This window comes from Halococcus dombrowskii (assembly GCF_022870485.1).
Lineage (GTDB): Archaea > Halobacteriota > Halobacteria > Halobacteriales > Halococcaceae > Halococcus > Halococcus morrhuae.
Genome location: NZ_CP095005.1, coordinates 2,005,506 through 2,118,734 on the forward strand (window position 1 = coordinate 2,005,506; position 113,229 = coordinate 2,118,734).

Below are 113,229 nucleotides of genomic sequence, written 5' to 3' on the forward strand. Positions count from 1 at the left end.
CTCGACGGGGCCGAACGCGTCGCCACCGACTCCGGCGGCGTGCAGAAGGAGGCGTTCTTCCTCGATACGCCCTGTGTGACTCTCCGCGAGGAGACCGAGTGGGTCGAGACTGTCGACGCCGGCTGGAACACGTTGGTAGGGGCCGACGAGGAAGCGATCGAGCACGAACTCCAGCGGGAGATCACGCTGCCCGAAAAGCCCGAGCTCTACGGCGACGGCGACGCCGCCGAACGGATGGTCGCGCTGCTCGAAGAGACCGATGGCTGAGTTCGCTCTCTGTCTCACCCACGACGTCGATCGCCCGTACAAGAGCTATCAGTCGATCGCCGACGCGCTGGTCGAACGCGATCCGTCGCGGCTCGCGGACCTCTCGCCCCAGGTCAACCCCTACTGGCAGTTCGACTCGCTGATGGAGCTGGAGGACGAGCTCGGCGTGCGCTCGGCGTTCTATTTCCTCTCCGAGCGCGGGCTCCGGAACCGCTCCCTCCGGAAGTGGCTGCGCCCGCGCTACTGGATCGAACATCTCGGGCGCTACGACGTGTCGGCCCCGCGGATGGCGAGGGTCATCGAGGAGCTCGATGCGGGCGGCTGGGAAGTCGGCTTGCATGGCTCTTACGACTCCGACGACGATCCCGAGCGCCTCGCGACGGAGAAGAAGATCGTCGAGCAGGTGCTTGGCCACCCGGTGAAAGGGGGGCGTCAGCATTTCCTCAACCGTGTGCCCGCGACGTGGGACCACCACCGTACGATCGGGCTCTCCTACGACAGTTCGCTCGGATCGAGCACCGACTACGGTTTCGTGCACGGCTACGATCCCATCCACCCGTTCGGTGACGAGTTCACCGTGTTTCCGCTGACGCTGATGGAGGTCGCGCTGTTCGAACAGCACGACGACCTCGAATCGGCGTGGGACGCCTGCGAACGACTACTCACGGAGGCCGCCGCGAACGACGCGGTGATGACCGTGCTCTGGCATCCACGCTATCTGAGCGACGACTTCCCGGGATACCGGACGCTCTACCGGCGGCTCATCGAGCGCGCGCTGGAGCTGGATGCGTGGATCGGCCCGCCGGCGGAGTGCTACGGCCGACTCGTCGAGGAGGGAGACGATATCGCCGAACTCGATGCAGCCGCGAACGCTGCCGACTGACGAAAAATCGAACTGCCGTCTCAGTCGTTTTTGGTCGTGATGTCGGCCGAGAGACCCTGTGCCATCTGGATCCCCTCGGCGTTGTTGAGCGTCCAGGCGGTGCGTTCGGTGACCGCTTCGATGATTTCGCGCGCGCTCGGGTAGCCGTTGCCCGATTTCTTCACGCCGCCGAACGGGAGCTGGATCTCCGCGCCGATACACGGGAGGTTGCCGTAGGCCAGCCCGATCTCGGCGTTGTCGCGGAAGTAGTTGATTTCGTGGTAGTTCTCCGAGATGATCGCCCCGGCGAGCCCGTATTCGGTGTCGTTGTGGATTGCGACTGCCTTCTCGATGTCGCCCGAGTAGGGCATCAGCGCGACGTGCGGGCCGAACACTTCCTCGTGGGTGACGCGGAGGTCGGCATCGGGATCGGCCTCGTAGACGAACGGTCCGATCCAGACGCCGTCCTCGTGGCCCTCGGGGATCTCACTCTCGTCGAGTTCCGTGCGATCGACGAGCACGTCGACGTCCTCGTCGTAGGCGAGCTCGTTGTAGCCGGTGACTTTCTCCTTGTGTTCGTCCTCGATCAGCGGCCCCATGAACGTGTTTTCGTCCAGGGGGTCGCCGACGGCGACGTCCTCGGCGATGTCGACGAACTGCTCCTTGAACTCGTCGTAGATCTCCTCGTGGACGATGATTCGCTCGGAGGAGACACAGCGCTGGCCCGTCGTCTTGAACGAGCTCATCACCGCCGAGTGGACGGCGGTCTCCATGTCGGCCTCGTCGGTGATCACGATGCCGTTCTTCCCACCCATCTCGCAGGCCGCAAGCTTGCCGGCCTCGCCACCGACCTTGCCGGAGATCTCGTGGCCGACCTCGGCCGAGCCGGTGAACAGCACGGTCTGAACGCGGTCGTCGTCGACGATCGCCTCGCCGGCGTCGCCGTAGCCCTGCACCATGTTGAACACGCCGTCGGGAATTCCGGTCTCCGCGAACATCTCGGCGATGACCTGGCCACACCAGGGCGTCTGTTCGGCGGGTTTCCAGACCACGGTGTTCCCCTCGACCAGCGAGACAGCCATGTGCCAGAAGGGAATGGCGACCGGGAAGTTCCACGGCGTGATACAGCCGATCACACCGCGGGGTTGGCGGCGCATGTAGGCGTCCTTGCCGGCGATCTCCGAGGGGACGACGTCGCCGTGGGGGTGGCGGGCGTCGGCGGCGGCCCACTCGACCATGTCCCACGCCTCGTTGACGTCGGCCTTCCCTTCGGAGATCTCCTTGCCACACTCCTTGGAGACGATCCCGCCGAGTTCCTCGTGGCGCTCCTTGAGCTCGTGGTAGATATCCCAGAGATACTCCGCACGATCGGTGTAGGAGAGTCCGGACCATTCCTCGAAGGCGTCGTCGGCGGCCGCGAGCGCACGGTCGACGTCCGCGTCCGTGCCGCGCTGGAACTCGCCGAGGCTCTCGCCCGTCGCGGGATTGGTGCTCTCGAAGGTCTCTGCGCCGTCACCGTCGATCCATTCGCCGTCGACATAGTGTTGGGACGGCTCGCTGAGCTGTTGACTCATCTCGGCAAGAATTGCGACCGCCGGGTACAAAAACGTCGCGCTGTCCGAGTGTGTCATCCGTCGTCGGATGGGATCGAGCAGTACGGGGTCTTTCCTCGAACCACGTTCGGAGAAAAGTGTCTCGATCAGACATATTTCAGTGATGTTCGAGACTGATTCCGCGGTATAGACGTTCACACTGTCACACACTATACTATCGAACAGTGTATGGAAACCCTTATCATGAAAGTTGAGTAGTGTATCGTGCACATATGGTTGCACTCATCGGATTGGTCGTCGGCGTACTCGTCCTGTTCAGTATCGGCTATATCGGCTATTCACGCTATCTCGCCCAGTTCGTCGGGCTCGACGAGGACGCCGAGACGCCGGCACACAAATACGAGGACGGACAGGAGTACGTTCCGGCGAAGAAACCCGTCCTCCTGGGCCATCACTTTTCGAGCATCGCGGGCGGTGCGCCGATCGTCGGCCCGATCACGGCCGGCCTCCTCTGGGGCTGGCTGCCGGCCGTCCTCTGGATCGCCATTGGCAACCCGCTGATGGGCGCAGTACACGACTTCGTATCGCTCTCGGGCAGTCTCCGCCACGAGGGCCGATCGATCGGCTCGATCATCGGCGAGTACGTCGGCGAGGAGAGCAAGGACCTCCTGCTCTGGTTCGCCTTCCTCACGATCATCCTCGTCGTCGCGGTGTTCGCCTACGTCGTCGGACTGGTGTTCCAGGAGTTTCCGAGCGCCGCGACCGCGAGCATGCTCTACATCGCACTCGCACTCGTCTTCGGCGTCTATCTCTACCAGTTCGATCTCCCCTTCATCCCCGGCACCGTGCTGTTCGTGGCCCTGACGTTCGCCAGCGTCTTCGTCGGGCTCCGCTTTCCGATCCAGCTCAGCCAGACCCAGTGGATCCCGATCGTCCTGGTCTACTCGTTCATCGCGAGCGTCCTGCCCGTCTGGACGCTACTGCAACCGCGTGACTATCTCTCATCGTTCCTGCTGTACGCCGGCGTCGGCGGCGCGCTGGTCGCGATCATCGTCGGCACGGTGCTCGGCAGCGCGAACGAAGCGCTCGTGACGAACATTCCCGCGTTCACGGGCTTCGGCGGCAACAGCACGCTCGGGGCGTCCAGCCCGCTGTTCCCGATGTTGTTCGTCACGATCGCCTGTGGAACCATCAGCGGTTTTCACGCGCTCGTCTCGTCGGGGACGACCGCGAAACAGCTCAACCGCGAGACCGACGCCCGCCTGATCGGCTACGGCGGAATGCTCGGCGAGGGGCTGCTCGCCACCGTCGCGCTGTCGGCGGTCGCGGTCGTGGGCGTCACCGCGGCCGACGCCACCGGCGGCGTCGGACTCGCGCTCCCGAAGTTCGCGGGTGGCGGCGGCGTGATCCTGAGCAGCCTCGGGATCCCGGCGAGCTTCGGCGCACCGTTCATGGCGCTCGTGATGGTGAGTTTTCTGCTCACCTCGACCGATACCGCGCTCCGACTCGGCCGCTATCTCTTCGAGGAGATCGTCGGCACGCCGGAGACCAAGACCCAGAAAGTGGCCTCGAATCGCTACGCCAACAGCGTCGTCCAGTGTCTGGTCGCCTACGTCCTGATCGCTTCGGGCACGTGGACGCCGCTCTGGCAGCTCTTCGGTAGCGCGAACCAGTTGCTCGCCGCGCTCGCGCTGCTCACCGCGACGGTCTGGTTGGCGAACTGGGACGACGGCAAACAGCTCGTCTCGACCGGGGTGCCGATGGTGCTGATGTCTGTCGTGACGGTCTGTGCGCTCGTCTATCTCGAATTCTATCAGAACCTCTATCAGGGGCTGATCCTCGGCAACGCGGAGACGGCAGCGTGGTCGCTCGCTCTGCAAATCGTCATCGGGACGATCCTTCTGGTACTCGCGCTCGCGCTGTTCCGGCAGGGCCTCGGCAACATCCGGGACGTCCGCGGGCAGGACGTCACCGCCGCCGACGGCGGCACTGACCAGTAATCGACTCGTCTTCGTTATCGATCGGCTCGGTCGAAGATCGTGTCCGCGAGCCGGCCGAAGAGACCACGATCGCGTTCGACGGGCGGTGTCCACGTCCGAAACGCCGCGGCGACGTCGGCCTTTTCGCTCGCGACGAGTTCCTCGGAGGGTGGAGCAGCGACGACGAGGTTTACCTCGTAGTGGCCGTAGTAGCCGTATTTGAGCAGCGTTCGGTCGCGGAACCCCTCGACGCGGTCGGCCACCGCTTCCGGGATCGTCGGGGCGACGAAGACGAACGTGAGGTCGGTGCTGTAGTGGCGTTCGTCAGCCTCGATCCAGTCGTCCGCGAGAGTATGTCCGAGATCGATCGCCGTGTCGAGGGTTTCGGTGTCGATCGCGTCGACCCGGCGGACGAAGAGGTGTTCGTCCGAGTCGTGTCGGGCATAGGAGACCGTCGGATGGAGGAAATACTTCTCGCGTTCGAGCGTGAGCCAGCCGTACAGCGTCCACGTCGTGTCCTCGATCGACCGATCGCGTTCGAGGTCGTAGGAGTTTTCGAGCCGTTCTGCGACCGTATCGAGGTAGTCTCCCTGGACGGGTCGGGACGGTTCGGTGTCGGCATCAGCCATCGGATGCGTGTAGCCGTGTTCCGGGGTTGCGCGTTTCGCTTCTCTTCGGGCTCCGCGACGAGCCGGTGGGTCGATGGATCCGGCTATCGAAGCCCGGGAATCCGCTTCAGCACGCGCATCGCGGCCGTCATCCCCGCGGTGTAGAGCTCCTCGGGAACGCCGGATGGGGCGGCGATCGGTGCGATACGCTGTTCGGCCACCGTCTGTGCATCGGTGTATTTGCGAATCCCCTCGCGGCCGTGTCGTCGGCCGAGCCCCGACTCCTTCATCCCGCCCATCGGCGCGTCGGTCGAGGCCCACGTCGCCACGTAGCCCTCGTTGATGTTGACGGTGCCACACTCGATCCGGCGAGCGACGGCGTGGCCCAGGTCGGAATCCTCGGTCCAGACGCTCGCGTTCAGCCCGCGATCGGAGTCGTTCGCCAGCTCGATGGCCTCCCCCACGTCGTCGAACTCGTGGATGGCGACGACGGGGCCGAAGGTCTCCTCGCTCGCTACGGTCATCTCGTCGGTGACGTCGGTCAGCACCGTCGGTTCGTAGAAATACGGGCCGACGTCGGGCCGCGCCTCGCCACCCGTGAGCACCGTCGCCCCCTTCTCACGGGCGTCTTCGACGTGCGATTCGACCTTCTCCAGCTGGTCGGCCGAAGCCAGCGAACCGACGTCGGCGTCGTAGTCGAGGCTCGTTCCGAGTTCGAGCTCGTCGACCGCGTCGACGAACCGCCGCTCGAACGCCTCGCGGACGCCCGACTGGACGTAGAACCGTTCGAGCGAGATGCAGAGCTGGCCGGCGTTGGTGAACGCGCCACGGATGGCACCCTCGACGGTTTTCCCGAGGTCGGCGTCGTCGAACACGAGGAGCGGGTTCTTCCCGCCGAGCTCCATCGAGCAGTCGGTGAGGTTCGCACCGGCCTGTTCGGCCACCGTCCTCCCCGTCTCGGTGCTACCGGTGAACATCAGATAGTCCGACTGTTCGATGAGCGGCGTGCCGATCTCCGAGCCACGGCCGGTGACGATCTGGAAAACGTCGTCGGGGAGGCCGGCCTCGCGGAGCAACGAGACGGCACGCAGTGCGGTGAACGGTGTCTCCTTCGCGGGTTTGAGCACGACCGAATTGCCGGCGAGCAGCGCCGGGATCGCGTCCGAGACCGCGAGCGTGAGGGGGTAGTTCCACGGCGAGATGATCCCGACGACGCCCTTCGGATGGTGGTGTTCGACGGTCTTCGTCAGCAACGGGATCGCGCCCGCACGCCGACGTGACTGGATGTGTTCGTCGCCATGGTAGGCGTAGTAGCGGCTCGTGATGGCGATATCGAGCAGCTCCTCGTAGGCTGCGCGCCGGCTCTTGCCGCTCTCGCGCTGGACGAGATCGAGCAGTTCTTCCTGTTCATCGAGCACGAGATCGTGATACCGATCGATGATAGCTGCGCGCTCGTCGAACGAGCGGTCGGCCCAGGACGCCTGTGCGTCGGCGGCGCGTTCGGTGGCCGCACGCACGTCCGCCGCGGTGTGGGCAGGCACCGTGCCGAGTTCGTCGCCGGTGTCGGGCGCTTCGACGGCGATCGACTCGCGATTCCCTGGATCACTCGGAAGCTGGCCGAGCAGGTCGGCGAACTCGCCCGGCGGTCGCCGTGTCGTGGTCTCTGCCATACCCCTTTCAGGGGCGGCGCTCGGGTATAGCTGTTCCCGGTCATGACCGGGACGGGACTACGCCGCACGCTTTTCGATCTCGGCACGGAGAACGGCGGCGTCGAAATCGTGATCGGGGCGCACGCCGACGAAATCGACGAACTCGCGGGCGGCGAGCAGCTCCTCGATACTGTACTGCTCGCTGGCGACATCGACCGCCGCCCGCCCGCCGAGAGTCGGTTCGAGCACCGCGAGCGCACACGCGAGATCGTACGACCGCGCGTCGACGGTGGCGTCCTCGCGCACGCTCGTCGCATCGATAAAGTATAGTTCGCCGTCGGCGACGAGGACGTTTTCGGCCTGGAGGTCGCCGTGGCCGAACCCCGCCGCGTGCATCCGCGCGAGCGACGCGACGAGGTCCGGCGCGATCGCCGCCGTCTCCGCCGGCGAGAGCTCCGCGAGCGTCCGGAACGCGGGCAGATATTCGAGGACGACCACGCCGAGATCGCCGTGCCCGAACGCCTCGATCGGCTCGGGCGCGTTGACGCCGATCTCGCGGATGCGGCGGGTGGCGGCGAGTTCGTGTTCGGCCATCTCCAGGGGGCTGTCGAGGCGCTCGAAGAAACCCTCGGTGCCGCTCGAAAACATCCCGAGGTTTCGCCCGGCGGTGAACAGCGCGTGGACCAGCGCGTTCTGTGGGCTGATGATCTTGACGAACCAGCGATCGTCGACGACGCAGGGCGTCGAGAGCCAGTTGTTGCCGTCGAGGAAGTTCACGCGGACGGTCGACTGCCCGTACCGGGCTGCGACCTCTCGACAGACGGCTTCGAGGCGCGGCCATTCGACGTGACCGCGGACGAATCGGCGGACTGCCACGGCCGAATTCGGACACGGGCGCGTAAAACCCCCGCGTCCGGCGACCGATCGACAATGATCGTTGCCGAGGGTTTTATCCTCCAGCCATCGTAGTGGCGGTATGAATTTCGATCTGCCCGACGAGCACCGGATGATGCGCGATACGGTCCGGGAGTTCTGCGAGGAGGAGATCAGCCCGCTCGCCCAGGAGATCGAGGACGAACACCGCTTCCCCGCCGAGGTGTTCGACGAGCTGGGAGCACTCGACGTGATGGGCGTCCCGATCAGCGAGGAGTACGGGGGACTCGGCGGCGATCAGCTCATGTACTCGCTCGTCACCGAGGAGCTCGGGCGCGTCTCGGGATCGATCGGACTCTCCTACGCCGCCCACGTCTCGCTGGCGTCGAAACCGCTCGAACTGTTCGGCACACACGAACAGAAGGAGAAGTGGCTTCGCCCGCTGGCCGAGGGCGAACGGATGGGTGGCTGGGCGCTCACCGAACCCAGCAGCGGTAGCGACGCCAGCGACATGGACACCCGCGCGGAGAGAGACGGTGACGAGTACGTCCTCAACGGCACCAAGCAGTTCATCACGAACGCGAGCGAGGCCGGTTCCGTGCTCGTCAAAGCCGTCACCGATCCCGAGGCGGGCTACGGCGGGATCTCGACGTTCATCGTCGATCCTGACGACGACGGGTTCGAAGTCACGACGATCTGGGACAAGATGGGGCTCAACGCCTCGCCGACGTGCGAGATCCAGCTCGACGACGTCCGACTCCCCGAGGACCGCCTCCTGGGGGCGGAGGGTGAGGGCTGGGAGCAGACGAAGAAAACGCTCGACGGCGGGCGCATCTCGATCGCGGCGCTCTCGGTCGGGCTGGCACAGGGTGCCTACGAGGCCGCGAAATCGTACGCCACCGAGCGCGAGCAGTTCGATCAACCGATCTCCGAGTTCGATGCCGTGCGGAACACGATCGTCGACATGGACCGGAAGATCGAGCGCGCACGCCTCCTCACGCGAAAGGCCGCAACGACCTACGACGCCGGCGGTGACGTCGGCCGTCTGAGCGCGCTGGCGAAACTCGACGCGAGCGAGATCAGCCGTGAAGTCGCCGAGGACGCCGTCCAGGTGCTCGGTGGCTACGGCTACACGACCGACTTCGCGCCACAGCGGTTCTATCGCGACGCCAAACTGATGGAGATCGGCGAGGGAACATCGGAGATCCAACATCTCGTCATCGGGCGCGAACTCGGGCTCTGACTCACTCGTACTCGTCGGCCAGCAGGCCGTAGCGATGGACGTCGACGAACTCGCCGTCGACGAACGCCTCCTCTCTGAAGACACCCTCCTCGGCGAAGCCGACCTTTTCGAGCACGCGCCGCGAGCCCGCGTTGAAGGCGAAGGCGTGGGCGACGATCTTGTTGCGGCGGCGCTGGTCGAAGCCGTATTCGACGAGCAAGTCGGTCGCTTCGGTCGCATAGCCCTCACCCCACGCGTCGGGCGTCAGCCAGTAGCCGACCTCCGCACAGCCCCACGTCTCCATGACGTCCGAAAGGCCGATCGTCCCGATCGGGTTGCCGTCGACACAGACGAGCAGCGAGACACCGTCCTCGTTGGCGTTCTCGATCCACTCCTCCTCGTCGCTCTCGCTCGCCGGCCCGATCGATCCGATCGGGCGACGCACCCGTGGGTCGTTCATGTTGCGCTGGAGGAACGCGACGTCCTCCTCCGCGGGCGTTCTGAGCGCGATCGCCTCACCGTCGAGGAACACCGGTCCGGGCATACCCGACACATTTCGCCCGACAGTATCAGTGTTCCGTGCTCCCCCGACCCTGACAAACGAGCGGGTAGCGCCGATTCCCGACGACTTTTGTCCCGGCCACGAGTGGCTTCGGCATGAACGCACTCGTCATCGGCGGCACGCGGTTCATCGGCCGCCACACCGTCACCGAACTGCTCGACAGCGGGTACGCGGTCACGGTGTTCAATCGCGGCAACCACGACGATCCATTCGAGGAGCGCGTCGAACACGTCGAAGGCGACCGCACCGAGAGGGCTGCTCTCGAACGCGCCGCCGAGCGCGATCCCGACGTCATCATCGACTGCGTGGCCTACCATCCCGACGAGGTCCGGACGGCGATCGAACTGTTCGACGACAGCCGCTACGTCGTGATATCCAGCGGCGCGGCCTACGGGAGCGAGGAGATCCCCAAACGCGAGGGCGAGACCGCACTCCACGACTGTACCGCCGAGCAGGCGACCGACGACTCACAGGAGACCTACGGCCCGCGAAAGGCCGAAATTGACCGCGTCGTGAGCGACGCCGCTGCCGACGGTGCGGAGGCGATGAGCGTACGCCCGCCGGTGGTCTACGGTCCGCACGACTACACCGAACGGTTCGACTACTGGCTCGATCGGGTCGATAACCACGACCGCATGCTGGTGCCCGGCGACGGCGACTGCCTGCGCCACCTCGTCTTCGTCGAGGACGTGGCCCGCGCGCTGCGGGTCGTCGCCGAGGAGGGCACCCCCGGTGCGGCGTACAACGTCGGCGACCGCCGGTTGCCGATCCTCTCGGAGTGGATCGAGCTCGCGGCCGACGCGCTCGACACCGAGGTGGATATCGTGACCGCGAACGAGCGCGAACTCGCTGCCGCCGATCTGGCGCTCGACGACTTCCCGCTGTATCGCTCGTACCCGCACGTGCTCGACACCCACCGGCTCTCGGCGCTCGGCTGGGAGGCGACACCGATCGAGGAAGCGCTCGCACGTACGGTCGACGAGCACCGCGCGAGCGACCGCACCGGCCGCGAGAACGGCCCCGACCGCGGGGCCGAAGAGCGCGTGCTCTCGGTTCTCGACACGCTCTGAGACTGGAGGGAAAGCGGTTTGCCGACCCGGCGGCGAGAGGGGGCATGTTCGACAAGACCACGTGGATCCGCCTGCCGCGCAACGTCGTGGTCGGCCACGGCGTGCTCCCGCAGACGACCGAGGCCATCGCCGAACTCCACTTGGCCGGCGATCCCCTCGTCGTGACCAGTCCGACGGCCCGCGAAGTCGCCGGCGAGCGCGTCGTCGACGATTTCGTCGCGAACGGGATGGAGCCGGCGACGGTCGTCGTCGAGCAGGCGAGTTTCGAGGCCGTCGAGCGCGTCATCGAGACCGCCCGCGCCGAGGAGGCGGGCTTTCTCGTCGGCGTCGGCGGCGGCAAACCGATCGACATCGCGAAGATGGCGAGCGATTCGCTCGACATGGGGTTCGTCTCGGTGCCGACGGCCGCGAGCCACGACGGCATCGTCTCCGGGCGCGGGTCGGTCCCCGAGGGCGACTCGCGCCACAGCGTGGCTGCCGAGCCGCCCCTCGCCGTCGTCGCCGACACCGAGATCATCGCCGACGCGCCCTGGGAGCTCACCACCGCCGGCTGTGCCGACATCATCTCGAACTACACGGCCGTGCGCGACTGGCAGCTCGCCCACCGTCTCCAGAACGTCGAATACTCCGAGTATGCTGGCGCACTGAGCCAGATGACCGCCGAGATGCTCGTCGACAACGCCGGCTCGATCAAGCAAGGGTTAGAGGAATCGGCCTGGGTCGTCGTCAAGGCGCTCGTTTCCTCCGGGGTGGCGATGTCGATCGCCGGCTCCTCGCGGCCGGCCAGCGGGGCCGAACATCTCTTCAGCCACCAGCTCGACCGCATCGCCCCCGGCACGGCGCTGCACGGTCATCAGGTGGGTGTGGGCTCGATCCTGACGGAGTACCTCCACAGCGGCGAGGCGGGCAGATGGACGAACATCCGCGACGCGCTCGCCGGCCTCGGCGCGCCGACGACCGCCGCCGAGCTCGGCATCAACGACGCGGCGATCATCGAGGCACTCACGAGCGCCCACGAGATCCGCGATCGGTACACGATCCTCGGCAACGGGATGAACGAGAGCGCCGCCCGCGAGGTCGCCACGGCGACGGGCGTTATCGGCCGAGCGTAGCGACGTCCCTGCGGGATCGCTAATCGTCGGCCGCCGGCTGCTTCGTGGCGTAGATGCGGTCGATCTGGTCGGCGAAGCGGTCTCGGATATTGCGGCGCTTTTTCTTCAGCGATGGCGTGAGCAGGTCGTTTTCGGGCGTCCACGCGGTCGGGACGAGCTCGAAGCGCTTGATCTGCTCGTGGGGTTCGAGCTCCTCGTTGACGTTCTCGACGTGTGCATCGACCCATTCGCGGGCGTTCTCGTCGCGACAGAGCGCCGCGCGCTCGCTCGGCAGTTCGATGTTCTTCCGGGCGGCCCACGCGCGCAGTCCCTCGAAGTTCGGGACCACCAAGGCGCTCACGAACTTCTCGTCGTCGCCGAGCACCATCGCCTGCTCGACCCGCTCGGAGGTGGCGAAGGAGTCCTCGATCGGCCCGGGCGCGACGTTCTTGCCCGTGGTGAGCACCAGGAGCTGTTTCAGCCGTTCGTGATAGACGAAATAGCCGTCCCCATCGCGCTCGACGATGTCGCCGGTCCGCAGCCAGCCGTCGTCCTCGAAGGCGGCGTCGGTCTCTTCGGGGTTCTCCCAGTACCCATCAGTAACGTTCGGCCCGCGGACGAGCAGTTCGCCGACCGTGCCGTCGCGGTCGTACTGGTCCGCCGGCAGGACCGACGCGTCGAGTTTCGTCTCGACGCCGGTGAGCGCCGGGCCGAGCGTTCCGGGTTTCGGTGCCTCGGGTGGGTTGACCGAGACGACGGGCGCAGCCTCGGTGAGCCCGTAGCCCTCGTAGATGGGGAGCCCCATCCCGTCGAACAGTCTGGCGAGCTCCGGCGAGAGACTGCCGCCGCCGCTGATGAAGAACTCGATGTTGCCACCCATCGCCTCCTTCACGGTGCTGTAGACGAGGCGATCGGCGAGCGCGCGCTCGACGCGAAGCGTCCGGCCCGGGTCGTCCTGGCGACTGGTGCGCTTTGCCGCCGCGACCGCGCGATCGAAGACCCGGCGTTTGATCGCCGAGTCGGCGTCCTCGCGCATCGAGTCGAAGATGCGTTCGTAGATGCGCGGGACGCTGGTTGCCGTCGTCGGCTGGACGGTTTGAATGTCCTCGGCCACCGTGTCGGCGCTCTCGGCGTAGGCGACGGTCGCACCGCTCGCGAACAGGAAGAAGTGGCCAGCGAGGCGCTCGAAGACATGTGCGAGCGGGAGAAAGGAGAGCGCGACCGTCTCGCGGCCCACTGAAGGCAGGTCCGAAGCCTTGTCGGGGCGGTCGCCGAAGCGCTTTCTGAGCTGGTTGATGTTCGCACGGAAGTTTCGATGGGTCATCCTGACGCCCTTGGGCTTGCCCGTTGTGCCGGAGGTGTAGATGAGGCTCGCCAGATCGTCGGAGGTGCGCTCGCTCAGCCAGCGCTCGTAAGCCGCGCGGTCGAAGGCCTGCTCGCCGCGCTCGTAGATATCGGCGAGCGTGAAGACGTCGTCACGATCGGTCGAAACGTCGTCCAGCACGACGACGAATTCGAGATCGAGTGCGTCCTCGACATCGAGCACGCGCTCCAATCGGTCGCGATCGTCGACGATCACTCCCGTGGCTCCGGGATCGTCGAGGAGATACTCGACCTGTCGCGGCGAGGACTCCTTGTATATCGTCGTGACGACAGCGCCAGCGGCCAGCAGGGCGAAATCGGCCTGTGCCCACTCCATGCGCGACGCGGAGAAGATCCCGATTCTGTCGTCGCTCTCGACGCCGAGATCGCGGAAACCAGCTGCGAGCGAGCGGACGATCGACTGAAGCTCCTCGTAGCTGAGCGTTACGTACTCGCCGGCGTCGGCGCGTCTGATGACGGTACCGGCGAGCGAGCGCTCGTGGACGCCGCCTTTGTATCGCTGGGCCGGTCGGTCGGCGTTGCGGGTCGCGCTCCGCTCGAACAGTCGCGGGATGGTGTCGGTGCCGATGACTTCGTCGGTGTGGTCGCGCTCGGCCGCGCGCCAATCCCCGTCGGTCATGGTCGTCGATGTCACGCAGCGACCATAGCTGTTGGCCCGGACACAGGCGGTGGGATTTGACGACGATGGTGGCAGCCCCACGGCCGCGTGGCGGTGGCGGTGCGGCCGCCGGATGGCTGCGGTGCGGTCGCGGCGGTAGCGGTGCCTGGCGGATGAAGGGCGAGGGGCGCGAACGACCGGAGGGAGTGAGTAGCGAACGGAGTGAGCGCGCCCCGAGGGCTTCGGCGGAAGCGGTGCTGCGCGGAGCGGTAGCTGTGGCGAGAGTCAGTAACCGTACCGCGAGCGACCAGCGGGAGCGAGCGGGCCGAGGAGTGACCGAAGCGAGGCGCGAAGCGTGGTTCGAGACGGCGAAGCCGTCTCGTCATCTCGGAAGACCTGCGGTCTTCCGATGACTCTTCGAAGTGCCTTCGGCACTTCGAGATCACGAGAGACGCTTTGCGCCTCTCGAACGACCTCGAATGTCGAGCGGCGAAGCCGCGAGACGAGGGAGCGACGAGGCTTTTGGTCCAGATTTTGCCAGTGAGTGAGCGAAGCGAACGAGCGCAGCAAAAGGTGGGGTGCGGGGAATCAATAGGTAGTTAAACCGCCCTTCCATACGCCGGACATGGTCGAGGCATTCGGGCTGTCGATAGGCGTTCTGCTGGTGCTGATGACGGTGGTGTTGCATCTCTCCTCGGGCACCGAGCGCCCCATCCCTGACGACGTCTCGCAGTCGGTTCTCGAACGGCGTGCCGAGAGCGTTCCGGAGACGAACTTCCCCGAGCCGATGAACCGATCGATCGGTGGCGGTGGGGCCCCGGCCGGAGCGATCGGTGGCGAGGGCGGTGCCGAAGGTGAACTCGCCGAGGGCGAAGAGAGCGAGGAATCCGAAAGTCCGGCCGCCATCCCGGACGACGAGGCCGAGGTGTACGAGATCGAGTACGAGAAGGAAGGCGAGACGCTCGACGTGCCCGAAAACCAGACGCTGCTCGAAGCCGGCGAGGAGCAGGGCTGGGATCTTCCCTACGCCTGCCGTGAAGGCCAGTGTCTCTCCTGTGGCGGGCACGTCGCCGACGGCCCCTCCGAGGACTATCTCACCCACGATGGCCAGGAGATGCTCAGCGAGGACGAAGTCGGCGACGGCTACACGCTGACCTGTGTCGCCTACCCGACGGCCGATATGACGCTCGAAACGAACGAGACGCCCTGAGCTATCACAACGCCTAAACCACCGACCTCCCTCTCCTGTTCTGTGGGCGCGTAGCTCAGTGGATAGAGTTCTTGGTTCCGGACCAAGACGTCGCGGGTTCAAATCCCGTCGCGCCCGTGCACGAGGACCGAAGCGACGAGCGAACCGACACGCGGAGCGATGCGTTTTTCCATCTTGACTGAATAGTTAGTTACCATGAGTGCGGACACCGCCCGCAACGAGACACAGATCGAGATCATGGAGGCGACGTATCGAGCCCTCTGTGAGCACGGCTACGCCGACCTCACGATCCAGGCGATCGCCGACGAGTTCGACAAGAGCAAATCGCTGCTCTACTACCACTACGACACGAAAGACGAGATCCTCATCGCGTTTCTCTCGTATCTGCTCGACCAGTTCTCCATCGAGGACGCGATCGATAGAGACGAGAGCCCGGACGAACAGCTGTGGACACTCGTCGACGAATTCCTTCCGGAGTCGCCGCCGGACGAACATCGGGAGTTTCAGCTCGCGCTGTTCGAGCTTCGCTCGCGGGCGCTCTCGAAGGCGGCCTACCGCGAGCAGTTCACCCGCGTCGACCGGCTCATCCACGATGCGTTCGTCGACGTGCTCGCCGCCGGTGTCGACGACGGGAGCTTCCGCGAGATCGGTGTCGAGGAGACGGCCACGCTGCTGGTGTCGACGGTCACCGGCGCGATGCTGCGCCGCGTGACGACCGACGACGACGTCACCGCCGCCCGCGAGGCTGTCGTCGATCTCGTCGAGTCACGGCTCATCGCCGATGGGGACGACTGACCGATCGAGGGCGGGCGACACAATCACGTCTTCATCGCTCGGGCGCAGGCCCTGCTCGTTACTACAGTCGAGTTACTCGTCGTGAGCCAGTGCTGGTTCATCTGGATGGATAGCCGCTGCGTCGTCAGTAGCAGCCGAACTGCTCGATAGAGACAGTATCGTCCGTGAGTTACGCGGGCGCGGTCGCAGGTTCGGGCTGGGGTTCGTCGGGCCGGTCGGTGGCGCGGACGAGCAGCCCCGTCAGGACGGCCACGCTCGCGACGAAAAACAGCGAACCGATCGACGAGGAGGGATCGCCGAACAGCAGATAGATCGGCGCGCCGGCCGACGGCCCGAGCGTGACGACGGCGATCTGTGAGAGCGCTGGCCCACAGCAACAGCACGCCTGCGGGGCGGCGATGCCGGCGATCCCTGCACTCGTCTGGGAGGTCCCGCTCCCGGACTGGAAGGCAAAGAGCGCCGCGTTCAGCCCGATGAGCGTGCCGAACAGGGTGACGAGGAGCACCGTCCCGACCGAGATCACCCCGCCGATCGGCACGGTGGGATACCAGAACTCGACGGCCGGCCACATCACCAGCGGGTCGGCCACCGGCAGCACGGAGACGATCTGCTCCGAGAGCGACACGCCGGTGCCGTCGTCGGGAATCAGATAGAGCATGCCCGACGAGAACGCGAAGAAGAGCACCGAGAGCGCGCCGACGGCGACCCCGAACCGACGGGCTGTCCGGTCGGCGAGGAGCCGGCGAATCAGGCCGCCGGCGTCCCGATAGAGGACGTAGCCGAGCCCGATGACGAGGCCGAGAACGATGAGATAGCCCAGCGAGTTCGTCTCGGTATAGAGCCCGAGCGCGGAGAGTCCTGGATAGGCGACCCACATCCCGAGGAGCACGCCGAGGCCGGCGAATCGGGGTCGTCGGGACCAACGGAACTGACCGACGAGAACGCTCGCGAGCATGATGCCCGCACCCACGAACAGCATCAGTGGGGCGTGGATCGCCCGCGGAACGATCGGCTGGGCGGTCAGCCACTCGTAGGGCGAGAGCTGGACGATCCAGATCGCGCCGAATATCCCCACCACGAGACCGACGATGGTTCCCTGGAGGCGGTAACGGGCCGCTGCCGGCCGCAGACGATGCAGATACTGGCTGGTGACGACGATCCCGAGACCGACGACGAGCGGGACGAGCCCGAACCACTGTTCGAGTCTGAACCCGTTGACCGTGACGGTTCCGCCGTGGGCGGAGGCGACCGGCATGGAGCCGAGCCCGGCAACGAGGAGGACGGCTGTGAGCATGGCGCGCCCGAGACGTCGGCTTCCGAAACGGCCGTCCGACCGATCCGTGGCGGTGCGGTCCGTGCTGGAAGTCATTGTTCTGGGGTTGTATCGTCTGCCATATACGGCCACCGGTTCGACGGACGGGCCAGCGAACGCGACGCAGACACGTGATCAACGAGGTCGACGTGATCGGGATAAGCGGCGTGATCGTGGAGCGTCGACAGCGGAAAGTGCGATGGCATCAGATGGGTTTTTCTATCACGGTTGTGTAGCGGGTCGTCATGCCGCCGAAAATCACGCGCATCGAAACGACGGAATTTAGCTACATGCTCTCCGACGTCGGCTCGGACCCGGGGTTCAACCTCGTCTACGAGCCCGGAGAGACCACCGAACGTCGGCTGTTCAGCATTCGTGTCCACACCGACGGCGATCTCACCGGCGAGTTCGTCGGCGGCAACTCGCCGGCGTTCGCCCAGTTCCACGAGGTCGCCGACTACCTGATCGGCAAGAATCCACTCCGGCGCGAGCGTCACTGGTCGGAGATGAAGCGCGCCCTCCGCAAATACGATCGCATGGGGATCGGACCGGTGGACATCGCGCTCTGGGACCTCGCGGGCAAACACTACGGCGCGTCCATCGCCGAACTGCTTGGTCAGTATCGCGAGCGCCTGCCCGCCTACGCATCGACCTATCATGCCGACGATAACGGCGGACTCAACTCGCCCGAGGCCTACGCTGACTTCGCCGAGCAGTGCCAGGAGATGGGCTACGGCGGGTTCAAAATTCACGGGTGGGGCGGTAGCGACGCTCGCCGCGACATCGATCGTGAGATCGAGACCGTCCGCGCGGTCGGCCAGCGCGTGCCCGGGATGGATCTGATGATCGACCCCGCCTGCGAGTACGAGACCTTCGGCGATGCGCTGAAGGTCGGCCGCGCGTGCGACGAACAGGAGTTCCTCTGGTACGAGGACCCCTTCCGCGACGGCGGCATCTCCCAGCACGCCCACCGAAAGCTCCGCCAGCAGCTCGATACGCCGATCCTCCAGACCGAACACGTCCGCGGGCTCGAATCGCACACCGATTTCGTCGACCGCGAGGCGACCGACTTCGTCCGTGCCGACCCCGAATACGACGCGGGCATCACCGGCGCGATGAAGATCGCCCACATGGCCGAGGGCCACGGTCTCGACGTCGAGATCCACTCACCGGGTCCGGCCCAGCGCCACTGCATGGCCGGGATGCGCAACGCGAACTACTACGAGATGGCGCTGGTCCACCCCGACTGTCAGAACACCGCCCCACCGATCTACGAGGAGTACGAGGACCAGCTCGATTCGATCGATAGCGAGGGGACCGTGCCCGTGCCTGACGGGCCGGGCCTCGGAATCGAGTACGACTGGGAGTTCATCGACGAGCACAAAACCGGCGGGCGAACCTACGAGTAGGGCGAATCGCAGACATTCCTGTTCGAAATCGGGCAACAGTTGATTCGTCCGCAGCGAATCCCGATGCAAACGAGAACCGCACCGTCCACATACCTCCCCAGCCGATTCGCTCCGCTCGCTCCCTACGGTCGCATCGCTTCGCTCATCCCTCGCACGCTGGTCCGCGCTCGGTGCTCACTTCGTTCGCACACGAGCGCGAGCGCGCGCCGACCGCAGCGAGTCACAGATAGCACGGGGTAACAGATGAGGGTTGCCCGACAGTATATTACCATCGAGGGCGAAGCCTGCGCGGTATGGTACACTCGACGTGGGGCGACTGGTTCGTACAGGACGAGATCGAGGCCGCCGACCCGGACGGGCTCGCGGTCTGGTATCTCGGTTGCAATGGCTACGTCCTCCGTACCGCCGAAACGACGATCTACCTCGACCCGTATCTCGGCGACGGATCGCCGCCGCGCACGATCCGGATGATCCCCGTGCCGATGGACCCCGCCGACGCCACGCTCTGTGACGCCGTTCTTGTCACCCACGAACACATCGACCACATGCATCCGCCCTCCCACCGCGCGCTCGTCGAGGACTGCGGCGGCGACCTCTACGCGCCCGCGGCCTCCCAGGACGCCCCGAACTACGATGGTGATGTCGAGGCTCCTCCAGCCGAGACCGTCGCGCCCGGTGACGACTTCACCGTTGGCGACCTTTCGATCCACGTCCGCGGCGCGAACGACCCCGATGCCGAGGAGCCAGTGACCTACGTCGTCGAACACGAGTCGGGCACCTTCTTCGCAGCGGGTGACTCCCGTCCGGCCGACGAGTTCGCCGACATCGCCGACGAGTTCGACATCGATCTCGGCGTACTCGCGTACGGCACCGTCGGAAATATCTTCCACACGGAGGACAGTCCGCCGGAAACCTACCCGACTGACTGGTACAACGACGGTGAGCAGGTCGTCGAGGCGGCGAACCAGCTCGACCTCGATCGACTGATGCCCGTCCACTGGGATATGTGGAAGGGCGTCGGCTCCGATCCGAAGATCATCCACGAACATGCGGCCTCCTACGAGTACCCGCGGGTCGTCGAGATCGTCTCCATCGGCGACCGCGTGGACGTTGGCGAACCGGGCGTCGTACAGCTGCAGGATCGCCGCGAGTAGCGCCGGCAGCGGATTTAAGGGGTCGACGTGCGAGCAGGGGCTATGGGAACGGCGAACTTCGATTACAGCGACGAGACCGTGATCGTCACCGGCGGCAGCGCGGGCATCGGGCGCGCCATCGCGCTCGGGTTCGGGCGTGCGGGCGCGACGGTGATCGTCGCCGACGTGCGCGAGGAGCCGAAGATGGACGGGGAGAGCGTGCCGACCCATCAACTGATTTCGGAATCGGGCAGCACCGGCGAGTACGTCGAGACGGACGTCTCGGACCCGGACGAACTCGAATCGGTCGTCGAGGCCGCCCGCGAGTTCGGCGGTGTGGACGTGATGGTGAACAACGCCGGCGTCCAGCACTCGGAGGCCTTTCTCGATGTCGACGAGGAGGACTTCGATCGGCTTCATGAGACGAACCCCAAGGGCGTGTTCTTCGGGACGCAGGCTGCCGCACGGGACATGATCGATCGCGACGAACCGGGGAGCATCGTCAACACCGCCTCGATCTCCTCGTGGGTCGCCCAGCACGGCCAGGTCCAGTACGACTCGACCAAGGGGGCGATCAAGATGATCACCAAGGGCACGGCGCTCGAACTCGCCGAGCACGACATCCGGGTGAATGCGATCGCGCCCGGACAGATCGCCACCGAGTTCACCGAGGGCTGGTCCGACGAGGCTCAGGAAGCTGCCGGCGAGGAGGGTGGGTTCATCAAACCCGTTCCGCTCGGGCGGGCCGGCCATCCCGACGACAACGCCGGTGCGGCCATGTTCCTCGCCAGCGAGAACGCTTCCTACGTCACCGGCCAGCTCCTGTTCGTCGACGGTGGCTGGACGGCGATCTGACGCCATCGATTGCACTCAGTCCGGTGTTCCACGTATTGGGGATGGCCGTCGCTCGGTTTCGAACTGCGCATAAAAATCGATGGTTCGTTGTTCGTCCGCGTCCGCTGAGCTGCGTTACTGTCGGGTAACGTTGGTCGCTCGCGGTCCTTTGTCAGCCTGTTCGATGTCGAATTCGACTTCGGTGTCCTCTTCGAGGTCCGGGCCGCCGATGTCCTCCATGTGGAAGAAAACGTCCTCCTCGGAGTCCTCAGTGTCGATAAAGCCGTAACCGCCCGTGTCGTTGAAGAAGTCAACCGTACCAGTTGCCATTGCAAGCAAACCCAACGCCCATCCGGGGATAAGGGTTGCGCGAGGGGCGGTATCACGGACCCGGAGCGTGCGTACCGTGGATCTTCCCTCCGTCGACCGTCATGAACCGTGTATTGGATCACGTGATGAGTCCGAACCGAAAACGATCGAACAGCCGAGTGGCGACGGGAAACCCAGATGACGGTCCTCATGAGGACGCCGAACGTTCATACCGCACGAAACCGTAGCTGAGCCATGGCGACAGTGACCTGCGAGGAATGCGGAAACGAGACCGAATACGACGAGATGGACAGCTCGGATCGAGTCCCGTGTACGCACTGCAACAACGTCATCGACGTCTGATTCTCGCCAGCCAGTTTCTCCGCTGTAGGACCACCGTTCGACTTCGTACGCTCCGCACCAGCCGATAGTTTCGGGAACGCCGGTTGCCCGACGAGCGACTTCCGTCGTGAACGTCCACGGGTTCGATGGCCGCCTCGCGTCGTTCTTTGCCGACGGTCGACAGGAGGATTTATTATTCCGTAAACTGTCTTCGGATTCGTGGTTTACGAGACTGGAAACCGAACGATAGACGGCGCGGTCGAGCGCGTGCTCGCGGGCGAGCGCCTCGATCGGACGGACGGGCTCGCACTGCTCGCCCAACCGGTCGAGGAGCTCGCGGCTGCCGCCGATTTCGTCCGCGCACGGTTCGGCGACGGCACGGTCGACGCCTGTTCGATCGTGAACGCGAAAGCCGGCGACTGCGCGGAGGACTGCGGCTTCTGCGCGCAGTCAGCCCATTTCGACACCGGCATCGACACCCACGGCTTTCTCGATCCCGAGGAAATTCTCGCGGCCGCGAAACGCGCCGAACGCGACGGCGCACAGCGCTTCGGCATCGTGGTCGCCGAGAAGGGCGTCTCGAAGGAGCGCCGACCGGAGGAGTGGCGCGACGTCATCGAAGCCGTCCGGCTGGTCCGCGACGAGACCGCCGTCGAGGTCGACGCCTCGCTCGGCCTCCTCACCGAGGAAGAGGCCGAGATCCTCGTCGACGAGGGGCTCAACCACTACAACCACAACATCGAGACCTCGCGGCGCTACTTCGACGAGATCGTCTCCACGCACGACTTCGAGGATCGCCTCCACACCCTCCGGGTCGCCAAGGATGCTGGCATGGATCTCTGTGCCGGCGTCATCCTCGGGATGGGCGAGACGCCGACCGACCGAGTCGAGGCGGCGATCGAACTCCAGGAGATCGGGATCGCCTCGTTCCCGGTGAACGTCCTCAACCCCGTCGCGGGGACGCCACTCGGCGACGCCGATCACGCCGCCATCTCGACGACCGAGCTCGTCGAGACGATCGCGGTCTACCGGCTGCTCCATCCCGAGGCGCGGGTCAGGCTGACCGGCGGCCGGGAGGTGAACCTCCGACCGGACGAACAGCATCTCCCGTTCGAGGCGGGTGCCGATGGCGTCCTCACGGGCGATTACCTCACGACCGAGGGCCAGTCGCCCGGTGCTGACATCGAGGCGATGGAGCGCGCCGGCCTGGAGCCGAACATGGCGACCAACGAGTTCGATCCGGAAGCGGTGAAGGCGCGCGACAGGGACGACTCGGCGGTCGGGACGCCGGCCGAATCGGCCAGGATCGACGCGAGTGACGACTGAGAAAACGACGATCATCACAGACATGCACGACATCAGATTCGCGGTTCTCGGCACGGGCGGCATCGGGCGACGAGCACTCGACGTATCGCGGGAGAAACCCGGTTTGCTCCCCGTCGCGGCCTGCGACCGAAACGGCATCGCCATCGATCACGATGGTCTCGACGTCGACGAACTCCTCGCGGCGACCGAGGGCAACGTCGCTTCTGACGGCGGTGTGGCGGTCAAGCAACACGGCGCGGGGGCTGGCGTCGTCGCCTCGGCACAGGCGCGCTCGACCGAGACACCGATCGAGGACATCATCGCCGAGAGCGACGCGATCGACGCGGTCCTGATCGCGCTCCCGAACCTCGAACACGACTTCATCCCGCGGGTCGCGGAACGGTTCACAGGCGCGGGCTACGAGGGTGTCCTCGTCGACGTGCTCAAGCGCTCGCGGGTGATCGGGATGCTCGACGGGCGAGCCGATAGTTTCGAGGAGTCGGGGATCACGTTCGTCTGCGGTGCGGGCGCGACGCCCGGCTTCCTCACCGGCGCGGCAGCACTCGCCGCCCAGTCGTTCGTCGAGATCGAATCGGTGGAGATCCATTGGGGTGTCGGACTCAAATCCGGCTACGAGGACAATCGGGGGACCGTCCGGGAGGACATCGCCCATCTGCCGGGCTACGACATCGAGACCGCGCGGGAGCTGACCGACGAGGTGATCGAGGAGATCGTCGACGAGCACGACGGCGTGATCGAGTTCGAGGAGATGGAACACGCCGACGACGTCCTCTTGGAGCGGGCAGGCATCTGCGACGCCGACGACGTGTCCGTCGGCGGGATACTCGACGTCCGCAGCGACGAGAAGCCGACGACCACGACCGTCAGCGTCACGGGACGTACGTTCGACGGCGAGCACGCGACCAACACGTTCGAATTGGGCGACGAGACCAGCATGGCCGCGAACGTCAACGGTCCGGCGCTCGGCTACCTGAAGGCCGGCGTCCGGCGGAATCGTGCGGGCGAGTACGGCGTGTTCGGCCCGGCCGACCTCATGCCCGAATTCTGATGGGCAGCGACGACACGACCGGTGAATGCGGTCATCGTCATCCCGAGGCCGGGTTCGATCTCGACGATCGACTCGCTGCCCGCGAGGAGCGCGGGCTGCGGCGGGATCTCGCTCCGACGGAGCGCGTCGCGGCACGAAGCCGGGTGGCCGCCGATCCGCGGGGCGAGCCACCGACGTTCGACGATCCCGAGCGACTGCTCTTCGCCACGAACGACTACCTCGGACTTGCCAGCGACGAACGCGTACAGCGAGCAGCAACGGAAGCGGCGAAGACAGTCGGCACCGGCGCGGGCGCGAGCCGCCTCGTCACCGGCGACACACCCGTCCATCGTGCGCTCGAACGCGATCTCGCCGCCGCGAAGGGGACCGATCGGGCGCTCGTCTTCTCGTCGGGCTACGCCGCGAACGTCGGGACGATCACGGCGCTCGCGCCGGACGTGATCCTCTCGGACGAGTCGAACCACGCGAGCATCGTCGACGGCTGTCGGCTCGTGAGCGCGGAGACGGTCGTCTACGACCACTGTGACGCCGACGCGCTCGCCGTGGCGCTGGCGGACCGCTCACGCGCAACGGACGACGAAACCCGGCTCGTCGTGACGGATTCGGTGTTCAGCATGGACGGCGACATCGCCCCGCTCGCGGCGATCTGCGATATCGCCGAACGCCACGGCGCGTGGGTGATGGTCGACGAAGCCCACGCGACCGGGCTCTACGACGGGGCGGGCGGCATCGTCCAGCGCAAGGGTCTCGGGGAGCGCGTGCAGGTCCAGCTCGGCACGCTCTCGAAGGCGCTCGGGAGCCAGGGCGGCTACGTCGCCGGGAGCGACGCGTTGATCGAACACCTCCTGAACGCCGCGCGGTCGTTCGTGTTCTCGACCGGGCTCGCACCGCCCGCCGCCGGAGCGGCGCGCGAAGCGCTCGCCATCGCGAGTGAGAGCGAGCGCCGCCACCGGCTGTGGAGTGCCGTCGATCGGCTCCGCGAGGGGCTCGAAGCGATGGGCTACACGGTGCTCGGCGAAACCCAGATCCTGCCTGTGCTCGTCGGGGAGCGGGCGGGAGCGATGGCGCTGGCCGATCGCCTCGTGGATCACGGCGTCATTGCGCCAGCCATCCGCCCGCCGACGGTCCCGACGGGGACGAGTCGAATCCGGGTCGCCCCGATGGCGACCCACACCGACGCCGAGCTCGAACGCTGTCTGCGTGCGTTCCGTGAGGCGGGTCGTGCCGTCGGGGTGCTCGATGAGTGAGCGAAGCGGGGGTGAGAGGACGGGGTTCGCGGTCGTCGGGACCGACACGGGTGTCGGGAAGACGGTCGTCACCGCCGGGCTGGTCGGCTGGCTCCGGGACGAGGGGGTCGATGCCCGCGCGATCAAACCGGTACAGACCGGGTTTCCGACGGATGACGACGCGACGTTCGTCAGGGAAGTCTGTGGCACCGATGACGCGTCGACCTGCGGGAAGCGGTTGCAGCCGGCTCTCGCACCCCGGATCGCCGCCGCGGAAGCCGGCGTGGAGCTCTCGTACGGGGCGATCCGCCGGGAATGCGAACGGGCACTCGCCGCAAGCGAGGTCGGCGTTCTCGAAGGGATCGGCGGTGTACGGGTGCCTCTTACCGAGGCGCACGACGTTCTCGATCTCGTCGCCGATCTCGGTCTCGACGCAGTCGTCGTCGCATGCGCCGACCTCGGAACGCTGAACCACACCGCGCTCACCGTCGAGGCGCTCGCGCAACGCGGCGTCACGACCCACGCGGTCGTCCTGAACCAATACACCGGCGAGAGCACCGCCGAGCGGACGAATCCAGCGGCGATCGAGCGCATGACGGGCGTGCCGGCCCATACGCTGTCACCGCTTGACCTCGAAACACCGACGAACGCCGTCCGTGGAGTTCGGGATCAGCTTCCAGCGGCCGTGTTGCCGGTCGAGACGTGAGACGAGTCGTCCGGGTCGTTTCGGTGCTCTCGGTCGGTTGCCGGCGACGACCCCATAGTAGATGTGGGTTGGTACCACCAAGCACTTATTAGCATATCGATGGTACTGCTCGCCATGAGTAGCGACGAATCGAGCGATCCGGGAGCCGCACACGGCCACGAACACCACGACGTCGAGGGACCGGGCTATCCGACGCCCGCGGCGATGCGCACCGAATCGGCGCGCGAGGAGACCGCGTTCGTCATGGCACCGCGGGTCGGCATGGACACCGACGAACCGGATTTCGTCGCCGTCATCGACGTCGATCCGACCTCCGAGCGGTACAGCGAGATCATCGATACGGTCGAGATGCCCAACGAGGGCGACGAACTCCACCACTTCGGCTGGAACACCTGCTCGTCGTCGTGTCACATGGACGGCCTCCAGCGCGACCACCTGATCGTTCCCGGCCAGCGCTCCTCGCGCATCCACGTCCTCGATGCGTCCGACCCACGGGAGCCGGAGATCGAGCACGTCATCGAACCAGAGGCGGTGTTCGAGCACGACCTCTCGGCACCACACACCGTCCACTGCGTTCCCGAGGGAAAGATCGTCATCAGCATGCTCGGCAACGCCGACGGCGAGCTGCCCGGCGGATTCCTCCAGCTCGACCAGGAGGACTTCTCGATCGACGGCCACTGGGAGGCCGACCGCGGCGATGTCGAGATGCAGTACGATTACTGGTATCAGCCCCGGCATGGGGTGATGCTCTCGACGGAGTGGGCTGCCCCGAAGACCTACTATCCGGGCTTCGATCTCGACGATGTCGAGGCGGGTCGGTATGGCGACAGCATCCACATCTGGGACTGGGAAACGAGGGAACATCGGGAGACGCTGTCGTTCGGCGAGGAGGGGGCAATCCCGCTGGAGATCCGGATGCTCCACAATCCCGAAGCGACCGAGGGCTACGTCGGCGCGGCGCTCTCATCGAACATCATCCGCTTTTGGGAGCGCAACGACGGCACGTGGGATTGGGAGACGGTCATCGAGATCGACGACCGCGAGCATCCCGACTGGGAGATGCCCGTTCCAGGGCTCGTCACGGACACCCTCATCTCGCTCGACGATCAGTATCTGTTCTTCTCGAACTGGCTGCACGGCGACTGCCGGATGTACGACATCAGCGATACGGGCAACCCGCGACTCGTGGATCGGATCTGGGCCGGCGGCAACTTCGGTGATCGACAGTCGATCCAGGGCACGGAGATCCGCGGTGCGCCACAGATGCTCCAGCTCAGCCGCGACGGCCGCCGGCTCTACTGGACGACGTCGCTGTTCTCGTCGTGGGACAACCAGTTCTATCCCGATATCGCCGACGAGGGCTCGCTGATGATGAAAGCCGACGTCTATCCCGAGGAGGGGCGCATGGAGCTCGACGAGGAGTTCCTCGTCGATTTCGGCGACGCACCCGGCGGTCCGGCACGTGCCCACGAGATCCGCTGGCCCGGCGGCGACTGCACGAGCGACGTCTGGCAGTAGATGATTACCCACGAGGTGACGCTCGACTGGCGCGACGGACCAACTCGGACGATCGCGGTCGCTCCCGACGAGACCGTCGTTGAGGCCGCCCAACGGACGGAGCAGACGCTTCCCTATGGCTGCCTGTACGGTGCCTGTGGGACCTGTACGGGTCGACTGATCGCGGGCGAGCTCGTCCATACCGAGCGAGCACGTGCGCTGAAGCCACGCCACAGCACCGAAGGATACGTCCTGCTCTGTATCGCGAAGCCGCGTTCGGACTGTCACGTCGAGGTCGGGGCGACGGTGCAGGCGGAACTCGTCTCGAATCCGTGGAAATGAGGCTGCGTGTGGGAGAGGAGCTGAGGAATCTCACTCGAAGAACGGCATCATAGATAGAACGAGTCGGAACTGTCGCCGTTTTTCAGCCAACCGTCAATCGGTGGTCGTATCGTCGTTTTCGGGCGACGAGTCGGTCATCTCCTCTGTGGGAGTCTCACGCGCCGACCGTGGGTCGGTCCCGACACCCTCACCGATCGAAACGTCCGGAGTGAGCTCCTCGCCGTGGATCAGTTCGGGGAGCACGATCCGAATCGCTTCGAGCATGAGGACGAAGACGATCGGCAGGAGGAAGAACCCGTACCAGCCGAACAGGATCGGCCCCAGGATGTAGCCGAACATCAACACCAGCATATCGAGCTGGCGACCGGTGATGTACGGCTGCAAGAACGTCTGCGGGAGGATATCGAGAATCAGGAAATACGTTACCAGCGCCGCGCCGACGAACAGGAGACTCCCGCTCGAACGCACCGCCTGAAACCCGAGATAGGCGACGATCGGCAGATAGATCACCTTGCCGACGACGATCGGAATGAGACTGGCAATGCCAGTCAGAACCCCCAGCACGAGTACCATCGGAACGTGGAGCGCTTCAGGAGCAAGCAGGTTCGTTATCTCGTAGGTGCTCACCGAGATGACCGACATCGCGACGACGAACAGGAGATTGCCGAAGAACACCGATTCCAGGTCCTCGTCGATTGCGATGGCATACGCATACGCGGTGGTATCACGACCGCCGAACAGCTCGCGGAGTCCGCGCGAGAGAGCCACATCGTTCTGTAACAGGAAAAACGAAAGCGCGACGACGAGCCCCAAGAAAACGATGCCGCCTCCAACTGCTCCGACGACCTGTCCTCCGAGTTGAACCACGGTTTGAAGCGTCTGCTGTGGTTGGCTGATGAACTGGGCTGGATCGCGAAGCAGCGTGGTGACGGTTTCGCGCTGAGCAGCCGGGAGCGCACTGAGGTCGACGAGCCCAAACGTCGCTGGGCCACCAGTACCGATCGCTTGCTGGAGCTGCTGGAAGAGATTGAAACCGACGTAGCCGATGAGCAGCAGGATCGGAACCACGACCACCAGAACGGTGATGCTCGCCGCAACATTGTTCGAGTCCACCGTGTTCCGGAGACGGCGGTTGACCGGCCGGGTCGCGTAGTAGCCGAAGACGCCGAGCACGATCATGCCGACGAACGAGTACGCGAGAAACGCCGCAACGATAGTGAGCAGTACGATGAACAGCCACCAGCCGAGCCGTGTACGGTCGGACAGGGGGCCGAGAGCTCTCTCTGACATCCTTTCGAGACGTATCGTCAGCCAGCGGGAAACGGTTGTGCCTGCACGCGCTTACGATGGCTCACGGAGTCCACCGTTGTCGGATACGGCTCGCCGGGAGTGCGCTATCGTATCGTTCGCCGATAGAGGAACGGACGGGATGGTTCGGTATGGGGAGCATGTCTGTGGATCCATCAGTAGTGCACTCCATTACTGCACCACAGGTCCGCTCGAACCCACCCCCACACGCTCTTCTCCACTTCGTTCCGCAGAAGAGTGCTCGGTCGGGGATTCGAACCCCGGTCATCGGCTCGAAAGGCCGTAGTTTATTGACAGATATTTGAGCCAACCACAGATCTGAATATCATCCTATTCCCGCCTTTCGAATTCTTTTCGACGGTGACGATTGATTAGGCGGACTGTGAACATATAAAACCCGTTTAGATACTATCCAAGCACCCATCTATTTCTTGAGGTTTGGAAAGTTTTATAAGACAACAACTTTCGAGATATTGTGAACCTAACAATGTCAGCAAACACAACGGGCAGCCCGTCGGATGATCAAGAGTCAATCAGAAAATGTCCGTATTGTGGGAGTAAGCATAAATCACGGGGATTGTTCTCACACGTTAGACAGACCGACGAGAAGGGGCACGGACCAAGAAAGGAAGTCCCCGACAGTTTTTCAGTAGAAGATGCGGAGATCGTGGGATATACTGAAACCAACAGGAAGAAACCGATTTCTAACTCGAAGTCTGGTAAGGAACTAATCCTCTGTAAAATCTGCGGGAACACCTCAAAGGGAATGCACGGTTTTCACATCCACGCCAAGCTCATGGCTGGCAAGAAAAACCATCCCGAGGACCCCGCAGACATTGATGAGAGCCAGTTCAGGGCTATCCCCACCGACGAGCATTGGAAGCCCACAGGACAGTTTGACGAGGTAGATGAAGAGTATAGAGACATGGTTCAGTGGGAAAACGACAACCACGATAACGAGTCTGAGAAGACTATGGAGGGTATGTTCATTCCCGTTGACGAACTCCGCGAGCTTCAGGATCTATTAATCAGAAGCCGAGAGAAGCAACCAGTAGTTGATGAGATTGAACGAATTGTCCAAAGATATTCTTAAAGATTGTAATATTATCAATAATATTCGGGCGGAAGCCAAAACGTCGGTAGTGTAGCGATCTTCCTGTCCCCACACCCAGCGGTAAAACTTGTCTATCCGATAGGCACGCTTGCTGATTGTTGCTTGCGCATATCCGTCGGCGTGATCTGGATTCTTGCCGAACGTGAGTAGCCACGAGAGGTATTTCCGACGGTGGGACTCGTAATCGACCGCTTCCCGTTGGTTTAGAATGTCGCGTGATGGCTCAGGAATGAGGATGATTTTTGTAAGATCCACCATTACCCCCACCTCATTGTTTCGATCTGACACGTATAGAATCGCAATACGGCGAAGGGGCTATGCTTCCGTTGAATCGTATCGGTCTGTGGCATTGGTTTATTTCTCCCATTTCCACCACCGAAAAGTGCCGGACGGAGCTTGTCTCCGTATGCTCGGTCGGGGATTCGAACCCCGGTCATCGGCTCGAAAGGCCGAAATGATTGGCCGGACTACACCAACCGAGCGAACGCATCCGTTCGTTCCCGATACCGCCTGTTAAGCGTTCCGTTCCGTGGTTACTTCCCCTCGAATTCGGGATCTGAGTCGCCCATGAACGCCGTGACGCCCTCCATCAGGTCGTCGGTGTTGAGCAAATGGCCGAACGCCTGGGATTCGATCTCGAGGCCGGCTTCGGTGTCCTCCCAGCCGCGCAGCATGGCGCGCTTGGTGAATTCCTGGGCGATCGGCGGCCCGCCCGCGAGCTCGGCAGTGAGTTCGTGGGCACGCTCTTCGAGTTCGCCGTTTTCGACGACTTCGGTGAGGAAACCGTAGTCGGCGATCTCGGCGGCGTCGTAGCGATCGGCGGTGAGGATGATCTCCTTCGCACGACCCTCGCCGACGATATGCTGGAGGCGCTGGGTGCCGCCCCAACCGGGGAGGAGGCCCAGATCGAGTTCGGGCTGACCGAACGACGAGCGCTCGGAGGCCACCCGGAGGTCGGCACACATCGCGAGCTCCATCCCGCCGCCGAGACAGTGACCGTCGATGCCCGCGACGACCGGCATCGAACACTCTTCCAGTTTGCCGAAGGTCTCCTTGCCCTTGCGCGAGAGCTCGATCCCGTCGAGCGGGTCGGCGTTCGCCGCCATCGACTGGACGTCCGCACCGGCGGAGAAGGCGTCGTCGCCGGCACCGACGAGCAACACTGCGCGCACGTCATCGTCGTCCTCGAGCACGTCGATCGCGGTGTCGAGCTCGTCGAGGATCTGTGGATTGATCGTGTTCATCCGGTGGGGGCGGTCGATGACGATCGTCCCGACCATGTCGCCGGGATGCTCGATCCGGATGCTCTCGAACTCGACGCCCTCCTCGTCGTCGCTCCCGTAGAACCCCTCGTCGGCGTGCGCTTCGAGCGCGTCGGCGGGTTCGTAGCGCGCTGCACCAGTCTCGTCGTGGAGATCGACGAGCGTCTCGTAGAGCGAGTCGAGACCCGCGCTGTCGGCGAGTTTGGCGGGTCCTTCAGGGAAGCCAGCGCCGAGCATGACCGCCTCGTCGATGTCGTCGACGGGCGCAACGTCGTTGCCGACGAGTTTGGCGACCTCGTTGGCCATCACGGCCAGCAGTCTGGCTTCGATCTCCTCGCTGCCGGCATCGGTCGGGATGTCCGCACCGTTGCCATCCTCGTAGTCGTAGAACCCCTTGCCCGTCTTCTTGCCCAGCTCCTCGGCCTCGACCTTCGCTTCGAGCAGCGGGCACGGCTCGTAGGCGTCGCCGAGCGTCTCGTGCATGTATTCGAGCACGTGGAAACCGACGTCGATGCCCACCTGGTCGGCGAGTTCGAAGCTGCCCATCGGGAGTCCCAGTTCGAACGTCGTGGTACTGTCGACCTCGTCCATCGTCGCCACGTCCTCCTCGACGAGCCACGCCGCCTCGTTCATCAGCGGGACGAGCACTCGGTTGACGATGAATCCCGGACTGTCCTTGCGAACCCGGACAGGGCTCTTGCCGAACTCCTCGGCGAGCGCCTCGACCGTATCGAGCGTCTCGTCACTGGTGTGCTCGCCCGAGATGACCTCGACGAGCTGCATCCGAACGGGCGGGTTGAAGAAGTGCATCCCACAGAACCGTTCGGGTCGTTCGGTGACCTCCGCGAGATCGGTGATCGATAGCGACGAGGTGTTCGTCGCGAACAGGGCGTCCTCGGGCGCGTACTGCTCGACCTCGCCGTAGACGTCCTGTTTGATCTCCATCTTCTCGGGGACGACCTCGATGATGACGTCAGTTCCCGAGACCGTCTCCTCCAGATCGACCAGCGGCGTCACACGATCCAGGGCGGCGTCGGCTTCCTCCTCGGTCAGCTGGTCTTTCTCTTCGAGCTTGCCGACGCTCCATTCGAGCTGGTCGTAGCCGTTTTCAACTAACTCCTCGTTGATGTCACGCAGACGGACTTCGTAGCCCGCGAGCGCGGCGACCTCGGCGATGCCGTGGCCCATGTTCCCGGCACCGAGTACCGCGATCGTGTCGATCTCGTCGACGTTCATGATTCATCGTTAGAACTCGCCGACGGGGCTTCAACGTTTCTGTCCCCCACAGCATTCTCCTCGAACGAGTTCCGATGCCGGCCGAACGACCGCCCTCCTGCAGAAACGTCTGATGAGTTTATTCTAGGTTACGAACTTATTTGATGTGGGGATGTATAACGAACGTCTATGGACTACGAACTGTCCGACGAACAGAAACAGATCCGCGACGAGGTGCGCCGCTTCGCCGACAACGAGATCGCACCGATCGCGAGCGAGTACGACAGAGAAGAGAAGTACCCCCACGATCTCATCGAGACAGCCGGCGAGATGGGCATGCTCGGTGCGACCATCCCCGCCGAGTACGGCGGCGCGGGCTATTCGACGCTCGAAACGGCGATCATCTCCGAGGAGCTGTTCGCCGTCGATCCGGGCATCGGCCTCTGTGTGGCGAGCACCGGCTTCGGAGCCGAGGCGATCATCGCGGCCGGCACCGACGAACAGAAAGAGGAGTATCTCCCGCCGATCGCGAGCGGCGACGCGATCATGGGCGCGGCCATCTCCGAGCCCGACACGGGCTCCGACGTCTCCTCGGTCTCGACCCGTGCCGAAAAGGACGGCGACGAGTGGGTGATCAACGGCAACAAGATGTGGATCACCAACGGCTCCGTCGGTGACTACTTCGTCGTGCTCTGCAAGACCGATCCCGAGGCCGACGGTCGCTACAACGGCTTCTCGCAGATCATCGTCGAATCGGACCGAGACGGGTTCACTGCCGAGAAGATCACGGGCAAGCTCGGCATCCGTGCCTCGGACACTGCCGAACTCCTCCTCGACGACGTGCGCGTTCCCGAGGAGAACCTCGTCGGCACGCAGGGCGCAGGCTTCCTCCAGCAGATGCAGTTCTTCGACGCTACTCGTACTGGGGTGGCCGCTCAGGGCGTCGGCATCGCCAAGGGCGCGCTCGAACGCGCGCTCGATTACGCTCAAGAGCGCGAGCAGTTTGGACGGTCCATCGGCCAGTTCCAGGCCATCCAGCACAAGCTCGCCGAGATGCACACCCAGATCGAGGCCGCCCGACAGCTCACCTACAAATCCGCCTGGAGCGTCGACAACAAAAACGAGCAGCTGACCACGCTCGCCTCGATGGCCAAGGAGTACGCCTCGCGCGTCGCCGTCGAGGTCGCCGACGAAGCCGTCCAGATCCACGGCGGTGCCGGCTACGTCGACGACTTCGACGTCGAACGGTTCTACCGCGACGCCAAGATCACCCAGATCTACGAGGGCACCAGCGAGATCCAGAAGAACGTCATCGCGCGCGAACTGCTCGGCGAAGGGTTCTAAAGTAGCTTTTTACTGCGTCCCCATTCGCTCGCTGCGCTCGCTCAGGGTCCTTGCAAAAAGCTACGCTAAAAACGTCCCGCTCGCTCCCTCGCTACGCTCGGTCGCTCCCGGTGAACCGCGCTCGTTACACTCGCGCGGATGCTGGCGCTCACCATATCCGTCCCGCCACCGCACAGCACCGCCGAAGCCCTCGGCGCGCGCTCACTTCGTTCGCTACTCGCTCCTTCCAGTCGCTCGCGCCCCTCGCCCTTCATCCGCCAGGTACCGCCACCGCAAACCGCTACCGCCGGCCGCGGCCGGCGGCTGCTACCGCCAGCTATCGCCCCTCGAAATCGGGTTCCTCGCCGGCCATGAACGATTCCGCACCCTCGCGGTGATCGTCGCTCTCGAAGACGGCGGCCTGCGCGGCGGCCTCGTTCTCCATCGCCTGATCGAGCGAACTCTCGAACCCCTGCCGGACGAGCCGTTTCGAGGTTCGCAGCGCCACGGTCGGCCCGGTGGCGATCTGCTCCACGAACTCGTCGGCGCGCTCGTCGAACTCGGCGTCGGGATAGACGTGATTGAACAGTCCTAGTTCTTCGGCGCGTTCGGCCTCGACGAGTTCGCCGGTCATCACGAGCTCCTGGGCCGTGTTCTCGCCGACGATCCGCGGCAGGAGATAGGACGTGCCCGAATCGACCGCCAGCCCCACCTGCCGGAAGCCGAAACTGATCCTGGATTCGGCGCTCGCCAGCAGTACGTCGCACGCGATGGCGAGGTTCGCGCCCGCGCCGAAGGCGATCCCGTCGATCTTCGCCACCACGGGGAGGTCGAACTCCGCGACGCGCTTGACCGCCCGGCTGGTCTCCTGACTGATGTGACGAACGGCCTCGTCGAGCGCCACGTCGCCCGCGAGCCGCTCGGCCATCGCGTTCACGTCGCCACCCGCGGAGAAGGCCCCGCCAGCACCCTCGACCACCAGACAGCGCGCGTCGCTGCCCTCCAGCTCCGCGAGCGCGTCGATGATTCCCGACGAAATCTCCTCGGTGAGCGCGTTACGCACCGACGGTCGATTCAGCGTCAGCGTCGCAACCCCATCCTCGACGGCGACCAGCACCGCCTCGTCGTCGCTCATTCGGCCACCTCCTCGCTCTTCTCGCCCGTCGCACCGTCCTCGTGCCCACGGAGCTCGAACTTCTGGACCTTCCCGGTGGTCGTTCGCGGCAGCTCGTCGACGAACGCGACCTCGCGCGGGTGTTTGTACTCCGCGAGCCGTTCGAGACAGAACTTCCTGATCTCGTCCTCGGTCACATCGGCGTCCGGCGTCTGAACACCGTCGGACTCGGTTCCCTCGCCCGACGAACCCCCACTCGCTGCGCTCGCGGGGACGACGAACGCCTTCACCGTCTCGCCGCGGCGCTCGTCGGGGATCCCGACGACTGCGGCGTCGGCCACGTCGGGATGCTCGAACAGCAGTTCCTCGACCTCACGTGGATAGACGTTGTAGCCGCCCGTCACGATCATGTGCTTCTCGCGATCGACGATGTAGAAGAAGTCGTCCTCGTCCCAGTAGCCGATGTCGCCGGTGTGGAACCACCGCTGGCCGTCCTGCTCGGTGAACACCTCCTCGTTGGCTGCCGGCCGGTCGTGATAGCCCTTCATGACGTTCGGCCCGGCGACGACGAGCTCGCCCGTGATCGCATCGAGATCGGTCTCGCCCTCGTCGACCGGCCCCTCAGAGACTCGTTCGACCGGCTCGAAGTCGGTATCGACGATCATCGCATCGACGCCGTCGAGGGTGTGGCCAATCGAGCCGACGCGGCGAGCGTCGGGCATGTTGAAGTGCGTGACGGGCGAGGTTTCGGTCAGTCCGTACCCCTCGTAGAGCGGGAGCCCGAACCGTTCCTCGAACCGGCGCAGCACCTCGATCGGCAGGCTGCTCCCGCCGGAGTTGACGAACCGCAGCGTCGAGAGATCGAACTCGTCGGCCTCAGGCTGGTTGACGAGATCGTTGAACATCGCCGGCACGCCCTGCATGATCGTCAGCTCCTCGCGCTCGACGAGCGAGAGCGCCGTCTGAGCATCCCACTCGGGCAGCGGGTAGTAGGCCGCCCCCGAGAACAGCGCAGCGTTCATCGTGACGGTCATCCCGTAGATGTGAAAGAGCGGGAGCACCCCGATCGATCGATCCCCGACACCCGTCCCGTCGGGGGCGATATCGGCGGCCATCCGTGCGTTCGAGGCGAGATTGCGGTGGGTGAGCAGCACGCCCTTCGGCTGGCCCGTAGTGCCCGAGGTGTACGGCTGGCACGCCACATCGTCGTCCGCCCGCTCGACGACTGGGGGTTCGTCCCCGCCGATGAACTCCTCGAACGCGATCGAACCGTCGGCATCACCACCGACGCTCACCACGGTCTCGACGGCCGTCTCCTCGCGTACCGATGCGACGACGGGAGCGAGATCGGCGAGCGTGACGACCAGTTCGGCACCGCTGTCCGAGAGGAGGTGGCTGATCTCGCGGGATTTGTACTGGGGGTTCATCGGGACGACGACCGCGCCGGCCCTGAGCGCGCCGTGGAAGGCGACGACGTACTGCAGGAGGTTCGGCAGATAGATGCCGACTCGATCGCCGGGGTCGATGCCCGCCGCGTCGAGACCGGCGGCGAACTGCCCCGTTCGGGACCAGAACGCCTCGTAGCTCAGTTCCTGCCCGTCGTACGCTATCGCCGTCGCCTCGGGATGGTTCTCGACCGTCGACGCGACGTCCGTCACGAGATTCGTCATGGATTCCCATGTGTGGACGCACGCCACGGTTTAAAGGGTTGCCCCTTGAACAACCAGTGATTCGTTTACAAGCGTTTTTCGTTACCAGCGGTAAGAGAATCACTCACCCGCCGAGATAGACATCGTGGACGTAATCGTCGTCACGGAGGTTCTCGGGCGTGTCCTCCCGAACGAGTTCGCCGTTTTCGAGCAGCGCGATGCGGTCGGCGTGATCCATCGCGAAAGTGACGTTCTGCTCACAGAGGAGGACGGTGACGCCGGCCTCGCGGATGCGTTCGAGCCCGTCGCTGATGTCGTCGAGAACGACCGGCGCGAGCCCGAGCGTTGGTTCGTCGAGGATCAGGAACTCGGGCGCGCTCATCAGCGCCCGCCCGATGGCGAGCATCTGCTGTTCGCCGCCGCTCATCGTCCGCGCGTGCTGGTCGGTGCGCTCTTCGAGCGCCGGGAAGAGCTCGTAGACGAACGAGCGGCGCTCGTCGGCGTCGCCGCGACGGAACGTCCCGAGCGAGAGGTTGTCCGCGACGCTCATGTGGCCGAAGAGGTCGCGCTCCTCGGTGCAGTGGATGAGTCCCTCGCTCACGAGGTCGCTCGTCGAGTGCCCGCTCACCTCCGCTCCTCGATACCGAACGCTGCCCTGGTAGTCGTGAAAGCCGGTGATGGTCTCCGCGAGCGTCGTCTTGCCCGCACCGTTCGGACCGATCACCGAAACGATCTCGCCGCGTTCGACCCGGAGGTCGATGCCGCGGAGCGCGGCCACCTTGCCGTACGACACGCGGAGGTCGTCGATGGCGAGCGCCGCGCCCTCCTGGTCGGTGGCGGTCGCAGTTCCGTCACCGGCCGTTTCGGCGCTCATCTGCCACCTCCCAGGTAAGCCTCCTGGACCGCCTCGTTCGCCCGGATCTCCTCGGGGGTTCCCTCTGCGAGTTTCGAGCCGAAGCGGATGACGATCGCCCGATCGATGAGCGAGAGCAGCCCGCGCATGTTGTGATCGACCACGACCAGCGTCAGCCCCTCGTCGCGGAGCTCGGCGAGGAGTGCGGAGACGGTCTCGACCTCGCCGCTCGACAGCCCGGCGAACGGCTCGTCGATCAGGAGGAGATCGGGATCGGTCGCGAGCGCCCGCGCGAGTTCGAGGCGGAGCAACCCGGCGTGGGGCAGTTCGCTCGGCGACAGTTCCACCCTCTCGCCAAGACCGACCCGTTCGCAGATGGCGCGCGCCCGCTCGCGCGTCTTTCCACGCAGACCCGACAGGGTAAGGAGTTTGTCGGGTGTGAGCGCCAGCGCGACGTTTTCGAGGACCGACCGATCGGAGAGCGGGCGAAACGACTGAAACGTGCGCGCCAGCCCGCGTTTGACCATCACGTGGGCCGCGTTCCCGGTCGTGTCCTCGCCGTCGTACCAGACCGTTCCCTCCGTCGGAGGATACGTCCCGGTCACGCAGTTGAACGTGGTCGACTTGCCCGCGCCGTTCGGTCCGATGAACCCGAGGATCTCGCCCTCCCTGACGGCGAACGAGAGGTCGTCGACCGCCGTCAGTCCCCCGAAGCGCTTCGTGACGTTCCGGAGGACCAGTAGCCCATCGTCGGGCCCGTACGCGTCGTTTTCCGTCCCGGTCACCGGTTCGCTCTCGACGGTCGTGTCGCTGTCAGTGCTCATTTCTCACCATCTCCGATCCGTTCTTCGAGCTCTTCGAGTGCGCGCCGATAGCGATCCGCGGTCTGTTCGATCGGGGTCGTAGCATCCGACTCGTGGCCGCCGTCGGTCGCTACCGGGTTGCCGCGCGCACGCCCGAGCAGCCGCCGACCGGCGCGTATCGCCGACGGGAACACCCCCTTCGGGAGAACGTAGATGAGGACCATCGTCAGCAGTGCGAAGATCAGCAGGCTCGCCTCGTTGAGCCCGACGTTCACGAGCGGGATGGTGAACTCCTGCTGGTTGAGCAGATCGTTGGCGAAGTAGAAGAACACGCCGCCGAGACCCGCACCGACGATGGTGCCCATGCCGCCGAGGATGGCCGCGATGAGCACCTCGATGCTCACGATCAGCGCGAGCAGTTGGCTCGGCCGCGGGCTTCCCACTGGGGTGTGGACGAACATCGCACCCGCGAGCCCGCCGATGGCCGCGCTCAGCACGAACGCGAACACCTTGAACTTCGCCACGTTCAGGCCGGCGGCCGCGACCGCGTCCTCGTCCTCGCGGATCGCCGTCAGCACCGAGCCGATGTTCGAGCGCGTGACGGCAAACAGGAAGAGGAGAATGGTGAGGAACAGTCCGAGCGCGATGTAGTAGTTCGCCGTGACGACGAGGTCGAACTCGTCGGCGGTGACCAGCGCCGCCGGCGAGCTCAGTCCGAGTTCGCCGCCGAAGACGTCGCCGTAGATGATGAACACCTGGAGCAGGATGAGCGGCGCGACGAGCGTTATCAGGGAGAGATACGGACCGCGGATCCGCAGCGCCGGCACGCCGATGAGGACGCCCGCGAGTGCCGCGAGCGCGACGCCGGCCGGGATCGTCAGCGACGGCGACAGCCCGAGTTCGAGGTTGAGCAGCGTCGACGTGTAGCCACCGACGGCGAAGAAGAGGGCGTGACCGAAGCTGATCTCGCCCGTGTAGCCCGAGACGACGTCCCAGCTCATCGCGAACATCCCGAAGTAGAGCGCCCCGATGAGCACCAACAGCTGGGTCGTCGAGATGCCGACGAACGGGACGGCGGCGAAGGCCACGACACCGAGCACGCCGAGCAGGTAGCGCGGAGCGAGCATCGAGCCGACGAACGAGCGGTCGGTGTCGGTCTCGGCAGGGTCGGTGGTGAGGGATTCGTCCGCCATCTACGCCTCCGCGAGCTCCCGGCCGAACAGGCCCTCGGGGCGGACGAGCAACACGACCACGAGGACGAGGAGTCCGGCCAGGCCGCTCAGTCGCGGGTCGATCGCCGACGTCGTGATGACTTCCAGGAAGCCGATGACGTACGCCGCGACGAGGCTTCCCCGGATCGAGCCGAGCCCGCCGAGCACGACGATCGAAAAGGAGAGGATGAGCGGCTCGCGGCCCATCGCCCAGTTCGCGGTCTGGTAGGAGCCGAGGAAGAGTCCGGCGATACCCGCGAGCAGGCCGGCGATGGCCCAGGTGTAGAGGTTGATACGGTCGCTCTCGATGCCGACGAGCGCCGCGCCGCGCGGGCTCATGCTGGTCGCGAGGATCGCTTTGCCGGTCTTGGTGTAGTTGACGAACGCGAACAGCCCGCCGATGAGCAGCCACGAGACGACGAACACCACGAGCAGGTTGTTCTGCACAGAGCTCCCGAGCAGTTCGGTGGTGCCCGAGACGAGCGCCGGGATCGCCTTGGGCTGGCTCCCCTCGACGATGCGAACGACCTCCTCGACGACGATGGAGGCCAGAAGGGTGAGGATCATCACGATGATGATGTCGTTGCGTCGTTCGGCGAACCCCTTGTAGAGGAGCACGCTGAACAGCGCCGGCACCGCCATCGCCGCGAGTACGCCCGCCCAGATGCCGAGGCCCGCGTTCGTGACGTAGTAGGCCGAGAACGCGCCGACCGTGATGATGCCGCCGTGGGCGAGGTTGATCGTGCCGCCGACGCCGAAGATCATCGTGAAGCCGATGGCGACGAGCGCGTAGAGCGAGCTGATGACAGTGCCGTTGATGAGGATGGTGACGATGTCGGCCATCGATCAGATCCACGCCGGCTGTTGGTAGTTCGCCGTCTCGTACTGCTTCGGCCAGATGACCTCCTGGACGCCACCGCCGTTCTGGCCCTCCTGCCACTGGAGGAAGACCGGATACATGGCGTTCTCGCCGTAGATCGGGTCGTGGGGGTATTTTTTGTCCTTGCCGTAGAACTTCAGCGTCCCGGTCGTTCCGGTGAAGGAAGACTGCTCCATCGCCGACACCAGTTCGTCGGCGTCTTTCGTCCCGGTCTGCTCGACCATCGCCGCGTAGAGCTTGACGGCGTCGTAAGCGTGGTAGCCGGTGTAGACCGGATAGCCGTCGAACTCGTCGTTGTAGGCCTTGACGAACGGTTGGGTCTTCTCCGTGACCTTGCTCTGTGGCGTCGCGGAGGTCTGGGTCACGCCGTAGAGACAGGCCCCGTTGACCGACTCGTAGTACGAGGGGAGCTGCATCGGGACGTGGATGCCGGCGAAGCCGAACGGGCGCTGTTGTTTGGCCCACTGGACGATGGCCTCCGTGCCCGTATGGGCCATCGCGGTGAACACCCCGTCGGCGTCCGAACTCGCCACGTCGTCGTACAGCGGCCCGAAGTTCGTCGTCCCACTGGCGTAGCGCTCGGAGCCGGCCACGTCGACGCCGATGCCGCCGAGTCGCTTCTCGAACAGCTCCGAGATCGGCTCGGTCCATGCGTAGTCCTCGATCATCGAAAACGTCGAGCCCCAGCCCATCGTCTCGAAGTTGGCCTCGCCGAAGTCGAGCAGGTTCCGCCCGAGATCGAAGTCGTTGAGCGGCCCGGCGCGGAAGTGATACTTGTACTTGTCGTACTCCTCCGCGATCATCCGCGAGATCTCGGTGGTGGCCGCGCCGGCAGTGATGTGGAGTTTCCGCTGCTGGGCCATGTCCTCGACGATGTTCAGCAGCACCTCGCTCGTGAAGATCCCCGTCGTCACGTCGGCGTTCTTGTTCAAAACGAGTTCGCGGTAGCGCTGCTGTCCGGTCGAGGGATCGCTCTCGGTGTTGCCGACCTCCAGCTTGACCTCCGCACCGCCGATACCACCGTCGTCGTTGAGTTGCTGGACCGCGAGCCGCGCGCCGTTGACGATCGAGCCACCGATCGGGTCGTTTTCGGGATTCGGAGCGAGTGCCCCGATGGTGACGGGCCCCTCGATGTCGGCACTTGCGCCGCCACTCGAACCGTTGCCGCCGGAGCCGTTGCCACCGCTGCCGCCCGAGCCGGTACCGCCGCCCGAACTGTTGTTCCCACCCGAACCGCCACCGCCGCCTCCACCCCCACCGAGACTGAGACAGCCGGCGACCGTCGTCGCGAGCGCCGCACCACCGGTCGCCCGCAGGAACGTCCGGCGGTTCCTGCCGCTGTTTCTTCCATCGTTTGAATCGGAAGATCTATCGCTTTCATCGGTTGGTTTCGTCCGTTTTTCATTACCATCGGTAGCCATTGTCGTGCATGGTTGTTGGGGACATACTATATAAGAGTAGCGGTGGTTTTCATCGTCCTCGCCGCGACAGGGCTCTCAGTCCCGGAAAGGCAGATTCTCGCCCGCCGGGTTGGCTATCGCCGGGATCACTGGACCGATGATTTAGGATGAACGAACCCCTGATTCGGCCATGCGCATCCACTGGCACCGCCGCGATCTCCGGACGGCCGACAACCGCGCGCTCGCGGCGGCCGCCGGGGACGGCCCCGTCCTCCCCGTTTTCGTCTTCGATCCGGACGTGCTTCAGTACGCGAGCCCGCCACGGGTGGCGTTCCTGCTCGCGGCGCTCGACTCCCTCCAGGAGTCCTACCGCGAGCGGGGCAGCGATCTCCTCGTTGTCGAGGGTGATCCTGCCGAGAAATTCCCCAAAATCGCCGACGAACACGGTGTCGACGAGGTGTTCTGGAATCACGACTACACGGGCCTCGCCCAGGAGCGCGACGAGCGGGTTCGTGCGGCACTCGACGACGCTGACATCACCCACGAGGCGTTCCACGACGCGCTCCACCACGAACCGGGCACCATCACGACCAACGACGGCGATCCCTACTCGGTGTTCTCGTATTTCGGCGACAAGTGGCTCGACCGTGAGAAGGCGGAGCCGTACCCCGACCCCGATGGGGACGCACTCGCCGACATCGACCGCGAAGCGCTGCCGACGATCCAGGAACTCGGCTTCGACGAACCGAGTGCGAATATCCCGGATGCGGGCACCGAGGCGGCCCGCGAGCGCCTCGACACGTTCTGTGACGACGGGATAACCGAATACGACGAGGGGCGCGAGTACCCCGCCGACGAGGGCACGTCTCGCCTCTCGCAGGACCGCAACTACGGCACGATCGGCGTCCGGGAGCTCACGGAACGGGTCGATGAAGTCAGGGCGGCCGCCGACGAGGACGAACGCGAAGGGATCGACGCCTATCGCCGGGAGCTCGCCTTCGGCGAGTTCTTCGTACACGTCCTGTTCTACAACCCCGAGGTCGTGACCGAGAACTACAAGAGCTACGAGAACCCGATCGACTGGCGCGATGACGACGAGGAGCTCCGGGCCTGGAAGGAGGGCACGACGGGTTATCCGATCGTCGACGCCGGCATGCGCCAGCTCCGCGAGGAGGCGTACATGCACAACCGCGTGCGGATGATCGTCGCCTCGTTTCTGACGAAGGACCTCATGCTCGACTGGCGGGAGGGGTATACCCACTTCCGCGAACGCCTCGTCGATCACGACACCGCCAACGACAACGGCAACTGGCAGTGGGCGGCCTCGACGGGGACGGACGCCCAGCCCTACTTCCGGGTATTCAACCCGATGACGCAGGGCGAGGACTACGATCCCGACGCCGACTACATCAAAACCTACGTCCCGGAGCTCGACGATGCCGACCCGGAGACGATCCATGCCTGGAACGAACTGAGCGACGAGAAACGTGAATCGGCCGCGCCCGACTATCCGGCACCGATCTGCGAGCACGGCGAGCGCCGCGAGGAAGCCATCGAAATGTTCGAGCGCGCCCGTGGTGAGGGGTAGTCAGAGCACCTGCGCGAAGAGGATGGCGACGAGCACCAGCGCGTAGCTGGGAACGAGATACTGGAGCGCGCGGTTCGGGAGCGTTCGGACGGTGTAGGGCGCGAGGATCGCCGCGAGGAACCCGCCGGCGAACACCGAGGGCAGCAGCATGAGATTGATCTCGACGCCGGCGGCAGTGATGCCGAAGAAGGTCGCGATGCCGGCCAGCGAGACGACCCCCTCGGCGGCGGAGGTGATCGCGGTCGCGCTCTTCTCGTAGACCCCGGAGATGATCTCGCCGAGCGTGATCACGGGACCATAGCCGCTGCCGGCGATCCCCTTGTTCAGCCCGGCGAAGACGGCGAAGCCGATCAGCAGTCGGGGACGGTAGTCGGTGGCCGAGCCGACGTACTTCTGGACGATCGTGACCGAGGCGATCAGCAGCACGACGACGCCGACGTAGCTCTTGATGTACACGTCGGGGATCGATAACTGGAAGTAGGTCAGAACGACAGAGACGACGACCGCTATCACGCCGACGCCAACGATGATCCCGAGCACGCGCGTCGCCTCGACCGCCGAGTCGTTGTCGAGGCCGAACTCGACGTTCTGGAACTCGTTGTGGAAGAGCCCGGAGACGATCCCGGTCGCCGCCTCCGAGAGGAGGAGCACGGGCGTCACCGCGAGCGGGTCGTAGCCGAGAACGAACAGGAGCGCGCCGATCGTCGCGCCGAACCCCATCCCTGAGGCCGAATCCAGCGTCTCGAAGACGAACGCCGAGACGACGATGACCGGGACGAACAGGCCGACCGAGTCGGCCGATTCGGGCGTGAATCGCGGGACGACGAACGCGGTGAGGGCCCAGAGCGATACCGCGTACACGACCAGCGCGATCCCGATGCGTCGCCAGTTGGCCCGGTCGAGTCGGAGGCGGTCGCCGAGCGGGAGTGCGTCGAGCTCCCGTGCGAGCGCGCCGATCCGCCCGTCCGAACCAGGTTGTTCGTCAGACATTGGTTATCGATCGGTTTTCGATCGATGAAGGAAATACGATCGCCTCCAACAGTATTTGCATCCATCTATGACGCTGCCGGCGGCCGATTCGTGCCTATTGGTACCAGCCGCCCCTCAACATTTAACAGAGGTCCACCCGTGTCATAGCGTGGAGGAGAGACCAATGTCCGAACGATCCAATCCGGAGCTTCCACCGCTCCCATACGACTACGACGCCCTCGAACCGCATATCTCCGAGCAGGTGCTCAACTGGCATCACGATACCCACCATCAGGGGTACGTCAACGGTCTCGACAGCGCCGAAGAGACCCTCGCGGAGAACCGCGCATCCGGCGACTACTCCTCGACGGGTGGCGCGCTCGGCGATGTGACCCACAACGGTAGTGGACACTATCTCCACACCATGTTCTGGGAGAACATGAGTCCGAACGGCGGCGGCGAACCCTCCGGGGATCTCGCCGACCGCATCGAGGAGGACTTCGGCTCCTACGAGGGCTGGAAGGGCGAGTTCGAGGCCGCCGCGTCGGCCGCCTCGGGCTGGGCACTCCTGATCTACGACCCGGTTGCCGACCAGCTGCGCAACGTAGCCGTCGACAACCACGACGAGGGCGCGCTCTGGGGCGCTCATCCCGTGCTCGCGCTCGACGTCTGGGAACACTCGTACTACTACGACTACGGTCCCGACCGCGGTAGCTTCATCGACGCCTTCTTCGAGGTCGTCGACTGGGACGCTGCCGAGGACAACTACCAGAAGACCGTATCGAACCACGAGTAAACCCCCTCAGTTCACGATTTTTTTGACGTCCACCCGATAGTCACAACGCTCGCTCGACAGCGGCGCGAGTCGGCGAAACGTTATCCGAGCCCTCGATGAACAGCGGGCATGGCCGAGTTTCTCACCCCACCACCTGTCGAGCGGGGCGATCGCGTTGCGGTCGTCGCACCGGCATCGAACGTACCCGAATCCGCCCGATTCGTCTACGAACTCGGCCTCGAACGGATGCGCGAGGTTTTCGATCTCGAACCGATCGAATATCCGACCGCGACCGCCGATCCGGAGTGGCTCGCGGACAACCCCGAAGCGCGCGCCGAGGACGTGATGGACGCCTTTCGCGATCCGGACATCTCGGCCGTGATCGCCAACATCGGTGGTCACGACCAGATCACGATACTTCCGTATCTCGACGGCGACGTGCTCCGTGACCACCCGACGCGGTTCTACGGCTACTCGGACAACACGAACCTGGCCCTGTTTCTCTGGAATCAGGGGATCGTCTCGTACTACGGCGGCTCGACGCTGCTCGAATACGCGATGGACGGCGAACTGTTCGACTACACCGAGGAGTATCTCCAACGCGCGCTCTTCGAGGAGTCGATCGGCGAGTGGACCGAAGCCGACGTGTTCACCGACGAGGCCGGTGACTGGGAGGACCCCGAATCGATCGAGACGACGCGCGAGATCGAGCGGTCCGACGGCCGAATCTGGCGTGGCAGCGACGAGACAGTCTCCGGCCGGCTCTGGGGCGGCTGCTACGAAGTCCTCGTCGAGCAGTTCCTCGCCGATCGCTACGTGCCCGACGCCGAGGCGCTGGACGGTACTGTTCTCGCACTGGAGACGAGCGAGCTGATCCCCGATCCGGCCGTCGTCGGAGCGAACCTCCGGGCGCTCGGCGAGCGCGGGTTGCTCGAACGATTCGACGGCGTTCTCGTCGGGCGCGCCGCCGCACGTTCACATGCCGAGGAACACCCACGGGAGTGGCGAGTGGAGTATCGAGAGCGCCAGCGTGACGAGATCACGAACGTCCTCGAAACCTACAACCCGGACGCACCCGTCGTCTTCGATTGTGAATTCGGGCACACGTATCCGACCTGTCCCGTTCCGATCGGCGGGCGAGTCGAGATCGACCCATCGGCCGAATCGATCCGACTGCTCTGAGGCCGACGACGTTCGTCAGTTCTCGAAGAACGCGCTGGCGACCAGCAGCGGGAAGACGAGCGTCGCCTCGGCCTGGATCTGGGTGTAGTTGCGCTCGTCGGCCTTGATCTTCCCCCAGGAGACAGCCTCGGTCGGCGGCGCGCCCGACAGCGAGCCGTCACCCTCCATTCCTGTCGAGATGTAGACCGCGTAGTCCGCCCCACCACGGAAGAGGTTCGTCATGATCGCGTGGTGTTTGGGCACGCCGTCGCCCACGGCAATGAGACCCGTCGTGTCGGCGTCCATCCCGCCCTCGATGAGTGTCTCGTAGTCGTCGAGCAGCGCGATGTCCACATCGGGGTCGTAGCTCTGGCGGTAGTAGTAGAGGAAGTTGCCGACCTCGGCGTCGGTGAGCGCCGGACAGTAGACGGGAACGTCGTTGTCGCTGGCCTGTTTCAGCACCGAGTTCTCGTCGTCGAGAGTGGCCCCGAGTTCGCGGGCGAACGCCGTCGGCGTCCGGGTTTTCTCTTCGGCGAAGAAGTCGTCGAAGAAGTCGTAGAGATACTCCTCCAGCCAGACGTACCGGTTCGAGGGGACGAAGATGTTGCCGAGCCGGTTGATCCCCTGCTCGCGCAGCGCCGCCTCGTCGGCGTTCCAAGACCCCATCTTGAACGGCTTCTGGGTCTTGATGACGTCCTCGGTCAGTGCGCCCGACGTGGTGATGAGCACGTCGACGTAGCCCTCGCGGACGAGCGCCGCGACGACCTCGCGTAACCCCGAGGAGACGATGTTCGAGGTGCAGGTGAGGTAGGTCGTCGCGTCGGCCTCCTGCATTCGTTCGGCGATATCGATGGCCTCGGCGAGCGCCGTCGCCTGAAAGCCCGTCGTCGCGTAGCTCGCGAGTAGCTCCTGGAAATCCACGCCGTCGCGGAATTCGTAGCCGTGCACGTCGGGCGTGTCGAGCGATTCGTCGCTGCCCGGCACGACGTTCTCGTGTGAGTCGTCGTCCATACGTCGAGAGGGGCACGAGCGCGTTTGAATCGCTCGGGATCGTCTCGTGTGCCGCTCGATTACTCCCGCAAAACGTCGGCGAGAACCGCCCGATAGGTGTCGGCAACCCGTTCGTAGTCGAAGCAGCTGGCGTATTCGCGGAACGCCTCGTCATTCCCGCGCTCGCCGGCGTGCTCGATCGCAGCGGCGATATCCGGGGGACGAGGCTCACAGAACTCGGCGTACTCGCCGAATCGTGCTTCGGCGCGGCCGCGTGCCTGCACCACCGACAGCCCCGCCGCGGCGTATTCGAGGACCTTGAGCGTGTGGGGATCGTCGACCAGCGAGACGCCGACGTCGGCGGCGTGGAGATAGCCCGGGATCGACTCGTGGCCAACCGTGCCGAGAAAGACGACGTTCTCGCGTTCGCCAGCGACGCGCTCGACGGCCGACACGAGCGATCCCGTCCCGAGCACGACCAGCGTCCAGTCGTCGAGGTGTTCCATCGCTGCAAGGAGTTCCTCGACGTGATAGATCGGTTCGAGACCACCGACGTAGATCGCCAGCCGCTCGTCGGCATCGACGCCCGCCTCGCGGAACTGATCGCGGGCGGCCGCGACGATCCCGGGATCGGGGTTCGCGAAGCGCTCGTAGCTCACCCCGAGATCGGTTTTCGTCGTTTCGCGGGCGTAGCGTGAGACCCGCCTTCGCTCCTCGTCGTAGACGTAGAGGGTGTGGTCAGCTAATCGAAAGGCGACGTTCTCCGCGGCTCGCACCGCGAGCGAGAGCGGTCTTCCGTGTGTGTGTCGGCGAACTGTCGGATGGGGTCGATGTGATCGACGACGAACGGCGTTCCACGGAGTTTCAGCAGCGCGCCCGCGAACGCACCGGAGCGGGTCGTGCCGAGAACCGCGTCGTACTCGCCACGTTCGCGAAACGACTGGAACACCGTTCGTGGCGTCGTGCCTCGAAGCGTCACGTCGAACCCGTCAGCTTCGAGTCGGTCGGCGATGCGCCGGCGACCGACGCTGATGTTCGCGGGCTTGTCGGGCGTGAGCCAGAGCAGCCGCGGGCCGTCGCGCTCGCTCGTCCCGTCCTCACTCATCGCTCGAACTCGTCGGGCGGGCTGAGGATACCGTAACAGTAGCCGAATCCAACCAGAATCGTGAACGCTACGAGCGAAACTAGCTGGAGCAGCTTCCCTCTGGTCGGTTCGTGGAACAGTTCCCGGAGCCGATGGGGAAGGAAGTCGGTGAGCAGTCGGCCGAGAAAGGCGCTTTCTTCGCCGGTCGAATCGGGAACGAGTTCCTCCATCGCGCGCTTGGAGTAGCCCTGCCAGAACGCGCGGTCGGCGAGCCAGCGCGGTTTCGTCCGGTAGTCGAAGACCTTGTGCGCGACCTCGGCAGCCGGTACGTAGTGGACACCTTCACCGTATTCCTCGCTGAGTCGGGCACAGAGTTCGGTTTCACCACCCTGAAGATTCTTGTCGCCTTTTCGGCCGCCGATCGCGGGATCGAACCCGCCGAGAGCCGTGAAGACCTCACGACGAAAGGAGATGTTCGAACCGAACGTGTTCCTGACTTCGCCTTCGCTCTCCTCGTCGCCACCCGGCCCGAACCCGCGGTGGGTGACGCCGACGAGCCAGTAGAACTCCGCGGGGAGGAAGGACGGCTTGCCGGCGACCCACTCTGACACCATCCGTCCGCCGACCGCGAGCGCGTCCTCTCGCTCGTAGACCGCGACGAGCCGCTCGATCCAGGCCGGATGGGCGCGTGCGTCGTCGTCGAGGAAGGCGACGATATCACCAGTGGCGAGCTCCGCACCCGTGTTCCGGCTTTCGAGCAGGCCGCGGTTCTCGTCGTTGAGATGAATCAGAACGTCGTCGTGGCTTCCATAGGTCTCGCGGACGTGCTCTGCGAGCGCCGGCGTGCCGTCGACGACGACCACGAGTTCGGTCGGATGGCTCTGGGCGAGCACGCTGTCGGCCGCGTCGCGAAAGCGTCCGAACGACGCCTCGTCGTAGGTGCAGAGCACGACTGAGACCCGCATGTCGCCCTCTGTGGGAGGTCGGCGGATAGCTGTTTCCGTTCGTCGTCACGCCCCTCAGTCCCTCGTACGGCGTTTCACAAGCCTTATGCGCGCTTTGTGACTGGATACGGCCAATGAGTCAACGCAGGGAGCAGCTCGCCGAACGGCTCCCGGATTTCGGGCCGCTGCTCGACCGGGTCGAAGGGATATATCATATCCCTCTGCTGCTCGCGCTCGCCGGGTTCATGCTCTGGATCCGCGTTCGCAACTGGCGGAACTTCCTCGTCGGCGGGCAGGTCTACTTCAGCGGCAACGACGCGTGGTATCACCTCCGGCAGGTCCGCTACGTCGTCAGACACTGGCCGCAGACGATGCCGTTCGACCCGTGGACGAGCTTTCCGACGGGGACAAGCGTCGGCCAGTTCGGGACGCTCTACGACCAGCTCGTCGCCACCGTCGCGCTGATCGTCGGCGGTGGCAGCCCCTCGGAGGGAACGACGGCGCTCGTCTTGCTGTTCGCACCGGCCGTCATCGGGACACTCGTCGCGATTCCCACCTACTATCTCGGCAAGCGCTTCGGCGGCCGGTTCGGCGGGGTCATCGGCGTCGCGATCCTCGCGCTCTCACCGAGCACGTTTCTCAGTCGCTCCGTCGCGGGCTTTTCCGATCACCACGCCGCCGAGGTGCTCTTCCAGGTGCTCGCGGTCGCGGCGATCGTCATTGCGCTCGCGGTCGCCGAGCGCGAGAAACCCGTCTACGAACAGTTCGTCGAGCGCGATCTCGCGAACCTGCGCCAACCGCTCGGCTGGGGCGTTCTCGCCGGCATCACCATCGTGCTCTACGTCTGGGCGTGGCCGCCCGGCCTCCTGCTCGTCGGCGTCTTCGGGCTCTTCCTGCTCGTCGTGCTCCCGATCGAGTATCTCCGCGGCGAGAGTCCCGAACACGTCGCCATCGTGAGCGCGGTCGCGCTCACGGTTGCGGGCATCGGCTTCCTGATCTCGTTCAACACCGTCGAGGTGAGCGTGACGAACTTCTCGCTGCTCCATCCGGCGATGGCCTTCGCGGGCGCGATCGGCTGTGTGTTCATGTCGTGGCTCGCACGCAAACTCGAAGCGCGCGACCTGCCGCGGCTCTACTACCCCGGCGTGATCCTCGGTCTCTTCGTGCTCGGCGCGCTCGTGATGGCGATCGCCCTGCCCGATCTGTTCTCGTTCTTCGTCAGCCAGCTCGAACGTGTCGTCGGCTTCGGGTCGAGCGCGACCTCGCTGACGGTCGGCGAGGCGATCCCGCCACGCAACCCCGGACAGTTTCTCCTCGGCTCCTATCGGCTGGCGCTGGTGACGGCGATCGCCGGCGCGGCGGTGATGATCCTTCGGCTCGCCCTCGGGCGCAGCCGCGAGCGCGCTGGCGTCCTGTTCGTCCTCATCTGGGCCGTGCTCATGACCGCCGCGACGCTGACCCAGCAGCGGTTCAACTACTATCTCATCGTTCCCGTCGCCGTTCTCAATGCGTACTTCGTCGGACAGGTGCTGCAGTACGTCGGGTCGACGGATGCGCGCTCCAATCTCCGCAATCTACAGGCGTATCAGGTGCTCTCGGTGCTCGCGGTCGTTCTCCTCATCACCGCGCCGCTCGCCATCGGCGGCAGCGCGAGCGCGACGGCCGCCGGGGACTACGCCGACCAGCAATCCGGCGTCGGTCAGAGCATCACCGGCTGGGACAGCAGCCTCGACTGGCTGGCGAACAACACGCCCGCCGAGGGGACCTACGGCGGCGGCAACGAGTCGATGGACTACTACGGGCAGTACGACAGAACGGACGACTTCGACTATCCCGACGGAGCCTACGGCGTGCTCTCGTGGTGGGACTACGGCCACTGGATCACGACGCTCGGCGAGCGGATCCCGACGGCCAACCCCTTCCAGCAGAACGCCGGGCAGGCCGCGAACTTCCTGCTCGCGCCCAACGCCTCGCGCGCGAACGAGATCGCACGCACCAAGGACGGTCAGGGCGTGCGCTACGTGATGGTCAACTGGAAGCAGGCCGATCCGGCCGGCGCGGCGCTGTACAGCGTGCCGTTCACGTGGTACAACGACGGCCCGCTGTCGATCTACGACGACCTGACGCCGATCGCCAGCCAGTCGAGCGGTCAGCAACAACCCACGACGGCGTTCCTGGCCTACGAACAGCGCCACTACGAGACGATGCGCACGCGGCTGTACACCTACCATGGCAGCGCGGTCGAGCAGAAACCCGTCGTGCTCGACTACGAGAGCCCACAGCGGCTGTCGAACGGGAGCCTCCGGAGCGCGTTCACCCCGTCGGGCAACGAGAGCGCTGTCAAGCGCTTCGACAACATGTCCGCCGCACGCCAGTTCGTCGAGGAGGACGGCACCGCCCGGATCGGCGGCGTCGGTAGCTATCCCCAGGAACGCGTGCCGGCGCTCGAACAGTACCGATTGGTCCACGCGAGCCAGGAGAACGCCATCGGGAGCGCGAGCGGTCCCGGACCGCTCTACCGGAGCGCGCTCCAGCGCCTCCAGACGACCGGCCTGAACGCCACCGAACTGTTCGAGACCCCGACGAACTGGGTCAAGACGTTCGAGCGCGTCGACGGGGCGACCGTCGAGGGACAGGGACCGCCGAACAGCACGGTCGAAGCGACCGTCGAGATGCGAATGCCGACCACGAATGACACGACGTTCAACTACACACAGCAGGCCGAGACAAACGCACAGGGTGAGTTCACCATGACGCTGCCGTACTCGACGACCGGCTACGAGCAGTGGGGTACCGAGAAGGGCGCGACGAACGTCTCGGTGCAGGCGACCGGCCCGTACAGCTTCCGGACGCCTGTGACGAGCACTGACGGGAACGCCAGCCGGTGGACGGCGACCGCCGACGTGCCCGAAGGCGCGGTCATCGGCCGCACGAACGGGACCGTCTCGGTCGATCTCAGCGAGACGTCGGTCTCGGCACCGGCGAGCGCGAACGATTCGGCCGGCAACGCGACGGCCGGAAACGCCTCGGGGGGCAACGCAGCAGCCGGCAACGCTTCGGCATCGACGAACCCCTCGTCGGGAACGACGAACACCTCGACGACCACGAACGGCTCGGCGAGCGCGCTGGCGGCTCCCGAGGCCGGTGTGCCGACTCGGACACGAGTGGGGATGCACGGATGAACGCCGGGCGCGAGCTGCTCACGGTCTACCTGAAGGGGATCTTCATGGGTGCCGCCGACGCGGTGCCCGGGGTCTCCGGCGGGACGATCGCGCTCATCACCGGTATCTACGAACGGCTCATCCAGGCCATCACGAGCCTCGACCCGCGCGCGTTGCGCCATCTCCCGCGACTCCACCGCCGACGTGGCCGCGCCGAGTTCCGGGCGGCGCTCGTCGCGATGGACATTCCTTTCCTGCTCGCGCTCGGACTGGGGATCGTCACGGCCATCGTGAGCGTCGCGCGCCTCGTCCATATCGCCCAGCGAGCCTATCCCGGCCCGCTGTTCGCGTTCTTCTTCGGGCTGATCGCCGCGAGCGCGATCGTTCTCGCCGATCACGTGTCGCTCGATAGCCCTCGCCGGATCGCGGTCGCAGTCGGCGGGTTCGTGTTCGCCTTTCTCGTTTCCGGCGAAGTGAGCAGCGCCGTGCCGAACTCGCCGCTGTTCGTCTTCGTCGCGGGCGCGATCGCCATCGCGGGGATGATCCTCCCTGGTGTCTCCGGCGCGTTCTTCCTGCTGTTGCTCGGCCAGTACACCTACCTGACCGAGACGCTCACGGAGTTCACGAACGCGCTCGCCGCGCTGGCCACCGGCGGGAGCGTCGCGGCGCTCGTCGAACCCGGGATCGTCGTCGTCGCGTTCGGCATCGGAGCCCTGATCGGACTGTTCTCGATCGCCTACGCGATCCGGTGGGCGCTCGCGAACTACCGCGAGGCCACCCTCACCTTCCTGGTGAGCCTGATGGTCGGCGCACTCAGGCTGCCCGCGATAAAGGTACTGAACAACACCCCGGATACGACGCCGATGGCGGTCGGCAGCGTCCTCGCGGTTGCGATCGCCGGCGGCGCGCTCGTCGTGCTCGTCGATCGGTTCACCGAGGACATCGAGTTCGCCTAGGTATTAGCTCGCCGGCAGTTGCAGGCAGAACCCCGACGATGCTGTCGTGTGTCTGAAGCGAGTGGAGGGGATGGAAATGAGTCCACTGCCAGAGGACGTGCAGCTGCCGTCCGGCTGGGTCTGCAAGCGCATCGAGACGGACGAACTCGTCTTCGCACACGGCACGGGCGGGCTGGAGGTTGAGGCAACGTGTGTCGACGGAGCACAACCGCTCCCGTTCGAGCTGACGCAGTGTTGGGAGGTCACCTGTCGTCTGCGTGCACGGGAGTCAGCGAGTGAGTGCTCGATCGGACGAGTGACGACGCGCGCGGCGGCCGTCGAGGCGCTGCGGTCGTGCATGGAGCAGGCGAACCGCCTCGTTCGACGGGACGGGTCGACCGACACGCTCACCCCGGGTGCCATCGCCGGCGAGATCGATCTCCGGGGTGAGATCCCGTCGCCGACATCGGGCCGTGACACGACCCACCGAACGACGCTGCGACACTGACGAAACCGACGGACAACACCTATTACCGGCCGGGGGCAACCCCCGTCGATGAAGAACGTCGACGACCTCATCGAGAGCGCGAACGAGCTGGCGGGCCAGGGTCTCTCGAACGGCGAAATCGCCGACGAGCTGAACGTCTCCCGCGAGACGGCGAGCTGGCTGGTCGACCGCGGCGAGGGGAGCGACACGACCACCCGGGAGTCGTCGGACGCGCTCGAAGACATCCACGTCGACTGGAGCGCGCTCGGGCGCGACAGCACCCGTCTCGCCGACGTCGGTCACGCGATGGCCGATCTCCTTGGCGGCGAGGACGTCGATCTCGTCGTCGGGATCGAGAAGGCCGGGACGCCGCTGGCGACGACCGTAGCGCTCGAACTCGACGCAGATCTCGCGGCGTACGCACCCCGGAAACACCAGTGGGAGGAAGGCGATATCGACGATCTGAGCGGGAGCTTCTCGCGGAACTTCGCCGAGATCCGTGGCCGGGACTGCTACGTGATCGACGACACCATCACCAGCGGCACGACGATGACCGAAACGATCGACGCCATCACCGAGGAGGGCGGCAGCCCGGTCGGCTGTGGCGTGCTGGTCGACAAGCGTGGCGTCGAGGAGCTGGAGGGCGTTCCGGTGAAATCGCTGCTTCAGGTCATCCGCGTGAGCCGCGAGGAATAGTCGTCGACGAATGCGCCGGCGTGGAACGGACGGGTCCACCGAACGGCGCAAGGCCGGACCGCGAGCGACGCGGAAAGAGGGCTCCGAGCGCTGGATCGAAACCGTCTTCTTCGGTCTTGCGGAGGTCGTCACGTTCGGCTTCCCGACGCTACTGGCGCTGCTCGATGCGCCGTTCAACGCCGAGTTGAAGTTCGCTGCGCTGGTCGCCGTCACGACGCTTTCGCTCGCCATCGGGACGGCCCGCTGGAGCGAGTCGTTCGACTGGCCGCCGTTGAGCTACGGGACGGCTCTCGTTCGTATCGTCTACCACAGCCTGGCCATCGCATTCGCGGCCGTCGGCGGCGCGGCGATGGACGTGATCGCCGGTTCCACGCTCGGTTCGTTCGCGGTCGCGGCGCTCCTCTCGATCGGTGCCGTCAGACTGTTCCCTCGGCTGATCGCCGCGCTCGACCGACTGCTGCCGTGGTGGCAGTGGGGCCAGTAGTGGAGATCAGCCGTCCCCGTGAAGGACCACGATAGAAATATCGGCAGAACACAATATTCAAGTCCGAGTAAACCCATCATATAGCTATGGATTGGCAGCACCGCAGAGATCACACGAGAGCCGAGGAGAAAAACGAGGAGCCTACGTCGGGGACGAGCTGGTGGTTCGTCGCCGGCGCGGTTCCCGGCGCATAACCCGCCGACTTCCGCTACGAGTTTCGACCGCTCTTCTCATTCAGAATCAGCGCGGAACGCAGCCACCGCTTCACGATCGGGCAGCGCGGCGATCGCCCCCTGTTCGGTCGTCGTCAGCGCGGCGACGGCGTCGGCGAACGCGAGCGTCTCGTCGAGCCGTTCGCCGTTCGCGAGTCCGTATAGCACTCCTGCGAGGAAAGCGTCACCCGCACCCGTCGTGTCGGTCGGCTTGACCGCGTAGCCGCCGTGCTCGTATTCGGCGGGTCCCCACGGCGCGTCCTCGCCGGCGACGACATGCGCTCCATCCGCGCCACAGGTCGAGACGACGGTGTGTGGCCCGGCATCGAGCAGTACGTCGGGCGATTCGTCGGCGAAGCGCGTGCCCGCGAGGTCTTCCTCGGAGATCTTACAGACGTCGGTGAGCGCGAGCGCGTCGCCGAGCACCCGCTCGTAGGTCGCCGTATCGGCCCAGAGCTCCGGTCGCCTGTTCGGATCGAGGACGATCGTACAGCCGTGCTCGCGCGCACGTTCGGCGAAATCCAGCAACCGCGAACGTGCGGGCTCGCTCGCGAGCGCGACGCCGCCCAGAACGACCCACGAAACCGTCACAAGCGCGTCGTCATCCACCACGCCAGGGTCGATATGCTGATCGGCGGTCGCGGTGCGGTAGAAGGAGAAACTCCGATCGGCATCGGCGTCGTGGGCAACGAACGCGAGCGTCGTCCGATGCTCTTGGTCACGGGTGAGAAATCGGTCGGTGATCCCTTCGGCGGCGAGCGTATCGGCGAGAAATTCACCGAAGGCGTCGGTCGAGAGATTCGAGAGAAACCAGGGCCGCTCGCCGAGGCGTGCAAGCGCGATGGCGACGTTCGCCGGTGCGCCGCCCGCCCGCCGGCTGAACCCCTCGATCTCGCGGAGCGGCCCCGACCGATCGGGCAGGAAATCGACGAGCGCCTCGCCAGCGACGAGGATATCGGGATCGGGCATACCTGATCGTGTCGGCGGGAGCTATTTGAACATCGCCCACCATGTGCTTCGACCGCCCGTTCTGGATTTTCGGTATCGTTCGGGAGCGACGCTCACTCCAGATCCGCCCGGCTGAACGACCGATAGCCGATCGCCAACGGAACCAGGATCCAGAAGCCGAGCACCACGAATCCGTACCAATCGACCCAGAAACTCGTCTCCAGATAGGGGAACATCGTGATCGAACGGACGTCCGGGATAACCGCGATCGTCGCATGGGCGAACGCCGTCGACGGGTTCAGATACTTGAGCAGCGACACCCACGCCGGGAGTGCCCCTGGCTGGACCACGTAACCGACGAAGACGACCTGGAGCAGCGTCACGGCCGCATCCCACAGCAGCAGAAACGTCGCGTACACCGTGGCTGCACCGGCGAGCGCCCGATATCTCGATTTCGTGCTCGCGGAGAACCCGATCGCGATCGAGATGCAGACCGCCGCGTAGAGCATCGAGAGCAGCGTGTACGTCACGAATTCGGTGAGCGCGAAGGAGTCGTACGAGAGCACGGCGACGAGGGCGGCACAGCCGTAGCCGATCGCGATCGCGACCGTCACGACCGCGGTCCGACCGACGAGTTTCCCGACGAACACCTCCCGTCGCGTGTTCGGCAGCCCGAGTAGGAGTTTGATGCTGCCGCTCGCACGCTCGCCGGCGATCGCTCCGTAGCCGACGACGAGGCCGATCAGCGGGACGAAAAAGACCGACGGCTGCCGCATGCTGTTCAGCAGCGCCAGCGTGCTGCGATCGCCGGCGGCGGTTCGATAGAGGTTCGGGATCCACTGGATGGCCGCGAAGAAGACGCCGAAGGCCACGAACAGCGCGACGAGTCCGACAAACGTGTACGAACGACCGGCATCCAGGAACTCCTTCTTGGTGACGGCGACGACGCTCATTTTCCTGTCGTCGTTCCAATGTCTTATTAATGCTATCGGTTTCATTGTTCGTCTTACCATCCTCCTTCTGAAACCGATCCGAATCGCGCGGGACCCGACCCGATCCGACGATCAGTCGAGATCGACGTCGACCCACCCGCCGGCGCGCGCGGACTCGTAGGCGGCCTCGGTGACGGCGGTGACGCGCAGCGCGTCGTGGACCGTCGCGGGCGGCGCGCTCCCCTCCTCGATGGCCGTGAGGAACGCTTCGGCCTTGTTCACCTGCTCGTCGTGGTCGATGTAGGGCACGTGCTCGGTGTTGTCGGTATCGACATCGGTGACGCTGCGGGGCTCCCATTGGCGACCGTCGAGCGAGACCGCGCCCTCGTCGTTCCAGAGGTGGATATGCTCGCGAACGCAGGGGAGATCGCCCGAGACCGAGACGTTCGCGGTCGCGCCGTTCGCGAACTCGATCAACACCGTGGCCTCGCTGTCGACGCGCCGCTCGTCGTCGACGAACTCCATGCGCGAGAAGACGGCCGTCGGCTCCAGCCCCGAGGTCCAGAGCAGCCCGTCGAGCAGGTGGCTGCCCGTGTCGTAGAGCATGCCGCCGCCCGAGAGATCCGGATCCGTCCGCCAGGTGTCGGTGAACTGGGGCAGCCAGTCCTGGGTGATCTCGGCGGTGATCCACGTCGGTTCGGAATCCGCGAACCGCTCGCGCGCGGAGATGAAGGCCGGGTTGAGGTGGCGCTGATAGCCGACCATCAGCGTTCGGGAGCTCTCCACGATGCGCTCGGCGATCTCCTTCGCGTGACCGAGATCGGTCGCCAGCGGCTTGTCACAGAAGACGTGGAGATCCGCGTCGAGCCCCGCCATGATCTGCTCGTGGTGGAGCGTGTGCGGCGTGCCGACGAGGATAGCGTCGAGCGCCGCGTCCGCGATCATCTCCTCGTAGTCCTCGTAGAGCGCTTCCGATGGGACCGAAAACCGCTCGGCGGCGGTCGCGCGTCTGTCGGCGTCGATCTCGGTGATCGCCGCCACCGTCGATTTCGGATGGTGATGGAACTGGCCGCCGACGGTCGTCCCGATATACCCGGTGCCGATGAGTCCCACGCGGAGGGGCTGATCGTTCGTCATCGTCGAAACAAACCGTGAGCCGCGGATAAGCGTACTGTCGCCGGCAGATCCGCCCGTTATTCGACATCGACCCACTCGCCGCGCTCGTCGCTGCGCTCGATGGCCCCGAGCACGCGCTGGACCTCGGAGGCCGTCGCGAACGATGGTTCGTAGGGTTCGCCGGCCGCGACCGCCGAGAGGAACTCGTAGTCCTCGTGGACGAACGTGTGCTCCCAGCCGAGGACGTGTCCCGGCGGCCACCAGTGTTCGACGTAGGGGTCGGATTCGTCGGTCACGAGGACGGTCTCGTAACCGCGATCGCCTTCCCGGAGCAGCTCCAGTTCGTTCAGCCGTTCGAGCGAAAATTTCAGACTGCCCTCCGAGCCGTGCACCGCGATGGTGTGATCGTTCTTGTGACCGCTCGCCATCCGCGAAGCCTCGAAGGTGCCCATCGCACCGCCCGCGAATGCGGCCTGGGCCGAGTAGGCGTCGTCGACGGTCACGGGGCGACTCTCGTCGCTGTCCGCCACCGGTCGTTCCTCGATGAACGTCCCCAGGTGACCACTGACGCGCTCGATGTCGCCCGCCTGCTCGCCGACCAGGAAGCGCGCGAGATCGACCGTGTGAGCGCCGAGATCGCCGAGCGCGCCGCTTCCCGCGAGCTCCTCGTCCATGCGCCACGTCCACGGGTCTTCGGGGTCGGCCCCCCAGTCCTGGAGATAGCGTCCGCGCACGTGACGGATCTCGCCGAGCTCGCCCGCGTCGATCAGGTTCTTCGCGTACTGGATGGCCGGCACGAATCGGTAGTTGAACGCACAGCCGGCGATCGCGTCGCTCTCGGAAGCCGCCTCGGCCATCCGCTCTGCGTCTGCCACCGTGGGCGCGAGCGGTTTCTCGCAGAACACGGGCACGTCGGCGTCGAGCGCCGCGATCGACGGCTCGGGGTGGAGGTGGTTCGGCCCGAGGTTGTAGAAGACGTCTACCTCGTCGATGGCCGCCTCCCAGTCGGTCTCTGTGTTGGCGAAGCCGAACCGATCCGCGGCATCCGCCAGCGCGTCCTCGTCACGTCCGACGAGCGTGTGGCGCTCGATGGCCGGCGCGTCGTCGAAGAACATCGGGAGGCGCGCGAAGGCGTTCGAGTGGGCCCTGCCCATGAACCGATAGCCGAGGACGCCGATTTTCAGTGCCATATCGGGCGTACAGTCGAGGGCATCTTAGGTTTCGGGGTCGAACCCTACGTGCTTCTATCCAACAGTATCAGTGCCAATCGGCGAGGAATTCGACGACGTCATCGAGCGACGGATACGCACGATCGACCCGTTCGACGGTTCGACGCACGTCCCGCGGAGCCATCCCTTCGTCGGCGATGAACACCCCGACGTGATCGGTCACGCCGGCGAAATCCTTTCGATCATAGGTCACGACGATCCGACCGGTGTCCCGGCCCGCAGCGAGCACCGCCCCATCGCTCGCGCCCTTTTCCAGGAGATCACCGACCCGTTTCACGTCGTGCCCGGCCGAATCGAGCGCCGATACGTGTGCCGGCCGGCAGTTCTCGTCAGCGAGGAGCCGCATTACGCTCGTTCGATGATTTCATCGGGATCAACCGGTCGCTCGTCGCGAATCCGATCGACCGCAGCACGAGCCTCGCGATCGATCTCGCGCAGTGTTTCGGGGTTGTCGAACGCGTAAGCGAGTGCGGCGTGGACATCGGCGACGGAGATCCCATCGTAGCCCGCAGCGATCTCCTCGGGAGCTTCGCCGTTTTCGTACCGACGGTAGACGTGTGCGACCCCAATGCGTGTTCCGGCGAGACGCGGATCGCCCCCGAGAACGTCTGCATCCGTCGTGATGGACTTCATCAGTACCACTATACGGCCGATCGTCCTTAAACTCTCGTCAGGAGTTCACTCCGCCCAGTAAGCGTCGCCGGGCGTGGTTGCGAACACGGCCCGTGAGAGCACGTCAACGGCCTTCTCCAGCCCCTCGCGCGAACTCGTCAGCGAATCCTCGTGTTCGATCGAGAGCGCGCCGTCGTAGCCGACCATTCTGAGGGTCGAGACGACCTCCTTCCAGTGGGATTCGCCGTGGCCGTAGCCCACAGTTCTGAACAGCCACGATCGCTCTGCCTCCTCGGTGTAGGGTGTCGTGTCCAGGTAGCCCTTCACGTCGGCGTTGGCCTCGTAGAGCCCGGTATCCTTCGCGTGGACGTGGTGGATCGCCTCGCCGAGATACCTGATCGCGCGCGGCACGTCGATGCCCTGCCAGTAGAGATGTGAGGGGTCGAAGTTCGCGCCGATGCGCTCGTTGGTGGCGTCGCGCAGTCGCTCCATCCCCGTCGGCTCGTAGACGAGCATGTTCGGGTGCATCTCGATGGCGATATCCACGCCCTGATCGTCGGCGAATTCGGCGATCTCCGTCCAGTAGTCCTCGGCGACCTCCCACTGATAATCGTGGGCCTCCTTGTGCTCGGCCGGCCACGGCGCGGTGATCCAGTTGGGAACTTCATCGTTCGGCCCGCCAGCAGGCAGCCCCGAGAAGGTCGTGACGGTGTCGACGCCCAGCTGGGCGGCGAGTTCGATCGCCTCTCGGAGTTCGGTGTCGGCCGCCTCGGCGCGCTCGTCGTCGGGATGGATCGGATTGTTGTGCGTCGCGAGCGCGCTCACCCGGAGGTCGTGATCGTCGAGACGTTCCTGGAGTTCGCCTTGGGCCGCCTCGTCGTCGAGATACTCCTCTCGCGCGAGGTGGTCGTCGCCGGGGTTGCCGCCACAGCCCAGTTCGACGGTGTCGACGTCGAGATCGCCGAGGTAGGCGAGCGTTTCGTCAAGCGGTCGGTCGCCGAGGGGCACGGTAAGCACGCCAACGTCCATACGAACGGTTCCCGGTGGCGGGCGAATAAACCTTCACCCTGTCTCCCCGCCGATTCGCGGACGGGAGCGACGAGCGCTCGTGCCGCAGGTTTTTCGTTGCTCGGTCGTTACGTCCGGTCATGGGTGTCAGACCGCCACAGGACGACGCCGACGAGCCGGAGAGCCTCGCGTTCGGCATCGCCGCGCTCGCCGAGCGCCTCGACCGCGCCGATATCTCCTATCCCATCGGCTCGGCGGAACTGGTCCGCGTGCTCGACGACCCCGAGATCCCCTGTGACCCCGCCGGCAACGGGCTCGCGCTCTCGACGGCGCTCGACCGTGCGGATCAAGACCAGTTCGACTCCGCGGGGGAACTACACGACGCGCTCCATCCGGTCTTCGAGCGCCACCGCCGTTCGTCCTCTACCGGAATTCTGGGGCGGCTCCGCTCGCTCTTCTAGTCCCGCTCGCCCGCCCGCCCGCTCACACGCCCACGCCGGTCGTCCACGCGAGCGCGCTCGGCTCGCGGCTCGTTTTCGGCCACCGATCCCGAATCGTCCCGTGCGTTCGCGACGAGTCCCTCGAAACGGCGCGTCTGCTCGCGATTGATCGCGAGGATCATGTCCGAGAGCACGCCGAACATCACCAGCTGGACGCCGACGATGACCGCGAAGGCCGCCGCAACCGCGAGCACCTCGTGGGAGATGCGAAGGGTGAGCCACTCGACGAGGACGTAGGCGGCCAGAATCGCGCCGACGAACCCCGAGAGCGCGCCGGCGCTCCCGAAGTAAAAGAGCGGGTTGTTCGTCTTGGCAAGGCGATAGAGCGTGAGCAGGATGCGCGCGCCGTCGCGCACGGGCCGGAGGTTCGTCTCCGACTCGGCGGGCCGGGCGCGGTAGGTGATCGGGACGACTCTCGTTGGGATGCCGTGTTTGACGCACTCGACGGCGAGTTCCGTCTCGATGCCGAACCCCTCGGCCGTCGGTCGGCAGCGCTCGAACGACTCGCGGGTGAAGGCACGATAGCCGCTGAGGACGTCGCCGACGTCGCGACCATGGACGGTGCGGAAGGCACGGTTGATGAGGCGATTGCCCAATCCGTTGAACCGTGTCATCGCGCCGTCGGCCATGTCGGCGTATCGATCACCGATAACGTGGTCGGCCTCGCCGGCGAGAAGTGGGTCGAGCAGCGCCTCGGCGTCGGCCGGGCGGTAGGTGCCGTCGCCATCGAGCATCAGGATGTAGGGGGCCGTCGAGTGGTCGATCCCCTCGCGAACGGCCTGGCCCTTGCCAGCACCCTTCCCCTGTCCGGACTGTTCGATGACGCGCGCGCCGTGTTCGCGGGCAAGTTCTCGCGTGCCGTCGTCCGAGTGGCCATCGACGACGAGCACGTTGGAAAAGCCGCGCTCGATGAAGCCGTCGATGACGCCGCCGATGGTCGCGGCCTCGTCGAAGGTAGGGATCAGGACGCAGACGTCACCGCGATCGGCCATTGCCCGCTCTCGGCAGGCCACGCGCAAAACCCTTTGGCACTCGCGTCACGCGTGTCGGCCGCTCAGTCCTCGTCGCGCTGTTCGCTCAGATGCTCCCAGATCTCGGTGCAGCCACAGCCGTCCGGGACGTCCGCGAGATGTTCATCGTCGGTTGACGTGTCGGGTTCCATAGTTACTCGCTCTCCGAGTAACCGATCATGCCGCAGTATTAAATAGCTTTCCCCGACGCCGCGTTTACAACCCCGCCCGCCGGAGGGCGATCATGAGCGATCCAACCGGGACCCTCGACAGAGTCGGTCTCACCGACTACGAAGAACGGGCGCTGACCGAGCTGTTCACCCTGGGTCGAACGACTGCTCCGACGCTCGCCGAGAGCACGGGTATCCCCAAAGCCCGCGTCTATGGCGTTCTCGACGCACTCGCCGATCGCGGGTTCGTGAAGGTGATCCCCGAACGGCCGAAACGCTACCAGCCCCGCTCGCCCGAGACGATCCTCGAACGCGCCGTCGAGAACCGACGCCAGGAGTACGAGGGATTTCGTGCCGATCTCGACGAACAGCGCGCGGCCTTTCTGGAGGAGTTCGAGCCCCGCTACGAGCGCGCGAGCGAGGACGTGACCCCTACTGAAGAGCTGTTCTCGGTCGTCGACGTTGGCGAACCGAGCGAGTCCGCGACCCGACGGCTCTACCACGAGGCCGACGAGCAGCTCCGCATTATCTCCAAGAGCTTCGAGTATCTCGATACCGTCGCGCCGGCGTTGGCCAATGCCGTCGAGCGCGACATCGATATTGCGGTACTGTTGCTTCATCCCGACCAGCTCGACGCCGACAACGCCGCGATCCAAGCCGATCTCGTCGACCGCATCGAGAGCGAGTATCCGACCGTCGGCATCCGGTTCAGCACCGAGAAACTGCCGTGGCGGGGGACGCTCGCCGATCCGAGCATGGACTACGAGAGCGGGCGGGCGATCCTTCTCGTCGAAGAGAAGGACGTCCCGCTGTCGATGCGACAGGCCGCGCTCACCGAGAACGGCTCCTTCGTCGCGGGCCTCAAGCGCTACTTCGACCTGATCTGGGAGCACGAGAGCGTCGCCGAGTATCCGAAATCGAGCGTGGAGAAAGAGTAATACAGAGCCGGACGATAGCGGTAGTGATGAACGTTGCGCTGGTGGTGTTGGATACACTCCGATACGATGCGTTTCAACGTCATTTCGACTGGCTATCGGGAATACGGTTCGAGAACATGTGGTCGACCGGAAGGTGGACAGTTCCCGTGCACGCATCGTTGTTCACCGGAAAATATCCGAGCGAGATCGGTGTTCACGCCGGGAACACGACACTCGATTGTTCGGAGCCTACGCTAGCCGAGACACTCAGCGAAGCCGACCACACGACACGTGGATTTTCGAACAACGTCAACATCACTGCCCCCTTTGCGTTCGACCGTGGCTTCGATTTCTTCGATGGCGGTTGGCGAGTACAGAACCTCGACACAGACACCTTCGACTGGGAAACGTTCGTCACGGAAACACGCAACCGCGGGCCACGGCGGTATCTCACCGGGCTTCGGCGTTGCGTCACTGAAGACTGTGCGACATGGCCGTCGATAAAACGTGGTGCGTTGCTCAAACTCCGAGATCTCGGTATTTCCGAACAGCCCGATGACGATGGTGCGAGTGAAACGCTTGAATTCGTTCGAGAGACCACCTTCGGTAGCGACGAGTTCCTCTTCGTCAACCTAATGGAGGCTCATTGGCCATACGAACCACCCCAATCGTATCGACGATCCGATAGCGATTCGTTACAGGACGGTGATAACTACAACGGTCTCGCCGCAACCCTTGGCGAGGGTCCACCCATCGATTCCGCAATCCTGGAGCGGGCTTACGACGATAGTGTCCGTTATCTCGCCGATGTTTACGAGGAGATCTTTTCGGTGCTCCGTGAGGATTTCGATTACATCGTCACGCTCAGCGATCACGGAGAGATGTTCGGTGAACACGGCGTCTGGCAGCATGCTTACGGAGTGTATCCCGCTCTCACACACGTACCGTGCATCATTTCGGGAGAGGGTGTTCCCGACCAGCAGTGTGCCGCGCCAACTAGCCTTCTCGATGTTCACCAAACGATATTGACACTGATGGAGGAGGACGCTCCATCGGATGGCCGAGTTCTTCCAACCGAATCGGTCGGCGAATGGGTAGCCAAGCAGTCGGACAGTACTACCGACGAGTCGTACGCTTGTTTCGCGGAACACCACGGTATCAACCGTCGAAGCGCTGCACGAGTCGCCGCCAACGGTGGAGACCCATCGGAAGCCGATCATGAACTGGCCGGCGTCGCAACAGCATCGGGATACGGATACGAAACACCAGACGGCCTCTCGATGGCTGAGATCGTCAGTGAGAGAGATGGCGAGCATACGGCCAGTATGGAGAAATTCCGGAACCGTCTTGCAACCCATCGAAAACGGATTCAACGTCGCACCGTTGAGGAAACGGCCACAACATCGTCTGTAATTCAGCAACGGCTCGAATCACTCGGATACGCGTAAATAATATCCCATATATTACGTACCTTCGTCTGCATAGCCGAGTGCTTCGAGTCGCTCGGCAACGGTTTCGTCGGACGGTTCCGCACCAGTCATTGAGTCTACATCAGGATCGCGCGTCCGGTGATCGGTCGCGCTTGTCACGAACCATGGAACTTCCCGAAGTACGTTCAGGGGAACGTTCGGGTGGCCATAGATACCCCACTCACCCTTGGCGTTACCGTGGTCTGCGGTGATAGCGACGCGCTCGGCATCGAGGTTTTCGAGAAGAATCGCCACATCGTCGAGGACATATCGGAGGTTTTCCACGTATGACTGCCAAACGTCGCGTTCGGTGAACTCTCCTCGACGTAAGCCCTGCCACGCATGCTCGGACCCATCGAGCCAATCATCGAGACCAACTCCGTTCATAAGTGGTGCGGGAACGGAAGGGAAGTGTGGCTGCATGTAATGAACGAGAAGACGGTCATCAGTTCCGGCTACCTCACGGCCAGCGACGATAGCACGGTCCGTTACCGAACGTGCGAGTACTGTTCCGCGAGTTTCGTCCCATGCGTCACGCCAGACTGGATCAAGTTTTCGAAAATCATCATCGTCGAAAAACCGCTGGGAATGTGGGTTCGCGGTAACCTGCACGGTCCGTTCCATCTCCTTGCGATATTCCTCGGTGAACGTCCGCTCCATCCATTCGTAGGAGGTCGAGCCGGGCGAGCGGTGGATGCCCGGGTTATCGAGGAACTCGTATTCGTGAGCGATGCCGTGGAGAACGTCGGCGCGACAGCCGTCGAGGATCACGAGCGCGTCCCACGGGCGGTCGTAGATATTGACGCCGGGGTCGGCGAAGCGGTTGGTCCGGCGGAGCGCGCCGATCCACAGTTCATAGGCACTCGTGCAGACGCCAGCCATTCCATCGCTTTCGACCCGCGCTCCGGTCTCGGCGAGCCAGTCGGCGAACGTCATTGTCCCGAAATCGCGTCGCAGCGCCAAACGCCTTCGGCTTTCACCATACAATAGATGTCGACGGTTATCCCACAGCCGGTAGGTTCCGCCGGACGGTCGCCCGGAAGCGCCGCGAGAGCACGGTCAACGTGGCGAAATAGGCCCCACCGCCGACGGCGACCAGCGCGACCGTCCACGCGACGCCCGCACCGGCGAACCCGCGCGCGACGAAGACGACGGCCCCCATCGCGACGGCGGCGAGCACCTGACTCGCCAACTCGCCGACGGGGATGGGGATCGTGACGTACTGTCGGAGATACCAGTACGAGAGCACCAGTCCGACCGTCGCCGAGGTCGCGGTGGCGACGGCCGCGCCGAGCCAGCCGACGAGCGCGACGAGCGCCACGTTGAGCACGAGATTGGTGGCGACGAAGGTGACGTTGACCCGGAAGGCGCTGTCGGGCCGGTCGATCGCCGCGAGCACGTTCGTGAACTGGGACTGGTAGACGTAGAGCAGTCTGGCGGCCACGAGCACGAGCAGGATCGTGTAGCCGCGGGTGAACTCCGCGCCGTAGATGGCGAGCACGCGCCGGCCGACGACAGCACAGCCGACGAGACCGGGAATGACGAACAGTCCGGAGTAGGCCACCGCGTCGTCGATGAGTCCCTCGATACCGTCCTCGCCGGCGCTCGACAGTTCGCTGATCGCCGGGAACAGCGTCGTGCTGACCGACGCTCCGAACACCGCGAGCACCGACGCGAGGTTCCAAGCGACCTCGTAGACGCCGATCTGGCCCGACGAGATCGCGAAGGCAGGGATCGCGAGCACGAGCGTGTCCATCGAGGCGAAGGTGCGCGATTCGATGCCGGAAAACCAGGAGTATTTGGCGTACTCCAGCAGGCTTCGGAGCTGCTCGCGGGTCGGCAGCCGCGGACGGATGGCGAGCAGCGAGAGGCCGATGAGCCCCGTTAGCAGCTCCGCGACGACGTATCCGCCCAGAAGCCAACCCACAGTGCCGAAGCCGACCGCCACGACGCCGATCTGGAGCGCGCCACGGGCGGTGCGGTCGAACGGGCCGAGCAGCGAGGAGAGCGCTACCCGATGGCGGCCTTCGAGCGCCGCGCGCACCTGCCAGAGGAGCAGGCCAGTCGCGAGCAGCGCGAGCAGTCCGAACGCCGCATCGGTTCTGAGGTACTCGTTGAGTGGCTCGCGGAAGACGAGCACACCGCCGGCGAGCACGACGAACGCGGCCAGCTGGACGGCGAGCCCCGCACCGAAGAACGCCCCCTCCGATTCCCCCTCGCTCACGCGCTTTCGGATGGCCATCTGGATGCCCTGCCCGCCGAGCACTTTCAGCCAGACCAGCACGGAGACCACCAGGAAGTAGTTGCCGAGCACCGCGTCGCCGAGCTCGCGGGCGAGATAGACGGTGACGACGAAGCCGAAGACCGAGGTGGCGATCTGGGAGAGGAAGTTGACGATCGACGTCTGTCCGATGCGCATCGCTGCCGCTCACTCCGCGTAGCCGAGATCGCGAAGGCGTTTCTTGGTACTCTCGTCCATCTCCACAGTCCGAATGTCGTCGGCGCTCGCCGCGACCCGTTCCCGATGGTCGTCGAGCACGCCGCGAAGCCGCTCGCACACCTCTGGATGGCCGTCGGCGACGTTCTCATGTTCGCCGGGATCGGCCGCGAGGTCGTAGAGCACGTGCCCGTCGCCGCGCTCGATGTACTTCCAGCGCCGGTCGCGGTAGGCGAAGCGACGCTCGCCGCCGCCACGGTTGCCGTCGGCCCAGTCGCCGACGACGTGCTCTCGCGGCCAGTCGCCCTCGCCGTCGAGCAGCGGGCGGAGACTGTGGCCGACGAACGAATTCGACTGCTCGCCATCCACATAATCGATGATGGTCGGCGTGACGTCGGCCAGCCCGACCAGTTCGTCGTGAGTGGTCGCCGGACCGTCACTTCCACAATTCACGATCAACGGGACGTGGAGCACCTCGTCGTGGAAAGTCTGGGTGTGACTGTAGCCGCCGTGCTCACCGAACGCTTCACCGTGATCGGCGGTGACGATCACCATCGTGTCGTCGCCCCAGGCCACCCGAACGTGCTCGACCAATCGACCGATCTCCGCATCGGTGAAGCGGATCTCGGCGTCGTAGAGGTCGATCAGCGTCTCGCGTTCGTCGTCGGTGATTTCGGCGGGGGCCTCGATCATCTTCCGGCGGAGCTTGATCGCCTCACGCTCGGGAACGGGATCGATGCCGAGCGCGCGCTGGTGGCGCTCGGGCGGGCGATAGGGGTGGTGGACGTCCATGTAGTGCGTCCAGAGGAATCGGGGGCCATCGCGCTCGTTCTCGGCCCAATCGATGGCCTTCTCGGTGATGTCGTCGGCCCGGACGTATGCCGACCCGACGTTGACGCCGGCTTCCTTTTCGGCCGTGTCGACCGCTCGCGAGAGGACGCCGTAGAGCCAGCCGTCCTCGTCGAGACGCTCTTCAACAGCTCCTTTCACCCGGGCCGTCGGCGATGGGTCGGTCTTCGAGTCGAAGAAAAAATCGAACCCTCGGGAGTAGCCGAACTCCGCCGAGAGATAGAGGTTCGAATGAAAGCCCCCCGACCGGTAGGCGGCGGGGAGCGCCTCGGTGACGAGGGTTCGGTTCTCGGAGAGCGATTCGTAGCCGCCGTACATGAGGGCGGTCGACGAAGTGAGAATCGACGGAAACGACGCGCGGGTCGCGCAGGCGTGAGCGAAGGCGTTCGTGAACCGATGCCCGTTCGCCGCGAGTCGATCGACTGACGGCGTCGTTTCTCGCTCGTAGCCGGCCGCCGAGAGGTGATCGGCTCGGAGGGAATCGACGGTGATGAGCAGCACGTCCCGCATTCGCTTCCGTGTCCTCACCACGTCGGTTAGTACCTTTCCGTCGCCGACGCTCGTCGAGTGGACTCCAAACGTTCAAGCGAGCCGCCCGACCAGGGACGGCGATGCCCGATCCAGCGGTCTCGCTGCCCGAATCGCTCCAAGAGGGCGAGGGACCGCCCGTGTCGGTGATAGTCCCGACCTACGGCGACAGCGAGTATCTCGGCCCAGCGCTCGAATCCATCGCGGCTCAGACCCACGGAAACGTCGAACTGATCGTCGTCGATAGCTCCGACGTGACCTGGCTGCGCGACCTCGCCGCCCGTGTCGAGGGGTTCACCTACATGTTCCAGGAGCCCAGCGGCCTCGCGGCGGCGCGCAATCGCGGGCTCGATGCCGCCACCGGCGAGATGGTCGCCTTTCTCGATGCCGACGATCGCTGGCTGCCCGAAAAACTCGACCGACAGCTCGCGGCCGTCGCCGACGGTGCCGACGTCGTCTACTCAGACGTCTATCTCGTCGAGGACGGTGAAAAACGCCGCCAGTCCGCGCTGCCGGTCCGCAATCCCGAGACCCACCATATCGACTTCCTCTACGAGGGTGGCGTGCCGATGCCGACCGTGCTCGCCCGCCGGGAGTGTTTCGCCGACGAGCGCTTCGACGAACGTCTGCCAGTTGCCGAAGATCGCCACCTCTGGGCGCGGCTGTTCGCCCGCTATCGACCTGCGCGCGTGGCCGAGCCGCTCGCGTGCTACACCCGCCGGGAAGGATCGATGAGCTCCGATCTCGAACTGATGTACGAGACCGAACTGGCCGTTATCGACGATCTCGCGGATCGACTGCCCGATCTTGCGGTCCACCGCGCAGCGCTCGAACGCAAGGCGCAGTACAAGTACGGCAAGCGACTGCTGCGCGCCGGCAGGAGTTCGGAGGCACGGCACGAACTCCGGCGAGCGGTCGTCGCCGGCGAGCGCGACCCGCGTGCGCTCGCCCTCCTCGCAGTTGCGTACGCACCGGTTGGCCATGCGCGACTGCTGGAACTGCTCGAACGGCTTCAGGAGCGTCGCCGGTAGTCGTCGGCGACGATTTCGAACGGAACGGCGACGCCTACCGCCGTAGCGCCTCGCGTTCGCCGAGGAACACGTCGAGTTCGTGCTCGGTGGGCAGCCCCTCGACATCGCCGGTCACGGTCGTGGCGAACGCGCCGACGGCGTTGGCGCGTTTCGTCGCCTCGACCGCCCCGAACCCGCGGAGGCGACCGTCGAGGAAGCCGGCGGCGAACCCGTCGCCAGCGCCGATGGGATCGACGACGCGCTCGACCTCGTATCCCGGTACGCGAGTCACCTCTCCGTCGTCGACGAGCGCACCCTCGGCACCGAGCTTGACGACCGCGATGGCAGCCCCCCGATCACGACACGCGTTCGCGATCTCGTCAGGTGTGTCAGTATCGAACAGGGTTCGTCCCTCTTCGATACCGGGAAGGACGATGTCGCTCTTCTCGACGAGCGTGAGCAGCGTTCGTCGCATCTCCTCGTCGCTCTCCCAGAGCTTGTGGCGGATGTTCGGGTCGAACGATATCGTCGTCCCCGCCTCACGTGCGCGCTCGACAGCTGCGAAGGTCGCCTCACGACAGGAATCGCTCAGCGCGGGCGTGATCCCAGTCAGATGGAGATAGTCGGCCGTTTCGATGGCGTCGGCGGGGAGGTCGTCAGGTGTCATCGTGCTCGCGGCCGAGCCGTGGCGGTAGTAGTAGACCGAGGTCTCCCCGAGCGCGCGCCGTTCCTTGAACATGATCCCCGTCGGCGCGTCGTCGGTGAATTCGACGGTCGCGGTATCGACCCCCTCGCCACGGACGAACGAGTTGATGTAGTTGCCATGCGGGTCCGCGCCGAGTTTGCTGTGCCAGGTCACGTCGTTGCCGAGCCGCGAGAGGGCGATCGCGACGTTGCTCTCGGCACCGCCGAGGCTCTTTTTGAACGTCTGCTGGTGTTTCGTCGGCCCCGGTTCGTCGGGACTGAACAGCACCATCGTTTCGCCGAGCGTGAGCACGTCCGGTGTCATGAATCGACCTACGGGAGCGGCAGGGTAGGCGTTGCGGAATCCGCTCCCCGGACGTTTATGATTACACACCAAGAACGAACGCCATGAGCCACGACGCGACTGCGAACGACGATCCGCTCGATCTCGGCGGCGTCATCCCGCCGATGGTGACGGCGTTCGACGAGGACGAATCGGTCGATTACGAGACGACGGCCGACCACGCCCGGTTCATCGTCGATCGGGGCGTTCACGGCGTCTTCCCGCTGGGAACGAACGGCGAGTTCGCCCTGCTCGACGGCGACGAACAGGCCGGCGTCGTCGAGGCGGTCGTCGACGAGGTCGGCAGCGAAGTGCCGGTCATCGCGGGCGTCGGTGCGCCGAGCACGTATCACACGGTCGAACGCGCTCGACGCGCCGCCGAGGCCGGCGCGGACGGGCTCGTCGTCGTCACGCCCTACTACTTCCCGATCGACGAGACGGGCGCGGTCGAGCACTACCGCCGCGTCGCCGAGGCCACCGAGCTCCCGATCTACGTCTATCATATCCCCTCGAAGACGGGCAACGCACTCAGCCACGCGACGCTCGACGCACTCGCCGAGATCGACGGGCTCGTTGGCGTCAAGGATTCGAGCAAGGACGTCCCCTGGCTCAGCCGTGCCATCGACGACCACCCCGACCTCGTCTTCCTCGCCGGGTCGGACTCGCTGCAGTTCCCCGGGCGGCTCGTCGGCTGTACCGGTGGCGTGAGCGCGGTGGCGAACGCCCTGCCCGAACTGCTGGTCGATCTCCACGAATCGTACTCGGCGGGCGATATCGAGCACGCACGCGAATGCCAGAGCACCCTCTATCGGGTGCGCGACGCGTTCAAGGGCGGGCCGTATCTCGCCGGCGTGAAGGCCGCACTCTCGCTGCGTGGCTTCGACGCCGGTCCGCTGCGGAGCCCGCTCCGTGGAATGGACGACGAGGAGCGATCGGCGCTCGAAGCCACCATCCGCGCCGAGGGGCTGCTCTGAGTCGAGCGGGCAAACACGCTTATGCGCTCGGCACCCTCCGGGGCGACTATGGACCGTTACGGTCTCCTCTACGAGCTCTACGAATCGTTCGATACCGACGGCCTGCGCGACCACCAGCGGTTCATCGATGTCTTCCCGCCAGTCGATTCGCGCGTTGCGCTCGAAGGCTACCAGGAGATCGCCACCGAACTCGACGAGCGAAAGGGGAAAATCCGCGACGCCTTCCAGTACGGCGAAACGCTCGCGGATATCGCCGCCCACGCCAGCCGCGAGGAGGCGTTCACCGCGCTCGATCTCCTGACCAAACACGACCGCGGGGTGAACGTCCTCGTGCTCGACGTCGACGAAACCCTCAGATCCGCGGGCGGCACCGACAACGAGATCCCCCGTGAGACGCTCCACTATCTGACCGAACTCCACGAGGCGGGCATCCCGGTCGTCATCTGCACCGGCCAGACCCTGGAGAACGTGAAGGGGTTCGCCATCCAGGGACTCGGCAGCGAGCTCGTCCACTCCGGAACCCTGAGCATCGTCTACGAGGCCGGCACCGGCGTGTTCACGCCCGGCCATGGCTCGGAGACGAAGAAGCTGCTCTACGAACGCCTCGACGAGCGGATCCAGAACGTCTTCTACACGCTTCGCTCGCGCGTGTTGCCCGAGGCCCCCGACGGCGTTCGCGAAGGATGTCATCTCCAAGGCAACGAGTTCAACGTCACCCTGAAGCCGAACGCCGAGACCGGCAGTCAGGAGGCCGGGGAGATCATCGACCGGGGGCTGTGCTACCTCGTCGATCTGCTCGGGACGATCGTGGCGGAGGGAACCGACAGCGAGGAGGGAAGCAAGTGGGCACGGGCGTTCTACGCCGCGGCCGACCCCGAGATCCGTGGCGTGCTCGAACGTCACGACCGACTATCCGAACGCGATCCCGACAACGTGCCGGCGGCGCTATCGGACGCTTTCGAGCGCATCGACGTTGCCTACTACGAGGCCGACGCCGCCGAGGTCGGCAGCCTGGAACTGAATAAGGTCGCCGGCGTCGAGGCGGCCTTCGACGTGCTCGACGTCGACGACCCGTTCGCGCTCGTGATGGGCGACTCGAAGTCCGACCTGCGCGTGATGGAGTGGGTCGCCGACGGGAAGGGGATCGCCGCCGCACCCGAACACGCCTCGCGGGCGGTACTCGATCACGTCATCAGAACCGACGAACTCGTCTTCGATCGCGGTGAAGCCGCCGCCATCCTGCGGATCGTCTCGGCGCTCAACCGGCTGGCGACGCTCGATTGACGTGGTACGACATCGTTTTATTAGGATGCGAGTAAACATCGAACCATGGGAATCGATTACGCCGACCTGCACGATCCGAACGCCGAGTACACAATGCGCGAGCTCTCGTCGGAGACGATGGGCGTGCGGGCCAAACGCGGCGGCGGGCGCGACGTCGAGATCACCGACGTCCAGACGACGATGGTCGACGGCAACTTCCCGTGGACGCTGGTGCGAGTGTACACCGACGCGGGCATCGTCGGCACGGGCGAGGCCTACTGGGGGGCTGGCGTGCCCGAGATCATCGCCCGGATGACACCGTTCGTCGTCGGCGAGAACCCGCTCGACATCGATCGGTTGTTCGAGCATCTCGTCCAGAAGATGTCCGGCGAGGGCTCGATCGGCGGGACGGTCATCACGGCCATCTCTGGCATCGAGATCGCGCTGCACGACCTCGCGGGCAAGATCCTCGAACTGCCAGCTTACCAGCTGCTAGGCGGGAAATATCGTGACTCGGTGCGTGTCTACTGCGATTGCCACGCGGGCGAGGAGGAAGACCCGCAGGCGAATGCCGACGAGGCCGAACGCGTCGTCGAGGAACTGGGCTACGATGCGCTCAAGTTCGATCTCGACGTCCCTTCGGGCCACGAGAAGGACAAGGCCAACCGCCACCTCCGGAACAAGGAGATCGAGCACAAGGCCGAGATCGTCAGAGCGGTGACCGAACGCCTCGACGGCCGGGCCGACGCGGCCTTCGACTGTCACTGGGCGTTCACCGGTGGCAGCGCCAAACGCATCGCGCGGGCGATCGAAGATCACGATGTGTGGTGGCTCGAAGATCCCGTTCCGCCGGAGAACCACGACGTCCAGCGCGAAATCACACGGGGCACGACCACGCCCATCGCCGCCGGCGAGAACGTCTATCGCAAGCACGGCTACCGCCGCCTCCTCGAAGAGCAGGCCGTCGACGTCGTCGCTCCCGACCTCCCGAAGATGGGCGGGATGCGCGAGACGAGAAAAGTCGCCGACATGGCCGACAGCTACTACGTGCCGGTGGCGATGCACAACGTCGCCTCACCCATCGGGACGATGGCGAGCGCTCATGTCGGCGCGGCCATCCCCAACTCGCTCGCCGTCGAGTACCACTCCTACCAGCTCGGCTGGTGGGCAGACCTCGTCGAGGAATCGGTCATCCAGGAGGGTGCGATCGAGATCCCCGAGCAACCGGGACTCGGACTGACGCTCGATATGGATGCCGTCGCCGAGCATATGGTCGACGGTGAGGAATTGTTTGCGGAAGCGTAGTCCCTAGCGAAAGTTATGAAGATCGCGTGAGATAGCGATCTCATGAGCGGAGATCGTCGCAAGGAGATCGTCCGACATCTCAGTGAAGACGATCTCGATCGGCTACTCGCCGAAACCGACAACGAAAAAGTCAGCAAGCGACTGACGTTCGTTAAACGACTCTACAAAGGCGCAACGCTTGAGGACGCTGCCGACGATGTCGGCAGGTCCTCTGCAACCGCGACTCGCTGGGTACGACGATGGAACGAGGGTGGACTCGGTCTCCTCACGCCGAACTTCGGGGGCGGCAGGCCCCCGAAGCTCGGCGACGACGAGCAGGAACAATTGCTCGAACTCTTACGAGAGGGTCAGCCCTGGAAATCACAAGAGATCCAGTATCTTCTCAACGAGAAGTTCGACGTTGAGTACCATCCAGCCTACCTCGGAAGATTCCTCAAAAAGCTCGGTCTTTCACGTGCGATTCCACGAACACAGCGTCCCTCTCAACCTGAGAACGCCGAGGGGATCCTCGAAGAACGCGTCGGAGACGCGTTCGACGAGGACGCCGATGAGCCACACAACAAACAAGACGGTGATGACGAGGAAGGCTGGATCGTTGACGATGATGTTTGCACCGATGGCGGAACTGTCCTCGGGTTTTTCGATACGTCCCATCCACAGCCGTGGGACAACTCACAGCGGATGTACTACGTCGATGATCCCCACATCACCCGACCGCTGGTTCGTCACGACGAACCAACGGTCGGCTTCTACGCGCTCAACGGCGAGAGCGTGGTGAGCTTCCCCGAAAATCAGGAGAAAGAGAAGATCTGTGGGTGCCTCGAACGGATCCGCGAGCAGAATCCGGGCAAGCGGATTCTGCTCGTCTTGGATAATTTCTCCTCGCACATCTGCCCGTACACGCGCAGGCGCGCGCATCAGCTAGGGATCGATCTGGTGTTCCTTCCAGTTGGTTCGCCGGATCTGAATCCGATCGAACCGGTCTGGAAGAGTCTCCGTTGGGAAGCCTCACCGCTCATCGTCGAGAGCGCGGAGGAATTCCGCGCTCTCGTCACCGATCTGTTCGACCGCCTCACTGATCGGCTGAGTTTCGCCGTCTCATGGATCGAGAAATTCCTCGCTCCGTATCTTCAGAAGTTATCCAAATGACTAAGCTTCCGCAAGCCCGTGAATCCTTGATTCACGACGTTCGATGCGGCGTAGCCGCATCGAGCTCGTGGAACACTGTTCCACGGCGTTCGACGAAACGTAGCTTCGTCGGGCCAGCGACGATTCGGTTCCTGGAAAATTTCGTCGATCAAGCCGTGAAATCGACAGCGGGCGGCCCGTTCGATCCGTCGAAAAGTATATGATGGTTCGTTACGCCGTTTGAGGCGAACGATGTCTGACTCCGAATCGAACTACTCACGGCGGACGTATCTGAAGGGCACCGCTGCGGCAAGCGCCGGCGCGATGGTCGGTCTCGCCGGCTGTGTCGGTGGTGGCGGTGGAGGGAACGGGAGCGGTGGAAACAACAGCAGCGGTGGCGGCTCGTCCGGTGGCGGCGGCAAGCTGCAGGTCCTCCACGGCTGGACCGGCGGCGACGGCAAGAAGGCCATCAACAACCTCATCGAGAAGTTCGAGGAGGCCCATTCCGACGTCAACACCAATTTCCAGGCCATCGGCGGCGGCGGCAACACCAATCTCGATACGACCATCTCGAACCGCGCACAGAACGGCAACCTCCCCAGCTCGTGGGCCGACTGGCCAGGCAACAACCTCGTCCAGTTCACCAGCGCCGGGCTCCTCGGCGACATCAGCAGCGACATCTGGACGAAGGACCTCAAACAGAACTACTCGAAGGAGGCCAAGCAGTACTCGCAGGTCGGCGAAAGCTCGAAATCCGTCGGCTCGGGGCCATACGTGGCGGTGCCGATCGGCTCCCACCGGATGAACGACCTCTTCTACAACGTCTCGGTCGTCGAGGAAGCCGGTGTCGACCCGACGAGCTTCTCGAAGCCGAGCGATCTGACGGCCGCGCTCAAGAAGGTCGAGCAGAACACCGACGCCGTCGGTCTCGCACAGGGGCTCGAAGCGCCGTTCACGACGCTCCAGCTCTGGGAGGTCGTCATGCAGGGACAGGCCGGCTACCAGGGATTCATGGACTACATCAACGGCGAGGGCGATGAGAAGGCGGTGCGCAAGGCGTTCCAGACCGTCCAGAACTACTACGATCACATCAACGACGACGCGTCGAGCATCGGCTTCACGCAGGCCAACCAGAAGTTCATGAGCGGGAACGCGGCCTTCGTCCACAACGGCAACTGGGTCGCCGGCTCCTACCGCAACCAGGACGACTTCGAGTACGAAGACGACTGGAACAACGTCACCTTCCCGGGTACCGAGGACATGTACGGGATGCATCTCGATTCGTTCCCGTTCCCCGCCGACGGGCCCGCTCCCGAGGCCGCAAAGACGTGGCTCTCCTATCTGGGCACGACCGAGGCACAGGTCGCGTTCAACCAGTACAAGGGGTCGATCCCGCCGCGAACCGATGCCCCGAGCGATAAGTTCGGCCCGTATCTCACAAAGACGATCAAGGAGTACAGCGAGGCCTCGCACAAGCCGCCGACGATCGCCCACGGGCTCGCCGTGCTGCCCGACGTCCACTCGGATATCGACGGCGTGATCACCAACGAGTTCCTCGGCTCGGGGAACCTCGACTCCGCAACCAAGGGGATGCTCGATGCCGTCTCCGGATCGAACTGACGTGGGACGGTCGATCCGATCACGGCTGAGCGACCTCCGTACTCGACTCGTGGGCGACACCGGTGACGACGAGACCGCGGTTCGCACCGACGGCGGGGCGACCGTGAGCCGTGGCTCGGCCGGCACAGGCCTGTCGGATCGACTGCGATCGCTGCGCAACAGCCGGTTCGTCGGCTCGCTGCCGTTCTGGCTCCCACCATTCTTGCTGATGGGGCTGTTCGTCTACGGGGCGATCGGCTGGAACTTCCTCATCTCGCTGACGGATATGGAGGGCTTTGGTGATCCGGACTACTCCGCGCTCGATTTCCAGCAGTACGCCGAACTGTTCGGGAGTCAGGCGTTCATCGACGCCGCGCGCAACACGTTCGTCCTGCTGGTCGCGTTCACGATACTCTGTCTCGTGCTCGGGCTGGTGCTCGCGATCCTGCTCGATCGCACGCTCAGATTGCAGAACACGTTCCGGCTGGTGTATCTGCTGCCGTTCAGCCTCTCGTTCGTCGTGACCGCCCAGCTCTGGGCGTGGATGTACGACATCGACAACGGCATCATCAACTCGGTGCTGAGCATCGGCGGACTCCAGCCGGACTGGATCGGCAACCCACAGCTCGTGCTCGGTGCGGTCATCTTCGCGCTGGTCTGGCAGTTCAGCGGCTACGCGATGGTGGTCTTTCTCGCCGGATTGCAGGCGATCCCGGACGAACACTTCGAGGCGGCGCGCATCGACGGCGCGAGCACGATCACGATGTACTGGCGGGTCATCATCCCCCAGCTCAGGGGCTCGGTCATCAGCGCGCTCGTCGTGCTGATGATCGGTGCGCTCAAAGCGTTCGACTTCCTGTACGCGCTGTTCGGCCAGTACCGTCCCGCTGCGGGAGCCGACATCCTCGCGACGCTGATGGTTCGTGAAGCGTACTCGAATCAGCACTGGGCGTACGGCTCGGCGATCGCGATCGTGCTCTACGTCCTCGCGTTGCTCGTCGTCATCCCGTATCTCTACAGTCAGTACCGCAGGGGTGCACTATGAGTCAGGAACCCGTTACAGCCGACGCGACCGACGGCGAATCGTCGACGAGTGACCTGCGCGATGCGATCGGCGGGAAACGAATCCTCCTGTACGCAGTGCTCGCGCTCATCGCCGTCTACTTCCTCGTACCTCTCGAAGCAGGGCTCGTCACGTCGTTCAAGACCAACGAGGCAGTCATCAACACCGCGCCGTATCTCCCGCCCGGACCGGACGGGTTCACCCTCGACAACTGGACGGAGGCGTTCGATACCCTCTCGTCGGGGTTGGTCAACAGCCTCGTGATGACGATCCCCGCGACGGTGCTCGGCGCGCTGTTCGGGAGTCTCGCGGCCTATGGACTGACACAGATCAGCTGGAAGGGGCAGATCCCGATCTTCGCGCTGTTCGTCGCCGGCGTGTTCATCCCGTACCAGGCCGTGCTGGTGCCGCTGTCACAGTTCTGGTCGATGATCCCGCTCGAAACGGCGCTGTCGCCGCTGTGGGCACTACCATTGCTCGAACCGTATCACGCGGATCTCATCGAGCTGATCGTGACCCACACCGCCTACGGTATCCCCATCAGTACGGTGCTGTTCAGGGGCTACTACATGGGCCTCTCCGAGGAGATGGTCGAAGCGGCGCGCCTCGACGGCGCGGGCGTCTTCGAGATCTACCGCCGGATCGTCCTGCCGCTGTCGGGACCGATGTTCGCGGTAGTGCTCATCTACCAGTTCACACAGATCTGGAACGAACTGCTGTTCGCGCTGATCCTCGTCGGCGGCACGGGACCGTCGGCTCCGGTGACGCTCTCGCTCGTGGGACTGGGAACGAGCCTCGAAGGCGTCGATTTCGGGCTGCGGATGGCCGGCGCGTTCCTGACCGCACTACCGACGCTGCTCGTCTTCATCATCTTCGGCGATCAGTTCGCACAGGGTGTTGCCGGCCGAACGTAGACAGACAACGATGATCGAAATACAATCTCAACCAGCGAACGGAGGTATCGAATGGCCGAACTGAGTCTCGATGGCGTCACCAAACGGTTCGACGACGGCGGCAACGGCATCATCGCCGTCGATGAGGCCTCGCTCGACATCGACGACGGCGAATTCCTCGTTCTCGTCGGGCCGTCGGGCTGTGGGAAGAGTACGACGCTCCGAATGATCGCCGGGCTCGAATCCGTCTCGTCGGGAACGATCAGTCTCGACGGGACCGTCATCGACGATCGCCAGCCCGCCGATCGCGACATCGCGATGGTGTTCCAGAGCTACGCGCTCTACCCCCACATGACCGTGCGCGAGAACATGAGTTTCGGGCTCGAAGAGAGCACGGAGATGCCCGACGACGAGATCCGCGAGCAGGTCGAATCCGCCGCGGAGATGATGGGCATCGAACAGCTGCTCGATCGCACACCCAGCGAGCTCTCCGGTGGCCAACAGCAGCGCGTCGCGCTCGGCCGTGCGATCGTCCGCAGTCCGGCGGTGTTCCTGATGGACGAGCCACTGTCGAACCTCGATGCGAAACTGCGCTCACAGATGCGGACCGAACTCCAGCGGATGCAGGAGGACCTCGGCGTGACGACGGTCTACGTGACCCACGACCAGACCGAAGCGATGACGATGGGCGATCGGATCGCCATCCTCGACGACGGCCGGCTCCAGCAGGTCGCCACGCCGCTCGAAGCCTACCACGAACCCGCAAACCGGTTCGTTGCGGGCTTCATCGGCGAGCCGTCGATGAACTTCTTCGAGACCACGGTGGAAAACGGACGTCTCGTCGGCGAGAACTTCGACTATCCGCTCTCGGAGGACACGCGCGCAGACATCGGCGATACGGCCGACGTGACCCTCGGCGTGCGCCCCGAGGACATCGAACTGGTCGATGCAGTCGAGGGCGATGGGGAGCACGATTTCCGTACGGTTGTCGACGTGGTCGAGCCGGTCGGCAGCGGCAACAACGTCTATCTCGCCTTCGAGGGCGACGAGAGCGCATCGGAGCTCGACATGGACGAATCACAGACGTTCGTGGCGACGATCGGCGGGCTGCGACGCATCGAGGCAGGGCAGCCGGCGATCGCGCGGCTTCCCGAGAACGCGATCCACCTGTTCGACAGCGAGACGGGCGAGGCGCTGCACAATCGCAATCTCGACGACACCGAACAGGTCGAACCACAGCTCTGATCGACTCGGTGTGTTTTTCAGCCGTTCGCACCGATCAGAGATATGAGCGAGATCACCGACTACGAACTGTTCGCCGTCCCGCCACGCTGGCTGTTCCTCCGCGTCGAGACAAGCGATGGGCGCGTTGGCTGGGGCGAACCCGTCGTCGAGGGGCGAGCACACACGGTCAGAGCGGCCGTCGAGGAACTGTTCGAGAGCCATCTGCTCGGTGCCGACCCCGATCCGATCGAGGACCACTGGCAGGCGATGTACCGCGGCGGGTTCTATCGCGGCGGACCGGTGCTGATGAGCGCCATCGCGGGCGTCGATCAGGCGCTCTGGGATCTCAAAGGCCAGCAGTTCGACGCGCCCGTCCACGAACTCTTGGGTGGCCCAGTCAGAGATCGGATGCAGGTGTACAGCTGGGTCGGCGGCGATCGTCCGAGCGACGTCGCCGAAGCAGCCAGCGAGCGCGTCGCCGCGGGATTCGACGCGCTCAAGATGAACGCGACCGTCGAGTTCCAGCGCATCGAATCGCCGGCCGCGATCGAGGCCGTCGGCGAACGACTCGCGACGGTCCGTGAGGCGGTCGGTCCCGAGGTCGGGATCGGCGTCGACTTCCACGGCCGGGTCGCGAAACCGATGGCCAAACGGCTCGCGGCGGTGCTCGAACCACACGACCCGATGTTCATCGAGGAGCCCGTACTGCCCGAGCACGACGAGCTCCTTCCCGAAATCGCCGCCCACACGACGACGTCGATCGCGATCGGCGAGCGCCACTACTCGAGGACGGATTTCGCGCCCCTGCTCCAAAGCGGCGGCGTGGACGTGATCCAGCCCGACCTCTCACACGCCGGCGGCATCACCGAGGTCCACAAGATCGCAAGCATGGCCGACGCCCACGACGTCGCGCTCGCGCCACACTGCCCGCTCGGCCCGATCGCGCTCGCCTCGTGTCTCCAGGTCGATGCCTGCGCGCACAACGCGATCATCCAGGAACAGAGCCTCGGGATCCACTACAACAAAGGGAGCGACGTGCTTGACTATCTCGCTGATCCGTCGGTGTTCGACTACGAGAACGGGTTCGTCGAGATTCCCGACGGGCCGGGGCTCGGCATCGAGATCGATGAGGAGCACGTCCGCGAGCAAGCGGGCGAGATCGACTGGCACAACCCGATCTGGCGACACGACGACGGCTCCGTCGCCGAATGGTAGCGGTGCCCTGAACGAACCGGCTCAGAGCGAAACCGGCGAGTCGCTCTCCCCGGCCTCGTAGATGGCTTCGAGCGCGCGCATGTCGATCAGTCCGTGCTCGCCGTTCGGGTGTGGTTCGGTTTCGGAGAGCACGCGGTCGGCGAAGTAGTCGAACTCCTCGGTCATCTGGCTGCGCTGGTCGAAGTCGAGTGTAGCGTCGAGATCGCCCCGCCGCACCCGGAGTTTTCGGGGTTCGTCGGGGAAGAAGACGGGATCGAGTTCGAGTTCGCCCTCCGTGCCCGTGATCCGGAGATGGCTCGACTGGGCGGCGTTCTGACTCGCCGTGCACACAGTCGAGACGTCGTCGGGGAAGTCGACGCGGAAGCTCGCGCGCTCGTCGGACACGTCCGAAAAGGCATCGTGATCCGAGCTCATCGTGGCCGTCACCGAGACGGGGTCCGAATCGAGGACGAAGCGGGCGGTGTTGAGCGGGTAGATACCGAGATCCATCACGCTCGCGCCGTAGCCCGCGAGATCCGGATCGAGCCGCCACTGGTCGGTGTCGGGGTTGATGTCGAGCAGGCGCTGGGTCATCGCACCGTGGACCGCGACGGGCTCGCCGATGAATCCCTCCCGAACGAGTTCGCGCGCCCGCCGGACGGCCGGCTCGGTCTGCATCCGGTAGGCGATCATCAGGGGAACCGACTCGCACGCCGCGACCAGCTCCGCGGCGCGCTCGACGCTCGCCTCCATCGGTTTCTCGCAGAGGATCGCCTTGTCGAGCTCGGCGGCCGTCTCGGCATACTGCAGATGGACGGCGTTCGGCGTGGCGATGTAGACGGCGTCGTACTTCTCGCTGGCCGCCCCGTCGTGGAACTCCTCGTAGGAGATGCCGTCCTCGATCGTCTCGTGGCGCTCGGCGGTCGCCGTCGCGCGTTCCGCATCGCTGCTGACGAGCACCGTCGTCTCGCACAGCTCCGAGCGCTCGACGGCCGGCAGCGCCTTTTCGAGCGTCCACCAGCCGAGACCGATCATCGCGATCCTGACCGTGCCGTCCGCGTCGCTCCGCCAGTCGCGCTCGGTGAACTCGTCGAAGAACTCGGGAAGGTCGGATGTACTCATCGCCGGCGGTTGTCGGGCCGTCGGGGTGAGTGTGTCGGTGCTACCCCTCGGCGCGCAGTCCGTCGTAGAGATCACACAGCCGCTGGCCGTCGCGCGCCCAGTTGTACTCGTCCTCGACCGCCGCTCTGCCGTTCTCCCCGCAGTCGTCCGCCCGCCCCTCGTCGGTGAGTTCGGTGAGAGCCGTGCCGAGCGCGTCGCCGTCGCCGGCCGGCGTGACGAGCCCGCAGTCGGTACGACTTACGATGCGCGCGAGCGGCGCGACGTCGCTGGCCACGACCGGCACGCCCATCGCCATCGCCTGGAAGAGCTTGTGCGGGACGGTCGTCTCGGTGTGTGCCGTCGCGGCGTGAGGGACGGCCGAGACGTCGCTCGCGGCCAGATAGCGGGGAACGTCGGCGAAATCGACCCAGCCGGTGAACGTGACCTGCTCGCGAATGCCGAGCGAGCGCGCGAGTGCCTTCAGTCCCGCGACGTAGTTGTCGTTGCCCGTCCCGACGAGCAGGAGTTCGGCGTCGGGGCTTTTCTCGACGAGTCGCGCGAACCCCTCGACGAGCGTGTCGAGCCCGCGGTGACGCGTGAAGTTGCCGACGTAGGAGACGACGAACGACTCGGGATCGAGGTCGAGCGTCGCGGGCGGCTCGACGTCGCCGGCGAAGGCGTCGAGATCGACGGTGTTCGAGACGACCGTCATGTCGGTGGATTCCGCGCCGCAGTCGCGGATATAGTGTGCGCGGGCCTCCTCGCAGACGGTGACGGTGCGATCGGCGCGCCGGACGCACTCCCGTTCGAGACGCTTGAGCCGCCAGGGTGCGAAGGCGATACGCTGGACGAGCGCCTCGGCATCGCGGGCGATCTCGCCCCAGCCACGCATCTGCTGTATCTGCCGGGCCGCCTCCGGGTAGTTCTCGTGGAGGTCGGCGACAACCGGCACGCCGAGCTCCTCGCCGAGTGCCAGCCCCGTCTGTACGAGCGGGAGGTCGTGGATGTGAAGGGCGTCGATCGGGTTCTGTCGATCGAGTTCCCGGACGGCGCGCTGCCAGGCCGGATGGACGGCGCTCGCGACGTAGCGGAGCCCGTCGACCACTCCCGAGAGGCCCGCGAACAGCCGGTCGGCGGGCAGGCGCTCGACGTCGATCCCGTCGAGGCGCGCGAAGCTCTGCTCGGTCGGCCCGCCGCGACAGAGCAGCGTGATGGAGTGGCCGGCCGCACGTAGCGCCGACGCCTCCTTCCGGACGCGGATGTCCGGCGGGAAGCGCTCGGGGAGGAGCATACAGACGTGCATACCGCCCGGAACACGCTCAGGGACTTAAGGCTGGGTTCACGCCGCGACCGCGACACGAGGGGTTTTCACCGCGATGGGTCGAATCCGGTCCATGACCCTCGTCAGCGCTATCCTCCCGACGTACAACCGCGCCGACTACGTTTCCGGGGCCATCGACACCGTCTTGGAACAGAGCCACGACGAGATCGAGGTCGTGGTCGTCGACGACGGTTCGACCGACGACACGACGGAACGACTCGCGGCCTACGAGGACGACGACCGCGTGCGCGTCCGCCACAACGAGGAAAATCGCGGCATTTCGGCGAGCATGAATCGGGCGGCGGAGCTCGCGAACGGCGAGTTCGTCTGCGTGCTCAACGACGACGACCGCTGGCACGAGGAGAAGGTCGAGAAACAGCTCGCGGCCTTCGAGCGCGCGGGCGAGGATGTCGGTATCGTCTACACTGGTGGAGTGGTCAAACAGGGCGAGCGCGTAGTGCGGGTCTATCGCCCCGAGCGCCGCGGCGACATCTACCCCGACGTCATCGCTCGATTCGGCCTCCATCCGCATTCGAGCCACATGCTGCGCGCCGAGTGTTTCGAGCTGGGTGGGTTCGACCCCGACTTCCCCCGTGGGGTGGACTGGGACCACTGTATCCGCCTCGCCCAGGAATACGAGTTCGAGTACGTCGACGAGCGCCTCGTCGAGCGCATCTTCCACACGGACAATATCTCACAGCAGCTCACTCACGGCGTCGAGGTCAACCGAATGATCTGGGAGAAGTATCACACTGAAATCGAGAACTACCCCGGTATCGAGCGCCGTCTCCGCGAAAAGCAGTGTCGAGCACACGCGCGGGTCGCGCTCGAACGCGGCCAGCGCCGGCGCGCGTTCGCCTACGCCCGCCGCGCGATGGGCTACGACCGCTCGGCCGAGAGTGCGTTCATCATGCTCTTTGCGCTGCTCGGCCGGCGAGCACTCGGCGCTGCACGCCGTGTACGCGACGCCGTGATGAACTGGCGGGCGACGGGATCGAACACCGACGGCTGAAACAGTTAAGTAATACTGTCCAGTAAAACGGCTATGGCACGAACCGTCTGTGCGAAGGTTCCCGACGAGATGAAAGCGGAGATCGATCGCACGGAGATCAACGTCAGTGCGGTCGTTCGTGCGGCACTCGACGACGAACTGACGCGACGACGGCGGGCAGACCTACGGGAGGACGCGAGCGCTCTCGGTGAACGGGTCGCGGACCGGGTGAACGAAGAAGAGGTCGCCACCGCCGTCCGCGAAACCCGCGAGGAACACTGACGCTCGTGGCCGAAGCGTATCTGTTCGACGCCAGCGCGCTCGTCGATCTCGTGTTGGGTCTCGGGCCACCATCTGTGGGGATCGATGCCGTGTTCGATGGCTATTTCCTCGATCTGACGCCCTACGAGGCCGGAAACGCACTGTGGAAGATACGGTTCGCGAACGACGCTATCACCGACCGGGACCTCGATGACGCACTCGACGTCCTCGAACGGCTCAGCCGTGAAGTCTCGTTCGAGGACGCCACCGGCTCCGAACTCCGGCCCACGATGGCGATGGCGCGGAAAACGGGCTGTACGTTCTACGATGCGAGCTACCTCATGGTCGCGGACCGCGAGGACCTCACGCTCGTGAGCGAGGACGGCCCGCAGCGAAACGCGGCGCAGGATGCCGGTGTTTCCGTCCGTACACTTTCCGATCTCGCGGAAGAACAATAGCACCGAAGAGACGTTAGCCGAACCTCGTGTGCCCGGATCGTCCCCGCGACAACCCGACGAACATCGCCACGAATCCCCCGATGACGAGACCCCGTCACCGACGCCTCGGAATCGAGGTCACTATTATCCGAGGAGATTGCGAGGAAAAGGTGAAGATGGCGACTCAACCTCACCAAATCGTTTCGGTGGTCGCAAACCAGAGGGTCAGCCAAACGAGAGCGAGGGCTGCAAACCCGAAACCCGACCAACTCGGCTTGCCGTCGGCAGACCATGCCGAAAGGTTCCGCGAACTCGTCATTGCTCCGTAGTTGAAGGGTGTTATATTCATGATTTCGGCCATCTTCGATTTTGAACGGATATCGGATCGAACCACCGGAAACGCAACAATCGATTACTCAACGGCAAGTGTTGCCTCGCAATCGGGACACACGAGATCAGTTCCCGTATTTCGGACACGCATATCGCCACGACTGCAGTAAGTACACGCTATCTCGCCAATTTCAGGAATCCGCGCGATCCGCACCTCCTCGCTATCGCGGGGTGCACCGAGTGCGAGTGCAACCACCCGCTCGTCGGTAGTGTTTCGACCCGTCTGGAACTCGCCGGGGGCGAATCGGATCGCTTCGTTCTCGCCGACGGTGATCTCGCGCTCGTTCGCTGATGGTTCACCAGAGGAGCGAGTTTCGAACGTCGCCTCGCCGGCGAGCACGACGAAGACCTCCTCCTGATCGGGATGGGCGTGAAGCGATGCAGCGAACCGCTCGCCGGGTTCGAGAACGTAGTGATTGATCGCGATGTCGGTGGTTCCGAGCGGGTCGGCGAGCGTGCGCCGTTCGGCACCCGTCTCAGTCGGCGATGGCCCCACGTCACGAATCCGAACGGATTCCATACCGCTGGCTCTCCTCGGACGAACAAAAGCGTTCCCCGTCAGCGGACGAGCGAATAGCCGCGCTGCATCGCGTTCATCCCCACCTGTCCGAACAGCGAGGCGAGAAGGGGGATCGCCGTCCGGAGCGAGGGCGCGTGATAGCACGCGAGCGCGAACGAGCGCACCGTCGAGAGCGACCATCGCCGATCACGCAGTTCCATCCGGGCCTCTAGCTTGTCGGTGTTCGCCAGCGCATTCGCCCGCACGGAGGCCGGGAAGTCGTCGTAGAGATCGTCGTATTCCTGGATGATCTCCCTGCGCCCGCGAATGAGCCCCGGCGATTTGCCCCGCGAGTCTTCGATGACGGCGCGATCGACCAGCGCCTCGTCGACGAACTCGAACTCGTGCTCGCGCGCGAGATCGATCATCAGTCCGAGATCGTCACCACCGGGACGGTCGGGTAGCGGCAGCGCCGTTTCGAGCGCATCGCGCGCGACGAGCATCGTCGAGGTAACACATGGCGAGAGGGAAAATTCGAGCGCGCGCGCGAGCACGTCCCCATGGGCGGTCGGATCCGGAAGGATCGTCGTGCCGTCCTCGTAGGTCATCCCGCAGTAGGCCACGCTCGCGCCCGTGCGTTCGAGCAGTGCGACCTGATCGGCGAGTTTCTCCGGGTGAAGGCAGTCGTCATCGTCGAGAAACTGGACGTATTCGCCCGAGGCACGCTCGGCACCCACGCTGCGGGCGGGGTTCGAGCCGATATTGTGATCGAGCTCGACGTACGTGAGATCGTACTCGTCGACGACGGGCATCGCATGCCCCTCGCCGGAGTCGTCGACGACGATGGTCTCCGTCGGCTGCGTCTGTGAGACGACGCTCTCGATGGCCTCGCGGAGGCGATCGTTGCGGTAGTAGGTCGGGATCACGACCGAAACGAGTGGATCGTCGGACATGGTCGAGACGAGCGAAGGAATAGCTAAATGTGTGCCGAGAGCGCGTTGCCGACAGTGACCCGCGACGCGATCCTCCGGAAGTGGGTGCGCCAGCCCCCGACCACCCCGCTCATCCAGCAGCTCCGCGACGAGGAACGCCAGCGCGCGCTCGCCGAACTCGACGGCGGGCGCGTGCTCGATCTCGCCTCCGAAGCGAACGTCACCCGTGGCGTCTCGGCCGACTCGCTCACGCGCGTCGATTTTTCGGACGACGCGAGTTCCTACGCGAGCGAAACCATCGGCGACGCCGTCGACGAGTACCAAAGTGCCGATCCCGAACGGCCAACCCTCCCCTTCGCCGACGACGCGTTCGACGCCGCCGTCTCGATCGGCCCCTACGACTGGAAGTTCCTCGACGTCGAATCGCTCACCGCCGAGGTGGGGCGCGTGCTCGACGATGGCGGGAAATTCGTTTTCTCGGTACCGACGCCCCGCTCGCCCTACGCCGCGAACGGCTGGCCCGACAATCACTACTACGAGCCGCGCGAGGCGCTCTCGCTGCTCGCGCCCGACTGGCGGCTGCTCGACGCCGATCTCGTCTTTCAGTACCCCTACTACGTCCACATGGCGCTCAACGCGCTCCCGGCGAACCTCCAAGAGCCGTTCGTCGGTGCCGCCGAGCGCGCGAGCGACGAACTCACCGCCCGCGAGCGCTGGGACGACGCTTCCTATCTCGTGCTCGCGGCCGAACCGCTCGACTATCGGGGCTATCTCGACGATGCGCTCGACTGCCTGTTCCGGCCGGTCGACGAGAACGGCTTCTGGGACATGGAGGACGAAAAAATCCTCCGCGGGCTCGATTACGAAATTGCCAGCGATGACGAGAATCCCGAGTTCGAATGGACGCCCGACGACCGCGAGCTGTGGCGCTACGCACCCTTCGGGTTGATGGGCGCGCTCCAGTGGCGCGTCTCCGCGCTCGGCACCGATCGCTACGACGACGAACTCCGGAGCACGCTCGACTACTTTGCCGACGAGATCGAGAGCGGAACGCTCTCCGCGATGCCGAGCTACGGCATCGGCCCCCTCGTCTGTGCGTTCTCGCTCGCGGCCGAGGTGTTCGACGCCACCCACGAGCGCGTCGCGTGGGAACTGTTCGAGCACTCGCGCGAGCGCTTCGACTTCACCCACGCCGAAGACAGCCTGCTCGCCTACGGCTGGTCGTATCTCGCCGAGCGCGAGTCCGGATCCGTGGTGCGAGAGGCGCTCTCGGAGGCGCTGGCGCTGATGAACGACCGGCTCACGCCCGACGGACTGTTCGTCTTCGACAACCACACGACCCGCCGCCATCAGAATCAGATGTATTCCTGCTGGGGGTTCGCCCGCGCGATCGAGGTGACCGGACAGACGGGCTATCTCGAAAACGTCGAGCGCGTTCTCGAACGGACCGTCGACGAGCGCATGCGCGACGACGGCGCGTTCGTCTGGGAGGACGAGGTGTCGTCGATCCGGCGCGCGCGCCGCAGCGCGACGAAACGCCTCGGCTTCCGGCCACCCTACTGGGATTTCCTCTACGAGTGTCACCAGACGTTCTTCGTCAACGCGGTCGCCCACTACGAGGCGGCGGGCGGCGAGCGCGACTTCGATCGCGAACTGAGCCGCGCGATGGCCTGGATCTACGGCGATAGCAGTCGTGGGGATCTCGTCGAACTGAGCGAACTCGGCGTTCCGATGCGCTTTCTCACCGTCGACGACCGCCTCGATGTCGACGATCAGATGTACAAGGGCTCCTACGAGATCGGCTCGTATCTGATGGCGCTCACGAATCTGCTCGCGGAACCGTAACGTCGGGCTCCGGCGTCGCGAGCAGCGATTCGTACAGTTCACGCAGCTTCTCGGCATCACGCTCGCTGTCGAACGCACCCTCGGCCGCCACGCGGGCGTTCGCGGCGAGCGAGGCCTGTCGGTTAGGATCAGCAAGCTTCACCAGCGCTCCAGCCAACGCACCCGTTCCGTGTCGCACGCACAGCCCCGCTCCGGTCCGTTCGAGTAGTCGCTTCAGCGGCGGCGTCTCGCTGGCGACCATCGGAACCCCGAGCGCCAGCGCCGTGAAGAACGCCCGCGGAACCGTGGTCTCCGTCGCGTGCGAACGCTCGGGCAGCACGCAGACGTCGCTCGCGGCGAGGTAGCTCGTCAGTTTCACGTCTTCGGTGCGAAAGCTGATCCGGCCGGCGGCCAGGCGTCGCCGCGCCAGCCGTTCGAGATCGTCGAGCACCGCCTCCTCGAGATCGCCGACGATCAGCACGCGGAGATCGGCGGCACGATCGGCCGCCCGCGCCGCGGCCACGACGACCGTTTCGAGCGATTCCTGGGAAACGCCATCGGCGACGACGGTGGCGACGAACGCCGTCTCGGGGTCGAACCCGAACCCGTCGGCCGGCTCGGTATCCGCGGCGAGATCGGAGTCGACGGTCTCGCGGACGACCGCGACGTGCTCGGGATCGATGCCCTTCCCGCGGACGTATTCGGAACGCGCTTCCTCGCAGGTCGTCACCAGTCGATCCACGTCGGGAACTCGTTTTCCGAGTAAGCGGCCCCGCCGCCAGGGTGAGTGAAACACGCGGCGGGCATACTGGCGAAATCGGCTTCCACGCGCGCTCTCGGCCGCCGCTGTGGCGGCCGGCGCGCTCGGCAGGTCGGCCACGGTCGGAATGTCGAGTTTCGTACCGATCTTCAGTCCCGTTTTCAGCAGGTCGAGATCGGTCACACAGCAGACGTCGATCGCCCGTTCGTCGTCGATCTCGCTCGCGGCACGCAGCCAGGCGGGCTGGACGTAGCTCAGCGCGTAGCGCGCGCCGTCGAGGATTCCCTTAGGTCCCGAATACAGCTCGTCGTCGGGCAATCGCCGAACGTCGATGCCGTCGACGATCGCCTCGGTCGGCCCACCCGTTCCGCGCGCACAGACCGTCACCGCGTGGCCGCCCGCCCGCAGCGCCGCACCCGCCCGCGCGAGGCGTTCGTCCGGCGGAAACGCTCCCGCGGTGAGCATACAGACGTGCATCTATCGCGGCCCCCCGGACCCTCGGCTGTCGATCATATCATCCCTCTCTCACGGGCCGGGTTTCGCTCTTGTGGTCGTGCTGGCGAATCCGTCGACCGTGACGGAATAACAGTCCTCAGCGGAGCGCCTTGGCGGCGAGGTTGCGGTCGTAGGTCGCGAGTAGCTCCTCGGTGACGGTCTCCCAGGCGTACTCGTCGCTCGCCGCCTGCCGGTTCGCCGCGCCCATCGCGGCCACCCGTTCGGGATCAGCGACGAGTTCCGCGAGCGCGTCGGCGAGCCCGTCGGCATCGCCCGGTTCGACGAGCAGCCCGCGCTCGTCGTCGATCACTTCCGGGATCGCGCCCACCGTCGTCGAGACGATGGCGTTGCCCGCGGCCATCGCTTCGAGCATCGCTATCGGCAGCCCCTCGGCGTGGGAGGGCAGGACGAAGATCGAGCCCGCGCCGAGCAGCTCGTGTTTTTTCTCCTCGGAGATGTAGCCGAGATACTCCACGTTGTCGTAGGTCGCGGCCAGTCGCTCGGAGTGGTTCGAGAGCGGTCCCTTGCCCGCGATCGTCACCCGAAAATCGAGATTCCGATCGGTGAGTTCGTCGACCGCTTCGGCGAACTCGACGACGCCCTTGCGCGGGAGCTGGTTCGAGACCGTCACGATGTGCGGGACGTCGCCGTCGAACGACGGCGTGTAGTCGGCGGCGTCGACTGCATTCGGGATCACCGTGAGCTTCTCGGGGTCGGTGTGTTTCGAGAGCGTGTCCTTCCAGTATTCCGAGAGGACGACGATCTCGTCGGCGGCACCGAACACGATCGACTGGAACCAGCGGACGAGTCGCGACTCCGTCGAGACGAACACGTCGAACGAGGAGCCGTGGACGTGGAAGACGACGGGACACCGCCAGACGTACTTGCTGAAGAGCACGTAGTAGCCCGCCCGGTAGAACGAGAACCGATGCGAGGAGTGGACGTGGACGATATCCGGCCGCGAGCGCACCGTATAGGAGAGCATGTTCCAGAGGATGACCAGCAGCGAGCGGACGAACGCGCCGACACCCTCGGTGTCGAACGCACCGCTCTTGTGCGCCGACACGTGGAGTCGGCCGGCGAGATGGCGGCGCTGCTCGCTGATGTACTGGCCGATCCCGCCCGGTCCCTGCCGTCCGACGATGAGGAGTTCGGTGTCGCGCATTATTCGACGTACCCCAGCCCTCGCAGGCGTTCCTCGACGTCGCTGAAGTCCTCGCCGTCGGTGCGGTCGTCGCTACGCGACTCGCTGTCGGAACCCGTGATATCGACGGTTTCGATTGATCGTTCGGCGGCCGATGAATCGGGCGCGAACAGCTCGTCGAGCACGCGCCCGTCGACGGTCGTGGGCACCGCCGCACCCATACTGTGGAGCACCGTCGGCGCGACATCGAAAACGCTTGCGTCCGTCGGCGTCGCGTCAGCGGCGATGTCCGGTCCTTCGGCGAGGAAGATCCCTTCGGGACGGTGATCGGCGGCGTGACTACCGGGATTGGAGAACACCGTCTCGGAGAGCGATGGTTTGACGTAATAGCCCTCGCGCGGCTCGATGACGAGATCCGGTGCAGCGTCGTCGGTCGGGAACAGTTCGTCGCCGTCGTGGACGGCGAGAACGCGCTCGTCGGTGTCGGGATCGCGGACTCGCGTGAAGGTATCCGTCAGTTCGGCTTTGAGCGCGTCGACCCGCCCCGGCGGGACGATTCCCTGCTCGAAGCGTTCGGTGTCGTTGACGTAGAGGGTGCCCTGCGCGTGGACGAACGCGGTCGTCTTGTCGTATTCGACGTCGTAACGTACGTTTTCGCCGGGGATGCCGGTCGCGAGGCGATCGACGAGCGCGTCCGGCAACCGTGTGGCGAGCTCGTCGACGTCGATGTCGAATCTGTCGAGCGTGTCGAGCACGCGCTCCTTGGTGAGGCCGATCCGCGAAAGCGTGCTGCGCGTGCCGGTGTCCGATTTCGGCGTGAGATAGCCGGCATCGGCGAGCACCCGGTTGACGTGGACGTTCTTCTCGATGGGACCGAACCCGTGATCGGAGACGACGAAGAGGTTCGCGTCGGTGTCGGCCGCCGTCTCACGGGCATCGCCGAGCACGGCGTCGAGCTGCTTGTAGTGATCGAGGAGGATTTCCTCGTCCCAGAGGAGATGCTGGAGGCGGTCGGGAGCGGTGTAGACGAAGAAAAACAGCCGCCAGTCGTCGGCGAGAAAGTCGTTCATCAGTTCGCGGCGGGCGGCGACCAGCGACGCGAGCGCGTCGGGGAACTCCTCGGGTCGGTCGCGGTACTCGTTCCAGTCGAGCCCGATCTCGTAGTCGGGCACGCGATCGGCGATCGTCGCGGCGAGTTCGGGCGGATGGGTGAACCCCTCGTCCCTGTCCGGTGTCATCATTCCCGTGACCATTCTCCCGTCGATGGACGATGCGGGGTAGGTCATTGGCATGTTGACGACCGTCGACGGCGAGACGAGCTCCCAGAGCGCAGGCTGGGAGACGTCCTCGCCGGTGTTGACGCGATGGCGGTAGTTCGTCCCGAGCTTGTAGAACGCATAGATCCCGTGTTTGTCCGGCCGAACGCCGGTGGCGATCGAGGGCCACGCGAGCGCGGTGTTCGCGGGCTGCGTGCTCGCGAGCGGCCCCGCCGCGCCCTCGTCGATGAGGGCAGCGAAGTTCGGCAGTTCGCCCGCTGCCGCCCACGCGCGCAGGCGCTCCCAGGGCACGCCGTCGAGACCGAGAACGAGCGCTCGGCGTCTGGCATCACCCTCGTTCATAGTTGGTACATGCTGGCTGGATTTCCTCTCGTGACGCCCATTACCGTTTCCATTCGCGCCGTCGCCCACACACCGTCCGCAACGCCCGTCTAGCCGCCGACAGTCGGTCCGCTCGTCGGCGTCGGCGTGCCGTTCGACGATCCATCGATGATACCGAATATTGACTCGGAATCGGTAGTCGTCGGCGTTGCGGTCGGTGTCGCGGTGGCGGTCGCCGTGGCAGTTGCGGTAGTGGTCGGCGTCGCAGTCGCGGTCGCTGTCGGCGTACGCGACGGCGTCGATGCGTTGCCGAACACCGAGCGGTTCGTCGGCGGTGCCCGCGGCGTCGTCCCGTTCGCGCCGGCGGAACGGGTTTCGTTCGCAACGGTGGCGCTCGCTCCGTCGGCGGGCGAACTGCCGGCGACGTGATACAGGTCGAACTCGCCGTTCGTCTGGACGAGACTGACGCCCGACTGGTGATCGAGCGCACTGACGTTCTCGCGGCTGTAGCGCAGGCTCCGGTAGACCTCCACCTCGCGCTCGCGGGCAGCCTCTGTCACGGCTACGTACCGATCGTTCGACGTCCGACCCGCGAGCGCACTGAGGTTCTCGCCCGGGATCCCACGACCATGCTGTGAGACGGGCGTGCCTTCGACGCCGAGAGCGCCGTGTTTGTACCGCCACGGCCCGCTCCGCAGCCCGTAGATCGGCGTCTCCTCCGTACTGTGCTCGAAGGCGAACCCATAGCCGGACATCTGAGTTTCGCTCACCTGGTCGTTCGGCTGGAAGATGTACGGTGACGGGAAGACGACCACGACCGAGAGCGCGAGCATCGCGACGATGATCACCGACAGCACCGCGCGAACGCTGCCGATCGGGGCGATCTCGGAGAGCCCGGAGACGTAGCGATAGAGCGCGATCGAGCCGAGGATCGTCGCGAACAGCATGATGAGTCCGGCGTTGCGGAAGAACAGCTCGGAGACGGTGCCGATGTAGAACAGCAGCGAGTACGGGATCAACACCACCAGCCCGATGGTGAAGTACTTGATCAGCGCCGTCGTGTCGGGCGCGTCGCGCAGCCGACCGAAGAGGCTCGTCACCATCAGGAGGCCCGCAAGGGCGGCGACCACGAGGCTCACGCCGAACAGTTTGAGGAACAGCTCGACGATCGAGCCGCCGATGGCGGTCAGCGATGACGCCTGACTGGCCGTCGAGGCACCGAGCTCGGCCCCGCCCGTGAGAAAGCTCAACAGTTCACGAAGCACCGCGTTGACGGAGCTTTCGTACCGACCCCGGCCGATCGACCAGAGCATGAACGAGCCGATGAGGAACACCGTCGGCCCATACATCGTTCGGTGGGAGGCGATGGCACTATCCGGTCGTATGGACCGGTAGAGGAGCTGTACGCCCGAGAGCGTGATGAACAGAATGATGAGGTTCGCGGCCTGCTGTGAGTGAAAGAGCACGAGGCCGCCGAGCGCGACCGCGAAGGCCGCACTCACCGCCGACACCGGCAGGCGCGACTCGAAGACGTCGGTCGGACTGGTGAGATAGTTGATCAGCAGATAGACGATGATCGGCGTGATGAGGATCGAATCCGAGATCGGATGCGGTGTCATGTAGTTCACCCCCATGTGGTTGATCGGGAGCACCAGGAGACCGGCGAGTCCGCTCAGCAACATCGCGCCGCGATGGGAGGTCATCGAGCGGACACAGAGCGGGATGAAGACGAGATAGGCGACGACGTACGCGAGCACGATCAGCAGCAGCGAGCGCGGGACCGTCGTGTTCGCGACGCCGCGGATGAACAGCGACGAGGTGTGGACGCCCGGATAGAACAGCCCGAACGCGCTCAGCGACCCGTCCAGGAGGTCGCGCGTCCAGCCGAGATGTGTCAGTCCGTCACCGGAGCCGTAGTAGAAGTAGCTCCGCAGCAGGGGGAGGCCCGCGATCGCGACGATGCCGCCGCCACCGAGACTCAGTCCGGCCAGACTGACGTAGCCCTCCGGCGCGTACAGCGTGACGAACACCGCGACCAGCAGCGCGATCGCGACGCCGAGCCAGAAGCCGATCGGCGTCGAGCCGTAGATGTCGATCTCGTAGCCCGTGGCGGGCTTTCCGTAGGCGAACAACACGCCGCCGGCGAGCGCGAGATAGCCGACGACGAGCGCGAGTTTCTGTGCGCGGTTGTTCGGTTGTGAGGTCGTGAGCGTACTCATCGTATCAATCCATTTCGCGTCCGTGGCGCATCCAAACGTACTCGCACTCTCGAAGCGGCGTTATAAACGTTTACCGCTCTCGACCGCCGCGTGGTGTGTCCACACGCGATCGCTACCGGCGATCGACGCGCCATACCGAGGTGCATAAGCCACCGAGCGTGAAACCCTTCCGGAAGAATGCGACAGCCAAACGTCGTCTGGATAACCCTCGAAAGCACCCGTGCCGACCACACCACGATGGGCGGGTACGCGCGCGATACGACGCCCAACCTCGACCGCATCGCCGGAGCCACGCGCGGGCGCTCGTTCGACAACTGCCACACGCACGGAATCTGGACACTCGCGTCGAGCGCGTCGATCCTCACCGGCACGACACCCACCCACCACGGTGCGGGCATGCAGAACGACGCCATTCCCGAGGAGCTCGACACGGTGCCCGAGCGCCTCCAACGCGCCGGCTACCGAACCACCTGTCTCTCGCCGAACTCCCATCTGAGCGGCGGCACCGATCTCGATCGTGGCTTCGACGAGTTCACGTGGCTGAGCGCCGACACGCTGGTCCAAGAGGCCGGCCCGCGCATCCTACTCAAATATCTGCGCAACTGCCGTCGCCACGGCCCAGGACTGACGACCGATACCAGGAAACACGGGACGGGGTTCGTGATGAACGAGATCGCGAAACGGCGCATCGGATCGTACGCCGGCGACGACGAACCGTTCTTCCTCTACGCTCACTACGGCGACCCCCACCACCCCTACCACCCGCCGCGGCGCTTTCTGGAGCCCTACGCCGACGATTTCGACATGACCATCGACGAGGCGCTGGCGTTCGGCCAGTATCACCACGACAACTTCCACCAGCTCATCGCCGACGGCTGCGAGCTCAGCGACGACGAGTGGAACGTCCTCCACGCGCTCTACGACGCCGAGATCGCCCACACGGACGAGTTGGTCGGTGATCTCTTCGCCCACATCAGAGGGCTCGATCTCGACAACACCGTCTTCGTCGTCACCGCCGACCACGGCGAGCTGTTCGGCGAACAGGGGATGCTCGCCCATCTCGTCGTCGCCGACGACGCCGTGACTCACGTCCCCTGCATCGTCCACGGTGCCGACGCGCTCGTCGATCACGACGGCGAGACCGTCCAGCACGCCGATCTGATGACGACGCTGCTCGAATCCGCCGACGCGAACACGACGGGGATGCAGGGTGTCGATCTGCGCGAGGAAACGCGCGAGCACACCCTCACCCAGCGCGGCGCGAAGCGCACGCTGAAAAACCTCGACCGATTCGAGGAGCTGAATCCCGAATTCGACCGGGAGCGCTACCACGAAGCGACGTTGCACGCGCTTCGCACCGACGAGTTCAAACATCTGAAAAGCGACGAGCGCGCCGAACTGTTCGCCCTCCCCAACGAGACCAGCGACGTCTCCGACGACGAACCCTCGGTCGTCGAGCGTCTGGACGACGAACTCCAAACGATCCTCGAAACGGATGGCCAACCGGTCTCGACGGAGGAACGCGACGGGGAGTTCACCGACGCGATGAAGCAACAGCTCTCCGATCTCGGCTATCTGATCGACTGACGGATCCATCGGAAGACGGCCCAGTTGTGACACTCAGTTCTCGTCGGGGATGTAGCGTCGGATGTACGGGATCCGAACTCCGAGCCGCCCCTCGATGAGTTCGAGTGGGATCTCGTCCTCGGGCTGGAAACAGCCCGTCACCGCACAGATCACGAGCGTCGCCAGTCCCGCGACGACGCCGAAGAGCGGGATCGTCAGCAGGCTCAGCGAGACGGTCGACGAGAGCGCGAACGCCGGCGGGAACAGGAGCAGGGGGAGGAAGACGTACATCTTGACGGTGTAGCGCGAGAACGGCGAGATCCCGGCGACGCGGTAGAGGAAGGCGAACGCGACCCAGTTGAGCGTCGCGAACGAGAGCGCCGAGGCCGCCGCCGCGCCGACGATGCCGTAGCGCGGGATCAGGAGTACGTTGAGAACGATGTTGGCGACCGCCGAGATGACGTTCACCGCGAGGATCGAGCGCGTGTAGCCGAGCCCCGAGAGCGCGTTCTGACAGTAGCCGGCCATCCCGCTGACGAAGAAGCCGCTCGACAGGATGGCAAGCGTGGTACCGACGCCCTGACCGATGTATTCGTCGCCGAAGACTACGTTGACGATATCCGTCGGAAACGCGGCGAACGTCAGAAAGACCGGGAAGCCGATGAGGACGGTCCATTTGGCGGTGAGTTTGTGGACGCGATCGAGTTCGCCGCGGCGGCCGCTCGCGTCGAACCGCGAGGTCAGCGGGAGATAGATGAACCCGAACGAGGAGAAGATGACGCCGAGGCCGAGCGCGAGCGGGTAGGCGACGTCGTAGATGCCGACGCTCGCGTTGGAGAGATAGGCACCGAGCATGATCGTGTCGATCTGCGAGAGCAGTTTCGTCACCGCCGCCGAGAACAGCAGCGGCAGCGAGAACCAGAGCAGCTGCCGGCCGTGCGTTCGCACCGGGCCGCGCAGCGTCAGCAGTCGGTTCAAGAAGTAATGGATGGCGATGAACCCCGCCGCGCCGGCGATGACGTAGGCGTAGCCCGCGGCGAACACGCCAAAGCCCGCGAAGAGAAGGGCGACGAGCAGACCGAGGCGCAGCCCGTTGTAGAGCAGGTCCCGCGCGTATGTCCGATAGATGGTGTTCTCGAAGCCACGTACCCCGCCGACGCCGATCTTCTGGCCGACGAGCACCGGAATGGCGAGGACGAACAGCGCGACCAGCTCCAGCGGAGCCGTGCCGTCGAAGATCGTGTCGATGATCCATTCGAGACGAAAGAGGAGCAGTGCCGTGACGATCAGCGTGACGACCGCCGAGAGGGCCAATCCGGTGAGCCACGTGCCGCGCCTGTCGCGCTCGTCCTCGAAACGTGACATGAATCGCGGGACCCCTTGATCGAAACCGGCGATGCCGAGAGTGAGCCCGAGGCTCATCACGGCGATGCCGAGGCTGACCTGCCCGTAGGCACCAGGTGGGAGCAATCGTGCGATGATGACCCGCTCGACGAGTTTCGAAGAGGAGCCGAGCAGACTTCCGACGAGCACGAGGCTGGCGCTCGATACCACTCCCGTGAGACCGGTCCGGTCGTCGGCCATGTCCTCGTTGCTCGTCATCTGTCAGTAACCACCGTCTCCGCAGACCATCCAGGCTCTCGACCGCGGGGTCGAACAGTCGATGGGCCGTCGATACTACTCCCTGAAAAACGGTCGGGGGATTAACGCACCGGTTGCAACCTCACGACAGACGCTTTTGCAGTCGACGCCAGTTGTTCTTCGCGAGCAGTCGCGCGACGAACCGCGGGTTGCGCTGCTGGAGGCTATGTGGGTAGTACGTCCCCAGTTCGTCCGGCTGTGCCGGACTGTCCCCCGCCTGGAGCTGCTCGATGCCGGTGGCGAAGATCTCCGTCTGGAGCGCGTAGACCGCGTCCCACACGTCGTCGAGCGTGGGTGTTGGAGGCAGTTCGCGCGACATGACGGCGACGATGCGCCCGCCGTCGATCTCCTCGGAGAGCTGCTGGAGCGTGATCGCAGCGCTCGGATCGTCGTTCATGTACGAGATCTTGTGACCCATACCACGATACTCCCGAATATCGCTCGTGTGAACGCTGAGAACGCCATGTTTGGGCGCATCGAGGATCGGACCCTTGAGCAGGCCGAAGCCGAAGCGGATCACCACGTCACAGGCGTCGGCGAGGTCCGAAGTCACGTCGTCGGGCAGCGTGTTCCAGGCTCCGCCGGCCGACACCGGCTCGCACTCACGGATCGACGCCTCTCGCAGACAGTCGATCTCGGTGACGGGTCGGGACTGGAGCCAGTCCATCTGCTCGGTCTCGCCGAGCAGCCAGCCGAGCTTCTCGTCGCCGTGGATGAACGCCTTCAGGCCGCTTTCACGAACCACGTCGACGAACAGCCCGAGATCGGCAAGCGAGATGCTGGTGCCCTGATTGACGGCGTCGGCCCCCGCCGCGAGCGCCGATCCCTCCGTCACCGATCCGTCGACGACCACCTCGTCGATCGTCACCCCGTCGAGCGCGGCGACGTTTTCGAGCGCTTCCTCCTCGAACCGCGTAAGCATCGGGTTCGCCAGCACGCCGACGCGCAGTCGTTCGCTCATCGGCGTGTCCTCGCAGTTCCATCGGTATCGGCTGCCCGGTCGATGCCGTCGCGCCCGTCATCGTCCGCGCACGTGTCGGTGTACCTCCGGAATGCCCGCTCGTCGAACGCGGCGGGCGGGATGGTGACGATATCGCCGTTGTCGTCGGTCGTGTTGTAGGGGTTGATCAGCAGCCCGCGCCCGGGATCGGTCGCCAGAAACAGATAGCCGTTCGACGACGGGACCGCATCGACGTGTTCGCCGACCGCGTCGCGGCGCTCGGTCGCGTAGAGTTCGTACCAGTCCTCGTAGTCCGACGCAGAGGAGGCCGCGAGCACCCTGGCGACGCCGTCGCAGGTGTTCCGTTCGACTCCTGTGGGGGCGGTGCTGTCGATCCGACCCGTCGAGGTCGTCGAGACCACGAGCCAGTGTTCGTCCGGCCGGTCGACCGTCTCGGCGTAGTACACCGGACAGGCGGTCGTCGCGAGCGTCTCCAGTTCGGGGTCGGGATCGTCGATGCGCTCGCGAGGCAGGCGGAGGATCGCCGACCGATCGGTGTACGAACTGTCCACGCCCCAGAGGATCGCCTCCGGCGTGAAGGCGAGCCCGACGGCGCGCCAGCGCTGGCTGCCGCTGCCGATCGGGTCGAACCCGTCCGCCGAGAGCACGCCGATCGCGCTCTCGGTATCGGTGTCGCCGGTCGTTACCCACAGCCGATCGCCGTAGGGGTCGGCGAACAACCCGTGGAAATGCCGAACGTCCGTCCGCTCGACGAGCGGCGACCACGTTCGCCCGCCGTCGTCGCTTTCGAGGACGCGTGCCGGCTCGTCGCCGAGCGGATATTCGGCGAGATACACCCGCCCACGGTGCTCGCAGAGCGCCGTCGGGAGAACGCCCATCGGCCCCGAGGAGTCCGGGAGTTCGTGCACAACCGTCCACGACCGTCCACCGTCGGCGGAGCGAAACAGCCACCGCGAGACCGTCGCGAGCAGCTGGCCATCGCCGAGCGGCCAGACGTTCGCCGTCGTGTACAGCCCCGTCAGCGGCCGGAGCAGGCGTTTGGGAACGCGTCGGTTCATCGCGTCGAAGCGGAGTTTCTCGCTACCCGATTCCGGGTTCGGCAGCGAGCCGATCGTCAGAAATCCGTCGTCGGCGCTCCACGTTCCAACGTCGAGTCCGTGCGTGCCGTACACCGTTCCGTCGCGGACCCCGCCGAGTTTCATGTATCACTCAAGACAACATATTGAGGTATATGACTTGCGACCCGGGCGATCACGACGCCCGCAGCGTCTGCAACACCGCCGCCCAGTCCTCGGCGGCGCGTTCGGCGGAAAACCGGTCGCTGACGGTCGGCGCGGCCGCCGACAGCCGCTCGGAGATGTCGTCGTCGAGCCGACCGATCGCGGTCGCGAACGCGTCGGCCGTCCGCTCGTCGAGGACGATCCCGCTCTCGCCGTCGGTCACGGCGTCGCGAACGTTGCCGACGGCGGGAACGACAGGGACGAGCCCGCACGCCATCGCTTCGAGCAGCGTCAGCGGCAGCGCGTCCCGTTTCGAGGTCAACACGAACGTCCGCGAGCGGTGGTAGTAGTCCGCCGGCTCGTCGACCCATCCGGGAAGTTCGATCCGGTCGCCGAGATCGTGTTCGTCGATAGCCGCGCGAACGTTCCCGACGAGCGGGCCACGACCGAGCATCACCGCCCGCGGTGATTCGCCACGCTCGACGAGTTCGGCCACCATGCGCACGAACAGCAGCGGGTCCTTTTCGGCCGAAAACCGTCCTACCCAGATGTAGTCGTACTCGATGGCGGTCTCGGCCGGGCTGTAGATCCCGCGGTCGACCCCGTTGGCCAGGATTTCGATGCGCTCGCCGGGGACGCCGAGCCGTTCGAGCTGGTCGCGGTGTGTGGTGCCCGGCACCGTGATCGCATCGAATTGGCGAAAGAGCGCCGTGGCGAGCGCACCGTAGCCGGCACGGGCGTGGACGTCGAGATCGACGCCGATGATGGCGAGATGGGTCGGCAGCCCGCAGAGTCGGCCCACCGCCAGCGCGAAGCAGCCGTAGGGGACGAGCGAGATCGAGACGACGCCGTCGTACTCGTTGCGCATCCCTTCGAGCAGCGCAACGACGAACAGCGAGAGCAGATCGAGCGCCCGCACGCCGGTCGTCGGCGCTTGCCGGTAGGCGAGCCGTTCGATGCTCTCGTCGGCGACCAGGCAGACGACCGTCGTCTCGGCATGCTCGCCGAGCGGTCCGAGATGTTCGGCCATCCGCCCGGTCTCGCTGACGCCGCCCGAAAAGTCGCTGATGGCGAGATACGACTCGGACACTATCCGATCGATGGTCGTGGCGATGATAAATATTTTGTGGAGGATAGTTGATAATCCAATCTACAGCCGACTCGCGACGCCCGAGGCGGGTATCCTCGCCCCGCAAGCTGCTCGCATCGAGGGCTTCATCTCTCGTCGGTATCCAGAAATGTTCGTTCACGGACCGGCGATCGCCCACCGCAAACCGTCGTCAGGAGCGGTCGGCGCGCTGGCGCACCGCCGAGGCGAGCGCGAAGCACATCCAGGCCTGACTCCAGCGAATGTACGGCGTTTCGTCGTCGATGAACCGTCCGCGCAGGCGGTAGAAGTAGCCCGTCTCGTCGAACAGTTCGTCGAGACTCCAGTCGAGCACCTGCTCGGCGAGTTCGACGCTCTCCGGTCGGCCGTCGCGGACGAACGTGCGGATCGACTGGGCGGCCGCGTGGGCGTCGTGGGGATAGCTCTGATCGTGTTCGAACTTCGGCGCACCGTCGGCCTCGAAGAGGTTCTCGCGATAGAAGGTGAGTCCGCGCTCGTAGCTCGCCGACGCACCGGCGACGTCGCCACCCGCGTCGAGATACTCACGAAGTGATTCGAGCACGAACCCCGTGTGGAAGTTGTCGTGACTGATATGCGAACGGTCGGCCGGCATCGAGTAGTGCCACGCGCCGCTTTCCTCCTGAGCCGAGAGCACGAAGCGGACGAGCTCGTCCGCGCGCTCCATGAGCGTCTCGTCGCCGTTTTCCGCGGCGACCATGGCGAACAGCCGCACGGCGAGGGCGTTGACGTTGATCACGACGAACGAATCGTCGGTGGTGTAGGTGTAGGCCTCGTGGCCGGCGACCTCGCGAGTGTTGATCTCGTTGCGGATGAACTCGCAGGCCCCTTCGGCGATCGCCAGTGATTCGTCGTCGCCCGTGAGGCGATAATGCTGGACGAACGCCTGCGCACAGAACACCGTCACGACGACCGACGGCCGGTAGGCCGGCAGGTAGAACTTCCGCGCGTTCTGCCAGTCGAAGTTGTAGCCCCAACAGGGATCGTCGAAGGCGCGTGATTGATACTCGCGGAGCCAGTCGAGCAGCCGCTCGGCCTCGTCCAAGTTCGCTTCCTCGCCCGTCGCCTCGTAGCGATGGAGATGGGAAAGCACGAACAGCGCGATCCCCTTCGGGTTGCGCTCCTTGGGGATCGATAGTGTCGGACGGAGATTTATCGGGAACCGACTCACCGCGTGCGTCCAGGCGAGGCGGGTGAACCAGTTCCGTTTGAACGGCTCCGCGTACGGGCTGTTCAACCCGTCGTAGGGGTCCCAGCCGGCGTAGTCGCGCTCGCGCGCCCACTCCAGCGCACGCGTCAGCGCGTTCGCCGGCACGAAGGGGTCGTCGTTCATCGTTCCTCACAGCACGACTGCAGCAGTTCGTTCGTCAGTGCGACGACCTCGTCGCGCACCGCGCGCGCCCGCTCGCGATCGGGGGCGACGTCGCTCTCGTCGAGCCCGGTGATGTGATCGATGATCGCGTCCGCATCCCGGGAGTGGAAGATGCGCCCGTCGGCGACGAGCTCCTGATCGACCGATAGCAGCGTGTTCGGGAAGAAGGAGACGGCGGGTTTCTCCATACAGGCGGCCTCGCGCGACATCGTGCCCGAGCCCGTGAGCACACAGCGAGCGTGCCACGCCAGCTGGAGCCCGTTGACCGCCCCGTCGGGGACGAACACGTCGTCGTCGGCGTAGTCGTGTGCGTGAACCTCGTCGCCACGCCCGCGCGGGAGATAGACGACGCCGATGTCACGCTCGTCGGCCGCCGCGAGCAGCTCCGGCACGATCGAGTCGGCATCGACGTACGCCGCCGTGAGCGCCTCCGGACGGACGACGATGTACTCGCCGCTCGCGAACGGCAGCCGTTCCGGAAACTCCGGCTCCGGATCGAAGTTCGCGACGTAGACGTCCTCCTTGTAGCCGTCGTAGGTGTGGATCGCGTCCGGGTCGGCACCCCAGCGCGTCAGCTCGTGGGTCGCGAACGCCGACGGAACGACGTTGTGCGTCGCGGCGGCCTCGAAGCGGTTGTAGAGCTCCTCGACCCAGAGCCCGTCGATGTGGGCGGTGATGTCGTTGTCCGTGAAGTGGATCGAGGGGATGCCACGGAGCTTCGAGGCGAGCACGCACATCGCGTTGCGCGAGGAGAGCGAGACGTCGCCGTCCGGTGCTTCGAGCGCCAGCTGAGCCGTCCGGAGCGGGATACCGGCCTTCCGCACCAGCGCGTTGTCGAAATCACGACCCACGACGCGATGGGTGAAGCCGACCTCGCGGGCGAGCGAGACGGTCTCGGTCTTCTCGCGCACCGTCGTCGCCACCGCCACGTCGTCGAGCCCCTCCGCGAGCGCCGCGAAGAAGAACGGATGCGAGGGGCTCACGAGATCGATCCACGCCCGAATCGGCCGCGTTCGCGTGGCTGGCGTCCGTTCGGCGCGCGCCCCGTGGCCGCTCATAGCCGGACGACCCGCAGTCCGGCCGCTTCCCAGCTGTCCCTGTCGAGCAGTCCCTTCGCGTCCACGACGACGTTCCCCGCGAGCTGCGCCACGACGTTCTCCGGATCGAGCGCGGCGTACTCGTCGTGATCGGTCGCGACGACGATCGCGTTGGCCCCCACGAGCGCCTCGTCGAAGGGCGCGAGCGCGAACCGCTGATCGGTGACGTACGGATCGTGCAGGCGGACGTCGACACCCGCCGTGCCCGCTCCCCCGGCTCCCGCAACCTGCGTCCGGGCCTGGAGCACCTCGGCGAGGCGCAGCCCGGGACTCTCGCGCGCGTCGGCGACGTTGCCCTTGTAGGCGACGCCGAGGATCGCCACCGACGACTCCGCCAGCGAGTCGAGTTCGTCGTCGAGCAGATCGGTGACGTACTCGGCCATCCCGTCGTTGATCTCGCGGGCCCGCTCGATGAGGTCGAGGTTCTCCGAGCTCTGGCCCAAAAAGAGCGGATCGATGGGGATGCAGTGGCCGCCCACGCCGGGGCCGGGCTGGTGGAGATCGACGCGCGGATGATGGTTCGCCAGCGAGATCGCCGCGCGCGCGTCGAGCTCGTAGTCGGCCGCGATCATCGCCAGTTCGTTCGCCAGGGCGATGTTCACGTCGCGATACGTGTTCTGGATGAGCTTGACGAACTCGGCGAGCGTCGGGTTCGCCGTCGTCCGGAGACCACCCTCGACGAACGAGCCGTAGAGCGCCGCCGCACGCTCGACCGACCGCTCGTCGATACCGCCGACCGCGCGGTCGTTCGCACGCAGCTCCGCGATGACGTTGCCCGGCAGCACGGTCTCGGGCGAGTACGCGAGCGAGAACTCGCCGACGGAGTGTCCGGAGCGTTCGAGGATCGGCGCGACCGTTTCGACCGTGGTCCCCGGCGGGACGGTGGATTCGAGGATCACCGTGTCGCCCGCGCGGAGCACCTCGGCGACCGTCCCGGCGGCGCTCTCGACGTACGCGAGATCGGCCCGATCGCCGTCGAGCGGCGTCGGGACGCAGATGAGATGGTAGTCTGACGCCGGCACGTCGTGGGAAACCGACAGCCCGTCCGCGAGCGCGTCCGTGACGAACTCGTCGAGCCCCGGTTCGTCGACGGGCACCTCGCCACGGTCGAGCCGATCGACCAGCTCCGTATCGACGTCGTAGCCCGTGACGTCGTGGCCGCTGTCGGCGAGCATCGCGGCCGTCGGCAGGCCGATGTAGCCGAGTCCGTGCACGCAGACCGAGCTCATCCGTGCACCTCCCCGACGGAGGCAGCGGAGCCGATCCCCGCGATATCCAGAATGCGGTCGGCGCTGTGGCCGTCGCCGAAGGGGTTCTCCCAGCCGTTCTGCTGGGAGAGTGCCTCGTGCGCCCCGGTGACGATCCCGTCGGCAGCGACGCCGACGATGCGGTTCGCACCCACGTCGACCGTCTCCGGCCGTTCGGTGTTGTCGCGGAGGGTGACGCAGGGCGTGCCGAGAATGCAGGTCTCCTCCTGAACGCCGCCGGAATCGGTGAGCACCAGCGTCGCCGTGCTTTCGAGCCGGAGGAAATCCAGGAAGTCCTGTGCGTCGATCGGCGTGATTTCGTCGGGCATCGCGAGGTCGAACGCCGCGAGGCGCTCGTTTGCTCGCGGATGGACCGGATAGACGACGTCGAGATCGGCGTCGCGGGCGAACCGGGCCACGCCGTCGAGCAGGCTTTCGAATCGCTCGCGGTCGTCGACGTTCTCGGCGCGATGGGCAGTCAGGAGACAGAAATCGCCGGCGTCGAGACCGAGCTCGCCGAGGACGTCGCTCTTTGCGGCCGCGAGATCGCGATAGCCCATCACCGCATCGACGATCGTGTTGCCGGTCACGTGGATCGTGTCGTCGTCGTCGATCCCCTCCTCGCGGAGATAGCCGGCGGCCTGTTCGGTCGGCGCGAAGCAGTAGTCGGCAGCGTGGTCGGCGAGCACGCGATTCACCTCCTCGGGCATCGTCCGATCGAAACTCCGCAGACCGGCCTCGACGTGGCCGACCTCGCAGTCGAGCTTGCTCGCCGCGATCGCCCCCGCGAGAACGGAGTTCGTATCGCCCTGAACGAGCACCAGTTCAGGCTGCTCGTCGAGCAACACCGTCTCGATCTCGCGGATCATCGCGCCGGTCTGTTCGCTCTGGGAGCCGGAGCCGACGCCGAGGTTGTGGTCGGGCGCGGGCAGTTCGAGCTGGTCGAAGAAGACGGTGTCCAGCTCCTCGGAGTAGTGCTGACCGGTGTGGACGACGCTGTAGGCGATCTCCCGTTCCTCACAGGCGTCGATGACGGGCGCGAGCTTGATGATCTCCGGGCGCGTGCCGAGCACGATCGTCACGGTCGTTCCGTCGGTCATCGACGTCCCTCCCCGTTCGGTGCGCCCAAACCGCAGGGCGACCCACCGATCGTGGGCACGTCGCTCACAGCACCGCCCCTCTCTCTGACGGTGGCCATGCATAAAGCGGCGGCATCATTACCCCTCCTTCTCCAGCAAGCTTATCAAACCTGTCGAAACCGACCGGCGTCGTTCCGGCTCGGACGCACGTTCCACTCAGGCCGACGACGCACGCTGGTCGAGATAGGTCGCCAGTGCGTACGCCATCGCCGCCTCACACCACCGCATCAGCGTGACGCGTCTGGTGAAAAAGCGCTCGCGCCGGAACCGGAACTTCCCGTCGCCGGCGTACAGCGTGCCGAGCACCCAGTCGATGATCCGCTCGGCGGCCGCGAACTCACCGGCGCGACTGAAGACGATGATCCCCTGCGCGGCGGCGTTGATGTCCCGCGGATAGCTGTTCGATTCGTCCCAGTTCGGCGCGCCGTCGTCCGCGAACAGCTCCTCGCGGTAGAACGCGAGCGCGTCGTCGAGCACGCCGGCGTATCTGTCGGCACCGGTGAGCTCGCGGTGGCGCAGCAGCGACTCGATGATGAACCCGTTGTGATGGTTGTCCATCGACAGATGCGACGCCGAGGGCGGATCACGGTACATCCAGCCGCCCTCCGGTCGCTGGCACGAGACGACGTAATCGAGCAGTTTCTCGCCGCGTTCGCGATGCTCGCCGCCGAAGCGCGCGCCGAGTTCGAGCAGCGTCACGCCGCCGAGCGCGACCGCGTTCAGCGTGTAGTGCTCCGACGACCACGTCGGGACGTACTTCATCCGCGCGCCATCGTCGATCTCCTCGTATTCGAGGTCCTCGTCGATGAAGTCGGCGACCGAACGCACGGTCTCGGCGTAGTCGACCGTGCCCGTATCGAGCCCGGCATCGTGGGCCGCGAGCAGCGCTCGCACCGCATATGCCGTCGAAACCATGTCGGGATACGAGGGAAGTCCCTTGATGTCGAGATGCTGAATCTCGTGGCGATGGGCACCACAGAACCCCGCATAGCCCGGCGTCCGCTCTTCGACGAGCCACTCGGCGAGATCGTGCGCCTCGCGTCCGTAGTCGACACCGCTGCTCTCGTCGAGATCCAGCTCGTGGGCCGCGAGGTTCGCCATCGTGAACATGGCCGTTCCCTTGTAGTTGCGCCGCTGCTCGACGAGAAAGAGCGGTCGCACGTTGACCGGTGCGCGCTTGATCGTCTCCTGAATCGCGATGTTTACCCACTTGTTGTCGACGGGGAGCGCCTGCAACAGCCGGCTACTCATCCCGTCACCGTAGTCCCACCCGGTGTAGTCGCGCTCGCGGGCGTAGCCCAGCGTCTTCCCGAGCAGTTCGCCCGTGAGTCCCGTCGGTCGACGTTGCGATGCTGTCATCATCCGATCGCAGTCGGTCGAGACAAATCCGTTCATCGAAAGCCGATCGAAACGGTGGGTCGGTTAGCGCCCGCGCCGCGTCGCGAGCAGCGCCGCGCCGAGCAGCGCGACGACGGCCACCGCGATACCGAAGCCGGGACCGCTCGAACTGCTGCCGCTGCCGTTGCCCGAGTCGTTCCCGCTGGCGTTGCCCGAACTGTTGCCGCCGGCATCGCCACCGTTCCCGGCATTCGTGCTCGCGCCACCGCTCGCGTTGGCGCTGCCGTTGTCGCCGCTACTGCCGGCCGCGGCGGTCGATTCGGTGAACTGCTGACCGGTGATGGTGATGCTGTCGTCCTGTGCGCTGGTCGTGCTGTCGTTGTCGAGACTGACGACCGAGCCGTCGTCGATCCGCGTGACGACGTACTGCCCTTGCTGGAGGTCGCTGGTGTCGATCGTCGCCGAGCCGTTCGCGGCGGTCTCGAACTGGTTCGCCGTTCGTCCGGGGCTGCCGTTCTCGACCGCACGGAGCTGATAGCCGGTGCTCGCGTCGCCCTGGTCGAAGTAGAGCCGTGCGCCCTGGTCGTACTCGCTGCCCGACTGGACGCGTCCGTCGGCGTCGACGGTGGTGACGTAGCCGGTCGCGTTCGCCGGCTGACCGTTGTTCGTCACGACTGCGTCCTCGTTCGGATCGAACGTACCGTTCAGCCGTTCGGACTGGCTGCTCCCGCTGGTCTCGTAGTAGGCAACCGCCATGAGCTGCTGACTCTCGTTGACGTTGCCGTTGAGATTGACGGTGTAGTTGCGCTCGTTGTACAGCGCGACGATGGGCTGGCTACTGCCGACCAGCTGCCCGCGCGAGCCGTTGTCGGCCACGGTAAATATCCCGACGTAGCCGGCGTTCGGAACGACCCCGGAGACGTTCACCGACTGGTTCACGCTGAACTGCGAGGCGCTCTGGTTCGCGAACGACAGCGAGGCGCTCTCGATGCGATAATCGTCGGTCACCGGGCCGTCGGTCGTCCCCGACGGCGTCGTCGTCGAGACGCCGACCGAGTAGCTGCCATCGCTCGTTGGCGTCGTCACGTTCGCGACGTTGGCGATGATGCGATCGTCGGCGCTCACCGACACCGGCTGCTGGAAGGTGAGTGTGATCTGTCCGTCCGAGGTCGAGACGTTCGCAGGGTCGACCGTCCGCTGACCGCTCGAACTGGCGACGGTGACCGAGACCGACCCGACGCTGACGTTCTCGACACTGCCGTCGAAACTGCCGCTCGCCCCGAAGTCGACCGTCATCGATTTCATCCCGTCCTGTGTGATGGCATCGCTCCCCTGAGCGACGACCGAGACGGGGAAATCGGTCGCGCTCGTCCCCGGCGAGTGCGGGTATGGCGCCGCGGTATCGGAATTAAGCGCCGCCGCCGACCCGCCGAAGGCGATACCGCCGACGAGTGCCGAAACGAGCACTACGGTGATCATGAATGCGCTGCGTCGTACCGTCGTCATGGCTGTGAGTCCCTCATTGGTTGGTCTCCGAGAGCCGCCTCTGACCGATGCAACGGCCGATAGCAGCCGTTTCGGTCACGGTTCGGCTCTCTCCGTTGGCGTAACTGTCAGCCCCATCATACTCATTTCTATCGGTTCGTATCCACATACCGTGACCGATCGATATCCGTCCGCATGCCGCGCCGGAACCGTCATTTTGACTGAATAGTCGAAAAAGACGTACACCGCAGCGACCGATTCAGCGGTTGCGTCGCGTCACGAGCAGCGCCGCGCCGAGCAGCGCGACGACGGCCACCGCGATGCCGAAGCCGGGACCGCTCGAACTGGTGTCGGTGCCCGAGCCATTGTCACTGGCGTTGGCCGAGCCGTTTCCGCTGGCGTTGCCGTCGGTTGCGGTGTCACCCTCGCCGCTGCTGGCGGTCGCGGTGGCACCGGTATCGGTCGCGGCACCATCACTCGCGTTTGTCGTGTTCGCCTGTGTGGTCGCCTGCTGGCCGGTGATGAGGATGCTGTCGTCCTGTGCGCTGGTCGTGCTGTCGTTGTCGAGGCTCACGAGCGAATCGTCGGCGATCCGCGTGATCGCGTACTGCCCTTCCGAGAGATCGCTCGTGTCGAGGATCGTCGTGTCGTTCGCGCCCGTCTGGAACTGTGTCGCGGCGGAGCCGAGTTCGCCGTCCTCGACCGACCGTACCTGGTAGTTCGTGTCCGGTTCGCCCTGCGGGAAGTAAAGCCGTGCACCCTGTGCGTACTCGCCGCCGGCCTCGACTCGCCCGTCGACGTCGAGCGTCGAGACGTTCGCGGTCGCGTTCACGAGCGTGCCGTTGGTCCGCAGCCGTTCGTCGTCGCTCGGATCGAACGTCTGGTTCTCGCGAAGGCTCGCCGAGCGACCGTTCGTCTCGCTGTACGCGACGGCCATCAGCTGCTGGCTCTCCGTGACGTTACCGCTCACGTCGATGCTGTACTGCTGGCTCGACGTTGCCGTGGCGACGTCCGTCGAACCGATGAGTTCGCCGGGCGAGCCGTTCGAGGCCGTGGTGAACAGCCCGACGTAGCCGCCGCCCGGCACCGACGCCGAGACGTTGATCGACTGCTGATCGCTGAACTGCGAGAGGTTCTGGCTGTTCATCGACAGCTCCGGAGCAGTCGTCGAGTAGGAGACCGACGTCGGTCCGTCGCTACTCCCCGATGCGGTGGCGAACGTCGCGTTGACCGAATGGCTACCCGGTCGATCCGGCGTCGTGAAGTTCCCCACCTTGACCGCGACCTCCGCGCCGGTGTTCGGGCTATCGGAGGCGAACTGCGGCTGGACCGGCCGCGGAAGCGTGATGGTAACCTCGTCGCCGGCCTGATTCGGGGAGACACTGATGTTCGCGACGTCGACGATGTCGGTGTTGTTCTCGGCGATCTCGATGCGCTGGCCGCCACGCACCGCGATGAACACGTCGTCGTCGGTCACGTTGGAGACGTCGGCATTCGGACCTGCATCGAGCGTGATCTCCTTGATGCCGTTCTCGGCGACCGAATCGCCCGGTCTGACGACGTAGACGAACGTCCCGAGCGTGTCGGAGCTGGGCGTCAGCGGATAGGTCGCGCCCGCGCCGGGATCGAGCGCCGCCGCCGTTCCGCCGAGGGCGACGCCGCCGACGGCCGCCGAGAGCAATACCACCAGTACCATTCCCGCAGTTCGTATCCGTGTCATGATTGTCGTCCAACAGCGTTGAGCGTATCGCTTCAACTGGCGCGGCCCGATCGTATATGAGTAACGGCTTCGCCCGACCGGTGTCACGGCGGGCGGACCGACGTGTTTAGGAGCATCGAGTTCTTCGCCGGAAGCAAGACTGAATGAACTATCTGTTTTTCACGAACACTCCTGCGCACGTCCATCTCTACAAACACGCCGTCGCGGCCCTCGAACGTCGCGGTCACGACGTGTTGATTCTCGGTCGTGACTACGGCTGTACGAAGGAGCTACTCGACTATCACGATCTCCCCTACCGGCTCTACGGACGGCTGGCGACGAAAAAGCGGTCGCTGTTCTACCAGCTCCCGCGTCACTATCTCTCGATTCTCCGCCAGACGTGGCGATACTCACCCGACCGCATCTTCGGGATGGGCGCGTACGCGGCCCACGCAGGCGCGCTCTCACGCACGCCAGTGACGCTGATCCTCGACTCGGAGCCGACCTCGATCGATCACACCGTCTCGCGGCCGTTCGCCGACGCCATCCTCACGCCGGACGCCTTCGGCAAGGACCTCGGGGCGAACCACTATCGCTTTCGCGGGTTCAAGGAGTGTGCCTATCTCCACCCCGACGTGTTCACCCCTCGCGACGACATCCGCGAGCAGCTCGGCGTCGGCCCCGACGAGAAATACGTCATCTGCCGGTTCAACGCCTTCGGCTCGCATCACGACGTCAGCCAGTCGGGCATCGGCCCCGCCGAGCGGCGCACGCTGATCGAACGCCTCGGCCACGACGCGACCGTCTTCGTCTCCGACGAGAGCGGCACGATGGAGTTCGACGGGATCGACGCCCGGCCGTACGATCTCCATCCCGGGCTGTTACACGACGCGCTCAGCGAAGCCCACCTCCTGGTCGCCGACACACAGACGATGGTCACCGAGGCCGCGCTGCTCGGAACGCCCGCCATCCGATCGAACTCCTTCGTCGGCGAGGAGGACATGGGCAACTTCATCGAGCTCGAAAACGAGGGGCTGATCTTCAACATCGCCTCCTTCACCGAGGCGATCGAGCATGCGGAATCGCTGATCGACGACGATAGCCTCACGGAGACATGGGCCGCCAAACGCGACGCCTTCATGGCCGACAAGGTGAACCTCACTGACGTCATCGTCGAACTCGCAACCAGTCCGAACGGGGCCGCCGGGGTCGAGGGCCTCTCGCACGGCAGTCCGCCGCGACGGACCGACCCGCCGACACCCGAGCGTTAGAACCGATCGATGGCCTGACTCACCAGCTGATAGCCGCTTTTCGCGACGTCCATCGCTACCCCACCCGACTCGGCGACGTAGTAGGGCGTCAGCTCGCCCCCGAACTTCGATTTGTACCGGCAGAGCTGTTCGGTGTTCGCGCCGACGAGATCGTACTCGTGGACGGAGTCGATCGGCGGATCGTCGGCGATATCGTTGATGATGCGCCAGTGGAGGAGGCTGTTGATGCTGACGTTCTCGTGGGTCGCGCGCGTGCCACCGAGCCAGTAGTACGCCGCATCGTTCGAGAACAGCGTGATGACCCCGCCCAGGTGCTCGCCGTCGGCACGGGCGACGTAGACGCGACAGCGATCGCCGAGTTCCTCGATGACGTCACGCACGTACGGCCACTCCGGGCCGAACGGTTCGGACTGTTCGGCGTAGCGCTCGGCAGTCTCTCGAAAGACGCGCTCACCGCCAGCGATTCCGGCCGTCTCGATCTCGATATCGAGCTCCATGCCCGAGCGGATCTCCCGGCGAAGGCTCCGGCTGAACGAGTCGATGAGCTCGTCGGGATCGTCGGCCGCGAGGCGGTAGGTGAAGGCCGGTTCGACCGACAGCCCGTTCCAGCGGTACGGGCGCGGGTCGGTGTAGTCGGGCGGGCAGAGAATACGGACGAGCGTTCGCGGCGAGTCGGCATCGAGCGCCTCCAGGAGTTCCTCGGTGAACTCGCGGTTGACCTTCTCGCGCTTTCGCTGCTTCGGGCTGGTCGGCATCACGAGCGGTCCCAGACTCGGGACGGCCATGCCCGGCGGTGGCGAGGAGACGATCCGCAGCCCGCCGACGTGGCGGACGAACAGCGGCACCATCGCCACCAGCTGCTCGCC

Annotated in this window: 100 protein-coding genes and 2 tRNA genes (2 of these 102 running past the window's edge); 47 read left to right on the plus strand and 55 right to left on the minus strand. The window is 65.2% G+C overall.

Going from position 1 to position 113,229, the window contains the following annotated elements:
• Positions 1 to 267, plus strand: the end of a protein-coding gene (gene wecB / locus MUK72_RS10340) for a non-hydrolyzing UDP-N-acetylglucosamine 2-epimerase (protein WP_244699905.1). It extends 798 nt beyond the left edge of the window; only the last 267 of its 1,065 coding nucleotides appear in the window; its start codon lies off the left edge, out of view; it ends in the stop codon at positions 265 to 267.
• Entirely contained in the window at positions 260 to 1,150 is an 891-nt protein-coding gene (locus MUK72_RS10345) for a polysaccharide deacetylase family protein (RefSeq protein ID WP_244699908.1), read from the plus strand. The genes wecB (MUK72_RS10340) and MUK72_RS10345 overlap by 8 nt, the downstream gene beginning before the upstream one ends.
• A gap of 20 nt (positions 1,151 to 1,170) precedes the next feature.
• Here the strand turns inward: MUK72_RS10345 and MUK72_RS10350 are convergent, their stop codons facing one another.
• A complete protein-coding gene (locus tag MUK72_RS10350; protein WP_244699911.1) occupies positions 1,171 to 2,703 on the minus strand; it encodes an aldehyde dehydrogenase family protein in 1,533 nt (510 codons plus the stop codon).
• 251 nt (positions 2,704 to 2,954) lie between these two features.
• On the opposite strand from MUK72_RS10350, the gene MUK72_RS10355 reads away from it, so the two are divergent.
• Positions 2,955 to 4,682, plus strand: coding sequence for a carbon starvation CstA family protein (locus tag MUK72_RS10355; protein WP_244699914.1), 1,728 nt, complete (start codon positions 2,955 to 2,957; stop codon positions 4,680 to 4,682).
• 14 nt (positions 4,683 to 4,696) lie between these two features.
• On the opposite strand, the gene MUK72_RS10360 is transcribed toward MUK72_RS10355, so the two are convergent.
• From MUK72_RS10360 to MUK72_RS10370, 3 genes are all read right to left on the minus strand, one after another.
• Positions 4,697 to 5,290 carry a DUF8052 family protein gene (locus tag MUK72_RS10360; RefSeq protein WP_244699917.1) on the minus strand — a complete coding sequence of 198 codons (594 nt, stop codon included), beginning with the start codon at positions 5,288 to 5,290 and terminating at the stop codon, positions 4,697 to 4,699.
• 83 nt (positions 5,291 to 5,373) lie between these two features.
• On the minus strand, positions 5,374 to 6,939 hold the full coding sequence (locus MUK72_RS10365) for a succinic semialdehyde dehydrogenase (protein ID WP_244699931.1): 1,566 nt from the start codon (positions 6,937 to 6,939) through the stop codon (positions 5,374 to 5,376).
• A gap of 57 nt (positions 6,940 to 6,996) precedes the next feature.
• Positions 6,997 to 7,794 carry an RIO1 family regulatory kinase/ATPase domain-containing protein gene (locus tag MUK72_RS10370; RefSeq protein ID WP_244699934.1) on the minus strand — a complete coding sequence of 266 codons (798 nt, stop codon included), beginning with the start codon at positions 7,792 to 7,794 and terminating at the stop codon, positions 6,997 to 6,999.
• Between the two features lie 100 nt (positions 7,795 to 7,894).
• Here MUK72_RS10370 and MUK72_RS10375 point away from each other — a divergent pair, with 100 nt between their 5' ends.
• Positions 7,895 to 9,034, plus strand: coding sequence for an acyl-CoA dehydrogenase family protein (locus MUK72_RS10375; RefSeq protein ID WP_004052058.1), 1,140 nt, complete (start codon positions 7,895 to 7,897; stop codon positions 9,032 to 9,034).
• Position 9,035: 1 nt separating this feature from the next.
• On the opposite strand, the gene MUK72_RS10380 is transcribed toward MUK72_RS10375, so the two are convergent.
• Complete coding sequence (locus MUK72_RS10380) at positions 9,036 to 9,557, minus strand: GNAT family N-acetyltransferase (protein WP_244699937.1); 522 nt, start codon at positions 9,555 to 9,557, stop codon at positions 9,036 to 9,038.
• 113 nt (positions 9,558 to 9,670) lie between these two features.
• On the opposite strand from MUK72_RS10380, the gene MUK72_RS10385 reads away from it, so the two are divergent.
• Positions 9,671 to 10,645: an NAD-dependent epimerase/dehydratase family protein gene (locus MUK72_RS10385; protein WP_244699940.1), complete on the plus strand. Its 975-nt coding sequence runs from the start codon at positions 9,671 to 9,673 to the stop codon at positions 10,643 to 10,645.
• A 44-nt stretch (positions 10,646 to 10,689) separates the two neighbouring features.
• Positions 10,690 to 11,757 carry an NAD(P)-dependent glycerol-1-phosphate dehydrogenase gene (locus MUK72_RS10390; protein ID WP_244699957.1) on the plus strand — a complete coding sequence of 356 codons (1,068 nt, stop codon included), beginning with the start codon at positions 10,690 to 10,692 and terminating at the stop codon, positions 11,755 to 11,757.
• 19 nt (positions 11,758 to 11,776) lie between these two features.
• Here MUK72_RS10390 and MUK72_RS10395 read toward each other — a convergent pair whose 3' ends face one another.
• Complete coding sequence (locus MUK72_RS10395) at positions 11,777 to 13,738, minus strand: AMP-dependent synthetase/ligase (protein WP_244699960.1); 1,962 nt, start codon at positions 13,736 to 13,738, stop codon at positions 11,777 to 11,779.
• A 604-nt stretch (positions 13,739 to 14,342) separates the two neighbouring features.
• Here MUK72_RS10395 and MUK72_RS10400 point away from each other — a divergent pair.
• The 3 genes from MUK72_RS10400 (at position 14,343) to MUK72_RS10410 (ending at position 15,722) form a co-directional block, all read left to right on the plus strand.
• Entirely contained in the window at positions 14,343 to 14,927 is a 585-nt protein-coding gene (locus MUK72_RS10400) for a 2Fe-2S iron-sulfur cluster-binding protein (protein ID WP_244699963.1), read from the plus strand.
• Positions 14,928 to 14,971: 44 nt separating this feature from the next.
• Positions 14,972 to 15,044 (plus strand) — tRNA-Arg (locus MUK72_RS10405).
• Positions 15,045 to 15,122: 78 nt separating this feature from the next.
• On the plus strand, positions 15,123 to 15,722 hold the full coding sequence (locus tag MUK72_RS10410) for a TetR/AcrR family transcriptional regulator (RefSeq protein WP_244699966.1): 600 nt from the start codon (positions 15,123 to 15,125) through the stop codon (positions 15,720 to 15,722).
• A gap of 169 nt (positions 15,723 to 15,891) precedes the next feature.
• Here MUK72_RS10410 and MUK72_RS10415 read toward each other — a convergent pair whose 3' ends face one another.
• Positions 15,892 to 17,091 (minus strand): hypothetical protein, encoded by a 1,200-nt coding sequence (locus MUK72_RS10415; protein WP_244699968.1) that lies wholly within the window; start codon positions 17,089 to 17,091, stop codon positions 15,892 to 15,894.
• Between the two features lie 188 nt (positions 17,092 to 17,279).
• Here MUK72_RS10415 and MUK72_RS10420 point away from each other — a divergent pair, with 188 nt between their 5' ends.
• The 3 genes from MUK72_RS10420 (at position 17,280) to MUK72_RS10430 (ending at position 20,431) form a co-directional block, all read left to right on the plus strand.
• The gene (locus MUK72_RS10420) at positions 17,280 to 18,443 is read left to right on the plus strand and encodes an enolase C-terminal domain-like protein (protein WP_244699982.1); all 1,164 of its coding nucleotides are present in this window, start codon (positions 17,280 to 17,282) and stop codon (positions 18,441 to 18,443) included.
• Between the two features lie 293 nt (positions 18,444 to 18,736).
• Positions 18,737 to 19,597, plus strand: coding sequence for an MBL fold metallo-hydrolase (locus MUK72_RS10425; RefSeq protein WP_244699985.1), 861 nt, complete (start codon positions 18,737 to 18,739; stop codon positions 19,595 to 19,597).
• A gap of 42 nt (positions 19,598 to 19,639) precedes the next feature.
• Positions 19,640 to 20,431: an SDR family NAD(P)-dependent oxidoreductase gene (locus MUK72_RS10430; protein ID WP_244699988.1), complete on the plus strand. Its 792-nt coding sequence runs from the start codon at positions 19,640 to 19,642 to the stop codon at positions 20,429 to 20,431.
• 114 nt (positions 20,432 to 20,545) lie between these two features.
• Here MUK72_RS10430 and MUK72_RS10435 read toward each other — a convergent pair whose 3' ends face one another.
• The gene (locus MUK72_RS10435; RefSeq protein WP_004052044.1) at positions 20,546 to 20,740 is read right to left on the minus strand and encodes a cold-shock protein; all 195 of its coding nucleotides are present in this window, start codon (positions 20,738 to 20,740) and stop codon (positions 20,546 to 20,548) included.
• A gap of 540 nt (positions 20,741 to 21,280) precedes the next feature.
• Here MUK72_RS10435 and bioB point away from each other — a divergent pair.
• The 6 genes from bioB (at position 21,281) to MUK72_RS10465 (ending at position 27,206) form a co-directional block, all read left to right on the plus strand.
• A complete protein-coding gene (gene bioB / locus MUK72_RS10440; RefSeq protein ID WP_244699990.1) occupies positions 21,281 to 22,387 on the plus strand; it encodes a biotin synthase BioB in 1,107 nt (368 codons plus the stop codon).
• A 22-nt stretch (positions 22,388 to 22,409) separates the two neighbouring features.
• Positions 22,410 to 23,435: a (S)-8-amino-7-oxononanoate synthase BioU gene (gene bioU / locus MUK72_RS10445; protein WP_244705317.1), complete on the plus strand. Its 1,026-nt coding sequence runs from the start codon at positions 22,410 to 22,412 to the stop codon at positions 23,433 to 23,435.
• Positions 23,435 to 24,682 carry an aminotransferase class I/II-fold pyridoxal phosphate-dependent enzyme gene (locus MUK72_RS10450; RefSeq protein WP_244699993.1) on the plus strand — a complete coding sequence of 416 codons (1,248 nt, stop codon included), beginning with the start codon at positions 23,435 to 23,437 and terminating at the stop codon, positions 24,680 to 24,682. The genes bioU and MUK72_RS10450 overlap by 1 nt, the downstream gene beginning before the upstream one ends.
• The gene (gene bioD, locus MUK72_RS10455) at positions 24,675 to 25,367 is read left to right on the plus strand and encodes a dethiobiotin synthase (RefSeq protein ID WP_244699996.1); all 693 of its coding nucleotides are present in this window, start codon (positions 24,675 to 24,677) and stop codon (positions 25,365 to 25,367) included. The genes MUK72_RS10450 and bioD overlap by 8 nt, the downstream gene beginning before the upstream one ends.
• Before the next feature lie 114 nt (positions 25,368 to 25,481).
• The gene (locus tag MUK72_RS10460) at positions 25,482 to 26,885 is read left to right on the plus strand and encodes a selenium-binding family protein (RefSeq protein ID WP_244699999.1); all 1,404 of its coding nucleotides are present in this window, start codon (positions 25,482 to 25,484) and stop codon (positions 26,883 to 26,885) included.
• Entirely contained in the window at positions 26,886 to 27,206 is a 321-nt protein-coding gene (locus MUK72_RS10465; protein ID WP_244700002.1) for a 2Fe-2S iron-sulfur cluster-binding protein, read from the plus strand.
• Positions 27,207 to 27,299: 93 nt separating this feature from the next.
• On the opposite strand, the gene MUK72_RS10470 is transcribed toward MUK72_RS10465, so the two are convergent.
• Positions 27,300 to 28,496 carry an AI-2E family transporter gene (locus MUK72_RS10470; protein WP_244700018.1) on the minus strand — a complete coding sequence of 399 codons (1,197 nt, stop codon included), beginning with the start codon at positions 28,494 to 28,496 and terminating at the stop codon, positions 27,300 to 27,302.
• Between the two features lie 505 nt (positions 28,497 to 29,001).
• Here MUK72_RS10470 and MUK72_RS10475 point away from each other — a divergent pair.
• Positions 29,002 to 29,607 carry a hypothetical protein gene (locus tag MUK72_RS10475; protein ID WP_244700021.1) on the plus strand — a complete coding sequence of 202 codons (606 nt, stop codon included), beginning with the start codon at positions 29,002 to 29,004 and terminating at the stop codon, positions 29,605 to 29,607.
• 428 nt (positions 29,608 to 30,035) lie between these two features.
• Here MUK72_RS10475 and MUK72_RS10480 read toward each other — a convergent pair.
• Both MUK72_RS10480 and MUK72_RS10485 read right to left on the minus strand, forming a co-directional pair.
• Positions 30,036 to 30,110: transfer RNA gene (locus tag MUK72_RS10480), tRNA-Glu, on the minus strand.
• A 51-nt stretch (positions 30,111 to 30,161) separates the two neighbouring features.
• The gene (locus MUK72_RS10485) at positions 30,162 to 32,126 is read right to left on the minus strand and encodes a 3-hydroxyacyl-CoA dehydrogenase/enoyl-CoA hydratase family protein (RefSeq protein WP_244700024.1); all 1,965 of its coding nucleotides are present in this window, start codon (positions 32,124 to 32,126) and stop codon (positions 30,162 to 30,164) included.
• Positions 32,127 to 32,294: 168 nt separating this feature from the next.
• On the opposite strand from MUK72_RS10485, the gene MUK72_RS10490 reads away from it, so the two are divergent.
• A complete protein-coding gene (locus MUK72_RS10490; RefSeq protein ID WP_244700027.1) occupies positions 32,295 to 33,449 on the plus strand; it encodes an acyl-CoA dehydrogenase family protein in 1,155 nt (384 codons plus the stop codon).
• 316 nt (positions 33,450 to 33,765) lie between these two features.
• Here the strand turns inward: MUK72_RS10490 and MUK72_RS10495 are convergent, their stop codons facing one another.
• The 7 genes from MUK72_RS10495 to MUK72_RS10525 all read right to left on the minus strand — a co-directional run bounded on the left by MUK72_RS10495 (position 33,766) and on the right by MUK72_RS10525 (position 41,359).
• The gene (locus tag MUK72_RS10495; protein WP_244700044.1) at positions 33,766 to 34,563 is read right to left on the minus strand and encodes an enoyl-CoA hydratase/isomerase family protein; all 798 of its coding nucleotides are present in this window, start codon (positions 34,561 to 34,563) and stop codon (positions 33,766 to 33,768) included.
• Positions 34,560 to 36,212 carry a long-chain-fatty-acid--CoA ligase gene (locus tag MUK72_RS10500; protein ID WP_244700058.1) on the minus strand — a complete coding sequence of 551 codons (1,653 nt, stop codon included), beginning with the start codon at positions 36,210 to 36,212 and terminating at the stop codon, positions 34,560 to 34,562. Before MUK72_RS10500 ends, MUK72_RS10495 begins: the two co-directional genes overlap by 4 nt.
• Positions 36,213 to 36,315: 103 nt before the next feature.
• Positions 36,316 to 37,065 carry an ABC transporter ATP-binding protein gene (locus MUK72_RS10505; RefSeq protein WP_244700061.1) on the minus strand — a complete coding sequence of 250 codons (750 nt, stop codon included), beginning with the start codon at positions 37,063 to 37,065 and terminating at the stop codon, positions 36,316 to 36,318.
• Positions 37,062 to 37,868, minus strand: coding sequence for an ABC transporter ATP-binding protein (locus MUK72_RS10510; protein ID WP_244700064.1), 807 nt, complete (start codon positions 37,866 to 37,868; stop codon positions 37,062 to 37,064). Before MUK72_RS10510 ends, MUK72_RS10505 begins: the two co-directional genes overlap by 4 nt.
• Positions 37,865 to 39,040, minus strand: coding sequence for a branched-chain amino acid ABC transporter permease (locus MUK72_RS10515; protein ID WP_244700067.1), 1,176 nt, complete (start codon positions 39,038 to 39,040; stop codon positions 37,865 to 37,867). The genes MUK72_RS10510 and MUK72_RS10515 overlap by 4 nt, the downstream gene beginning before the upstream one ends.
• Positions 39,041 to 39,901, minus strand: coding sequence for a branched-chain amino acid ABC transporter permease (locus MUK72_RS10520; RefSeq protein WP_244700070.1), 861 nt, complete (start codon positions 39,899 to 39,901; stop codon positions 39,041 to 39,043).
• 3 nt (positions 39,902 to 39,904) lie between these two features.
• Complete coding sequence (locus MUK72_RS10525) at positions 39,905 to 41,359, minus strand: ABC transporter substrate-binding protein (protein WP_244700074.1); 1,455 nt, start codon at positions 41,357 to 41,359, stop codon at positions 39,905 to 39,907.
• A gap of 169 nt (positions 41,360 to 41,528) precedes the next feature.
• Here MUK72_RS10525 and MUK72_RS10530 point away from each other — a divergent pair, with 169 nt between their 5' ends.
• Positions 41,529 to 42,926: a cryptochrome/photolyase family protein gene (locus MUK72_RS10530; RefSeq protein ID WP_244700077.1), complete on the plus strand. Its 1,398-nt coding sequence runs from the start codon at positions 41,529 to 41,531 to the stop codon at positions 42,924 to 42,926.
• Here MUK72_RS10530 and MUK72_RS10535 read toward each other — a convergent pair whose 3' ends face one another.
• Positions 42,927 to 43,916: a TSUP family transporter gene (locus tag MUK72_RS10535; protein ID WP_244700095.1), complete on the minus strand. Its 990-nt coding sequence runs from the start codon at positions 43,914 to 43,916 to the stop codon at positions 42,927 to 42,929.
• Positions 43,917 to 44,079: 163 nt separating this feature from the next.
• Between MUK72_RS10535 and sod the strand changes: the two genes are divergently transcribed.
• Both sod and MUK72_RS10545 read left to right on the plus strand, forming a co-directional pair.
• Positions 44,080 to 44,691, plus strand: coding sequence for a superoxide dismutase (gene sod, locus MUK72_RS10540; RefSeq protein WP_244700112.1), 612 nt, complete (start codon positions 44,080 to 44,082; stop codon positions 44,689 to 44,691).
• 108 nt (positions 44,692 to 44,799) lie between these two features.
• Positions 44,800 to 45,852, plus strand: coding sequence for a S66 family peptidase (locus MUK72_RS10545; protein WP_244700115.1), 1,053 nt, complete (start codon positions 44,800 to 44,802; stop codon positions 45,850 to 45,852).
• Between the two features lie 15 nt (positions 45,853 to 45,867).
• Here the strand turns inward: MUK72_RS10545 and MUK72_RS10550 are convergent, their stop codons facing one another.
• Genes MUK72_RS10550 through aglG form a run of 4 tightly spaced genes read right to left on the minus strand, consistent with a single transcriptional unit; the run spans position 45,868 to position 48,870 of the window.
• Positions 45,868 to 46,842: a deoxyhypusine synthase gene (locus tag MUK72_RS10550; RefSeq protein ID WP_244700119.1), complete on the minus strand. Its 975-nt coding sequence runs from the start codon at positions 46,840 to 46,842 to the stop codon at positions 45,868 to 45,870.
• Between the two features lie 59 nt (positions 46,843 to 46,901).
• A complete protein-coding gene (locus tag MUK72_RS10555) occupies positions 46,902 to 47,597 on the minus strand; it encodes a glycosyltransferase (protein ID WP_244700122.1) in 696 nt (231 codons plus the stop codon).
• Positions 47,564 to 47,926: a hypothetical protein gene (locus MUK72_RS10560; protein ID WP_244700125.1), complete on the minus strand. Its 363-nt coding sequence runs from the start codon at positions 47,924 to 47,926 to the stop codon at positions 47,564 to 47,566. The genes MUK72_RS10555 and MUK72_RS10560 overlap by 34 nt, the downstream gene beginning before the upstream one ends.
• Entirely contained in the window at positions 47,923 to 48,870 is a 948-nt protein-coding gene (gene aglG, locus MUK72_RS10565) for a glucosyl-dolichyl phosphate glucuronosyltransferase (protein WP_244700128.1), read from the minus strand. The genes MUK72_RS10560 and aglG overlap by 4 nt, the downstream gene beginning before the upstream one ends.
• Before the next feature lie 113 nt (positions 48,871 to 48,983).
• Between aglG and MUK72_RS10570 the strand changes: the two genes are divergently transcribed.
• From MUK72_RS10570 to MUK72_RS10590, 5 genes are all read left to right on the plus strand, one after another.
• Positions 48,984 to 52,031 (plus strand): oligosaccharyl transferase, archaeosortase A system-associated, encoded by a 3,048-nt coding sequence (locus MUK72_RS10570; protein WP_244700131.1) that lies wholly within the window; start codon positions 48,984 to 48,986, stop codon positions 52,029 to 52,031.
• On the plus strand, positions 52,028 to 52,966 hold the full coding sequence (locus MUK72_RS10575) for a DUF368 domain-containing protein (protein ID WP_244700134.1): 939 nt from the start codon (positions 52,028 to 52,030) through the stop codon (positions 52,964 to 52,966). The genes MUK72_RS10570 and MUK72_RS10575 overlap by 4 nt, the downstream gene beginning before the upstream one ends.
• Before the next feature lie 76 nt (positions 52,967 to 53,042).
• Positions 53,043 to 53,453 (plus strand): hypothetical protein, encoded by a 411-nt coding sequence (locus MUK72_RS10580; protein ID WP_244700137.1) that lies wholly within the window; start codon positions 53,043 to 53,045, stop codon positions 53,451 to 53,453.
• Positions 53,454 to 53,501: 48 nt separating this feature from the next.
• Complete coding sequence (gfcR, locus tag MUK72_RS10585; protein WP_004054124.1) at positions 53,502 to 54,128, plus strand: transcriptional regulator GfcR; 627 nt, start codon at positions 53,502 to 53,504, stop codon at positions 54,126 to 54,128.
• A gap of 10 nt (positions 54,129 to 54,138) precedes the next feature.
• A complete protein-coding gene (locus MUK72_RS10590; protein WP_244700140.1) occupies positions 54,139 to 54,612 on the plus strand; it encodes a DUF8215 family protein in 474 nt (157 codons plus the stop codon).
• 230 nt (positions 54,613 to 54,842) lie between these two features.
• Here the strand turns inward: MUK72_RS10590 and MUK72_RS10595 are convergent, their stop codons facing one another.
• From MUK72_RS10595 to MUK72_RS10625, 7 genes are all read right to left on the minus strand, one after another.
• The gene (locus tag MUK72_RS10595) at positions 54,843 to 55,793 is read right to left on the minus strand and encodes a carbohydrate kinase family protein (protein ID WP_244700142.1); all 951 of its coding nucleotides are present in this window, start codon (positions 55,791 to 55,793) and stop codon (positions 54,843 to 54,845) included.
• A gap of 92 nt (positions 55,794 to 55,885) precedes the next feature.
• On the minus strand, positions 55,886 to 56,725 hold the full coding sequence (locus MUK72_RS10600; protein WP_244700145.1) for an ABC transporter permease subunit: 840 nt from the start codon (positions 56,723 to 56,725) through the stop codon (positions 55,886 to 55,888).
• Positions 56,726 to 56,836: 111 nt separating this feature from the next.
• Positions 56,837 to 57,841: a Gfo/Idh/MocA family protein gene (locus tag MUK72_RS10605; RefSeq protein WP_244700148.1), complete on the minus strand. Its 1,005-nt coding sequence runs from the start codon at positions 57,839 to 57,841 to the stop codon at positions 56,837 to 56,839.
• A gap of 56 nt (positions 57,842 to 57,897) precedes the next feature.
• Entirely contained in the window at positions 57,898 to 59,010 is a 1,113-nt protein-coding gene (locus MUK72_RS10610) for a Gfo/Idh/MocA family protein (RefSeq protein WP_244700150.1), read from the minus strand.
• 67 nt (positions 59,011 to 59,077) lie between these two features.
• Positions 59,078 to 59,395: a DUF5615 family PIN-like protein gene (locus MUK72_RS10615; protein ID WP_244700153.1), complete on the minus strand. Its 318-nt coding sequence runs from the start codon at positions 59,393 to 59,395 to the stop codon at positions 59,078 to 59,080.
• Positions 59,395 to 59,682, minus strand: coding sequence for a DUF433 domain-containing protein (locus MUK72_RS10620; protein WP_004054117.1), 288 nt, complete (start codon positions 59,680 to 59,682; stop codon positions 59,395 to 59,397). Before MUK72_RS10620 ends, MUK72_RS10615 begins: the two co-directional genes overlap by 1 nt.
• A gap of 45 nt (positions 59,683 to 59,727) precedes the next feature.
• Positions 59,728 to 60,690: a sugar phosphate isomerase/epimerase family protein gene (locus MUK72_RS10625; protein ID WP_244700157.1), complete on the minus strand. Its 963-nt coding sequence runs from the start codon at positions 60,688 to 60,690 to the stop codon at positions 59,728 to 59,730.
• A 119-nt stretch (positions 60,691 to 60,809) separates the two neighbouring features.
• Here MUK72_RS10625 and MUK72_RS10630 point away from each other — a divergent pair, with 119 nt between their 5' ends.
• Positions 60,810 to 61,130 carry a hypothetical protein gene (locus MUK72_RS10630; protein WP_244700160.1) on the plus strand — a complete coding sequence of 107 codons (321 nt, stop codon included), beginning with the start codon at positions 60,810 to 60,812 and terminating at the stop codon, positions 61,128 to 61,130.
• Here MUK72_RS10630 and aglJ read toward each other — a convergent pair.
• Positions 61,127 to 62,161: an S-layer glycoprotein N-glycosyltransferase AglJ gene (gene aglJ, locus MUK72_RS10635; protein ID WP_244700163.1), complete on the minus strand. Its 1,035-nt coding sequence runs from the start codon at positions 62,159 to 62,161 to the stop codon at positions 61,127 to 61,129. The two genes, MUK72_RS10630 and aglJ, sit on opposite strands and share 4 nt — an antisense overlap.
• Before the next feature lie 262 nt (positions 62,162 to 62,423).
• Between aglJ and MUK72_RS10640 the strand changes: the two genes are divergently transcribed.
• Together MUK72_RS10640 and MUK72_RS10645 are read left to right on the plus strand one after the other, a co-directional pair.
• Positions 62,424 to 63,287, plus strand: coding sequence for a TrmB family transcriptional regulator (locus tag MUK72_RS10640; RefSeq protein WP_244700166.1), 864 nt, complete (start codon positions 62,424 to 62,426; stop codon positions 63,285 to 63,287).
• 26 nt (positions 63,288 to 63,313) lie between these two features.
• A complete protein-coding gene (locus tag MUK72_RS10645) occupies positions 63,314 to 64,714 on the plus strand; it encodes a sulfatase-like hydrolase/transferase (protein ID WP_244700169.1) in 1,401 nt (466 codons plus the stop codon).
• Between the two features lie 15 nt (positions 64,715 to 64,729).
• On the opposite strand, the gene MUK72_RS10650 is transcribed toward MUK72_RS10645, so the two are convergent.
• From MUK72_RS10650 to MUK72_RS10660, 3 genes are all read right to left on the minus strand, one after another.
• Positions 64,730 to 65,671 (minus strand): hypothetical protein, encoded by a 942-nt coding sequence (locus MUK72_RS10650; RefSeq protein ID WP_244700172.1) that lies wholly within the window; start codon positions 65,669 to 65,671, stop codon positions 64,730 to 64,732.
• 64 nt (positions 65,672 to 65,735) lie between these two features.
• Positions 65,736 to 67,154, minus strand: coding sequence for an oligosaccharide flippase family protein (locus tag MUK72_RS10655; RefSeq protein ID WP_244700175.1), 1,419 nt, complete (start codon positions 67,152 to 67,154; stop codon positions 65,736 to 65,738).
• Between the two features lie 9 nt (positions 67,155 to 67,163).
• Positions 67,164 to 68,531, minus strand: a complete 1,368-nt coding sequence (locus MUK72_RS10660) for a sulfatase family protein (protein WP_244700178.1) — start codon at positions 68,529 to 68,531, stop codon at positions 67,164 to 67,166.
• Between the two features lie 101 nt (positions 68,532 to 68,632).
• On the opposite strand from MUK72_RS10660, the gene MUK72_RS10665 reads away from it, so the two are divergent.
• Positions 68,633 to 69,580, plus strand: coding sequence for a glycosyltransferase family 2 protein (locus MUK72_RS10665; RefSeq protein ID WP_244700181.1), 948 nt, complete (start codon positions 68,633 to 68,635; stop codon positions 69,578 to 69,580).
• Between the two features lie 34 nt (positions 69,581 to 69,614).
• On the opposite strand, the gene MUK72_RS10670 is transcribed toward MUK72_RS10665, so the two are convergent.
• Positions 69,615 to 70,568: a sugar kinase gene (locus MUK72_RS10670; protein WP_244700184.1), complete on the minus strand. Its 954-nt coding sequence runs from the start codon at positions 70,566 to 70,568 to the stop codon at positions 69,615 to 69,617.
• An 83-nt stretch (positions 70,569 to 70,651) separates the two neighbouring features.
• Between MUK72_RS10670 and MUK72_RS10675 the strand changes: the two genes are divergently transcribed.
• From MUK72_RS10675 to dgoD, 9 genes are all read left to right on the plus strand, one after another.
• Entirely contained in the window at positions 70,652 to 71,560 is a 909-nt protein-coding gene (locus MUK72_RS10675) for a dihydrodipicolinate synthase family protein (RefSeq protein WP_244700189.1), read from the plus strand.
• Positions 71,561 to 71,608: 48 nt separating this feature from the next.
• Entirely contained in the window at positions 71,609 to 72,844 is a 1,236-nt protein-coding gene (locus MUK72_RS10680) for an HAD family hydrolase (protein ID WP_244700191.1), read from the plus strand.
• A 45-nt stretch (positions 72,845 to 72,889) separates the two neighbouring features.
• Positions 72,890 to 74,128, plus strand: a complete 1,239-nt coding sequence (locus tag MUK72_RS10685) for a mandelate racemase/muconate lactonizing enzyme family protein (RefSeq protein ID WP_244700193.1) — start codon at positions 72,890 to 72,892, stop codon at positions 74,126 to 74,128.
• Positions 74,129 to 74,170: 42 nt separating this feature from the next.
• Positions 74,171 to 75,277, plus strand: coding sequence for an IS630 family transposase (locus tag MUK72_RS10690; RefSeq protein WP_244700196.1), 1,107 nt, complete (start codon positions 74,171 to 74,173; stop codon positions 75,275 to 75,277).
• A gap of 231 nt (positions 75,278 to 75,508) precedes the next feature.
• Positions 75,509 to 76,876, plus strand: a complete 1,368-nt coding sequence (locus tag MUK72_RS10695) for an ABC transporter substrate-binding protein (protein WP_244700199.1) — start codon at positions 75,509 to 75,511, stop codon at positions 76,874 to 76,876.
• On the plus strand, positions 76,854 to 77,900 hold the full coding sequence (locus MUK72_RS10700) for a carbohydrate ABC transporter permease (protein ID WP_244700202.1): 1,047 nt from the start codon (positions 76,854 to 76,856) through the stop codon (positions 77,898 to 77,900). The genes MUK72_RS10695 and MUK72_RS10700 overlap by 23 nt, the downstream gene beginning before the upstream one ends.
• Complete coding sequence (locus MUK72_RS10705) at positions 77,897 to 78,832, plus strand: carbohydrate ABC transporter permease (protein WP_244700205.1); 936 nt, start codon at positions 77,897 to 77,899, stop codon at positions 78,830 to 78,832. Before MUK72_RS10700 ends, MUK72_RS10705 begins: the two co-directional genes overlap by 4 nt.
• A 51-nt stretch (positions 78,833 to 78,883) precedes the next feature.
• Positions 78,884 to 80,056, plus strand: a complete 1,173-nt coding sequence (locus tag MUK72_RS10710; RefSeq protein WP_244700208.1) for an ABC transporter ATP-binding protein — start codon at positions 78,884 to 78,886, stop codon at positions 80,054 to 80,056.
• A 42-nt stretch (positions 80,057 to 80,098) separates the two neighbouring features.
• Positions 80,099 to 81,250 (plus strand): galactonate dehydratase, encoded by a 1,152-nt coding sequence (dgoD, locus tag MUK72_RS10715; RefSeq protein WP_244700211.1) that lies wholly within the window; start codon positions 80,099 to 80,101, stop codon positions 81,248 to 81,250.
• 21 nt (positions 81,251 to 81,271) lie between these two features.
• Here the strand turns inward: dgoD and gfo6 are convergent, their stop codons facing one another.
• Together gfo6 and MUK72_RS10725 are read right to left on the minus strand one after the other, a co-directional pair.
• The gene (gene gfo6 / locus MUK72_RS10720) at positions 81,272 to 82,351 is read right to left on the minus strand and encodes a D-xylose 1-dehydrogenase Gfo6 (protein WP_244700214.1); all 1,080 of its coding nucleotides are present in this window, start codon (positions 82,349 to 82,351) and stop codon (positions 81,272 to 81,274) included.
• 40 nt (positions 82,352 to 82,391) lie between these two features.
• Positions 82,392 to 83,633 (minus strand): glycosyltransferase family 4 protein, encoded by a 1,242-nt coding sequence (locus MUK72_RS10725; protein ID WP_244700217.1) that lies wholly within the window; start codon positions 83,631 to 83,633, stop codon positions 82,392 to 82,394.
• A gap of 91 nt (positions 83,634 to 83,724) precedes the next feature.
• Between MUK72_RS10725 and MUK72_RS10730 the strand changes: the two genes are divergently transcribed.
• From MUK72_RS10730 to MUK72_RS10740, 3 genes are read left to right on the plus strand one after another with little or no spacing between them, the layout of a single operon-like run.
• Positions 83,725 to 84,663, plus strand: coding sequence for a glycosyltransferase family 2 protein (locus MUK72_RS10730; protein WP_244700220.1), 939 nt, complete (start codon positions 83,725 to 83,727; stop codon positions 84,661 to 84,663).
• A 33-nt stretch (positions 84,664 to 84,696) separates the two neighbouring features.
• Positions 84,697 to 84,924, plus strand: a complete 228-nt coding sequence (locus MUK72_RS10735; protein ID WP_244700223.1) for a hypothetical protein — start codon at positions 84,697 to 84,699, stop codon at positions 84,922 to 84,924.
• A 5-nt stretch (positions 84,925 to 84,929) separates the two neighbouring features.
• On the plus strand, positions 84,930 to 85,361 hold the full coding sequence (locus tag MUK72_RS10740) for a type II toxin-antitoxin system VapC family toxin (RefSeq protein ID WP_244700225.1): 432 nt from the start codon (positions 84,930 to 84,932) through the stop codon (positions 85,359 to 85,361).
• A gap of 391 nt (positions 85,362 to 85,752) precedes the next feature.
• On the opposite strand, the gene MUK72_RS10745 is transcribed toward MUK72_RS10740, so the two are convergent.
• On the minus strand, positions 85,753 to 86,250 hold the full coding sequence (locus MUK72_RS10745; RefSeq protein WP_244700228.1) for a cupin domain-containing protein: 498 nt from the start codon (positions 86,248 to 86,250) through the stop codon (positions 85,753 to 85,755).
• 38 nt (positions 86,251 to 86,288) lie between these two features.
• On the minus strand, positions 86,289 to 87,182 hold the full coding sequence (locus tag MUK72_RS10750; protein ID WP_244700231.1) for a glycosyltransferase family 2 protein: 894 nt from the start codon (positions 87,180 to 87,182) through the stop codon (positions 86,289 to 86,291).
• A 27-nt stretch (positions 87,183 to 87,209) separates the two neighbouring features.
• Here MUK72_RS10750 and MUK72_RS10755 point away from each other — a divergent pair, with 27 nt between their 5' ends.
• A complete protein-coding gene (locus tag MUK72_RS10755; protein WP_244700234.1) occupies positions 87,210 to 89,006 on the plus strand; it encodes a class I SAM-dependent methyltransferase in 1,797 nt (598 codons plus the stop codon).
• On the opposite strand, the gene MUK72_RS10760 is transcribed toward MUK72_RS10755, so the two are convergent.
• The 4 genes from MUK72_RS10760 to MUK72_RS10775 form a co-directional block, all read right to left on the minus strand.
• Entirely contained in the window at positions 88,981 to 90,222 is a 1,242-nt protein-coding gene (locus MUK72_RS10760) for a glycosyltransferase (RefSeq protein WP_244700237.1), read from the minus strand. The genes MUK72_RS10755 and MUK72_RS10760 overlap by 26 nt on opposite strands.
• Before the next feature lie 115 nt (positions 90,223 to 90,337).
• A complete protein-coding gene (locus MUK72_RS10765) occupies positions 90,338 to 91,405 on the minus strand; it encodes a glycosyltransferase family 4 protein (RefSeq protein WP_244700240.1) in 1,068 nt (355 codons plus the stop codon).
• Positions 91,405 to 93,003: an alkaline phosphatase family protein gene (locus tag MUK72_RS10770; RefSeq protein ID WP_244700244.1), complete on the minus strand. Its 1,599-nt coding sequence runs from the start codon at positions 93,001 to 93,003 to the stop codon at positions 91,405 to 91,407. The genes MUK72_RS10765 and MUK72_RS10770 overlap by 1 nt, the downstream gene beginning before the upstream one ends.
• Before the next feature lie 89 nt (positions 93,004 to 93,092).
• Entirely contained in the window at positions 93,093 to 95,201 is a 2,109-nt protein-coding gene (locus MUK72_RS10775; RefSeq protein WP_244700247.1) for a hypothetical protein, read from the minus strand.
• 177 nt (positions 95,202 to 95,378) lie between these two features.
• On the opposite strand from MUK72_RS10775, the gene MUK72_RS10780 reads away from it, so the two are divergent.
• Positions 95,379 to 96,788 carry a sulfatase gene (locus tag MUK72_RS10780; protein ID WP_244700249.1) on the plus strand — a complete coding sequence of 470 codons (1,410 nt, stop codon included), beginning with the start codon at positions 95,379 to 95,381 and terminating at the stop codon, positions 96,786 to 96,788.
• A gap of 33 nt (positions 96,789 to 96,821) precedes the next feature.
• Here MUK72_RS10780 and MUK72_RS10785 read toward each other — a convergent pair whose 3' ends face one another.
• The 11 genes from MUK72_RS10785 to MUK72_RS10835 form a co-directional block, all read right to left on the minus strand.
• Positions 96,822 to 98,369: an oligosaccharide flippase family protein gene (locus tag MUK72_RS10785; protein WP_244700252.1), complete on the minus strand. Its 1,548-nt coding sequence runs from the start codon at positions 98,367 to 98,369 to the stop codon at positions 96,822 to 96,824.
• A 121-nt stretch (positions 98,370 to 98,490) separates the two neighbouring features.
• Positions 98,491 to 99,369, minus strand: a complete 879-nt coding sequence (locus tag MUK72_RS10790; RefSeq protein ID WP_244700255.1) for a formyltransferase family protein — start codon at positions 99,367 to 99,369, stop codon at positions 98,491 to 98,493.
• A complete protein-coding gene (locus MUK72_RS10795) occupies positions 99,366 to 100,571 on the minus strand; it encodes a WD40/YVTN/BNR-like repeat-containing protein (protein ID WP_244700258.1) in 1,206 nt (401 codons plus the stop codon). The genes MUK72_RS10790 and MUK72_RS10795 overlap by 4 nt, the downstream gene beginning before the upstream one ends.
• Positions 100,572 to 100,620: 49 nt before the next feature.
• Complete coding sequence (locus MUK72_RS10800) at positions 100,621 to 101,679, minus strand: glycosyltransferase family 4 protein (protein WP_244700261.1); 1,059 nt, start codon at positions 101,677 to 101,679, stop codon at positions 100,621 to 100,623.
• A gap of 190 nt (positions 101,680 to 101,869) precedes the next feature.
• On the minus strand, positions 101,870 to 103,048 hold the full coding sequence (locus MUK72_RS10805; protein ID WP_244700264.1) for a prenyltransferase/squalene oxidase repeat-containing protein: 1,179 nt from the start codon (positions 103,046 to 103,048) through the stop codon (positions 101,870 to 101,872).
• Positions 103,045 to 104,145 carry a DUF354 domain-containing protein gene (locus MUK72_RS10810; RefSeq protein ID WP_244700267.1) on the minus strand — a complete coding sequence of 367 codons (1,101 nt, stop codon included), beginning with the start codon at positions 104,143 to 104,145 and terminating at the stop codon, positions 103,045 to 103,047. The genes MUK72_RS10805 and MUK72_RS10810 overlap by 4 nt, the downstream gene beginning before the upstream one ends.
• Positions 104,142 to 105,413 (minus strand): nucleotide sugar dehydrogenase, encoded by a 1,272-nt coding sequence (locus MUK72_RS10815; protein ID WP_244700282.1) that lies wholly within the window; start codon positions 105,411 to 105,413, stop codon positions 104,142 to 104,144. The genes MUK72_RS10810 and MUK72_RS10815 overlap by 4 nt, the downstream gene beginning before the upstream one ends.
• Complete coding sequence (gene wecB, locus MUK72_RS10820) at positions 105,410 to 106,531, minus strand: non-hydrolyzing UDP-N-acetylglucosamine 2-epimerase (protein WP_244700285.1); 1,122 nt, start codon at positions 106,529 to 106,531, stop codon at positions 105,410 to 105,412. The genes MUK72_RS10815 and wecB (MUK72_RS10820) overlap by 4 nt, the downstream gene beginning before the upstream one ends.
• Positions 106,532 to 106,726: 195 nt before the next feature.
• Positions 106,727 to 107,932 (minus strand): prenyltransferase/squalene oxidase repeat-containing protein, encoded by a 1,206-nt coding sequence (locus MUK72_RS10825; protein WP_244700288.1) that lies wholly within the window; start codon positions 107,930 to 107,932, stop codon positions 106,727 to 106,729.
• Positions 107,933 to 107,992: 60 nt separating this feature from the next.
• Entirely contained in the window at positions 107,993 to 109,414 is a 1,422-nt protein-coding gene (locus MUK72_RS10830) for a PGF-CTERM sorting domain-containing protein (RefSeq protein ID WP_425311071.1), read from the minus strand.
• Between the two features lie 238 nt (positions 109,415 to 109,652).
• Complete coding sequence (locus MUK72_RS10835) at positions 109,653 to 111,089, minus strand: PGF-CTERM sorting domain-containing protein (RefSeq protein WP_244705322.1); 1,437 nt, start codon at positions 111,087 to 111,089, stop codon at positions 109,653 to 109,655.
• 167 nt (positions 111,090 to 111,256) lie between these two features.
• Between MUK72_RS10835 and MUK72_RS10840 the strand changes: the two genes are divergently transcribed.
• Complete coding sequence (locus MUK72_RS10840) at positions 111,257 to 112,363, plus strand: DUF354 domain-containing protein (RefSeq protein WP_244700291.1); 1,107 nt, start codon at positions 111,257 to 111,259, stop codon at positions 112,361 to 112,363.
• Here MUK72_RS10840 and MUK72_RS10845 read toward each other — a convergent pair.
• Positions 112,360 to 113,229 carry the 3' portion of a lipid II:glycine glycyltransferase FemX gene (locus tag MUK72_RS10845; RefSeq protein ID WP_244700294.1) on the minus strand. The gene runs 141 nt beyond the window's last position, so 870 of the gene's 1,011 nt are visible here — the last part of the coding sequence; its start codon lies off the right edge, out of view — the gene reads right to left on this strand; it ends in the stop codon at positions 112,360 to 112,362. The two genes, MUK72_RS10840 and MUK72_RS10845, sit on opposite strands and share 4 nt — an antisense overlap.

Excerpts from the sequence above, each read along its gene's own strand:
- MUK72_RS10420 (WP_244699982.1), top strand. The coding sequence starts at position 17,280 with ATGCCGCCGAAAATCACGCGCATCGAAACGACGGAATTTAGCTACATG.
- MUK72_RS10530 (WP_244700077.1), top strand. The coding sequence starts at position 41,529 with ATGCGCATCCACTGGCACCGCCGCGATCTCCGGACGGCCGACAACCGC.
- MUK72_RS10400 (WP_244699963.1), top strand. The coding sequence starts at position 14,343 with ATGGTCGAGGCATTCGGGCTGTCGATAGGCGTTCTGCTGGTGCTGATG.
- MUK72_RS10825 (WP_244700288.1), bottom strand. The coding sequence starts at position 107,932 with ATGATGACAGCATCGCAACGTCGACCGACGGGACTCACGGGCGAACTG.
- MUK72_RS10665 (WP_244700181.1), top strand. The coding sequence starts at position 68,633 with ATGCCCGATCCAGCGGTCTCGCTGCCCGAATCGCTCCAAGAGGGCGAG.
- MUK72_RS10770 (WP_244700244.1), bottom strand. The coding sequence starts at position 93,003 with ATGAACGAGGGTGATGCCAGACGCCGAGCGCTCGTTCTCGGTCTCGAC.
- MUK72_RS10675 (WP_244700189.1), top strand. The coding sequence starts at position 70,652 with ATGAGCCACGACGCGACTGCGAACGACGATCCGCTCGATCTCGGCGGC.
- MUK72_RS10790 (WP_244700255.1), bottom strand. The coding sequence starts at position 99,369 with ATGAGCGAACGACTGCGCGTCGGCGTGCTGGCGAACCCGATGCTTACG.
- MUK72_RS10765 (WP_244700240.1), bottom strand. The coding sequence starts at position 91,405 with ATGCGCGACACCGAACTCCTCATCGTCGGACGGCAGGGACCGGGCGGG.
- MUK72_RS10610 (WP_244700150.1), bottom strand. The coding sequence starts at position 59,010 with ATGGCACTGAAAATCGGCGTCCTCGGCTATCGGTTCATGGGCAGGGCC.
- MUK72_RS10620 (WP_004054117.1), bottom strand. The coding sequence starts at position 59,682 with ATGAAGTCCATCACGACGGATGCAGACGTTCTCGGGGGCGATCCGCGT.
- MUK72_RS10545 (WP_244700115.1), top strand. The coding sequence starts at position 44,800 with ATGGCCGAGTTTCTCACCCCACCACCTGTCGAGCGGGGCGATCGCGTT.
- MUK72_RS10390 (WP_244699957.1), top strand. The coding sequence starts at position 10,690 with ATGTTCGACAAGACCACGTGGATCCGCCTGCCGCGCAACGTCGTGGTC.
- MUK72_RS10520 (WP_244700070.1), bottom strand. The coding sequence starts at position 39,901 with ATGGCCGACATCGTCACCATCCTCATCAACGGCACTGTCATCAGCTCG.
- MUK72_RS10695 (WP_244700199.1), top strand. The coding sequence starts at position 75,509 with ATGTCTGACTCCGAATCGAACTACTCACGGCGGACGTATCTGAAGGGC.
- dgoD (WP_244700211.1), top strand. The coding sequence starts at position 80,099 with ATGAGCGAGATCACCGACTACGAACTGTTCGCCGTCCCGCCACGCTGG.
- MUK72_RS10500 (WP_244700058.1), bottom strand. The coding sequence starts at position 36,212 with ATGACGAATCTCGTGACGGACGTCGCGTCGACGGTCGAGAACCATCCC.
- MUK72_RS10430 (WP_244699988.1), top strand. The coding sequence starts at position 19,640 with ATGGGAACGGCGAACTTCGATTACAGCGACGAGACCGTGATCGTCACC.
- MUK72_RS10345 (WP_244699908.1), top strand. The coding sequence starts at position 260 with ATGGCTGAGTTCGCTCTCTGTCTCACCCACGACGTCGATCGCCCGTAC.
- MUK72_RS10435 (WP_004052044.1), bottom strand. The coding sequence starts at position 20,740 with ATGGCAACTGGTACGGTTGACTTCTTCAACGACACGGGCGGTTACGGC.
- MUK72_RS10735 (WP_244700223.1), top strand. The coding sequence starts at position 84,697 with ATGGCACGAACCGTCTGTGCGAAGGTTCCCGACGAGATGAAAGCGGAG.
- MUK72_RS10595 (WP_244700142.1), bottom strand. The coding sequence starts at position 55,793 with ATGCCCGATCCCGATATCCTCGTCGCTGGCGAGGCGCTCGTCGATTTC.
- MUK72_RS10750 (WP_244700231.1), bottom strand. The coding sequence starts at position 87,182 with ATGTCCGACGATCCACTCGTTTCGGTCGTGATCCCGACCTACTACCGC.
- MUK72_RS10590 (WP_244700140.1), top strand. The coding sequence starts at position 54,139 with ATGCGCCGGCGTGGAACGGACGGGTCCACCGAACGGCGCAAGGCCGGA.
- MUK72_RS10625 (WP_244700157.1), bottom strand. The coding sequence starts at position 60,690 with ATGGACGTTGGCGTGCTTACCGTGCCCCTCGGCGACCGACCGCTTGAC.
- MUK72_RS10560 (WP_244700125.1), bottom strand. The coding sequence starts at position 47,926 with ATGAGTGAGGACGGGACGAGCGAGCGCGACGGCCCGCGGCTGCTCTGG.
- MUK72_RS10575 (WP_244700134.1), top strand. The coding sequence starts at position 52,028 with ATGAACGCCGGGCGCGAGCTGCTCACGGTCTACCTGAAGGGGATCTTC.
- MUK72_RS10840 (WP_244700291.1), top strand. The coding sequence starts at position 111,257 with ATGAACTATCTGTTTTTCACGAACACTCCTGCGCACGTCCATCTCTAC.
- bioD (WP_244699996.1), top strand. The coding sequence starts at position 24,675 with ATGAGTGAGCGAAGCGGGGGTGAGAGGACGGGGTTCGCGGTCGTCGGG.
- MUK72_RS10360 (WP_244699917.1), bottom strand. The coding sequence starts at position 5,290 with ATGGCTGATGCCGACACCGAACCGTCCCGACCCGTCCAGGGAGACTAC.
- MUK72_RS10775 (WP_244700247.1), bottom strand. The coding sequence starts at position 95,201 with ATGAGTACGCTCACGACCTCACAACCGAACAACCGCGCACAGAAACTC.
- MUK72_RS10425 (WP_244699985.1), top strand. The coding sequence starts at position 18,737 with ATGGTACACTCGACGTGGGGCGACTGGTTCGTACAGGACGAGATCGAG.
- MUK72_RS10700 (WP_244700202.1), top strand. The coding sequence starts at position 76,854 with ATGCCGTCTCCGGATCGAACTGACGTGGGACGGTCGATCCGATCACGG.
- MUK72_RS10465 (WP_244700002.1), top strand. The coding sequence starts at position 26,886 with ATGATTACCCACGAGGTGACGCTCGACTGGCGCGACGGACCAACTCGG.
- MUK72_RS10760 (WP_244700237.1), bottom strand. The coding sequence starts at position 90,222 with ATGCACGTCTGTATGCTCACCGCGGGAGCGTTTCCGCCGGACGAACGC.
- MUK72_RS10485 (WP_244700024.1), bottom strand. The coding sequence starts at position 32,126 with ATGAACGTCGACGAGATCGACACGATCGCGGTACTCGGTGCCGGGAAC.
- sod (WP_244700112.1), top strand. The coding sequence starts at position 44,080 with ATGTCCGAACGATCCAATCCGGAGCTTCCACCGCTCCCATACGACTAC.
- MUK72_RS10755 (WP_244700234.1), top strand. The coding sequence starts at position 87,210 with ATGTGTGCCGAGAGCGCGTTGCCGACAGTGACCCGCGACGCGATCCTC.
- MUK72_RS10640 (WP_244700166.1), top strand. The coding sequence starts at position 62,424 with ATGAGCGATCCAACCGGGACCCTCGACAGAGTCGGTCTCACCGACTAC.
- wecB (WP_244700285.1), bottom strand. The coding sequence starts at position 106,531 with ATGACCGACGGAACGACCGTGACGATCGTGCTCGGCACGCGCCCGGAG.
- MUK72_RS10535 (WP_244700095.1), bottom strand. The coding sequence starts at position 43,916 with ATGTCTGACGAACAACCTGGTTCGGACGGGCGGATCGGCGCGCTCGCA.
- MUK72_RS10660 (WP_244700178.1), bottom strand. The coding sequence starts at position 68,531 with ATGCGGGACGTGCTGCTCATCACCGTCGATTCCCTCCGAGCCGATCAC.
- MUK72_RS10415 (WP_244699968.1), bottom strand. The coding sequence starts at position 17,091 with ATGACTTCCAGCACGGACCGCACCGCCACGGATCGGTCGGACGGCCGT.
- MUK72_RS10395 (WP_244699960.1), bottom strand. The coding sequence starts at position 13,738 with ATGACCGACGGGGATTGGCGCGCGGCCGAGCGCGACCACACCGACGAA.
- MUK72_RS10710 (WP_244700208.1), top strand. The coding sequence starts at position 78,884 with ATGGCCGAACTGAGTCTCGATGGCGTCACCAAACGGTTCGACGACGGC.
- MUK72_RS10350 (WP_244699911.1), bottom strand. The coding sequence starts at position 2,703 with ATGAGTCAACAGCTCAGCGAGCCGTCCCAACACTATGTCGACGGCGAA.
- MUK72_RS10680 (WP_244700191.1), top strand. The coding sequence starts at position 71,609 with ATGGACCGTTACGGTCTCCTCTACGAGCTCTACGAATCGTTCGATACC.
- MUK72_RS10490 (WP_244700027.1), top strand. The coding sequence starts at position 32,295 with ATGGACTACGAACTGTCCGACGAACAGAAACAGATCCGCGACGAGGTG.
- gfo6 (WP_244700214.1), bottom strand. The coding sequence starts at position 82,351 with ATGAGTACATCCGACCTTCCCGAGTTCTTCGACGAGTTCACCGAGCGC.
- MUK72_RS10355 (WP_244699914.1), top strand. The coding sequence starts at position 2,955 with ATGGTTGCACTCATCGGATTGGTCGTCGGCGTACTCGTCCTGTTCAGT.
- MUK72_RS10550 (WP_244700119.1), bottom strand. The coding sequence starts at position 46,842 with ATGGACGACGACTCACACGAGAACGTCGTGCCGGGCAGCGACGAATCG.
- MUK72_RS10450 (WP_244699993.1), top strand. The coding sequence starts at position 23,435 with ATGGGCAGCGACGACACGACCGGTGAATGCGGTCATCGTCATCCCGAG.
- MUK72_RS10805 (WP_244700264.1), bottom strand. The coding sequence starts at position 103,048 with ATGAACGACGACCCCTTCGTGCCGGCGAACGCGCTGACGCGTGCGCTG.
- MUK72_RS10385 (WP_244699940.1), top strand. The coding sequence starts at position 9,671 with ATGAACGCACTCGTCATCGGCGGCACGCGGTTCATCGGCCGCCACACC.
- MUK72_RS10365 (WP_244699931.1), bottom strand. The coding sequence starts at position 6,939 with ATGGCAGAGACCACGACACGGCGACCGCCGGGCGAGTTCGCCGACCTG.
- MUK72_RS10780 (WP_244700249.1), top strand. The coding sequence starts at position 95,379 with ATGCGACAGCCAAACGTCGTCTGGATAACCCTCGAAAGCACCCGTGCC.
- MUK72_RS10495 (WP_244700044.1), bottom strand. The coding sequence starts at position 34,563 with ATGAGCGACGACGAGGCGGTGCTGGTCGCCGTCGAGGATGGGGTTGCG.
- MUK72_RS10810 (WP_244700267.1), bottom strand. The coding sequence starts at position 104,145 with ATGAGCGGCCACGGGGCGCGCGCCGAACGGACGCCAGCCACGCGAACG.
- MUK72_RS10515 (WP_244700067.1), bottom strand. The coding sequence starts at position 39,040 with ATGGCGGACGAATCCCTCACCACCGACCCTGCCGAGACCGACACCGAC.
- MUK72_RS10730 (WP_244700220.1), top strand. The coding sequence starts at position 83,725 with ATGACCCTCGTCAGCGCTATCCTCCCGACGTACAACCGCGCCGACTAC.
- MUK72_RS10670 (WP_244700184.1), bottom strand. The coding sequence starts at position 70,568 with ATGACACCGGACGTGCTCACGCTCGGCGAAACGATGGTGCTGTTCAGT.
- MUK72_RS10410 (WP_244699966.1), top strand. The coding sequence starts at position 15,123 with ATGAGTGCGGACACCGCCCGCAACGAGACACAGATCGAGATCATGGAG.
- MUK72_RS10470 (WP_244700018.1), bottom strand. The coding sequence starts at position 28,496 with ATGTCAGAGAGAGCTCTCGGCCCCCTGTCCGACCGTACACGGCTCGGC.
- MUK72_RS10510 (WP_244700064.1), bottom strand. The coding sequence starts at position 37,868 with ATGAGCACTGACAGCGACACGACCGTCGAGAGCGAACCGGTGACCGGG.
- MUK72_RS10460 (WP_244699999.1), top strand. The coding sequence starts at position 25,482 with ATGAGTAGCGACGAATCGAGCGATCCGGGAGCCGCACACGGCCACGAA.
- MUK72_RS10475 (WP_244700021.1), top strand. The coding sequence starts at position 29,002 with ATGTCAGCAAACACAACGGGCAGCCCGTCGGATGATCAAGAGTCAATC.
- MUK72_RS10690 (WP_244700196.1), top strand. The coding sequence starts at position 74,171 with ATGAGCGGAGATCGTCGCAAGGAGATCGTCCGACATCTCAGTGAAGAC.
- MUK72_RS10605 (WP_244700148.1), bottom strand. The coding sequence starts at position 57,841 with ATGACGAACGATCAGCCCCTCCGCGTGGGACTCATCGGCACCGGGTAT.
- MUK72_RS10615 (WP_244700153.1), bottom strand. The coding sequence starts at position 59,395 with ATGCGGCTCCTCGCTGACGAGAACTGCCGGCCGGCACACGTATCGGCG.
- MUK72_RS10375 (WP_004052058.1), top strand. The coding sequence starts at position 7,895 with ATGAATTTCGATCTGCCCGACGAGCACCGGATGATGCGCGATACGGTC.
- MUK72_RS10630 (WP_244700160.1), top strand. The coding sequence starts at position 60,810 with ATGGGTGTCAGACCGCCACAGGACGACGCCGACGAGCCGGAGAGCCTC.
- gfcR (WP_004054124.1), top strand. The coding sequence starts at position 53,502 with ATGAAGAACGTCGACGACCTCATCGAGAGCGCGAACGAGCTGGCGGGC.
- MUK72_RS10505 (WP_244700061.1), bottom strand. The coding sequence starts at position 37,065 with ATGAGCGCCGAAACGGCCGGTGACGGAACTGCGACCGCCACCGACCAG.
- MUK72_RS10685 (WP_244700193.1), top strand. The coding sequence starts at position 72,890 with ATGGGAATCGATTACGCCGACCTGCACGATCCGAACGCCGAGTACACA.
- aglJ (WP_244700163.1), bottom strand. The coding sequence starts at position 62,161 with ATGGCCGATCGCGGTGACGTCTGCGTCCTGATCCCTACCTTCGACGAG.
- MUK72_RS10600 (WP_244700145.1), bottom strand. The coding sequence starts at position 56,725 with ATGAGCGTCGTCGCCGTCACCAAGAAGGAGTTCCTGGATGCCGGTCGT.
- aglG (WP_244700128.1), bottom strand. The coding sequence starts at position 48,870 with ATGCGGGTCTCAGTCGTGCTCTGCACCTACGACGAGGCGTCGTTCGGA.
- MUK72_RS10785 (WP_244700252.1), bottom strand. The coding sequence starts at position 98,369 with ATGACGAGCAACGAGGACATGGCCGACGACCGGACCGGTCTCACGGGA.
- MUK72_RS10725 (WP_244700217.1), bottom strand. The coding sequence starts at position 83,633 with ATGCACGTCTGTATGCTCCTCCCCGAGCGCTTCCCGCCGGACATCCGC.
- MUK72_RS10705 (WP_244700205.1), top strand. The coding sequence starts at position 77,897 with ATGAGTCAGGAACCCGTTACAGCCGACGCGACCGACGGCGAATCGTCG.
- MUK72_RS10570 (WP_244700131.1), top strand. The coding sequence starts at position 48,984 with ATGAGTCAACGCAGGGAGCAGCTCGCCGAACGGCTCCCGGATTTCGGG.
- MUK72_RS10580 (WP_244700137.1), top strand. The coding sequence starts at position 53,043 with ATGAGTCCACTGCCAGAGGACGTGCAGCTGCCGTCCGGCTGGGTCTGC.
- MUK72_RS10830 (WP_425311071.1), bottom strand. The coding sequence starts at position 109,414 with ATGACGACGGTACGACGCAGCGCATTCATGATCACCGTAGTGCTCGTT.
- MUK72_RS10815 (WP_244700282.1), bottom strand. The coding sequence starts at position 105,413 with ATGAGCTCGGTCTGCGTGCACGGACTCGGCTACATCGGCCTGCCGACG.
- MUK72_RS10795 (WP_244700258.1), bottom strand. The coding sequence starts at position 100,571 with ATGAAACTCGGCGGGGTCCGCGACGGAACGGTGTACGGCACGCACGGA.
- MUK72_RS10745 (WP_244700228.1), bottom strand. The coding sequence starts at position 86,250 with ATGGAATCCGTTCGGATTCGTGACGTGGGGCCATCGCCGACTGAGACG.
- MUK72_RS10650 (WP_244700172.1), bottom strand. The coding sequence starts at position 65,671 with ATGACGTTCGCCGACTGGCTCGCCGAGACCGGAGCGCGGGTCGAAAGC.
- MUK72_RS10835 (WP_244705322.1), bottom strand. The coding sequence starts at position 111,089 with ATGGTACTGGTGGTATTGCTCTCGGCGGCCGTCGGCGGCGTCGCCCTC.
- MUK72_RS10380 (WP_244699937.1), bottom strand. The coding sequence starts at position 9,557 with ATGCCCGGACCGGTGTTCCTCGACGGTGAGGCGATCGCGCTCAGAACG.
- MUK72_RS10655 (WP_244700175.1), bottom strand. The coding sequence starts at position 67,154 with ATGCGCATCGGACAGACGTCGATCGTCAACTTCCTCTCCCAGATCGCC.
- MUK72_RS10525 (WP_244700074.1), bottom strand. The coding sequence starts at position 41,359 with ATGGCTACCGATGGTAATGAAAAACGGACGAAACCAACCGATGAAAGC.
- bioU (WP_244705317.1), top strand. The coding sequence starts at position 22,410 with ATGCACGACATCAGATTCGCGGTTCTCGGCACGGGCGGCATCGGGCGA.
- MUK72_RS10645 (WP_244700169.1), top strand. The coding sequence starts at position 63,314 with ATGAACGTTGCGCTGGTGGTGTTGGATACACTCCGATACGATGCGTTT.